90 protein-coding genes, 1 tRNA gene and 1 pseudogene (1 of these 92 cut by a window edge) are annotated in these 82,506 nt (G+C 42.4%); 20 read left to right on the top strand and 72 right to left on the bottom strand.

Features of this window, described 5'->3' with window-relative positions:
- The 3 genes from BGI33_RS11100 to BGI33_RS11090 form a co-directional block, all read right to left on the bottom strand.
- Positions 1–3,128 (bottom strand): DUF6531 domain-containing protein (locus BGI33_RS11100; RefSeq protein ID WP_100091249.1); only part of this gene is annotated, 3,128 nt, incomplete at its 3' end.
- 26 nt (positions 3,129–3,154) lie between these two features.
- Positions 3,155–3,583 (bottom strand): DcrB-related protein, encoded by a 429-nt coding sequence (locus tag BGI33_RS11095; protein ID WP_100091247.1) that lies wholly within the window; start codon positions 3,581–3,583, stop codon positions 3,155–3,157.
- Between the two features lie 35 nt (positions 3,584–3,618).
- Positions 3,619–5,940, bottom strand: a complete 2,322-nt coding sequence (locus BGI33_RS11090; RefSeq protein ID WP_100091245.1) for a type VI secretion system Vgr family protein — start codon at positions 5,938–5,940, stop codon at positions 3,619–3,621.
- 740 nt (positions 5,941–6,680) lie between these two features.
- Between BGI33_RS11090 and BGI33_RS11080 the strand changes: the two genes are divergently transcribed.
- The 5 genes from BGI33_RS11080 (at position 6,681) to BGI33_RS14270 (ending at position 7,695) form a co-directional block, all read left to right on the top strand.
- A complete protein-coding gene (locus BGI33_RS11080) occupies positions 6,681–6,809 on the top strand; it encodes a transposase (protein ID WP_100091242.1) in 129 nt (42 codons plus the stop codon).
- Between the two features lie 129 nt (positions 6,810–6,938).
- Positions 6,939–7,247, top strand: a complete 309-nt coding sequence (locus BGI33_RS12970) for a hypothetical protein (protein ID WP_144235427.1) — start codon at positions 6,939–6,941, stop codon at positions 7,245–7,247.
- Positions 7,240–7,470: a hypothetical protein gene (locus tag BGI33_RS11075; protein WP_143557222.1), complete on the top strand. Its 231-nt coding sequence runs from the start codon at positions 7,240–7,242 to the stop codon at positions 7,468–7,470. The genes BGI33_RS12970 and BGI33_RS11075 overlap by 8 nt, the downstream gene beginning before the upstream one ends.
- On the top strand, positions 7,443–7,571 hold the full coding sequence (locus BGI33_RS14275) for an integrase core domain-containing protein (protein WP_100091264.1): 129 nt from the start codon (positions 7,443–7,445) through the stop codon (positions 7,569–7,571). Before BGI33_RS11075 ends, BGI33_RS14275 begins: the two co-directional genes overlap by 28 nt.
- Positions 7,552–7,695 (top strand): integrase core domain-containing protein, encoded by a 144-nt coding sequence (locus BGI33_RS14270; protein ID WP_100091239.1) that lies wholly within the window; start codon positions 7,552–7,554, stop codon positions 7,693–7,695. The genes BGI33_RS14275 and BGI33_RS14270 overlap by 20 nt, the downstream gene beginning before the upstream one ends.
- Positions 7,696–8,172: 477 nt before the next feature.
- On the opposite strand, the gene sstT is transcribed toward BGI33_RS14270, so the two are convergent.
- Positions 8,173–9,408: a serine/threonine transporter SstT gene (gene sstT, locus BGI33_RS11060; RefSeq protein ID WP_100091238.1), complete on the bottom strand. Its 1,236-nt coding sequence runs from the start codon at positions 9,406–9,408 to the stop codon at positions 8,173–8,175.
- 341 nt (positions 9,409–9,749) lie between these two features.
- On the opposite strand from sstT, the gene BGI33_RS11055 reads away from it, so the two are divergent.
- Positions 9,750–10,496, top strand: a complete 747-nt coding sequence (locus BGI33_RS11055; protein ID WP_100091262.1) for a glycosyltransferase — start codon at positions 9,750–9,752, stop codon at positions 10,494–10,496.
- Between the two features lie 13 nt (positions 10,497–10,509).
- Positions 10,510–11,082, top strand: a complete 573-nt coding sequence (locus BGI33_RS11050; RefSeq protein WP_100091237.1) for a hypothetical protein — start codon at positions 10,510–10,512, stop codon at positions 11,080–11,082.
- Positions 11,083–11,090: 8 nt separating this feature from the next.
- On the opposite strand, the gene BGI33_RS11045 is transcribed toward BGI33_RS11050, so the two are convergent.
- From BGI33_RS11045 to BGI33_RS11010, 8 genes are all read right to left on the bottom strand, one after another.
- Positions 11,091–12,083, bottom strand: coding sequence for a glycosyltransferase family 2 protein (locus tag BGI33_RS11045; protein ID WP_100091236.1), 993 nt, complete (start codon positions 12,081–12,083; stop codon positions 11,091–11,093).
- A 12-nt stretch (positions 12,084–12,095) separates the two neighbouring features.
- Positions 12,096–12,920 carry a glycosyltransferase family 25 protein gene (locus BGI33_RS11040; RefSeq protein WP_100091235.1) on the bottom strand — a complete coding sequence of 275 codons (825 nt, stop codon included), beginning with the start codon at positions 12,918–12,920 and terminating at the stop codon, positions 12,096–12,098.
- Between the two features lie 81 nt (positions 12,921–13,001).
- The gene (locus BGI33_RS11035; protein ID WP_100091234.1) at positions 13,002–13,784 is read right to left on the bottom strand and encodes a putative nucleotide-diphospho-sugar transferase; all 783 of its coding nucleotides are present in this window, start codon (positions 13,782–13,784) and stop codon (positions 13,002–13,004) included.
- 80 nt (positions 13,785–13,864) lie between these two features.
- The gene (gene msbA / locus BGI33_RS11030; RefSeq protein ID WP_100091232.1) at positions 13,865–15,628 is read right to left on the bottom strand and encodes a lipid A export permease/ATP-binding protein MsbA; all 1,764 of its coding nucleotides are present in this window, start codon (positions 15,626–15,628) and stop codon (positions 13,865–13,867) included.
- A 21-nt stretch (positions 15,629–15,649) separates the two neighbouring features.
- Positions 15,650–17,614: a glycosyltransferase gene (locus BGI33_RS11025; protein ID WP_100091231.1), complete on the bottom strand. Its 1,965-nt coding sequence runs from the start codon at positions 17,612–17,614 to the stop codon at positions 15,650–15,652.
- Positions 17,615–17,659: 45 nt separating this feature from the next.
- Positions 17,660–18,940: a glycosyltransferase family 4 protein gene (locus tag BGI33_RS11020; RefSeq protein WP_100091230.1), complete on the bottom strand. Its 1,281-nt coding sequence runs from the start codon at positions 18,938–18,940 to the stop codon at positions 17,660–17,662.
- A 16-nt stretch (positions 18,941–18,956) separates the two neighbouring features.
- A complete protein-coding gene (locus BGI33_RS11015; protein WP_100091229.1) occupies positions 18,957–19,808 on the bottom strand; it encodes a glycosyltransferase family 32 protein in 852 nt (283 codons plus the stop codon).
- Positions 19,809–20,067: 259 nt separating this feature from the next.
- Positions 20,068–21,462 carry a mannose-1-phosphate guanylyltransferase/mannose-6-phosphate isomerase gene (locus BGI33_RS11010; protein ID WP_100091228.1) on the bottom strand — a complete coding sequence of 465 codons (1,395 nt, stop codon included), beginning with the start codon at positions 21,460–21,462 and terminating at the stop codon, positions 20,068–20,070.
- Positions 21,463–21,629: 167 nt separating this feature from the next.
- On the opposite strand from BGI33_RS11010, the gene rfbB reads away from it, so the two are divergent.
- From rfbB to BGI33_RS10985, 5 genes are all read left to right on the top strand, one after another.
- Complete coding sequence (rfbB, locus tag BGI33_RS11005; RefSeq protein ID WP_100091227.1) at positions 21,630–22,643, top strand: dTDP-glucose 4,6-dehydratase; 1,014 nt, start codon at positions 21,630–21,632, stop codon at positions 22,641–22,643.
- A gap of 166 nt (positions 22,644–22,809) precedes the next feature.
- On the top strand, positions 22,810–23,706 hold the full coding sequence (gene rfbA / locus BGI33_RS11000; RefSeq protein ID WP_100091226.1) for a glucose-1-phosphate thymidylyltransferase RfbA: 897 nt from the start codon (positions 22,810–22,812) through the stop codon (positions 23,704–23,706).
- Positions 23,703–24,269 (top strand): dTDP-4-dehydrorhamnose 3,5-epimerase, encoded by a 567-nt coding sequence (rfbC, locus tag BGI33_RS10995; RefSeq protein ID WP_100091225.1) that lies wholly within the window; start codon positions 23,703–23,705, stop codon positions 24,267–24,269. The genes rfbA and rfbC overlap by 4 nt, the downstream gene beginning before the upstream one ends.
- Before the next feature lie 236 nt (positions 24,270–24,505).
- Complete coding sequence (rmuC, locus tag BGI33_RS10990; RefSeq protein ID WP_100091224.1) at positions 24,506–26,125, top strand: DNA recombination protein RmuC; 1,620 nt, start codon at positions 24,506–24,508, stop codon at positions 26,123–26,125.
- Positions 26,126–26,352: 227 nt separating this feature from the next.
- Positions 26,353–27,627: an AmpG family muropeptide MFS transporter gene (locus tag BGI33_RS10985; RefSeq protein WP_100091261.1), complete on the top strand. Its 1,275-nt coding sequence runs from the start codon at positions 26,353–26,355 to the stop codon at positions 27,625–27,627.
- Positions 27,628–27,828: 201 nt separating this feature from the next.
- On the opposite strand, the gene BGI33_RS10980 is transcribed toward BGI33_RS10985, so the two are convergent.
- The 43 genes from BGI33_RS10980 to BGI33_RS10770 form a co-directional block, all read right to left on the bottom strand.
- The gene (locus BGI33_RS10980) at positions 27,829–28,464 is read right to left on the bottom strand and encodes an MBL fold metallo-hydrolase (RefSeq protein ID WP_100091222.1); all 636 of its coding nucleotides are present in this window, start codon (positions 28,462–28,464) and stop codon (positions 27,829–27,831) included.
- A 24-nt stretch (positions 28,465–28,488) separates the two neighbouring features.
- Entirely contained in the window at positions 28,489–29,295 is an 807-nt protein-coding gene (locus BGI33_RS10975; protein ID WP_100091221.1) for a sulfite exporter TauE/SafE family protein, read from the bottom strand.
- Between the two features lie 84 nt (positions 29,296–29,379).
- Positions 29,380–30,954, bottom strand: a complete 1,575-nt coding sequence (gene purH / locus BGI33_RS10970; protein WP_100091220.1) for a bifunctional phosphoribosylaminoimidazolecarboxamide formyltransferase/IMP cyclohydrolase — start codon at positions 30,952–30,954, stop codon at positions 29,380–29,382.
- Between the two features lie 32 nt (positions 30,955–30,986).
- Complete coding sequence (locus BGI33_RS10965) at positions 30,987–31,232, bottom strand: helix-turn-helix domain-containing protein (protein WP_100091219.1); 246 nt, start codon at positions 31,230–31,232, stop codon at positions 30,987–30,989.
- A 32-nt stretch (positions 31,233–31,264) separates the two neighbouring features.
- On the bottom strand, positions 31,265–32,269 hold the full coding sequence (gene dusB / locus BGI33_RS10960) for a tRNA dihydrouridine synthase DusB (protein WP_100091217.1): 1,005 nt from the start codon (positions 32,267–32,269) through the stop codon (positions 31,265–31,267).
- 579 nt (positions 32,270–32,848) lie between these two features.
- Positions 32,849–34,726 (bottom strand): 1-deoxy-D-xylulose-5-phosphate synthase, encoded by a 1,878-nt coding sequence (dxs, locus tag BGI33_RS10955; protein WP_100091216.1) that lies wholly within the window; start codon positions 34,724–34,726, stop codon positions 32,849–32,851.
- A 206-nt stretch (positions 34,727–34,932) separates the two neighbouring features.
- Positions 34,933–35,403 (bottom strand): 23S rRNA (pseudouridine(1915)-N(3))-methyltransferase RlmH, encoded by a 471-nt coding sequence (gene rlmH, locus BGI33_RS10950; protein WP_100091214.1) that lies wholly within the window; start codon positions 35,401–35,403, stop codon positions 34,933–34,935.
- A 32-nt stretch (positions 35,404–35,435) separates the two neighbouring features.
- On the bottom strand, positions 35,436–35,825 hold the full coding sequence (gene rsfS / locus BGI33_RS10945) for a ribosome silencing factor (protein ID WP_100091212.1): 390 nt from the start codon (positions 35,823–35,825) through the stop codon (positions 35,436–35,438).
- Between the two features lie 63 nt (positions 35,826–35,888).
- Positions 35,889–36,524: a nicotinate-nucleotide adenylyltransferase gene (gene nadD, locus BGI33_RS10940; protein WP_100091211.1), complete on the bottom strand. Its 636-nt coding sequence runs from the start codon at positions 36,522–36,524 to the stop codon at positions 35,889–35,891.
- Complete coding sequence (locus tag BGI33_RS10935; protein ID WP_100091210.1) at positions 36,521–37,084, bottom strand: beta-class carbonic anhydrase; 564 nt, start codon at positions 37,082–37,084, stop codon at positions 36,521–36,523. Before BGI33_RS10935 ends, nadD begins: the two co-directional genes overlap by 4 nt.
- A 127-nt stretch (positions 37,085–37,211) precedes the next feature.
- Complete coding sequence (locus BGI33_RS10930; protein WP_100091209.1) at positions 37,212–38,525, bottom strand: NCS2 family permease; 1,314 nt, start codon at positions 38,523–38,525, stop codon at positions 37,212–37,214.
- A gap of 212 nt (positions 38,526–38,737) precedes the next feature.
- Positions 38,738–40,066, bottom strand: coding sequence for a tRNA (N6-isopentenyl adenosine(37)-C2)-methylthiotransferase MiaB (miaB, locus tag BGI33_RS10925; protein WP_100091207.1), 1,329 nt, complete (start codon positions 40,064–40,066; stop codon positions 38,738–38,740).
- Positions 40,067–40,080: 14 nt separating this feature from the next.
- Positions 40,081–40,467, bottom strand: a complete 387-nt coding sequence (locus BGI33_RS10920) for a hypothetical protein (protein ID WP_100091206.1) — start codon at positions 40,465–40,467, stop codon at positions 40,081–40,083.
- Between the two features lie 544 nt (positions 40,468–41,011).
- Positions 41,012–41,395 carry a 50S ribosomal protein L17 gene (gene rplQ, locus BGI33_RS10915; RefSeq protein WP_037487099.1) on the bottom strand — a complete coding sequence of 128 codons (384 nt, stop codon included), beginning with the start codon at positions 41,393–41,395 and terminating at the stop codon, positions 41,012–41,014.
- Between the two features lie 18 nt (positions 41,396–41,413).
- On the bottom strand, positions 41,414–42,400 hold the full coding sequence (locus tag BGI33_RS10910) for a DNA-directed RNA polymerase subunit alpha (protein WP_093092405.1): 987 nt from the start codon (positions 42,398–42,400) through the stop codon (positions 41,414–41,416).
- Positions 42,401–42,424: 24 nt separating this feature from the next.
- Positions 42,425–43,045, bottom strand: a complete 621-nt coding sequence (gene rpsD / locus BGI33_RS10905) for a 30S ribosomal protein S4 (RefSeq protein WP_025331687.1) — start codon at positions 43,043–43,045, stop codon at positions 42,425–42,427.
- 15 nt (positions 43,046–43,060) lie between these two features.
- Positions 43,061–43,453 (bottom strand): 30S ribosomal protein S11, encoded by a 393-nt coding sequence (gene rpsK, locus BGI33_RS10900; RefSeq protein ID WP_025331688.1) that lies wholly within the window; start codon positions 43,451–43,453, stop codon positions 43,061–43,063.
- Between the two features lie 16 nt (positions 43,454–43,469).
- Positions 43,470–43,832 (bottom strand): 30S ribosomal protein S13, encoded by a 363-nt coding sequence (gene rpsM, locus BGI33_RS10895; RefSeq protein WP_025331689.1) that lies wholly within the window; start codon positions 43,830–43,832, stop codon positions 43,470–43,472.
- A gap of 58 nt (positions 43,833–43,890) precedes the next feature.
- Complete coding sequence (gene rpmJ / locus BGI33_RS10890; protein ID WP_003697674.1) at positions 43,891–44,004, bottom strand: 50S ribosomal protein L36; 114 nt, start codon at positions 44,002–44,004, stop codon at positions 43,891–43,893.
- Positions 44,005–44,022: 18 nt separating this feature from the next.
- Positions 44,023–44,241 carry a translation initiation factor IF-1 gene (gene infA / locus BGI33_RS10885; protein WP_003684714.1) on the bottom strand — a complete coding sequence of 73 codons (219 nt, stop codon included), beginning with the start codon at positions 44,239–44,241 and terminating at the stop codon, positions 44,023–44,025.
- Between the two features lie 4 nt (positions 44,242–44,245).
- Complete coding sequence (gene secY / locus BGI33_RS10880) at positions 44,246–45,562, bottom strand: preprotein translocase subunit SecY (RefSeq protein ID WP_100091205.1); 1,317 nt, start codon at positions 45,560–45,562, stop codon at positions 44,246–44,248.
- 13 nt (positions 45,563–45,575) lie between these two features.
- Positions 45,576–46,010: a 50S ribosomal protein L15 gene (gene rplO, locus BGI33_RS10875; protein WP_100091204.1), complete on the bottom strand. Its 435-nt coding sequence runs from the start codon at positions 46,008–46,010 to the stop codon at positions 45,576–45,578.
- Between the two features lies 1 nt (position 46,011).
- The gene (rpmD, locus tag BGI33_RS10870) at positions 46,012–46,197 is read right to left on the bottom strand and encodes a 50S ribosomal protein L30 (RefSeq protein ID WP_100091203.1); all 186 of its coding nucleotides are present in this window, start codon (positions 46,195–46,197) and stop codon (positions 46,012–46,014) included.
- Positions 46,190–46,708 carry a 30S ribosomal protein S5 gene (rpsE, locus tag BGI33_RS10865; protein WP_100091201.1) on the bottom strand — a complete coding sequence of 173 codons (519 nt, stop codon included), beginning with the start codon at positions 46,706–46,708 and terminating at the stop codon, positions 46,190–46,192. The genes rpmD and rpsE overlap by 8 nt, the downstream gene beginning before the upstream one ends.
- Positions 46,709–46,727: 19 nt before the next feature.
- Positions 46,728–47,081: a 50S ribosomal protein L18 gene (gene rplR / locus BGI33_RS10860; RefSeq protein ID WP_100091200.1), complete on the bottom strand. Its 354-nt coding sequence runs from the start codon at positions 47,079–47,081 to the stop codon at positions 46,728–46,730.
- A 13-nt stretch (positions 47,082–47,094) separates the two neighbouring features.
- Positions 47,095–47,628, bottom strand: coding sequence for a 50S ribosomal protein L6 (rplF, locus tag BGI33_RS10855; protein WP_100091198.1), 534 nt, complete (start codon positions 47,626–47,628; stop codon positions 47,095–47,097).
- 9 nt (positions 47,629–47,637) lie between these two features.
- Positions 47,638–48,030, bottom strand: coding sequence for a 30S ribosomal protein S8 (rpsH, locus tag BGI33_RS10850; protein ID WP_100091197.1), 393 nt, complete (start codon positions 48,028–48,030; stop codon positions 47,638–47,640).
- Between the two features lie 14 nt (positions 48,031–48,044).
- Positions 48,045–48,350 carry a 30S ribosomal protein S14 gene (rpsN, locus tag BGI33_RS10845; RefSeq protein ID WP_100091195.1) on the bottom strand — a complete coding sequence of 102 codons (306 nt, stop codon included), beginning with the start codon at positions 48,348–48,350 and terminating at the stop codon, positions 48,045–48,047.
- A 2-nt stretch (positions 48,351–48,352) separates the two neighbouring features.
- Positions 48,353–48,892: a 50S ribosomal protein L5 gene (gene rplE / locus BGI33_RS10840; protein WP_025331698.1), complete on the bottom strand. Its 540-nt coding sequence runs from the start codon at positions 48,890–48,892 to the stop codon at positions 48,353–48,355.
- Between the two features lie 10 nt (positions 48,893–48,902).
- Positions 48,903–49,226 carry a 50S ribosomal protein L24 gene (rplX, locus tag BGI33_RS10835; RefSeq protein WP_100091194.1) on the bottom strand — a complete coding sequence of 108 codons (324 nt, stop codon included), beginning with the start codon at positions 49,224–49,226 and terminating at the stop codon, positions 48,903–48,905.
- 11 nt (positions 49,227–49,237) lie between these two features.
- The gene (gene rplN, locus BGI33_RS10830) at positions 49,238–49,606 is read right to left on the bottom strand and encodes a 50S ribosomal protein L14 (protein ID WP_025331700.1); all 369 of its coding nucleotides are present in this window, start codon (positions 49,604–49,606) and stop codon (positions 49,238–49,240) included.
- Between the two features lie 232 nt (positions 49,607–49,838).
- Complete coding sequence (rpsQ, locus tag BGI33_RS10825) at positions 49,839–50,102, bottom strand: 30S ribosomal protein S17 (protein WP_025331701.1); 264 nt, start codon at positions 50,100–50,102, stop codon at positions 49,839–49,841.
- Positions 50,102–50,293 carry a 50S ribosomal protein L29 gene (gene rpmC, locus BGI33_RS10820; RefSeq protein WP_025331702.1) on the bottom strand — a complete coding sequence of 64 codons (192 nt, stop codon included), beginning with the start codon at positions 50,291–50,293 and terminating at the stop codon, positions 50,102–50,104. Before rpmC ends, rpsQ begins: the two co-directional genes overlap by 1 nt.
- Positions 50,293–50,709 (bottom strand): 50S ribosomal protein L16, encoded by a 417-nt coding sequence (gene rplP, locus BGI33_RS10815; RefSeq protein ID WP_037394618.1) that lies wholly within the window; start codon positions 50,707–50,709, stop codon positions 50,293–50,295. The genes rpmC and rplP overlap by 1 nt, the downstream gene beginning before the upstream one ends.
- Positions 50,693–51,397: a 30S ribosomal protein S3 gene (gene rpsC / locus BGI33_RS10810; RefSeq protein WP_093092414.1), complete on the bottom strand. Its 705-nt coding sequence runs from the start codon at positions 51,395–51,397 to the stop codon at positions 50,693–50,695. The genes rplP and rpsC overlap by 17 nt, the downstream gene beginning before the upstream one ends.
- 9 nt (positions 51,398–51,406) lie before the next feature.
- Positions 51,407–51,736 (bottom strand): 50S ribosomal protein L22, encoded by a 330-nt coding sequence (rplV, locus tag BGI33_RS10805; RefSeq protein ID WP_037406961.1) that lies wholly within the window; start codon positions 51,734–51,736, stop codon positions 51,407–51,409.
- Between the two features lie 10 nt (positions 51,737–51,746).
- On the bottom strand, positions 51,747–52,022 hold the full coding sequence (rpsS, locus tag BGI33_RS10800) for a 30S ribosomal protein S19 (protein ID WP_037406960.1): 276 nt from the start codon (positions 52,020–52,022) through the stop codon (positions 51,747–51,749).
- 5 nt (positions 52,023–52,027) lie between these two features.
- On the bottom strand, positions 52,028–52,864 hold the full coding sequence (gene rplB / locus BGI33_RS10795) for a 50S ribosomal protein L2 (RefSeq protein WP_100091193.1): 837 nt from the start codon (positions 52,862–52,864) through the stop codon (positions 52,028–52,030).
- 5 nt (positions 52,865–52,869) lie between these two features.
- Complete coding sequence (rplW, locus tag BGI33_RS10790) at positions 52,870–53,184, bottom strand: 50S ribosomal protein L23 (protein WP_174827874.1); 315 nt, start codon at positions 53,182–53,184, stop codon at positions 52,870–52,872.
- Entirely contained in the window at positions 53,181–53,801 is a 621-nt protein-coding gene (gene rplD, locus BGI33_RS10785) for a 50S ribosomal protein L4 (protein WP_025331819.1), read from the bottom strand. The genes rplW and rplD overlap by 4 nt, the downstream gene beginning before the upstream one ends.
- Positions 53,801–54,445, bottom strand: coding sequence for a 50S ribosomal protein L3 (gene rplC / locus BGI33_RS10780; RefSeq protein WP_100091191.1), 645 nt, complete (start codon positions 54,443–54,445; stop codon positions 53,801–53,803). Before rplC ends, rplD begins: the two co-directional genes overlap by 1 nt.
- A 260-nt stretch (positions 54,446–54,705) precedes the next feature.
- Positions 54,706–55,590, bottom strand: coding sequence for a ribosome small subunit-dependent GTPase A (gene rsgA / locus BGI33_RS10775; protein WP_100091190.1), 885 nt, complete (start codon positions 55,588–55,590; stop codon positions 54,706–54,708).
- Positions 55,591–55,592: 2 nt separating this feature from the next.
- Positions 55,593–56,879, bottom strand: a complete 1,287-nt coding sequence (locus tag BGI33_RS10770) for a M48 family metallopeptidase (protein WP_100091188.1) — start codon at positions 56,877–56,879, stop codon at positions 55,593–55,595.
- A 363-nt stretch (positions 56,880–57,242) separates the two neighbouring features.
- Here BGI33_RS10770 and orn point away from each other — a divergent pair, with 363 nt between their 5' ends.
- From orn to BGI33_RS10750, 3 genes are read left to right on the top strand one after another with little or no spacing between them, the layout of a single operon-like run.
- Positions 57,243–57,791: an oligoribonuclease gene (orn, locus tag BGI33_RS10760; RefSeq protein ID WP_100091186.1), complete on the top strand. Its 549-nt coding sequence runs from the start codon at positions 57,243–57,245 to the stop codon at positions 57,789–57,791.
- A 48-nt stretch (positions 57,792–57,839) separates the two neighbouring features.
- Positions 57,840–59,498: a glucose-6-phosphate isomerase gene (gene pgi / locus BGI33_RS10755; protein WP_100091259.1), complete on the top strand. Its 1,659-nt coding sequence runs from the start codon at positions 57,840–57,842 to the stop codon at positions 59,496–59,498.
- Positions 59,479–59,952 (top strand): CinA family protein, encoded by a 474-nt coding sequence (locus BGI33_RS10750; RefSeq protein ID WP_100091185.1) that lies wholly within the window; start codon positions 59,479–59,481, stop codon positions 59,950–59,952. The genes pgi and BGI33_RS10750 overlap by 20 nt, the downstream gene beginning before the upstream one ends.
- 104 nt (positions 59,953–60,056) lie before the next feature.
- On the opposite strand, the gene BGI33_RS10745 is transcribed toward BGI33_RS10750, so the two are convergent.
- Complete coding sequence (locus BGI33_RS10745) at positions 60,057–61,382, bottom strand: ammonium transporter (RefSeq protein ID WP_100091184.1); 1,326 nt, start codon at positions 61,380–61,382, stop codon at positions 60,057–60,059.
- A gap of 31 nt (positions 61,383–61,413) precedes the next feature.
- On the bottom strand, positions 61,414–61,752 hold the full coding sequence (locus BGI33_RS10740; RefSeq protein ID WP_100091182.1) for a P-II family nitrogen regulator: 339 nt from the start codon (positions 61,750–61,752) through the stop codon (positions 61,414–61,416).
- Between the two features lie 544 nt (positions 61,753–62,296).
- Between BGI33_RS10740 and BGI33_RS10735 the strand changes: the two genes are divergently transcribed.
- Positions 62,297–63,136, top strand: a complete 840-nt coding sequence (locus BGI33_RS10735) for a DUF3579 domain-containing protein (RefSeq protein ID WP_100091181.1) — start codon at positions 62,297–62,299, stop codon at positions 63,134–63,136.
- Between the two features lie 240 nt (positions 63,137–63,376).
- Here the strand turns inward: BGI33_RS10735 and rpoH are convergent, their stop codons facing one another.
- The 10 genes from rpoH to mltA form a co-directional block, all read right to left on the bottom strand.
- Positions 63,377–64,225 (bottom strand): RNA polymerase sigma factor RpoH, encoded by an 849-nt coding sequence (gene rpoH, locus BGI33_RS10730; protein WP_100091180.1) that lies wholly within the window; start codon positions 64,223–64,225, stop codon positions 63,377–63,379.
- A gap of 238 nt (positions 64,226–64,463) precedes the next feature.
- Complete coding sequence (gene lnt, locus BGI33_RS10725) at positions 64,464–66,026, bottom strand: apolipoprotein N-acyltransferase (RefSeq protein WP_373884212.1); 1,563 nt, start codon at positions 66,024–66,026, stop codon at positions 64,464–64,466.
- 182 nt (positions 66,027–66,208) lie between these two features.
- Positions 66,209–67,045 carry an HlyC/CorC family transporter gene (locus BGI33_RS10720; RefSeq protein WP_100091178.1) on the bottom strand — a complete coding sequence of 279 codons (837 nt, stop codon included), beginning with the start codon at positions 67,043–67,045 and terminating at the stop codon, positions 66,209–66,211.
- A gap of 2 nt (positions 67,046–67,047) precedes the next feature.
- Positions 67,048–67,563: an rRNA maturation RNase YbeY gene (gene ybeY, locus BGI33_RS10715; RefSeq protein WP_100091177.1), complete on the bottom strand. Its 516-nt coding sequence runs from the start codon at positions 67,561–67,563 to the stop codon at positions 67,048–67,050.
- A gap of 624 nt (positions 67,564–68,187) precedes the next feature.
- On the bottom strand, positions 68,188–68,553 hold the full coding sequence (locus BGI33_RS10710) for a roadblock/LC7 domain-containing protein (RefSeq protein ID WP_100091176.1): 366 nt from the start codon (positions 68,551–68,553) through the stop codon (positions 68,188–68,190).
- A gap of 22 nt (positions 68,554–68,575) precedes the next feature.
- Positions 68,576–69,235, bottom strand: a complete 660-nt coding sequence (locus BGI33_RS10705) for a peptidase M23 (protein WP_100091175.1) — start codon at positions 69,233–69,235, stop codon at positions 68,576–68,578.
- Between the two features lie 5 nt (positions 69,236–69,240).
- Positions 69,241–69,777, bottom strand: coding sequence for a GTP-binding protein (locus BGI33_RS10700; protein WP_100091174.1), 537 nt, complete (start codon positions 69,775–69,777; stop codon positions 69,241–69,243).
- A 20-nt stretch (positions 69,778–69,797) separates the two neighbouring features.
- A complete protein-coding gene (locus tag BGI33_RS10695; protein ID WP_100091173.1) occupies positions 69,798–70,949 on the bottom strand; it encodes an alpha-glucan phosphorylase in 1,152 nt (383 codons plus the stop codon).
- Positions 70,946–72,382: a hypothetical protein gene (locus tag BGI33_RS10690; protein WP_180296999.1), complete on the bottom strand. Its 1,437-nt coding sequence runs from the start codon at positions 72,380–72,382 to the stop codon at positions 70,946–70,948. Before BGI33_RS10690 ends, BGI33_RS10695 begins: the two co-directional genes overlap by 4 nt.
- Positions 72,383–72,525: 143 nt before the next feature.
- Positions 72,526–73,833, bottom strand: coding sequence for a murein transglycosylase A (gene mltA / locus BGI33_RS10685; protein WP_100091172.1), 1,308 nt, complete (start codon positions 73,831–73,833; stop codon positions 72,526–72,528).
- Between the two features lie 205 nt (positions 73,834–74,038).
- On the opposite strand from mltA, the gene mutS reads away from it, so the two are divergent.
- Both mutS and BGI33_RS10675 read left to right on the top strand, forming a co-directional pair.
- The gene (gene mutS / locus BGI33_RS10680) at positions 74,039–76,651 is read left to right on the top strand and encodes a DNA mismatch repair protein MutS (RefSeq protein WP_100091171.1); all 2,613 of its coding nucleotides are present in this window, start codon (positions 74,039–74,041) and stop codon (positions 76,649–76,651) included.
- 79 nt (positions 76,652–76,730) lie between these two features.
- Positions 76,731–76,807: transfer RNA gene (locus BGI33_RS10675), tRNA-Met, on the top strand.
- Between the two features lie 538 nt (positions 76,808–77,345).
- Here the strand turns inward: BGI33_RS10675 and BGI33_RS10670 are convergent.
- The 5 genes and pseudogenes from BGI33_RS10670 to BGI33_RS10650 all read right to left on the bottom strand — a co-directional run bounded on the left by BGI33_RS10670 (position 77,346) and on the right by BGI33_RS10650 (position 81,319).
- The gene (locus BGI33_RS10670; protein ID WP_180298981.1) at positions 77,346–77,990 is read right to left on the bottom strand and encodes a DUF421 domain-containing protein; all 645 of its coding nucleotides are present in this window, start codon (positions 77,988–77,990) and stop codon (positions 77,346–77,348) included.
- 293 nt (positions 77,991–78,283) lie between these two features.
- Positions 78,284–78,892, bottom strand: coding sequence for a peptide chain release factor H (gene prfH / locus BGI33_RS10665; RefSeq protein ID WP_100091169.1), 609 nt, complete (start codon positions 78,890–78,892; stop codon positions 78,284–78,286).
- Positions 78,892–80,028 carry an RNA ligase RtcB family protein gene (locus BGI33_RS10660; protein WP_100091168.1) on the bottom strand — a complete coding sequence of 379 codons (1,137 nt, stop codon included), beginning with the start codon at positions 80,026–80,028 and terminating at the stop codon, positions 78,892–78,894. The genes prfH and BGI33_RS10660 overlap by 1 nt, the downstream gene beginning before the upstream one ends.
- A 341-nt stretch (positions 80,029–80,369) precedes the next feature.
- Positions 80,370–80,825 (bottom strand): annotated as a pseudogene (locus tag BGI33_RS10655) (GNAT family N-acetyltransferase).
- Between the two features lie 26 nt (positions 80,826–80,851).
- Positions 80,852–81,319, bottom strand: coding sequence for a macro domain-containing protein (locus BGI33_RS10650; RefSeq protein WP_100091165.1), 468 nt, complete (start codon positions 81,317–81,319; stop codon positions 80,852–80,854).
- Between the two features lie 179 nt (positions 81,320–81,498).
- On the opposite strand from BGI33_RS10650, the gene BGI33_RS10645 reads away from it, so the two are divergent.
- Entirely contained in the window at positions 81,499–82,119 is a 621-nt protein-coding gene (locus BGI33_RS10645) for an L-threonylcarbamoyladenylate synthase (protein WP_100091163.1), read from the top strand.
- Positions 82,120–82,184: 65 nt separating this feature from the next.
- Positions 82,185–82,506 carry the 5' end (the start) of a site-2 protease family protein gene (locus tag BGI33_RS10640; protein WP_100091162.1) on the top strand. Its footprint extends 329 nt past the window's final position, so only the first 322 of its 651 coding nucleotides appear in the window; it begins with the start codon at positions 82,185–82,187; its stop codon lies off the right edge, out of view.

The raw sequence follows: 82,506 nt of genomic DNA, 5'->3' as shown, positions 1-82,506 counted from the left end.
TCGCGGTGCAGGTTGTCGCGTTCGATGTCGCTGATGATGTGGCCATCGATGTTTATCTGGTGCAGGTGGCCGGAGCCGTAATAGAGGTTGTTGATGGTGCGCCCATCCGGCAGGGTGGTGGCGATGCGGTTGCCCAGTGGGTCGTACTGGTGGCTGAGGGTACCCTGTGCAGTGGTTTCGCTTAGCAGATTACCCAGTAGATCGTAGCTGAAGGTGATGAGGTCGGGTTCAGCTTCAGCAGGCAGGCCGGCTTTTTTGTAGCCGACTTTGATAAGGTTGTCGGCTTTGTCATACTGGTAGGCGGTGTTGCCGTCGGTGGTGTATTTGCCGATGAGGCGGCCGATGGCATCGCGTTTGAAGCGGTGGATAATTTCAGCACTACTGCCGGCAGCAAAGTGCACGGCGCTGACGTTATCCAGTGCATCGTAGCTGTATCTCTGTTTACGCCCGTCCAGATCGGTCTGTTCGATCAGGCGGTCGGCTGCATCGTATTGAAACTGGTAGTGTTCGCCATTTTCGTTGATGAGGGTGTTGAGGCGGCCATAGGCGTCGTAGTTAAAGCCGAGTTTGCGTCCGGCAGCATCAATGCGGGTGTGCACCAGTCCGCGCGGGTCGCGCTGGTAGTGGGTGCTGTGGCCGGCAGGGTCGGTATAGGTCAGTAGCTGGCCGGCACTGTTGACGCGATAGTGTTCCTGTCTGCCGTCGGTTAAGGTAACGCCGGTAAGCTGGCCGGCAGCGTTGTAGTGGTATTTGCTGCTGTTGCATTGGGCGTCGGAGATGCTGCTGAGATTGCCTGATGCATCGTAATAGAGATGGGTGGCGGTACCGGAGCAGTCGACATGCTGGGTAAGCTGGCCGTTCTGGTTCCAGCGCAGGTATTTGTTGCCACCGCGGGCATCGGTGATCTGAACTATCTGGCCATGCTGGTCGTACTGGTAGTGGGTACGCTGTTTGTGGGGGTCGATAACGCTGCGCAGGTTACCGCGCTGGTCGTAGTAGTACCGCCATATGCTGCCGTCGGGGTCGACGCTGATGGTGGGTAAAGCCCAATGCGGCAGCCACTGGGTTTGGCTGGTACGGCCGAGGGGATCGGTTTCGGCGGTTTCGCGTCCCTGTTCGTCGTAGCTGTAACGCCACTTCCCACCCTGAGGGTCGACAAAGCTGACCAGTTGCTGGTTGTGGTTCCATTCAAATTCGGTAGTCTGGCCGAGGGAGTCGATGTAACGGGTGATTTGGTAGAGTTCATTCCAGTAGTGTTTGCTGCTGCGCCCAAGACTGTCGTGTACGGTGGTGAGACGTTGTTCGAAATCATACTGGAAGCGGTAGTCTTCCAGACGTTTGCCGTCGGCTTCGCTCCAGTGGCGGACGACGCGCCATGCGGTTTCTGCTGCTCCGTCGAAGTGCTGCCACTGGTAATAGCACTGCAAACCAGTAGGCAGGCGATGGTAGTTCATGCGCCGGCCGTTGTCGTAGGCAAATTCTCTGGTGGGGCGGTTTTCAGCATCGATGACTTGTTGCAAATCACCCTGCTCGGTGTAGTGGTACCGGCTCAGTAGCCGGCTGCTGCCATCGGCTAGCTGGTGTCTGATGTGGGTAACGCGCTGGGGATGGCGTTTGTCCTGATAGTGTAAAGTGATGCGGGTGGTGTTGGTTTCGTTGGCTATTTCGATGATGCGGCTGTGGGTATCGCGAGAGATCAGGTGTTTGTTGTCGTTGCGATCCTGTAGCAGGGTGAGGTAGAGACGATTAGGCTGGTTGGGATCGGGTTCAAACAGGCGGTAGGTGCCATTATCATCTTCAATTATCCAGCGATTCTGTTCGCCACGGCGGATGGTGAGGTTTTCGTCGATGGCGCGGATGCCTTCTCCGGGGAAGATAGGCTCGATTTCGAGAGGACGTCCCTGTTCTTCGATATAGACAGCAGCACAGGAACCATCCGGCTGCGGGTCAATATGCATTTCTATTTCGTAAGGGACACTCCAGCCGGCGCCAAACATGTTATGGGTGCGGGTGTCGACGCTGCTGTAGAAGCGTTGCCATTCGAATGGCAGATGGGCGGGCAGGGTGAAATCGAGTTCTTCTTGACCACTGAGTATTTTGGCACCGGTAGGCAGGTGGACGGGGTGGCCGCTGGATATTGCACTTGTCAATTTAGCAGTTAGTGTACTAATACCAGCACCAATGAGAAAATCTGTTGCTAAACAAAATATTTTGGTGCATATTTTAGTGGGACGCATTACGGACATGACCGCGGAAATCATTGAGCTAATGGGGTGTTTGCCACTTTTAATTTCGCGCACAACGATGGGTTCACCACCAATGCGCACGTTGTTGGAAACCCTGACGCCACCCTCGCAGTTGTCGGTGACTTTGGCTTCGCAGGTGCTGCGGTCGTTGCTGCGTACGGCAGGCTGGCTGTTGATATAGACTTTGCTGGAGCCTTCGGCCATATATTCGGCAGCACCTGTCATTGATCCTAATGTGGCACTAATGACGCTCATCGAGAGCTCTGTCATAGCAAGCACGGGTGTGCTTGGCATGCCGATGTCAGAGAAAGATGATGGATGCTTTTTACAAGAAATCTGATCGTCTTCTGCGGGAACTGTTGTAGCTGGGTCAGGAGAGGCGACGGTGGGTCTAACCGTTTCTTTGGCAATGTGCCATAAACCACCCAGTATATTTGCTGCCATATCGATAAAATTTTCAGGCTGCTGCGGTTGTTCGTCAGCAATTTCTTCTGCTTCTTTTATCATGCCAGCAGCTCGTGCTGCCGGCAGACTATTGATATGGGTATTAGGGGAGCCGGTTTTAATTTTGCCATCTTCGGATAGGGGAAAGATGCTACTAACTTTATCGGCTAAATCTGATATTAATTCGCTACCGCCAGAAAGACCCATAAAGACGCCTACGCCTATGCCGGCGCATGCACCTATTGCTATAGCAGCCGCACCGCCAGTAGCAATGGTTACACCGATTGTGGCGGTAATTGCAGCGGTAGCCGCAGCAGTAACTGCAGCGGTGATAGCGGCATAGCAAGCTATTTCTACGGCGGCACCTACAATGTCAGCCAGCATTGAGGTATGTAGAAGTACATCGCCCTCGCGGGCAGCCCAGTAAGCTTCTCCCATGACAAAACCCCTTTTTGCTCAGAATATCAGTTTTTGAATTCGAAATTTTGTTTGATTTGCTGCCAATGGGCTAATTCTTGTTCTCCAAGTTCGGTATTTTTCACATAGCTCATGGCAAACATAGTGCGGGTATCTGGAATAAGGCATACTAGCTGGTATTGATAAACTTTTTCTGTGCCTTTGATAAACTGATTGCGCAGTTCAAAGGCTTCTATATCCTGATTTTTCCCGAAACTAATTTTGTTTTTCTGCTCAAACTTTAATCCTTTTACGGAATTTTCCAAGCGTTTTAACTGGTCATCTAAGCTGGATTCCAAGGTTTCTTCTTCAGCAAGCTGGCTTCGACTCATAACTAGTGATGTACCCAGATCCTTAAATTTAAGGATATTCAAGGTGGAGTCTTGCAAATTAGTACTAGGTATTTCGAATTGTGTATCGTTCGTATTGTAATGCATTGCGCTTTCCTTATTTTTTAACTTTTATTGTAAAATTAAAATTTTTTAGCAACCAATTTATTAATTGCTTCCCGATTCCCGTCAGCTTCAATCTTTGCTTCTGCTTTACCTCCTTTCATATTTATATCTAGTACTCCACCTAGTGTATTTATTTGCCCAACTTCTTGCGCTGTGATATTAAATTTTTGGCAGGTAATATTGAACCGCCCGTCCGCATGGAGCTCAAGTACGGTTTGTCCGCAGGACAATCGTATTTTTTCACCAGCAGCTATAACATATTCTGTACTAACGCTGGTGGATTTCATACCTCCTATAAGTACTTCATCGTTAACTTTGACTGCTCGTGTGCAGTCATTGCTAATTAAAGTAGTACGATCATTCCCTACACTAATTATCTCATCGTGATCAATTGTTTTTGTACGATCATTCCCTACCCAATGACTTTCATCGTTGTTGACCTCAATGCGCTGATCTTTTTCGGCATGTAGCCAGAGTTCTTCCTGTCCGGGTTTATCTTCAAAGCGCAATGCATTGGCGTTGTTTGGACCTCCGCCTATACTATGGCTGAACATCCCACTCTGTGTTTTGTTGGCCGGTAATCCCCATGCTGGCATGGTATCGGCGTTGTAGACGCGACCGGTGATAATGGGCAAATCGGGATCGCCATTTTTAAAATCAACGATGACTTCCTGCCCAATCCGCGGAATTTGCATACCGCCAAAGCCTTTACCAGCCCACGGCTGGGTGACGCGAATCCAGCAGGAACTGTTTTCGTCCCACTGGCCATAGCGATCCCAGAGAAATTGTACTTTTACTCTACCGTATTTATCTGTCCAGATTTCTTCTCCTGAAGGCCCTGTAACAATGGCGCTTTGCGGACCATGTGTATGTGGTTTTTTGATGGTACGTTGCGGACGAAAAACTTCGCTGGTAGGCAATAGCTCAAAGCTGGTATTGTATGTAAAGTGCTGCCCCTGACTGCTGTGCTCACCCATGTCCTGAATCATGAAAGAAGTTTCAATAATCAGATATTCACGGTTAGCCTCTACTGTCGGGCAATTATCAAGGCTGAAAGTACAGCCTGTAACTAAGGTGCGTATGTCACCATTGCCATAAACCCGACTACCCAAGGATTTGTGAGCTTCCATACGTACTTTGGTTAGGAATTCGCCTTCGCTTTTGTCGAAGTAGTCACCCGGCCATTCATAATGTTCGTAATCAGGGTGGCCAGTTTCACGTGGTTTGGCAACGGTACTGGTCAACTTGGCTTTCGGCTTCTGGAAATCGAAATCATCCAGTACCCATTTCCCAGTACGCAGGGATTCTTTAGCTGTGATACTATGAATAAATTCTTTATCCAGCTTTAATCCTTGCTGATAAAAACTAACGGAGGCGGCACCTGGACAAGGTTTATGCGAACCGATGGCATCGACCAGTACCAGCTTGTGGCTACCGGCACTGTGTTCAAAGAAATAATAGATACCAAATTCTTGCATTAGTCGTTGCAGGAAATCGTAATCGGTTTCACCATACTGTACCTGAAAATTGCGCTTGGGATAGGTTTCGGTGAGGCGCTTTTCCATCTCAAATGGATATTCACCTAATACTTCATCGATAATTTCGACAACGCTTTTATTCTGAAATATTTTGTAGTCACTGGTACGGGTAGCCAGTTCCAGCCATGGTTCGAGGCGCAGCTCGTAGACAACACTTCGCCCCTGATGACCCACAACCCGGGCAGCCGTTACCAGCCCGCTGATATAACGTTTGTCACCGTTCTCAAGTTCAATATCAACAGAGAGGTCTTTACCAACCATTGATTTTAATGGAAGGTTGGAGCTGGGAGCATAGTAGCCAATATTGAGTTTATCGGGTGCTTTAAGCTGAATGGTATAGCTGAACAACTCGCTTAAGGCTTCCTGTCCATTTAGGCTGGCAAAGGTAAGCATACCGGCTGGTATGGCAGCGCCGCTTACGTTAACCGTACGCGTACCTCCACTACTCCGCCCAGAGATGGCATCTATAATATCCTGAGCATCAGCTGGTATATCATCAAGCAGATTCATCATGGGAGCAGCTGCGTCACCTACTGCTGCCTGTGCAGCCTTCATCAGTGGTGATGGCACACCCATATTTCCTAGTGCATCAATAGCTTGAGTAGCGGTATTTGCTACATTTTTTACCTGTTCGATTGCGGCACTGGCTTTATCAGCCAATTGCCCGGCTACCTGTTCAACACCAACCTGAACCAGCGCTTCAACATCTGGTGTCGCAGCCTGATTGCCTACAAATGTCGGCGTATGGGCAGGTGAATTTCCCGGTAGAGCCAGCTTGTCCGGTTCTGATTTAAAACTCATGGTCTTTTCCCCATCGTTATCGCGCCGCAGATACACTTGTGAGCAGTGTTGGCGCATGTTTCAGTATTAATTGTTGTTCTATCAGCGGATGGATATTCCTGTCCGGCATGATATGCAAAACCAGCAATCATATTTTTCTTTTACTCAACGAGTTAACATCTTACCTTTCTTTTACGACGTTAAATGCCACCGTTTTTGCAAGCCTGATTAATTGCGCATGGCTTTACAACATTTGTTAAAGAGGTTTTGCATGAGCCAGATATTAATTCTTAAGACAATATCCGGTTTGGAAACCATAAGACAATGATAAAAACTGTCTGTAACCAGTGTTAACTGCGAAAACCAGCAGCTAGCAACAAAATCTCTTTTTAACCTAATGAAACTATATTATATATAATTTTTACAAAAATGGATGTAGAGTTTTTTATAAGTATCGTGTTAATTGTGTCAATTCGGTTCATTCACAATAAAAATCAATCATAAGTCTTTCGTTATGAACCAGATAATGATGGAAAGCAATGACACTCCAACTGTAAAGACTTTCTCAGAATTATTTTTAAGATACTGAAAGCAAACTGCCTGCATAATAAGCAGTATCAGAACCAGAATAGCCATTCCAACTTTCACATTATTAGTACTATCTTCTTGCAAATTAATCATTGTAACTATCCCCTAAAATAGTACAGCACCAAAGTAGGAAACTCCCTCCATTAAACAGAGGATTTAAACATGAAAAAGAGATGACTGAACATCAAATCATATCCATTTTAAAAGAAGCTCAAGCCAGTATCCCTGTCAAAGAACTTTGCCGTAAATATGGCATGGGTAATTCCACTTTTTATAAATGGCAAGAAAAATACGGTGACTAAGCAGATGTTTGCCGAGCTGAGTTTAAAATCCCAACTTTAGGAGGAAATCATAAAAAAGCTCTAGTGCCTAACAAGGCACGTAAAGTTTGGGCTTTGAAGTTACAAGAAAATCATCCTGTTACTATTATAATGAGTGGCTCTATTGTTGATCTAAACTGCTGTGCTTACTGTTATCAGCCTAAGTTACAGGATGACTCGGTGATTATGTCGGTACTAGGTGCTATCACAGACAGGCAATTACGCTGCGGCTTTCCCAAATGTTTTAATCACATCAGAAAACTCAGATATAAATGGAATCATAAACGTGTTTATTGGGTGTATTGCCAATTAAAGCTTAATCTCAGAGTAAAGCGTAAACAACGCATTCCCCCACAAAGCCCAGAAAGGCAATCAGTACCCAATAAGCTAGGTGTGCTGGTCAATGGATTTTATGAGTGACAGCAGTCAAACTCAACGGCGTTTTAGAAGTTTCAATGTGATAGATGACTTTAATCGTGAGACGTTAGACGTTGATATTGCGGTCAGTTTACCGACTGGTAGGATTACCCGTTATCTGGATAAACTGGCCGAATATCATAGTTATCCACTAAAAATACGAGCGATAATAGACCGGAATTCACCGGAAAAACGTTCATTAACCGGGCAAAATCACATGGTATAACTATAGAGTACATCAACCTCGGCAGCCCATATCAGAATGGCTATATTGAACGATTTAATCGTACCTGTCGTATAAGCGGCACTGGATTTATATCTTTTTAATAATCTGGAACAAGTAAGGAAGGTAACCGAAGAATGGCTAATGATTTATAACACCAAAAGACCTCATGAAGCACTAAATAATATGACACCGATTGAGTATAAAACACTGAAACAAGCAGCATAATTTTCTATATCAGGTTTGTACTAATTATGTTTTATTTACAATATTTAACCTAAAATATAAAGCCATTGTATTACCTAGTCAATTCCCGGCAATCGCCCCTGCCCCAGATCAAGCTAGTGCAAACGAATCATGGCCCAAATGCATACTTTCAGCCACCAGCAACAGACTGTCATTAGGCAACCATATTCCTCCGCTACCTACGTAATATATGTACCAGCGTGCAGCTAATCAGTATCTGCGTAACAGAGCTGACAACCATAGGCATATTATGATGCTCAGTAATCTAGTAGCGTACAAGCCCAACTACTCAGCTACCTGTACCAGACGCAAAATATCTTTCATAGCCAACATCTCATCTTCAAATAGCCAACAAAATTAAATTAATCCTTTTACATCCAAGAATAAATATATTCGGTTCAAATACAAAAAACCGCTGCCAAACTACACAGCGGCTCCAAAAACAGCCCTAGTACAGGCTTATTCTGGCAACAACTCAATTTTACTCGGATCCCTGCCCTGCTGCTTCAGCGACACCACCGAAGTAAACAGCATATCACTGGAAGAATTCAAAACCGTCTCGGCAGAATCCTGAATTTCACTGATTACAAATCCGATTGCCACCACCTGTGCAGCTATAGTCGGATCAATACCAAACATACTGCACGCAACCGGAATCAGCAGTAACGAGCCACCCGGTACACCAGAAGCACCCAGAGCACATACCGTAGCCAAAATACTCAGCAATAAAGTCTGAATAAAACTAATATCCATACCCAAAGTATGCACAGTGGCCATCGTCATCGTAGTAATGGTAATCGCCGCACCATTCATACTCATCGTTACTCCCAGCGGGATAGACAGCGAATAAATTTCTTCCGGCAATTGCATACGCTGAGCCAAGCGGATATTTACTGGAATATTGGCTGCCGAACTACGGGTAAAGAAAGCCGTAATCCCACTATAGCGTAAGCAAGTAAATACCAGCGGATAAGGGTTTTTACGAAAATTCAGGAATACAATTAGCGGGTTAATCACGAGTGCCACAAACACCATCAACCCCAGCAATACCCCAATCAGCTCCAGATAATTTTTTAACTTGGCCAGACCATCACTGGTAAAGTGCGAAGCAACCAGACCCAACACTCCATAAGGCGCAATAGCCACCACCAGACGAACTACCCAAATAGTCGCATCCGACCAATTTTTAATAACCGACTTCGTTGCTTCACTACTCTGGCGTAAAGCAATACCCAGTGCTGTAGACCAGGCTAGAATACTTAGGAAATTACCATTTGCCAAAGCATCAACCGGATTATCCACAAACTTAAGAACAATATTCATGAGAATCTCTGCCACACCTTCCGGTGGTTTCTCTGATATCGGCGGGACATCCATCACCAGATGCAGCGGATATAAATAGCTTACAGTTGAAGCCAATATTGCTGAAATCAGAACAGTTACCGCATATAACCAAGCCACCGATTTAATACTGGAAACATTATCAAATTTATTATTAACAATAGAAGATATCACCAACACAAATACCAACATAGGTGCAGCTGCCCGCAAGGCCTGAATAAATACCCTACCCAGAAACTCCAGTTTAACTCCATATTGCGGTAAAAAGGCCGCAATAAACACGCCAATAATCATACATACCAGCATGCGTACAATCAGATTACTCTTAAACAATACCCATAAAAGCTTCTTCATTCACAATCCTTGGTTATAGCCGGAAACAAACATATTTAAAAACAGATTTTAAAAATCACTCGGCCAAACACACAAATTCACCAGTAGCAAATCATGCCCCATAAAACCCGTTTCAATTCATTTTCATAGCGCCATTAAACCTTAACAGAAACCCATTTCAGCTTATCGGCAGAATAACAAGTTTAGCATTAAACTAGCCTAAAACAACGAATAATCAATAAAACAGCTAGAAACAGTTAAAAAATATCAGTTATTTATTAACATGCATCATGCAGATCAAACAGCATATAATTCTAAAATGTTATACTGCACCATCCAGAACCGCCCAGACGAAACAAACAATGGACAAACCTTCACAAAATTACATTCTATGTATGAAATGGGGGCAAAAATACGGTGCCGAATACGTCAATCGTCTCTACAACATGGTAAAACGCCACTTGACACTCCCGTTTACCATGATTTGCTTGACCGATGACACCAAAGGCATCGATCCAGCTGTTCAGTGTCATCCACTGATACCTTTAGACTTGCCCAATGGCCTGCCAGAACGCGGCTGGAACAAACTCACCACCTTTAGTGCCAACCTGTACGGATTACAGGGTACAGCCCTGTTTCTTGACATTGACATTGTTATTATCGATAACATTGACTGTTTCTTCACCCATCCTTCCAGCCAAGACGACGAAGTATGGATTATCCGTGACTGGAAAAAACCATGGCGAAAAGTTGGCAACAGCTCGGTATATCGATTCCAGATTGGTGCATTACCAGATTTAATGGATTACTTCCGTAAGCATTTCCAACACATCCGGCAGCAATTTCGCCATGAGCAGGCATTTTTATCCTGGTATGTGCGTGAAAACCACCGACTTAGCTACTGGCCGGATAACTGGTGTTTGAGTTATAAATATAATGTATTAAAAAAAATGCCTTATGCTTTATGGAAGCCACCGGAAAAACCCAATTACGGCAAAATCATCGTTTTTCATGGCGAAGTCAACCCGCCAGATGCCATCAGAGGCGGCGGCGGAAAATGGTACCGTAAAGTCTTACCGGCTCCATGGCTAAAAAGTTATTGGCAATAAAAACACCACTACTATGAAAACAGTACAACCACACAGTAAATTCTTTATCATCGGCAATGCTAACGAACAGAACTCTATTGCACACCTGATTAATGAAGACGACATCGTAGTCCGCTTTAACAATCCTAATCCAAACTGTACACTCATGGCAGACTGGGTGTTTATAGCCAATGGCTATACTCAAATTCGTCACCTCACTATTGAGCATCAATTCTTTAAACCGAATACTCAGATTTTTTTTCGCTACAACAAAAATGATATCTGGTACAGCCGTTACCAAAAAATACCTTTACATAAAAGAATCAAATATCGCTGGCGCTTTCCCAAGTGGATAAAACGCTCACATCTGGATCAATATCAAATTAACTATTTACCCACAGCCATATATACACATTGCGCTTATTTGCTTGCACATAAACTACCCAGTACAGGCATCTTAGCAATTGACTATATATTACAATATTTTTCAAGAAATAAAATAATTATACATAATTTTACTAATGAAGGGTGGTGCGAACATCAATGGGACGGAGAAAAACGTCTGATTACACACTGGATAAACGAAAAGAAAATCGAAAGACTATAAAATTTTTATTACTTATCTCTGGTATAAAATGCTTTTGAGTTAAAACTTTTATACATTAACTTAACCGCTTTTCCATACATACGAACCTTACACAATAAAAGAATAATTTTCCATTCCGAAATAGGTTTTTCTGTATAGAATTTCGTTAACAGTTCTATATATTTTTTCCTATCTACCTGCGACATCTCCACCTTATTTATTTTGCTTATCAACCTATAATAATAAATACAGGCCTTATATAATAAATATGCTTGGCTCTTCTTATCTCCAACCACTTTATCAGCATACAACGCTTGTTGTATATACGCTTTTAAACCATAAACCTGTTGCAAGCCCAGTTTTTGCGCAATCGAATCTTTCCTGATACGATAATGTACTACCACTCGTGCCAAATAATAAAAACTCTGACATTTACTTAATAATACAGGAGTATAAGCAATATCCTCATATGCAGGAATATCATAGGAAACAATATCAATTATTAATTCACGCCGGAATATTTTATTCCAGAAATAATGTCTACCATCCAAAATTGCCGTACGATAAATTTTTTTTCCTGATGTTTGTACTAAAGTATTTTTAGGATAAAAAGACAATGTTTCATGATGTTTAAGCTGATTACTACCATCATAAAAAACATCATAATCAAATACCAATACATCCGGTTGATTTTGACTTAAACTCAAAAGAATTTCAGCTAAAACTGCACTATCAACTTTATCATCAGAATCTACAAACCATATATAGTTGGCGTTACTTGCCCGCAATAACTGTTCGCGAGCACGGGTTAAACCAATATTCTCATTCCCACGTAATATACGTATTTGAACACAAGGATAAGAGAGCAAAAACTCTTCGATGATAGCTATCGAATTATCTGGAGATGCATCATCATAAAAAATAACCTCTGTATTCAAAGGTAGTTTTGGTAGTAAATCCTGCAACAAATCCGGCAAATATGCAGCAACATTATAAACAGGAATTAAAATACTTAACTGCATTATTGTCTTTCATTATTTACAATTCAAATCTGACTTATATTCATAATCATTTTTTTGAATTGGTACCATTACACGTTCTGCACGTCTACAAACAGATAACTGTCGTAATCCCATACGCAATTGTGCAGCTACCCGGCGAACTTTAAAACGCCAGTAATCCACACAATTATTAGCTTCAATCCTTGAATAATTTAATGGCGTTATTGTAGATATAAAAGGATTTGCGAAATCTAAATCATAATTACTGCACTGATCCAACTGAATAGCTGCAGCTGGATAAACCTGCCACGAATTCAACTCATAAGAACAACACAAAAAAGCATCAGCCAATGCTGGCGCACATCGTTGTGCCTTATCCAACAGTTTTTTAGCACCTGACGGAAATAATATATAAGCCGCAGCACCACTACGATCCTGATATAAACGGCGTAATTGATACTCCCCAACCAAATGAATTGATTCTTTATCTAACCATTTTCGTCGATATCTGGTCTCCAACGTTACATAATCTATCTTATCTTCTTGATTAATAAGTTCATGTAAAATTGCAGGGACACTTCGAGACAAAAGCGCGTCATCCTCCATTATCAACCAAGGCTTATTTGAATCAGCTACATATTGCCATGCAGCTTTATGACTGAGAAAACAAGCAACTTCTGCTGAAGACATTTTCCGCTCCCAGCCATTTGCCAAGGTTTCATAATAACTATGCGCGATCTCAGTACTTCGAATAGCCTCCAGTCTTTGCATAGGAAGATTTAATTTAGCCAGCTGCTGCTGCTGAAAAGCCAAGCGATCTGGTGAATGATCAAGATTAATAACTAGAGCGGAAATCATAGCAACAGATTTTTGAGTTTGATCTAATATACATTAAATTATTATATATACTTTCTTATAGTAACCTTAAACCATATAAAGCTATTTCGGAAATAAAATAGTTTCTACTTCTGTCACACGATCAATACGGCGTTGCACACTTTTTTTTCTTAAGCTTAACCATCTAAATTTTTTTTGGCGAATCTGCTCGTCTTGAATGCTACGGCTGGCCTGTAAATGTTCAATATAGACACGATCTATATTCTGCTTCAAATTACATTCACGATCAAAAATCCAACAATATTCTACGGGTAATTCACTAACCCGATATATTGGTTCCGATAAGGTTCTATCATTAATTAAAATATCCTGTAATACTCGTTGATCCCATACGCTCGCTCTCTGCTGACACTCCTTATTCCACTCAGTCATCAATTGCATAGCTTCTGGTGTATCTTGCAAAAACAATGTACCCGACATTAAGTGCTTATCTTGAACATCATAGCAAACAGCAATATCACAATTTAAATTAACCAAGGACTCCAAAGGCGAGCGATGAAAAACTGCATCAACATCTACATATAATATAGCACCACGAATTTCTGCCCGCTCTTTTTTCAGGAACGCGGATTTAAATGATGTATTTTTTACCCAACCACCCTGATCTTCAACTACTGTAATTTTTATTGGAATATTAAGACGAGCAGCAGAAGCACATAGTCGTTTTGCTTCTTGAGTATAGAAAGTATCATTAGTATGATAAGCCACTACTGTTATGTTGGACATAGGTAATGCTTTCATTGCATCACTCACAATAGTAGGAAAAGGAATTCTTGCTTGTTTAAGATAAGAATTCCATGCACGTTTTCGATTCAATATAATCATTATAAGTTACATACTTCTTTAATTTAATCAGTGATTCTCAAATTTGACAAACCATTATTGGCGTTATAAACCTAATTAATTTAATGACGCTGATCGCCAAACTGCATTTTATGCAAAAAAGCATACCGACCATTTTTTTCAAGCAATTCCTTATGCCTGCCTTGCTCTACAATTTGACCTTGATGCATCACAACAATATTGTCCGCATTTTCAATTGTTGAAAGACGATGCGCAATAACAATAGTTGTTCGATTTTTCATTAATGTATCCAACGCGGCTTGAACCAATCTTTCCGATTCAGTGTCTAATGCACTGGTTGCTTCATCCAAAATAAGTATAGGAGCATCTTTTAATAATGCTCTGGCAATTGCAATTCGCTGACGTTGTCCGCCAGAGAGTTTCATACCCTGATCCCCAACCTGCGTTTTTAAACCTAACGGCATATTTTCAATGAATGTCCATGCATTTGCTGCTCTAGCCGCCTGAATAATATCCTCTTCTGTAGCATGTGGGGTACCATAAGCAATATTATTAGCAATTGTGTCATTAAACAAAACAACGTCCTGACTCACCAATGCCATTTGAGATCGGAGATTTTTCAGTTCAAAATCCTGAATATTTATACCACCAATACTCAATTCCCCACTTGTCACATCATAAAAACGAGGTATTAAATTTACTGTAGAAGTTTTGCCACAGCCTGATTCACCAACCAATGCAACAACTGTACCTTGCTTAACTGTTAAATTTAAATGATGAATGGCATTCTTATCAGAATTAGAATAGCATAATACAACATCATCAAAAACTATATCGCCAATAGGTGCTGACAAATATGCCTTACCCTGATTTTTCTCCTCTGATTCATCTAGAAAACGAAATACACTATCTGCAGCCATTAGGCCACCTTGTAATACAGAAGACATATTGGTAATCCGTTTAAGCGGATCAAACATCATCAGCATTGCTGACAAAAATGACATAAAATCGCCCGCAGTAAACCCTGAATGCGTTGCTCTGCGAGCAGCCACATAAAGAATTAAAGACAATGACGAAGCAATCAATAATTGAGTAACGGCACTACCAATAGATGTGTAAGATTGACGACGAACAGCCAAACTTCTTAGAGTTTTATTGGTTATATCCAAACGATTTTGCTCATATTCCTGACCACCGTATACGCGGACAACGCGAGTACCGTCTATTGATTCAGACAAGATCTGCATAACTTGACCTAAATCATTCTGACTCTTAGAGGCTAAACTTCTGATACGTTTATTAATTACACGGACACACAAAGCAATCAAAGGTATTGTTGCAAACGTAATAAGTGTCAGCTGCCAATCTAAATAAAATAGCCATGCTAAAAGCCCTAAAACAGTTACGCCATCTTTGGCCAATACCGTTATAACATCAAAACCAGCAGCAGTTATACCACGAGCATCATTGGTAATCCTAGACATCATCCGTCCCCTACTATTCTCTTGATAATAGCCGACCGGTAACATCATCATTTTTGCAAATAAATCTCTCTGAATGACTTGCACCATCCGATTTGAAATATAAGCACTAGTATATTCATTAATATAATTAGCAATTCCCCTGAATATAAATAATCCTATTATTTCCAGAGGAATCCATTTCATAAGCTCTAAATTCTTCTCTACAAACCCATTATCAATAATAGGTTTGAGCAAAGAAGCAAATAAAGGCCCTGTTACACCCACAACAACCATTGCCAACACGGAAATAAAAAAATATTTCAATAATCCGCGCATATAGGGAAACAATCGTTTATATAATTTTTGTGGTGTATATAAATCAATTAATTTTTCGTTTTTCATTCACTTAAAATCACAATCCATTTAATGTGTTATCTGCAAAACCTCAGCTAGATCATGTGCTACATCTGCCCAATTTCTTAATTTCGCATTCTGTATTTTGCTTTCCAAAAATTGACGATAATCTGAATCATATATCAATTTTTCTGCGGCATCAGCAATACTATCTACGGATAAAGGATCACAGTATTCGACTAAATCCATACCAACCTCTGGCAGAGAAGTACTATTAGCAACTACCGATGTTTTTCCATAAGCCAGAGATTCACCTACGGGTAATCCCCATCCTTCATAGGTACTAATCATTGCAGTAAATAGACAGTTTCTATAAAGTATATCTAGTTCTTCATCGCTGACTTTATTCAAGATTACCACATGACCATATAAATTTTCTGTTCCTTCTAATAAAATCCATAATTTTTCATTAAACCAACCTTTTCGACCAGCCAAAACTAAACGAGGGAGGTTTTTTTTCCCACTTTCTAGTAATTTCTTCCAAGCTAATACTAACCGCCATACATTCTTTCGAACCTCAAGCGTACCGACATGTAATACATATGCATTACTATCTGACATAGAAGACGGAATATCTGACAAATCCAGTTTTTGATACAATGTATTATATGGACTGCATTTGGTCACTAATGATGTATTATCTTGTCGGTAAGTTTTATTAAATATAATTTTTGTTAAAATACTTTGAAGAACATCAATTGATAAAAAATTACAAATTTTAACTAGATTTCGGTTTAAATTTGATAAGAATTGCGGTTTATCAGATATAAGAACGATTTTATCATTAGCAAAAGCTTTTTCTATAGATAATAAATAGCTGTTATTAATTATAGGAACTATTACAAAAAGACTTTTTTCAATCAGTACTACTAACTCGTTTTCGTTCAGATCGTCAAATAATGAAACATATCCATTTAAATTATAAGTTTTTTTTAAAAAATCTTGAATTTCAAAGTCAGAATTATTTATATCTAAACTTAAAATCAAACGCGGAATATCATATTCACCCTTATCTAACATCCTTTTCCATACCAATAACAAAGCAATTATTTCTTCATTATGTGTATTTGATGCAATACATAAAACAAAAGGTTCAGCTAACATTGATTTACAACGCATACTTGTATTAACTATGTTATCGAATTCTAAACCAGTAGGCAAAGAGTTAATTTGTTTGATTTTCCTACGTGATGGATTAAATCCTTTCAATAAACCAACTTGTACCAAAGGCATAGTTTTAATGGGGGTCGTGCAATCCTGACTTTGCAAGAATTTTCGTAAATCATTACGTGTATACTGTGAATTAGCCAGATAACAGTCAGTATACTCTATTGAATTTACTAACCAATTATAAAATATTTTTGTAGTCCCTCCATCAACATAATGAGGGCATAAAAAAGGTATAAGATCATGAACTAGAGTAAATATTTTTACTCCTTTGGATTTGATAATCTTATAGCAATCTGTATAGCTTTTTTTCCATGTAGAGTCTAAAAGTACTAATCTGTCCCCTGATTGTAAAATATCACCTAACTTCTGAACCTTACTGTCTGCTACATTAGATTGACGAAAAACTTGCCAATCTGAAATAGTCATCTCCTTGTTTTGAAATAAGCCTTGGTAACGAGCTAATGCAGCAATATCTAAACGAGTTCGATGAAAATAGTATTTTATTTTATTATTGTGATATTTCTTTAGCAAATCAATAGCTCCAATAATTTTTATTTTCTTCAGTAAATTCTTGGTTGCAATAGGCGAAGCCCAATCATTAAATTCCAAATGAGATAATTTTATGCCAAAATATTCTTGTTTATTTTCGTTAAGAAATCCCACCCACAAATCTTCATCTTTATAAATTTTGTGAAACTCGTTAATCACCATAGATACGACTCGCTGGATTCCCGAATAACAATTATTCTTATTCAAAAATATAATTGCTTCACTAATATCAAATATAATTTTACCCTTACTCATATTACTTCCCAGTCAAATACTACATATATATCACATTAATTTAAATTAGGTTATAGGCTTTTTAGCACTATTTAAAATTAACTCTGCACTTTCTTGCCAAGAAGTTTGGCAGTATTTATTTCTAATTTTTTTTTCTTTATCTAAAATATACTTTTTATTTTTAAATAAGAATTCTAATTTATCTATCCATGCCTGTACATCGGTGGGATCAAGATAATCTATGAAATCTTGACCAACCTCCATTAATGAACTTGTATTTGCAGCTAGGCAGTATTTGCCATAAGCAAGACTTTCAGCAATTGGTAAACCATATCCTTCTACAAATGATGGATATAAAGTAAATAAGCAGTGTTGATAAAAAAGTGCCAATTCATTGTCTGTAACATTATCGAAAATTAAAATTTTACCTTGAACTCGTTCATCTTTGGACAATTTTTTTAATAAATCGTCAACCATCCACCCTTTTTGTCCGACAAACAAGAGCTTCGGCAAATTTTCGATTTTTCGATTAATTAATGCTGAATATGCTTCATACAATACCCGATGATTCTTTCTAATCTCTATTGTAGAAACAAACAATAAGAACTTTTCAGGTAGAATTTTTTTTATTGATTCATTCACTTCCTGCTTACCATCAATAATCTTTATGTCACAACCCAAATGAACAACTTCTATAGGTGGAATTTTACAGTTATTTTTTTTTAAATAATTTTTTAGTTCAGACTGAGTGTAATATGAATTACAATAAAAAAAATTCGCTATCTTTGCCAACTTTTGGAAATAAGCAGTAAATTTTTCATGAGCTTCTTTTGTAACCAAACCAGAATGGGTTATTGGAATAATATCATGACAGAAAACCTTAATGTATAAAGATTTTTTTTGCTTAATATAAGCAAGTTCGTCCATATCTTTAGAATTGATATTCAAGCCAACTGATATGATTGTATCGTCTTGTGAAAATGGATAATAAAATTTATTAAAGTATCTATTCAGAACATGAATCCTTTTTTGAATACTGAGTTTGGTTTTATTCCACCGTTGCTTACAAAAATTTTTTAAACAACGTTGTTTTTTGCGTTTACTTTGCTCATGTGCATAATAATGACTGAGACCATCTCTTTGAATCGACTCAAATCTGTGTATAATATCATTAACTTCTTTGGTACCAAGTTCAATAAATCCTCGGTCTGCGCAATAAGTACAAAATTTAATTTTTTCCCCTGCATTTCGCTTTTGCAGAGCAAGTATAAATGTTTCGTATTCAGTACGTGGAATACCTGTCAATCGAGCCACATACGTAATGTTTGATAAATGAAGCCATAACATTTTAATACCTGCAAACTTATTTTTTTAGAAATCTATATAGCCAAAAACTTAAGTTATTTTTGTCTACTACTAATTGTCTACTATGTGAATAATGATTTTTATCTAATGCATGTTGCTGACTCGGATGATCAAGTGGTGAACAGTTTATCAACTCATACATTGAGTAAACAATACCAAGATTTTCCGTTACATTTACAAATCTGTGGGGGTATTTATATTTAATCGGCTCAATCGCACAAGTATAAGCATATGGACCTGTAATTCTTAGCACCGCACGTTTACCCACACCATGTAACCATGGATTATATACTTGTAAATTTCCCAATACATAATTTAAAACCTGACGTACAAATGGATGGCCTGCTGCTGATAATATAGTCCATTGAATATCTTCCTGATAATTTAAGCGAACCAGCTCTTTGGGCTGATGCACTTGATTGTACCAGTGTGATAGTATAAACACATCATCTTGTTGTAAAACCTTATCTAAAGGTTGAGTTAACGTTGTTTTGATATCTAAGTAAACTCCTCCTCTTTTATATATCAGTAAATAGCGAAATAGGTCTGCTCTAGCAGGACCTAATTCAGGCGAAATAGACAAGTATACTTCTAATATTTCTTTTCCATACTCTTGCAATATAAATTCTTCAACTGCTTTATCATCAAAAAAATGATATTTCCATTGGGGATTCAACTCACAGATATGATCAATATTTTCATACCATTCAGGCTTAAGACTCTCCCAATCCTTATAAGTCTGATAGATCACTTTTGGAATAGCTTTTCCTTGTGATACGATGGGCAGACTTAGACTGTGCAGTCCTTTATTTAAACCAATTTGATACTTTTTCAATGACATAATAAGCATGTAGTACAATGTAGCCGGGTAAAGATTATAACTTTGTTCACTTTTTAAGCTTAATAAATTTATAAAATTAAACGGTGAAAAAACTAACTTTACCTGCTATAGAATTAATCATATTTAAACGGAAGATTTGTTAATATAAATAATCTTCCGTCCAACTAAATTAATATAAAATATCTCTATATTTCACAAACTTAATTATGCAAGAGCAGCATTATGTTTGAACATAATATTTCAATATCTATATTTTACTATGTATGATTCAGCATCGTTTGAAATCATCTTCCAAACGCTCTATATCATCTTCTCCAGTATATTCACCCACTTGAGCTTCAATTAGTACAACTGGTATTTTGCCATCATTGGCCAAACGATGTACCTCCCCCATACGTATATAGGTACTCTCATTAGGACGAACAAAATATGAATCATCACCAATGGTGACAGTAGCCGTGCCAGAAACCACTATCCAGTGTTCGCTTCGATGCCAATGCCGCTGCAATGATAAACGCTTTCCGGGTTTAACTTCAATACGTTTGATTTTATATCCATCAACATCCTCTAAAACTGTATAGCTACCCCATGGCCTATACATGGTTTTATGCTCTAGTAAAAGCTTTTTATTATTTTTTTCTAACTCGTTTATTAGTTGTTTAACTTTTTGTGAAGAGCCTTTATTAGCAATCAACAATGCATCAGGTGTGTCAACAATTATACAATCGTTTATATCTATTGTGGCAATAGCACGATCATGGCCGAGAATTAGATTATTATGGCTATTTAACCCAATATAATGCTGATCGGTTGTATTTCCCTGCTCATCTTTAGGTAGTATTTGATCTAATGCATCGAAACATCCTAAGTCTGACCAACCAAATTGAGCGGGGATCATTTTTATTATTTTCGATTTTTCCAAAACCGCATAATCAATACTGTTTTCTGGAATATTCTGCATGTCTTCCAAGGAAATCTGATTAACATTATCCTTACGCTCTGCATTTTTAGATGCTAAAATACACGCATTCAATATTTCAGGAGCATATAACGACAATTCGTTCAAGAAAACACCTGCTTTAAAGCAAAATATTCCGGCATTCCAATAAAATTTTCCTGAAGAAATATACTGCAACGCCGTTTGGGCATTTGGTTTTTCGTGAAATCTGGTTACATCCAGTATTTCATCATTATTAACAGTATCACACTCAATATAACCATAACCTGTTTCAGGAGATGTAGGTGTTACGCCAATGGTTACTAAAAAACCTTTCTCTGCTGTGTCTTTAGCTTTTTGCAAAACATTCTGATAATTGTGTTGTTGGGTAATTAAATGATCCGATGGAGTAACCAGCACTATATCGTCTTCATGTAAATCCAGACAGGCCAAGGCAATAGCAGGAGCAGTATTACGACCTATTGGTTCAATTAAGAATTGGCTATTATCTATACTATTAAGATGACTTAATTGCTCTTTTGATAGAAAATATTGATCTTGATTCGTTATTAAATAGAATCGGTCACATAATTCTTTGTTATAGCAAACTGTTTTCTGAAACAGTGACTGCCCTTCAATTAAGGGAATATATTGTTTTGGCTGTGCATTTCTGCTAATTGGCCAAAGACGCGTGCCTTGCCCACCACAAAGTATAATGTTAATCATTATTAAAACCGTTATTTTGCATAAATTTTATGTAGAGATTACCATACATTATACTGAAACTGATCATATAAGGATTCCTATTCTTAGATAATTTTACAATGCTAAAATAGTAATCCCTTTGACTAGTTAATTTTATAATATCACTTTAATCTTTAAATCCGCAGAATATGAAATTTTTAATAACTGGAGGAGCCGGTTTCATTGGTTCCGCAATGATTCGTTTTCTGATCAATCAAACTAATCATTGTGTTTTGAATATTGATAAACTTACTTACGCAGGAAATTTAAATTCATTATCAGATGTGGTTCATAGTCCACGTTATCAATTTTCTGCTACAGATATTTGCAATCATACCGCATTAACGAATTTATTTAATGAGTTCAAACCAAATATTGTGATGCATTTCGCCGCTGAAACCCATGTAGATCGCTCGATTGACACACCTTCGATATTTATTGAAACAAATATAGTCGGCACTTACACTTTACTTGAAGTAATTCGCAATTACTGCCAGCAACTCAGTTATGTTGATCAACAAAATTTCCGTTTCCATCATATCTCAACAGATGAAGTTTATGGGGATTTGCTGCCCACTATGTCCCCATGCACTGAACAATCTGCATATTCTCCAAGCTCTCCTTATTCTGCCAGCAAAGCCAGTGCTGATCATTTGGTAAGAGCATGGTTTCGGACGTACGATATACCAGTTGTTATTTCCCATTGCACAAATAATTTTGGTCCTTATCAACACCCTGAAAAATTGATCCCCCTAACTATATTAAATGCATTAAATAATAAACCCATTCCAGTCTATGGCAATGGAAAACAGGTTCGTGATTGGCTATATGTTACGGATCATGTAGACGCATTATATACTGTTGCAAACAGTGGGCGGATTGGAGAGACCTATCATATTAGTGGATATAATGAGTATCAGAATATCGAAGTCATTCATACTATATGTGATATTTTATCCGAAATAAAATCAGAAAGTTATACAAATCTAATTACTTATACTACTGATCGTCAGGGACATGATTTTCGTTATGCTTTAGATGCATCTAAAATTGAGAGTGAGTTAAACTGGAAGCCCAAAGAATCGTTTCATTCTGCTTTGTATAAAACAATTACTTGGTACTTGAATAATCAACAATGGATTAACAGTTTAGCTCACAAATAAATAATATATGATCTAATTCAGGAAAATTAAATTTTTACTTAAATTCTGACATAATACATTGGAAAATATAAATATTATATATTCTAGTATTAGATTCATTTAAAATTAATAGATATATATTATATTTATTCATTATTTATAAAGTTCATATTTCATGCTATTACCAATGCCCCCTCGAAAAGGTATCGTTATTGCTGGAGGTATAGGATCAAGGCTCTATCCTGTTACTATCGCTGTATCAAAACAGCTGCTTCCTATCTATGATAAACCTATGGTTTATTATCCACTTTCTGTTTTGATGCTAGCCTATATCCGTGATATTTTAATTATTACAACTCCTTGTGATTTACCCAATTTTAAAAAATTATTTGGTGATGGCAGTCAATTTGGTATCCAGATTAGTTATCAAACACAACCCTCTCCCGATGGGTTGGCTCAAGCATTCATTCTGGCAGAGGATTTTATTGGTAATGATAATGTGACTCTGATATTAGGTGATAATATTTTCTACGGACAAAATTTTCGTCAACAGTTAAACGTAGCTTATAAACGGCAAATTGGTGCTACTATTTTTGGGTATTATGTTAATGATCCTGAAAGATTTGGCATAATTGAGTTTGATGATTACAGAAATATATTGTCGCTTGAAGAAAAACCAGTTAAACCGAAGTCTCATTATGCAGTCACTGGTTTATATTTTTACGATAATCAAGTTGTTGAAATAGCAAAAAAAATCACCCCTTCTGCACGAAAAGAACTAGAAATAACTGATATTAATAATATTTATTTGAAACAGCAACAGTTAAATGTTGAATTATTAGATCGTGGTTTTACTTGGATAGACATGGGAACTCACAACTCTTTAATTGAAGCCAGTCAGTTTGTGCAGATAACTGAAAACCAACAAGGTTTAAAAATAGCCTGCCTTGAAGAAATCGCTTTTAATAATGGATGGATTACTGCTGATCAATTATATGAACGTAGCCAATTCTTATCTAAAACTAATTATGGACAATATTTATGGCGAATCTACAATGAATATCGCAAGAAAGACCTATCGTGAATGTGATCGACACACCGATTAAAGGCTTATTAATCATTGAACCACTGGTATTCAACGATGATCGTGGCTGGTTTATGGAAAGCTTCAATCAAAACCAGTTTGAGCAGGTTTTGCAAGAGCGCGATCTGCCTTGTCCAATTTTTGTGCAGGACAATCACTCCCTATCGCACAAAGGTGTGATACGGGGCTTGCATTATCAAATCTCACCACATGAACAGGGTAAGCTGGTTCGTGTTGTTCAGGGGAGTGTTTGGGATGTAGCAGTTGATATACGTCCAGACTCCCCTACATTTGGCCAATGGTATGGAGTTGAACTTTCTGCAACCAATCTTCGACAACTCTGGATACCTGCAGGTTTTGCTCATGGTTTTATCGCCATGGAAAATAATACACAATTTTTATATAAAACAACTGATTTTTATTCCAAAGAATGTGAGCGCAGTCTGCTCTGGAATGACCCCGAACTAGCTATTTCTTGGCCTATAAGCTCAGATATGGTAGTTAGTCAGACAATTAAAGATGCTCAGGCTCCAAATTTCGCACATTTTAAAACGTATATATAGTTAGTTTCTTGGAACCACATTAAAAGTGTTATTGCTTGCACTCTTTTAGTATTAATCATAATATCAGTTAACTATTTATTTTTTATAAATATTCAAATTAAAGTCTAAAGACAAATTTGCTGAGAAAGCTGATTTATTCAGATTGTTGAATCCCTATTTTTAAATAAGTTCCTGTAAAAATACGGCCATGATATTATTGTTGCTCTCTTTGCATTAGTTTTTGGTATTATTTTATTATGACAGCTGTTACTTTAGGCATCTGGCTGATTTGGATTATTGCACTTATACTGGTTTCTGCTGTTGTCCATTTAATTTCACGCCAAAAATTATTGCAGGAACGTCAGGCTGGGCACGTGCGTCTATCGGAAGCAACAAATGAACTGGTTCGTATTCAAACAGAAGCAAATAATTTACAACAAATTAATCAGAATAATGAAACTGAACTGAGCCACTGCCGTCAGGAATTACAGCTTGTTCACAAGCGTTTGAGTGCTGCTGAGGCTGTTAATACCCAATTAATCAATGTTCAAGAAACATTACAACATGAGCGGCAGCAATATCGTTTAGCCTCGGAACAATATCAAGCTATTTCTACTAAACTGGCTGCAGCAGAACAACAGTTACAGGACTGGCTATTGCGAAGTGAGGAATGGCGCTTGCGTGAAGAAGAGTATACGCAAGTTCAGGCAGAATTAAATCATGCCCGTGTGGAAAATAGCCGTCTGGCGACGCAGCTCCAGCATGAACGTGAAGCATATGAAGAAAAACTGACACTGTTAAATGAGGCTCGTGCTAGTCTCAGTGATCAGTTTAAGTCGCTGGCTAATGATATTCTGGAAGAGAAAAGTAAACGCTTTAGTGAGCAGAATCAGGCTAGTCTTAGTCAACTGCTGAATCCTTTGCACGAACGCATGCAAGGGTTTAGTCAACTGGTGCAAAATACCTATGAAAAAGAAGCTAAAGAGCGGACTACTCTGGAAACTGAGCTGAAACACTTGCAGCAACTGAATGCACAATTACATAGTGATGCCAAAGCGCTTACTGATGCTCTGTCTGGTACCCAGAATAAGAATCAGGGTAACTGGGGTGAAATGATTCTGGAAAAGGTATTGGAAAATTCTGGTTTGCATAAGGGGCGTGAATATGTTTTACAGGCGTCTTCCACTGTTATTGATGAGTTTGGCCGCCAGCGCCGCTTGCAACCGGATGTACTGGTAAATTTACCAGAAAATAAACAGATAGTTATTGATGCTAAAACCTCGCTTACAGCTTATGTTCGCTATACTCAGGCCACTGATGCCAGTAGTGCTGATAAGGCACTGGCCGCGCATATTCAGTCGGTACGCCAGCACATTAAAGAGCTTTCGGCCAAATGCTATGATGAAATAGATGGACTAAACACGCTGGATTTTGTGTTTATGTTTATTCCGGTTGAACCTGCCTATTTACTTGCCCTGCAACAGGATAATCAGCTATTTGATGACTGCTTTCAAAAGCGGATTATGCTGGTTGGCCCTAGTACTTTGCTGGCTACGCTTCGTACGATTGCTCATATCTGGCGTAGTGAACAACAAAATCAGAATGCTTTGATTATTGCCAAAGAAGGTGGCAAGTTGTATGACAAATTTGTTGGATTTGTGAATACTCTGGAAGGTGTGGGTAAAAATCTGGATCAGGCACAGGGACAATTTCAGAAGGCCATGGGACAATTGGTAAGTGGCCGCGGGAATCTGGTGAGCAAGGCCAATAAATTGCGTCAATTGGGTGTGCAAAGCAGTAAAAATTTGCCTGAAAACTATCAATGTCTGGAAGAAGACGAAGAAGAATTGCCTGTGGCCACTACAGATTCTCTCTGAAAAAGCTCTATGGATTTATGATTTAATTATCTGTTTTATATTAATGATTTAAATAGTACCTGCTATAAGCCAGGGTACACAGAGCTTTATGCTATTTCAAACTGGCGTACAATAGTTATTTATAACTATTCTGTTTTCTTTTTTAACAATTTGTGCCAATTGCATAAAAAATTGAGATTTATGCAGATTTTTCGGGCATGTGTGATTTGCTGTTGGATTATATCTGTATGAATCAGAACAATACTCAATTAACTGAATCTTTATGGCATAAAATTTTCAGCCGTCATATGCTGATTTGTGTGTTTACCGGTTTTAGTTCTGGTTTACCGTTATATTTTCTGATTAATCTGATTCCGGCATGGCTACGTAATGAAGGTGTAGATTTAGCTACTATTGGCCTGTTTTCAATTGTTGGTTTACCTTTTACCTGGAAATTCTTATGGTCGCCACTGATGGATGTAGTTCATTTTCCATGGTTGGGAAGACGACGTGGCTGGATGTTTGTCACACAGGTTGCCCTATTGCTGACATTACTAGGCTATACGGAGCTTAATCCGCAGCAGAACAAAACTGCAATTATAATTCTGTCTCTGCTTGTGGCTTTTTTTGCTGCCAGTCAGGATATTGTATTGGATGCTTTCCGGCGTGAAATATTACAGGACAATGAGCTTGGATTGGGTAATGCGATTCATGTTAATGCCTATCGTATTGCTGTACTGGTACCCGGCTCTTTGGCGCTCATTCTGGCTGATATATATCCATGGTCAACGGTATTTGCTATTACAGCATTATTTATGCTGCCGGGTATGTTGATGACGCTCTTGCTGGCAAACGAGCCAAAGTTGCCAGCAACGACACCCAAGTCTCTTGAAGAGACAGTTATTGAGCCTTTTAAAGAATTTTTTCTACGCAAGGGAGTTAAAAATGCCTTGCTGGTACTGTTTTTTATTTTCCTGTATAAACTTGGTGACAGTATGGCTACTGCACTGGCTACGCCTTTTTATCTGGATATGGGCTTTAGTAACGAAAATATTGGTCTGATTGCTAAAAATGCTGGTTTATGGCCAACGATTATTGCTGGTATTCTGGGCGGTATCTGGATGATTAAACTGGGCATTAATCGTGCTCTTTGGATATTCGGGCTGGTACAGGTTTTTTCTATTCTGGGTTTTGCCTGGCTGGCTAGTCAGGGGCCTTTTGCTGTTATCGGCGCAAAACAACTGTTGATACTGGCTACTGTTATTGGTTTTGAAGCTATTGGTGTAGGTTTGGGTACGGCTGCTTTTGTGGCTTATATGGCGCGTGAAACCAACCCTGCCTTTACGGCAACACAACTGGCATTATTTACCAGTTTGGCTGCGATACCAAGAACTCTGATTAATGCGACCACAGGCTATTTGATTAACTGGATGGGCTATGTGAGCTTTTTCTGGTTATGTTTTTTTCTGGCCTTACCGGGTATGCTGTTATTAGTGAAAGTTGCGCCATGGGATAAAGAATAACCAATGTTTGAATATTTATTACCCGTGATTTAATGCACAAGAAGCATTACCAGACATTTGTCTGCAATTGATACGCATTAGCTAAATTTTTGATTTATATATAAATTACGTTTATCAAGACACTATTATAGACATTCTCTATACTTCTGGTTATTTTCCGATATTTAAATTTGAGTATGATAAAAATAAGTAGTGGCCTGATTACCGCAAAAATGGATTGTGTTCTTTTTCATGACCAATAGTAGTCATAAATCCATGCCCCGGCAAAACCCGAGTATCATCGGGCAAAGTAAACAATTTACTCTGAATCCCACGGATTAAATCAGTATGATTCCCACCCGGGAAGTCAGTACGGCCAATAGATTCCCGAAATAAAACATCACCAGCAATTAGCAGGCTATTGGCCTGGCTGTAAAATACGACATGGCCGGGTGTATGCCCAGGTATGTGATAGACAACGAATGTATGTTCGCCAACAGTTAATTTATCACCATCCTGTAACCAACGGGTAGGCGTTAGTGGCTGACTAACAGGAAAGCCATAATTAGCAGTAACTTCTGGCAATGCCTGCAACCAGTAATCGTCTGCCTGATGTGGCCCCAATACTGGAACAGTGTGCTGGGCAATTAGATCTGCTACGCCACTAGCATGGTCAAGATGGCCATGTGTTAACCAGATTGCCTGTAGTTTAAGCTGATGCTTGTCTACTGCGCTTAGTAAACGTTCAGCCTCGCCACCAACATCTGTTAATACTGCGTCGCGGCTAACATCATCCCATAGTAACGCCGCATTCTGTTGAAACGGTGTCACGGGTATAACCTGCATTTGTAAAGCCATTTTTTCCTTTACCTCGCTACCTATCTATAATAACAGAGCCTTGCTTAAAAAATACATGCTCATAAACAATAATAAACAGGCAAAACATTTTTTCAATATAGCTGGTGAAAGCCGATGTGCTACTTTTGCTCCCTGTCTGGCCGTGATAAAGCTCATTATACTGATGCCAATAAAAGCATAAATATGGACATAGCCAATGGTATGGGCTATATGAATTTGCTCATGCACACCAAAAAACATAAAGCCTAAAGCACCTGCAACTGCAATTGGCAAGCCACAGGCAGCAGAGGTACCGACAGCCTGTTGCATGGCCAGCCCGCTGCGATTCAGATAGGGCACGGTTAAGCTGCCGCCACCAATGCCAAATAAGGCGGAGGCTATGCCGATAACAGCGCCAGCAAACCAATGCCAGTTTGGATTAATTGATTGTCTATGCTGCACACTGATTTTTATCTGAGCACTGCGAAACATGTTGATACCAACAAACAGGGTAAAAATACCAATAACCAGTTGTAGCTTCTGACCAGATAAAGCATCAGCAATGGCTGCACCTCCGAATGAACCCAGTATGAGCCCGGGAGTTAACCGCCCTACTACCAGCCACAGTACTGCATGGTTTTTATTGTGGGCCAGCATGGAACTGATAGAAGTAACCATGATGGTAGCCAATGATGTTCCTAGAGCCAGATGCATGCTTACAGCCTCGCCATAGCCAGCATGCATAAAAACGATATACAAAATAGGTACGACAATCAATCCACCGCCAACCCCAAACAGGCCGGCGGCAAAGCCTGCTACAGCACCTATTAATAAATAAGTAAGCAGTTCCATAGGCAAGTTGATTAAACAGTAATGCTGTTATCTGCTAATGATTAAGCTGAAATTGCATTATTTCTGCAAGATAATAGCCTGATATTAATGGCGGAAGTGACGTACTCCGGTTACTACCATGGCAATACCATGTTCATTAGCAGCAGCAATTACTTCTTCATCCCGTACTGAACCACCAGGCTGGATAATGGCCTTAATACCTTGCTCAGCAATCACATCCACCCCATCTCTAAACGGGAAAAATGCATCTGAAGCAGCGCAGGCACCAGCAAGTTCAAAGCCTGCATCCTGTGCTTTACGCGCCGCAATGCGCGTTGAATCTACCCGACTCATTTGTCCGGCACCTATACCGTAGGTTTGCCCACCCTTACCAAACACAATTGCATTGGATTTCACGTATTTGGCTACTTTCCATACGAATAGTAAATCCTGTATTTCCTGTTCAGTGGGTGTACGCGTTGTTATAACCTGTAATTGATTCGCTTCTATTTGATGATTGTCTGGGGTCTGTACCAGCAAACCGCCGCCAACACGTTTTAGTTCAAACTGATTTGCTCCGGCAGATAAGGGAATTTCCAGTACACGCACATTCTTTTTAGCAGCTATGATGGCTTTTGCTTTGGCAGTGAATCCGGGAGCCATTAATACTTCAAGAAACTGGCCAGTAACGGCTTCTACTGTTGCTGCATCTACTTCGCGGTTAAAGGCAATGATGCCGCCAAAAGCACTGGTTGTATCTGTGGCAAAGGCCAGTCGGTATGCAGTTAAGGTATCGGCAGCCACTGCAACTCCACATGGATTAGCATGTTTAACGATAACACAGGCAGGCTGGATAAAAGATTTAACTGCTTCCCATGCGGCATCGGCGTCAGCAATATTGTTATATGACAGCTCTTTTCCCTGTAATTGCAGATAATTGGCCAAACTACCAGCAGCCGGCTGCGAATCACGATAAAAAGCAGCCTGCTGATGCGGATTTTCGCCATAACGTAAATCCTGTACTTTTAGCCAGCTTTGATTATATTGCTGTGGGAAAGTATGTAAATCCGGTTTTCCAGCCAAATTTTTATCGTCAACCCGAGTCAGATAATTAGCAATCATACCATCGTATTGAGCGGTGTGTGCAAAAGCTTTTCGTGCCAGGCTGAAACGGGTCTGCGCTGACAGGCAGCTCTGCTGCTGCAATTCGGTAATAATTGCTGCATAATCATTACAATCTGTAACAATGGCCACATCTTGCCAGTTTTTAGCAGCTGAACGCACCATTGTCGGGCCACCAATATCAATATTTTCGATAGCCTCTTCCAGTGTACAGCCTGGTTTCGCCACTGTTGCAGCAAACGGATACAGATTTACACATACAAGGTCTATGGCGCCAATATCATGCGCTGCCATTTGTGCTTTGTGCTCAGGGCAATCACGCCGCCCCAGAATACCACCATGAATTTTGGGATGTAATGTCTTTACCCGTCCATCTAGCATTTCTGGAAAGCCGGTATAATCTGCAACTTCAGTCACTGCAATACCCGCGTCGGCCAATAAACTGGCTGTCCCCCCTGTTGAGAGTAATTCGACGCCCAGTTGCGTTAGCTGGTGTGCAAAATCAATCACACCGGTTTTATCTGACACACTTAACAGTGCCCGTTTGATTACAGCCATGACGTCTCCCTTAAAATACAAAAATTTCTGATTCAATCCAGCAAATTATATTGCGTTAATTTTTTACGTAGTGTATTGCGGTTCAACCCGAGAATCTGCGCAGCACGAGTCTGATTATGCTCACAAACCTCCATTACACAACGCAATAGCGGTAATTCCATCTGCTGCAACACCATATCATAGACTGCACAAGGTGTTTCACCATCCAGATCCGCAAAATATTGCCGTACATTTGCTTCTATACATTGAGCGATACTAACTTTAGGCGCTTCACTCATTTACATTTTCCTCATATAACAGGACAAACTGCTTACTGTTCCCTATAGGCACACGGCCACGCAGCTAATTGTGCTACCTGCCTGTCTAAAAAGTCATTAACCAGCTGCAACTGCATTTGCGCATCATCTACTGTATTAACCTGTCTGCGAAAATGCTCCCCTTCCGGTAATGCAGTTACATACCAGCCAACATGCTTACGGGCAATACGTACACCCATAATTTTGCCATAAAAATCATGCATGGCAGCTACATGACGTACGATAATCTGTGCATGCTCTGCTATGCTCAGCGAAGGTGGCAAACAACCATACTTATGGTAATGGACAAGGTCGCGAAACAGCCATGGTTGCCCCTGAGCTGCGCGTCCAATCATCACACCATCCGCACCAGTTTCCTGCCATACCCTTAATGCTTTTTGCGGACTGGTAATATCTCCATTAACCCACAATGGTAGGTTTACCTGCTGTCGTACCTGTGTAATTAGCTCATAACAGGCCTCTCCACGATACATTTGTGTACGTGTACGGCCATGTACAGCAAGAGCAGTAATTCCTGCCTGTTCTGCCATATGCGCAATAGTCAAAATATTGCGATGCTCATCATCCCAGCCCAGACGAGTTTTCAGAGTTACCGGTACATCAACAGCATCCACAACTGCCTGCAAAATTGCCTCAACCAGCGATTCATTTTGTAATAAGGCACTACCTGCCAGCACATTACAAACTTTTTTTGCCGGACAGCCCATATTGATATCAATAACTTCTGCACCACGGGCTACATTATAGCGTGCCGCATCTGCCAGCTGCTGCGGGTCACTACCGACAATCTGTACCACCCTGATACCGTTTTCACCCTCATAATTAGCGCGCTGTAGAGTCTTGCGTGTTTGCTGTAGACTCGGATCACTAGTAATCATTTCACTCACTGCCCAGCCTGCACCAAACTCACGACATAGCTGGCGAAATGGCTTATCAGTTATGCCCGCCATTGGCGCTAGCGCAAAAGGAGCAGTAAGCTGATAACAACCAATTTGCATAATCAGTAAATCAAATATGGAAAAATAATATTCGGATATGAATTATTGTACAATTTTTAGGCAGCCCCTCCAAATACAAATACCACCATTTAACTAAAATATTGATTAAATTAATAAATAATTTCAGAAAATTGGATGCTATCAGTCATGCGATTACACTACATGAGGATAGTATTGTGGAGCATAGTGAATTCGTATCAGACCAGAACCACAAGGCTGAATAAATACCTTGAATAATTGGCAAACCATTAACAACTAGCTGTGATCTTGACTTATGGAATTTGCCAATTACATGTAGGTACACGATTTAATATATTAGAATAAATGATTTATAAGCAAAAATTTATTGGAAGATATAATAAGCAAACATATTGAGCGCAAGCTAGCAAATTTATATAGTTCTCTACATTCACAAGTAATTTAACAAATACAATAACTTCCTAAAGAACCTATCAGTTATTCTGTAAGCTTCAATTGATCTAAGCCTTACCACTCTCTGCAATTTCGTTAAGGATAAATGATATCGTTTCATCAACACATGAAACGATATCATGCTGCCTGTATTAATTCGGCTGAATGCTACGCCACCCATTGAAGAATTTGTTGCTGAATTTTGTCAGCACTTAATCCTACTTGATTGAGTAGTTGTGCTGTATCACCATGTTCAGTAAATATATCAGGTATCCCCAGCGTTAATACCGGTTTGTTCTGATTATGCTGGGCCAGTAATTCAAGAACAGCGCTTCCTGCACCGCCAATCTTACTGTTTTCTTCCAGCGTAACCAAATAATCATGTTTTGCAGCCAGCTGTAATAGCAGCTCCGTATCCAGTGGTTTAACGAAGCGCATGTCTGCTACTGTTGCATCAATTGCATCACCCACAGTAAGGGCGGGTTGCACCATACTGCCAAATGCGATTAAAGCAATTTTACTTCCCTGACGGCGTAGTATTCCTTTGCCAATCGCTACCGTAGCCAAATCAGCTCCTGCATCAATACCCGTACCTGTACCACGAGGATAACGTACGGCCGCAGGCTGATTAAGCTGATAGCAGCTTGATAGCAATAAACGGCATTCACGCTCATCACTGGGCACTGCAATGACCAGATTAGGCACACAGCGCAGATAGCTCAAATCATAAACACCAGCATGTGTTGGGCCATCTGCCCCAACAATTCCGCCGCGATCAATTGCAAACAAAACCGGCAAATTCTGTAATGCGACATCGTGAATCAGCTGATCATAAGCCCGTTGCAGGAAAGTTGAGTAAATCGCTACCACCGGTTTCATCTGTTCACAAGCCAATCCAGCAGCAAAAGTCACGGCATGCTGCTCAGCAATACCGACATCAAAATAACGCTCTGGATATCGCTGGGCAAATTCTACCAGACCACTACCCTCACGCATGGCCGGCGTAATCGCCAGCAAATTTTGATCTACTGCTGCCTGATCTATTATCCATTGGCCGAAAATTTGTGTATACGTAGGTTTAGTCGCCGTCCGAGACACATGCAAGCCTTGCTGCGGATCAAACGCACTGACAGCATGAAAACTGACTGGGTCATTTTCCGCCAGTTTATAGCCATGACCTTTTTTAGTAATGATATGCAACAATTGCGGCCCTTTACGGTTACGCATTTCCTGAAGCACATCTACTAGTTGAATGACATCATGCCCATCAATCGGCCCTGAATAAGTAAAACCGAAATTATCGAATAATGACAGCGTTTCAGAACTGGTACTCTCTTCAATCAAACCTTTGATTTTATTTTCAACCCGCTGCGCTACATCCAGCGCACCCGGTACTAAACCTAATACCTTTTCTGATTTATGCTTGATTGATTTCACCAATCCCTTAACATCATGCAAAGGATTTTTTGCCAGATACTTGGGCAAAGCGCCAACATTTGGTGAAATGGACATCTCATTGTCATTAAGAATAACCAGTAAATCAATATCCATATCACCGGCATTATTTAATGCTTCAAATGCCTGCCCCGCCGTCATCGCACCGTCACCAATAATAGCAACATTGCGGTTGGTTTTATGCTGTAATTTATCGGCTACCGCCATACCCAGCGCAGCACCAATCGAGGTGGACGAATGACCAACACCAAACACATCGTATTCCGACTCGCTGCGCTTGGGAAAACCGGCCAAACCACCATATTGCCGCATAGTAGCCATACGTCTTTTACGTCCAGTCAGGATTTTGTGCGGATAACTCTGATGCCCCACATCCCAGATCAGATGATCTTGCGGAGTCTGATATACATAGTGCAAGGCGACCGTTAGCTCAACTGCACCCAGATTACTGGCAAAATGTCCTCCCGTTTTGCTTACTGATTCCAGTAAATAAGCGCGTAACTCATTTGCCAGCTGGGGTAACTGGCTCTTTTGCAAACGGCGCACATCCTGTGGTAAATCAATGGTATCAAGCAGAGAGGTAGGATTCATAATCAGACTTTACTTGTTATTAATGCAAGATAACAGGCCATATATACCTGCCAAACTAAGTGCACGGTAATTATATACTACAATACCCCCTGCACGGGGGTATTCATTCTATGTCAAGAAATTATTTCTATCGTGATTAATTAAAATAAGCTGTATACATCAAGGCTGTTAAGACATGCATTCAAGTTATCTGGTTTTCATCAGGATTACTCACGATGATACGGATGATTATGTAAAATCGACTGGGCTCGATAAAGCTGTTCAGTCAACAGTACGCGCACCATGCCATGTGGTAAAGTCAGGCTGGAAAGGCGCACTAACAGATTTGCCCGCTGTTTTAAACTCGCAGTCATCCCATCAGCACCACCAATAACAAAACACAGATTATCCCCCTGCTGCTGCCATTTTTTTAACCAGTCCGCCAGCTCCATGGACGTTGGTGCTTTCCCACGCTCATCCAGTACAATCAGATAACTATGTGGTGGAATTGCCGCAACAATACGTTCCTCTTCAGCTGCCATTCCCTGTGCCGCATTAACACCCGCACCGCGTTTTTCCGGTTTGATTTCCCTGAGCTGAAACTGAATCTCACGGCCAAACCTCTTACTATAATCGGCCACCGCATAATCCACCCATTGCGGCATTTTCGTTCCCACCGCCAGTACTGTAATATTCATTCAATTCCAATAAATGTAGTATCCAGCGAACATCAATCTACTGCTTGCCATGGTTTAGCCGCACCTGCATGAAAAGAAGGCTTTTCTCCGCCCCATAAAGCTTCAATATCATAATAGTCACGCACCGCAGGCTGCATCACATGTACAACCAGATCACCAGCATCAACCAGAGCCCATTCACCACTATCAAGGCCTTCCGTGCTAATAATTTCGTAACCAGCCTCTTTTAAATCTACAGCAACATTATTTGCCAGCGCCTTTACCTGACGCGTACTGTCACCACTGGCAATAATCATCCGGGAAAACAGCGAAGTTTGTGCCGATGTATCCAGTACAGTAATGTCCTTACCTTTAACATCTTCAAGTGCATTAACGCTAATGGCTACCATATTGTCCCATTGAGCGATAAGATTTTCATCCATACAGTAAATATCCTATTGAGTTGAAAGCATTTCCTGCTCAGAAACACCTTATAAATATGCAAATTATGCCTGATAAAGGTGTTCGCGGTCGATATATTCCGCCACACCAGCCGGAACGTCATCATGATTGCCCATCGACCATTGCACACGAATATCAGTCGAACTTACCGGTAAAAAAGACGCCTGCAATAACACCGCGCGTCCGCCATCATTACCGTCCGGTGTAGTCAGATTTTTGGCTAATGCATCAGGCAACCATTGCTGTAATACCACCGGCAAAGCAGCTAAGCCCTGCTCGCCACGTTGAGCAATAGCCAGATTAACACTTTGCAATAAAGCCCGATAACGATGCCAATCTGGCAGTTGTAACAATGAATCCATTCCCAGTAACCACCATAACTGTGCCTGCGCAAATACCTGACGAAACAGAGATACAGTATCAATTGTATAAGTGGGTCCATTGCGTGCCACATCACAGTCAGACACACTAAAGCGTTCATCTACGACAATCGTCTGCTCCACCATAGCCAAACGTTGTGCAGCTGTAGTACGAGTAGCAACCTGTTTATGGTATGGATCACCTGCTGGAATAAAAATAACACTATCCAACTTTAATTCATCAGCAAAAGCCTGCGCGATATGAATATGGCCATTGTGTGGCGGATCAAAAGTACCACCAAATAAACCGATACGTTTCATATTTTATTTCCATTAACCACAATATTCAGCTTACCGGTAATGGGATGAATGACCAGACCATGTACTTTAATCTCACTGGGCATCAGTGGGTGTTTTCGTATCATATTAACCGAATGCATAATCGCATCTTCCACACTATCAAAATCGGTGAGCCACTTATGAAAATCTACACCTGCATTCTCCAGAATTTCAAGACGCTCATCACTGACCCCCCGGGCACGCATTCGATCAAGCATATCGGGAACATGCAACTCCTGCATACCACAATCATAATGCCCGATCACCATAATTTCATGTACATGCATCTCATATACAGCCACCAACAATGAGCGCATCACTGAACCCCACGGATGAGTAACCAAAGCACCCGCATTACGAATCACCTTGGCATCTCCATTTTTTAGCCCCAGAGCACGCGGTAACAAATCCAGAATTCGTGCATCCATACAGGAAACAATGGCCAGATTCTTTTCTGGATACTTGTCCGTAAAAAACTGCTCATACTCTTCAGCATCAACAAATTTCTGATTAAAGTCCATAATCTCATCAATTAAAGACATAATTTCTCCCTTTTCATTTATATAATAGTTGCACTCGGCTCAATATATTGGCACATCAGCCCCCAGAATATATAGCTCTAAAGTATTCAGGCAGCCGCAACGGCTGCCTGTTACAAACCGGATTATCTTACGCCCCTAGCCAGAGCAATTTAAATGCCCACAATATAGCAATAATCCACACCATGTAAGATACTTCTTTAACCTTACCACAGAACAATTTAATCAGTGCGTAACTGATGAAACCCATCGCAATACCATCTGCAATAGAATAGGCAAAAGGCATAAAAATCAGAGTAAAGAATGCTGGCGCAGCCTCAGTAACATCTTTCCAGTCAATTTCCGTCATACTGCGCATCATCAGCACCCCTACATATAGCAATGCAGGAGCAGTAGCATACTCCGGAACACTAGCCGCTAGCTTAGAAAACCATAAACTTGCCAGCATTAAAATGCCAACTACTACTGCTGTCAAACCTGTGCGGCCACCGACAGCAGCTCCAGCTGCTGATTCCACATAGGCAGTTGTAGAAGAAGTACCGAGGCCGGCACCGACCACAATTGCCGTCGAGTCAGCCAGCAACGCTTTTTTTACTCGTGGCAGCGTACCATCTACCAGCAAACCTGCACGACCCGAAACACCAATCAGAACACCGGTACTGTCAAACAAATCCACAAAGAAAAATACAAAAATAACACTAACCAGACTCATGGTAAATAAATCATGAAAGTCTAGCTGTAAAAAAGTCGGAGCTAACGAAGGAACTGGAGCGAATACACCCTGAAACTGATTGATTCCCAGCACCGAAGCAATAGCAGTAATTACCAAAATCCCAATAATAATCCCGCCACGCACCCGAAAATGTTCCAGTGCAACAATCAGACAGAAACCAACAATTGTCAAAAGCACCTTAGGAGAATGGATATCGCCCAAACTAACCAGTGTAGCTGGATTGGATACCACGACACCAGCACTTTTTAGAGCCACCAAGGCCAGAAACAAACCAATTCCGCCGCCAATAGAATATTTGAGAGAATTCGGTAGCGAATTAACAATCGCCTCGCGCACTTTAAACACGCTCAGAATAATAAAAATGATACCGGAAACACAAACCGCTCCCAATGCCACCTGCCACGGAATACCCATCCCTCTTACCACAGCATAAGTGAAATAAGCATTCAATCCCATTCCGGGTGCCAGAGCAATCGGATAGTTTGCTATCAGCCCCATCATCATGCAAGCAAAAGCAGAAGAAATACAGGTAGCCACAAAAACCGCACCGAAATCCATACCCGCTTCTTCGAGAATAGTGGGATTAACCACCAAAATATAACTCATTGCCAAAAAAGTGGTCAGGCCGGCTAACACCTCAGTGCGCACACTGCTGCCACTTTCTTTAATTTTAAAAAAACGATCCAAAAAAGAAGTACCCGCTGGGCTCATGCCAATTCCTTTTAATACCGAAAAAAGGCCAGATAAAACCAGCTACCGTAAACAATCTCTACCGGTAACCGAATAATAAAAAACTCAAATAAATCTTGCATCATAATCCGACAACATGCACAGCCTTTATACCTGTATTAATACGTACATGTACCTGTATCCACACAAATGGATTAATGCGGCGTTTTCCCTCTATTTTGCTAATTGATAACTTACTCGGCTAAAATCATTTTTCCACGCAAAGAAAACGTATGCGCTTCGGTAATTTCCAGCTCCACCATTTGATTGATTAAACGAGGATGTCCCGTAAAATTAACTACCCGATTATTTGCCGTACGTGCCTGTAGTTGATCTGGGTCTTTTTTCGATACACCCTCTACTAGACAACGTTGTACACTACCAAGCATAGACTGATTAATTCGTGCTGTTTCAGCCTCAATCACCATATTCAATGCTCCCAAGCGGCGTACTTTTTCAGCATGTGGTGTATCATCGGGTAAATTTGCTGCCGGCGTACCTGGACGCGGGCTATAAATAAATACAAAGCTCAAATCAAAAGCCAAGTCCTGTACCAGTTTCAGCGTTTGCTCAAACTCACGTTCAGTTTCCCCAGGAAAACCAACAATAAAGTCTGAGCTTAAACATAAATCCGGTCGGATAGCGCGTAATTTACGAATAATATGTTTATACTCCAATGCGGTATAGCCACGCTTCATCGCCGTTAGCACACGATCCGAACCAGACTGCACTGGCAAATGCAAATGCGATACCAGTTTTGGTAAGTCGCGATAACATTCAATAATGGCATCGGAAAATTCACGTGGATGGCTAGTGGTAAAGCGTATGCGCTCAATACCGGGTATCTCGTGAACTATGCGTAACAAAGTAGCAAAATCGCAGATTTCGCCGTCACCCATATCACCGCGATAAGCATTCACATTTTGCCCAAGAAGATTAATTTCCTTAACCCCCTGTTGCGCTAAACCAGCTATTTCAGTTAATACATCTTCCAGCGGACGTGAAAACTCTTCCCCACGGGTATAAGGTACAACACAAAAACTACAATACTTGGAGCAGCCTTCCATAATGGATACAAACGCTGCACCACCTTCAACCCGTGCAGGTGGCAGATGATCGAACTTTTCAATTTCCGGAAAAGAGATATCTACTTGTGACAGGCCACTGGTTTCCTTATCCAGAATCATCTGTGGCAAACGATGTAGAGTCTGTGGACCAAACACCACATCTACATAAGGCGCCCGCTGAATAATTGCCTCACCTTCCTGTGAAGCAACACAGCCACCAACCCCGATAATCAAATCCGGATTTTTAGCTTTTAATGGCCTGATGCGTCCCAAATCCGAAAATACTTTTTCCTGAGCTTTTTCCCGTACTGAGCAGGTATTAAAAAGAATAATATCCGCATCTTCAGCTCTGTCAGTACGTTCTAGTGGTTGTCCTTCAGCAAGTACAGACAGCATTTTGTCACTGTCATACTCATTCATCTGACAACCAAAGGTTCGTATAAATACTTTTTTCATAACACCTAACAATATTAATCAACCTGAGGATTATTCGGACGAACTAATGCTTTCTGCTCCTCATCCGTCAATACCCAAATCTCTTGAATCTGATTTGCTCTGTCAAACCGTACGGCTATCGGTGCATTCTTAAACCTATACAAATTATTATAGGTTACAAAACGATTATTAGTATCATGCACCCGTACTGCCCTGCTTAATTGAAATGTTTTATTACCATTCACCAAACCCAGACTCAAAGTACGTAACCAGGCCTTTTTTGCCGTTCCCAACACCACCTGCTGTCCTTTAGCATTCTTCAATACAGCAATATGAACATCGCTAGGTAAAACACGGCCAGCCCATGCAAATGAGGAAGTCAGGAAAATCAAACAGTATAGAGCCAAACGCAAGTACTTCATGGTTTCTCCTTTAATAACAATGGTCAAGTTACAGACAATAATTATACGCAGAAGACAAATTACAAGCAGCTTTCAAAACGAAAAATAGTCTTTTTAAAATCTAAGTAATTGGATAGTAAACACAATTGTATTAATGCAAACAAGAAAATATCTTACTAAAATTCGAGAAATACTATTAACTTAGAAATATGGTTAAACTTAAACAAGGAAATCTGCCAGTTCTCAATATCTATACAATTCCCAGCTAAAGTCAGTATTTTAAATATTTGCTACATTAGAGCACCAATAACAAAAGACCACCAGCCAACCATATAAAAACGAAGCTTTCGCTATCCAGTAAGAGTTTAATGCTCACATAACATTTAATAAAATCTGTATACATTACTTATCGGCAAATACCATGAATGAATCAGAAATATTAAACCAATGTACAAAAAACACTGATTAAGAAAAGAAATTTATTAAACTCACTAAGCACACTGGAAAACAAAACATCAAAATGAAACAAGCCAGCCTAAAGGGCTGGCTTGTCCGTGAAGCTTGATTACTCAGCTACAGCTTCTGTTTCGGGAGCTTTCTCAACTAACTCAACCAAAGCTAGTGGAGCATTATCACCTTTACGAAAACCATACTTCAAAATGCGCAGATAGCCACCATTACGATTAGCGAAGCGCGGGCCTAACTCATTAAATAATTTTACAACAACATCACGATCACGCGTACGATTAAAAGCTAAACGGTGATTAGCCAATGAAGGTTTTTTACCTAAAGTAATCAATGGTTCAGCTACGCGGCGTAACTCTTTTGCTTTAGGCAAAGTAGTTACAATTGCTTCGTGAGTCAACAAAGAATTGGCCATATTACGCAACATAGCAGCACGGTGACTACTTGTGCGGTTTAATTTGCGGTTACCATTACGATGACGCATGTCATTATCCTTTAATCATCAAACTTGTGGCTTTTCCAGACTGGCCGGCGGCCAGGCTTCCAGTTTTGAACCCAACGTCAAACCTTTGGAAGCCAGAACTTCCTTGATTTCGTTCAGAGATTTTCTACCCAAATTTGGGGTCTTCAATAATTCAGTCTCTGTGCGTTGAATCAAATCGCCAATATAGTAAATATCTTCAGCTTTCAAGCAGTTTGCTGAACGAACGGTCAACTCCAGATCATCAACTGGACGAAGTAGAATCGGATCGATCGGTGGTTCTTTTTCTTCCACCACTGCAACCGGCGTACCCTGTAAATCTGCAAAAATTGACATCTGGTCAATTAAGATACAGGCCGCACTGCGAACCGCTTCTTCTGGATCGATAGCACCATTGGTTTCAATATCCAGAACCAGACGGTCTAAGTCAGTGCGTTGTTCCACACGGGCAGGTTCTACTTCAAAGCTGACACGACTGATAGGCGAAAAGCTTGCATCTAGTTGAATAGCGCCGATACGTTTGTGGTCGTCTTTATTCCGACGGCCAGACACAGACTCATAACCCCGACCTTGTTCAACCTTAATTTCCATATTGATACTACCACCTTCAGAAAGGTGGCAGATAACATAATCAGGGTTAACAATTTCGACATCATGCGGTAACTCAATATCAGCAGCAGTGACAACACCAGCACCTGATTTTTTCAGACTTAAAGTTACCTCTGTACGACCATGCACCTTAAACACCACGCCCTTCAGATTTAGAAGAATATCAACAACATCCTCCTGCACACTGTCAAGCGTAGAGTATTCATGCAATACGCCTTCAATCGTTACTTCTGTCGACGCATAACCATTCATTGATGACAGTAAGATACGACGCAAAGCATTACCCAATGTATGGCCGAAACCACGTTCAAAAGGCTCCATAGACACTTTGGCACGGGTTGCAGACAAGGTGTCAACGTCAATTTGACGCGGCTTCAAGAATTCGGATGTGTTTTGCATTTAACTGTCCTCACTTAACCAGCTTTATTTAGAGTAAAACTCTACCACCAGCTGTTCATTAATATCGCCACTCAATTCAGTGCGATCTGGCATGTTTTTGAAAACACCTTCCAGCTTGCCTTCTTCAACAGAAACCCAGCTTGGTAAGCCAATCTGGCTGGCAAGGCTGAATGCCTCCTGAATACGCACCTGTTTTTTGGCTTTTTCGCGAACTGCAACAACATCACCGGCTTTCACCTGAAAAGAAGGGATGTTCACAACCTGGCCGTTCACGGTAATGGCTTTGTGAGATACCAACTGACGGGCTTCGGCGCGGGTAGAGCCAAAACCCATACGGTATACCACATTATCTAAACGAGATTCCAACAACTGAAGCAGCAGTTCACCAGTCGAACCTTTACGACGGGCTGCTTCAGCAAAATAACGGCGAAACTGACGTTCTAAAACACCGTAAATACGGCGGATTTTCTGTTTTTCACGCAACTGCAGACCATAGCCAGATAAGCGGGGCTTTTTCGCACCATGCTGACCAGGAGCAGAGTCCAGTTTACATTTAGAATCCAGAGAGCGACGTGCACTCTTCAGAAACAGATCAGTGCCCTCACGACGGGCTAATTTACATTTCGGGCCGGTATAACGTGCCATACTCAAATACTCCTGTTAGATACGACGTTTTTTAGGTGGCCGACAACCATTGTGTGGCAATGGAGTAACGTCTGTAATACTGGTAATCTTAAAACCAAGAGCGTTGAGCGCACGTACAGAAGATTCGCGACCAGGACCCGGCCCCTTAATGCGAACTTCCAGATTTTTTACGCCATACTCTTGGGCAACTTTACCAGCTGCTTCTGCCGCAACCTGAGCGGCAAATGGTGTGCTCTTACGTGAACCTTTAAAACCAGCACCGCCAGAGGTAGCCCAAGATAATGCATTGCCCTGACGATCAGTGATAGTAATGATGGTATTATTGAAAGATGCATGAACATGCACAATACCTTCACTTACGGATTTACGTACTTTCTTGCGCACACGAGCTGTGTTTGCTTTAGCCATTATTGTTCCTTATCAATTATTTCTTGCCTGCAATCGCCTTACGCGGACCTTTACGCGTACGTGCATTGGTACGGGTACGCTGACCACGACACGGTAAACCGCGACGATGACGCAGACCACGATAACAGCCCATGTCCATCAAGCGTTTGATGTTCATGGTCACTTCACGACGCAAATCACCTTCTACATGGTATTTGGCAATCTGTTCACGTAAAGCATCAAGTTGAGTCTCGTCCAAATCTTTTACTTTAGTGCTCGGCACAACGCCGGCAGCTTCGCAAACCAGTTTAGCGCGAGACGAACCAATACCATAAATAGCCTGAAGGCCAATTACGATATGGGCATTGTTAGGGATATTTACCCCTGCAATACGAGCCATATTTTTTCCTTAGGGCAAAAAGTCTGTCACTATAACACAAAGACTTATGGTTATCCAATTAGCCTTGGCGTTGTTTATGACGAGGGTCAGTACAAATCACACGCACAACACGGTTGCGACGAATGATTTTACAATTGCGGCAAATTTTTTTTACCGACGGCTGAACGCGCATATTATTTCCTTTCTACTCTTAGCGGGCGCGGAAAACGATGCGAGCACGAGTCAAATCGTACGGGGTCAATTCCACAGTCACTTTATCTCCAGGAGAAATGCGTATGTAGTGCATGCGCATTTTTCCAGAAATATGACCTAAAACGACGTGATCGTTTTCAAGTTTAACTTTAAAAGTTGCGTTGGGCAGGGTTTCAAGAATTTCACCCTGCATCTGTATGGTATCTTCTTTGGCCATAATACTAACGACGTGATGATAATGATTTCATCGCAGATCGCTTCATCAAATGTTCGTACTGACTACTCATGACATATGAAGCAATTTGCGTTTTAAAATCCATGGTCACCACCACCAGAATAAGTAGTGAGGTGCCACCTAGGTAGAAAGGTACATTCATCGCAGAAGTCAGTACTTCTGGAATCAGGCACACGATAGCTATATAAATTGCGCCCCAAAAAGTCAAACGCAATACAACTTTCTCCAGATAACGGCTGGTTTGTTCACCAGGGCGGATACCCGGCACGAAAGCACCACTTTTCTTCAGATTTTCTGCCATTTCTCTTGGACTAAATACAAGAGCCGTATAGAAATAACAAAAGAAGATGATAGTAGCTGCAAATAGCAAAATATAAACAGGCTGACCATGCTGTAACAAACCAGCCAGTTTCTGTAGCCATCCATCCTGATTTGCCGAACCAAACCAGCTTAACAGAGTAGACGGAAACAGAATAATGCTGGATGCAAAAATCGGCGGAATAACGCCAGCCATATTCAATTTAAATGGTAAATGGGAATTCTGCGCCTGCATAATGCGATTACCAACCTGTCGCTTGGCATACTGCACAGGTACTTTGCGCTGCGCGCTTTCGATATATACAACTGCATATATCAACGCCAAAGCACCAACTATCAGTGCAATAGCCATCAGATAACTGATGGAACCCTGACTGGTTAATGTCAATAGACGACCAATACCGGCAGGCAGACTTGCTGCAATACCGGCAGTAATAATCAGCGAAATACCATTACCAATACCACGTTCAGTAATCTGTTCACCCAGCCACATTAAAAACATGGTTCCGGTAACCAGACATACCATGGTTGAAAGATAAAACTCGAATTGGCCAGAAACTACTACATTTTGTTGATAAACAAATGCAGCAGCTCCAAAACTTTGCAAGGTAGCCAGCAAAACGGTGCCATAACGCGTATATTTAGTCAAAGTACGACGTCCGGCCTCACCTTCCTTTTTAAGCGCTTTCAAGGAAGGAATGATTTCGGAAGCCAGTTGTACAATAATTGACGCTGAAATATAAGGCATCACACCTATTGCAAAGATACTGAATCGTTGCAGTGAACCGCCGGAAAACATATTAAGCATACTTAATATGCCTCCGCCGGCACTTTCATACAGTTTGGTCAAAGCAGCACCATCCACACCGGGCACTGGGATATGTGAACCGATGCGGAATACAACCAACGCACCAAGTAAAAACAACAGACGATTTTTTAAATCACCGAACTTTGAAAGTCCTGTTGCGGATTGCGGATTAGCCACTTGATTCCTTGCCTTATTCTGCTACTTTACCACCGGCAGCTTCAATGGCCTGTTGCGCACCTTTGGTGGCTTTAATACCATTTAAAGTTACCGCCTTATCAATACTGCCTGATGCAATGATTTTAACATTTAAGGCAGTAGCAGGCACCAGTCCGGCCTGTTTCAGTACCAAAATATCAATTTCGTCAACTGCAACTTTAGCCAGATCATCCAAACGCACTTGAGCATTAAAACCGGCAGTTAAAGATTTAAAGCCACGTTTCGGCAGGCGACGCTGCAAAGGCATCTGACCACCTTCGAAACCAACTTTATGATAACCACCTTTACGGCTTTTCTGACCTTTGTGGCCACGACCACAGGTTTTGCCTAAACCGCTGCCAATGCCACGACCCACACGGCGAGCCGCATGTTTAGCACCTTCAGCAGGTTGAATGGTATTCAAAAGCATGTTACTTCTCCACTTTCAAAAGGTAGCTGATTTTATTGATCATGCCACGATTTTCGGGGGTATCAAGCACCTCAACAGTATGCTCACGGTGACGCAAACCCAGACCGCGTGCGCAGGCACGATGAGAGGCAATAGTACCAATCAGGCTTTTAACCAATGTAATGCGTACGGTTTTTTGCTCACTCATGCTCTGCTCCTAAAATTTCTTCTACGGTCAGGCCACGTTTGGCTGCAATTTCAGCTGGTGTATACAGTTTGGACAAGCCATCCAGAGTTGCGCGAACAATATTGTATGGATTGGTTGAACCGTGTACTTTAGCAGAGATATTGTGAATACCCATTGCATCAAATACCAAACGCATTGGGCCGCCAGCTTTCACGCCATTACCTTCTTTAGCAGGCTGCATGAATACGCGGGTAGCGCCATGACGACCAATTACTTCATGGTGAATAGTACGGCCGTTTAAAGGCACTTTAATCATATTACGACGGGCTTGATCCATAGCTTTCTGTACAGCTACAGGTACTTCTTTGGATTTACCTTTACCCATGCCGATACGACCATCGCCATCACCAACTACGGTTAAAGCCGAGAAAGCCATAATGCGGCCACCTTTAACCACTTTGGTCACACGGTTTACGGCAACCATTTTTTCGATCAGGCCGTCACCGCGTTCTTCAGTTTCGTGTTTTGCCATATTTCTGGTCTCCAGTTTATTAGAAGCTCAAGCCGTTTTCACGAGCTGCCTCAGCCAAGGCTTTAACGCGACCATGGTATTGAAAACCTGAACGGTCAAATGCCACTGCATCAATGCCAGCTGCTTTGGCTTTTTCAGCAATGCGTTTACCAACTACTACAGCAGCGTCAACATTGCTGCCATATTTAATGCTGGAACGCACATCAGCCTCCAGAGTAGAGGCCTGAGCCAATACTCGATCACCTTCAGCGCTAATAACCTGGGCATAAATGTGATTATTGGTGCGGAAAACGCACAATCTCACTTTGTTCAGAGCTGCAATTTTGGCACGGGTTTTACGTGCACGACGCAGTCTTGCTACATTTTTATCCATCAGTGAGCCTCAATTATTTTTTCTTGGTTTCTTTAATAACGACGCGCTCATCAGCATAACGTACACCTTTACCTTTGTAAGGTTCTGGCGGACGGAATCCACGAATTTCAGCGGCCACCTGCCCTACCACCTGCTTATCAGCACCGGCAATAATTACTTCGGTAGCTGAAGGAGTTGTGGCAGTGATACCTTCTGGTAATTCATAGTTAATCGGATGAGAGTAACCCAAAGAAAGGTTCAATACTTTACCTTGAGCCTGAGCGCGATAACCTACACCAATCAGTTGCAGTTTTTTCTCAAAACCACTGCTTACGCCTACAACCATGTTGTGTAATAACGCACGTACAGTACCAGACAATGCATTTGCTTTTGTACTGTTGTCGTTAGCGGTAATAACCAACTGGCCATCATTCAGTGCTACATTTACTTCAGCGTGTTGATGCAGGGATAATTCGCCGTTTTTACCTTTAACGATAATAGCCTCTGGAGAAAACTTAACGTCAACGCCAGCCGGAACCACTACCGGATGTTTTGCAATTCGAGACATGTTTTCCCCTTAGGCAACCACGCACAATAACTCACCGCCAATACCATTGGCACGGGCTTTACGGTCAGTCATTACGCCTTTAGAAGTGCTCACAATCACAACGCCCAAACCATTCATTACAGAAGGGATGTCGTTGGAACCTTTATACACACGCAGACCAGGACGTGATACGCGTTGAATGCGTTCAATCACAGGCTGACCAGCGTAGTATTTCAATTGTATTTCCAATGTCGCCTTGGTTTCAGCAGATACAACGAAGTCTTCTACATAACCTTCCTCTTTCAAAACTTTGGCGATAGCCACTTTTAATTTGGAAGAAGGCATGTTTACAGTAGCTTTATTCGCACGCTGAGCGTTGCGAATGCGGGTCAACATATCGGAAATAGGATCATGCATACTCATATTTTATACTCCTATTACCAGCTGGCTTTGATTACGCCCGGAATTTCACCACGCATGGCGATTTCACGGATTTTGGTACGGGCCAAGCCGAATTTACGGAAATTACCACGCGGACGACCAGTCAAAGCGCAGCGACGACGTTGACGAATCGGAGCAGCATTACGCGGAATAGCCTGTAATTTCAGGCGTGCCTGAAATTGCTCTTCATCAGTCGCATTGGCATCATTGATGATAGCGAAAATGGCTTCGCGTTTGGCAGCATATTTTTTTGCTAAAGCTTCACGCTTCAGCTCACGATTAATAAGTGCTTTCTTAGCCATAATTAACCCTTAAACGGAAATTTGAACAGAGACAACAGTGCTTTGGCTTCTGCATCAGTTTTAGCAGTTGTGGTAATGGTAATATTTAAACCACGCAAAGCATCAATTTTATCGTATTCAATTTCCGGGAAAATAATTTGTTCACGCACACCCATGTTATAGTTACCACGGCCATCAAATGATTTACCATTTACGCCACGGAAATCACGTACACGAGGCAAGGCAATGGCAATCAAGCGGTCTAGAAACTCATACATACGGTCACGACGCAAGGTTACCTTGCAACCGATCGGATAGTTATCACGGATTTTAAAGCCAGCGATAGATTTGCGTGCTACGGTTACCACCGGTTTCTGACCAGCAATTTTTTCCAGATCACCAACTGCATGTTCCATTACTTTTTTATCGGCAACCGCTTCACCTACACCCATATTCAGGGTAATTTTTTCAATACGCGGTACTTCCATGATAGATTTGTAACCGAACTGTTTGGTCAACTCAGGAACAACAGTGGTGTTATAAAAGTCTTTTAAACGAGCCATTGATTACTCCTTAAGCTCCCACGGTGGCACCGGTAGATTTGTATACACGGGTACGTACTACTTTTCCGTCTACTGTTTCTACCTTGATACCTACGCGGTCAGCTTTTTGGGTTTCCGGATTGAAAATCGCCACATTGGAAATAGCCAATGGCGCATCTTTGGTGATTACACCACCTTCAATCCCACGCATGGGGTTAGGTTTCTGGTGACGTTTAACACGGTTAACACCGTCAACAATCACTTTATCACCCAGAACACGCACTACTTTACCCTGTTTGCCCTTATCTTTACCGGCAATGATGATCACCTGATCACCAGTTTTAATCTTTTTCATTGCAACCTCACTTACAGTACTTCAGGAGCCAATGAAACGATTTTCATGAATCGCTCAGTACGTAGCTCACGGGTTACCGGGCCAAAAATACGGGTACCAATTGGTTCCAGCTTGGTATTCAACAGCACGGCTGCATTGTTATCAAATTTGATCAGTGCTCCGTCGTTACGACGCACACCTTTAGCTGTACGTACTACCACAGCGTTATATACATCGCCCTTTTTAACGCGACCACGAGGAGCTGCGTCTTTTACGGCCACTTTGATAATGTCGCCTACAGATGCGTAGCGACGCTTAGATCCACCTAATACTTTGATGCACATTACACGGCGCGCACCAGAGTTGTCAGCCACATCTAAGATGGTCTGCATTTGAATCATGTTATTACCTTTTAAAATCCAACTTAATTTACCGCTTTCAATCAGCCTGCTACTACTTTATAGCTGTTTGAAACCATTAACGGTTCTAGTAAACCAGTCTTGGGTCCCGAAGGGAGAGCTCCGGCGATCGCCGGATACTTTCAAGAAACTGAAAGTTAAGGAACGAAGTTTACAGACAATATCCGATTGTCGCAAGACTTCGTTCCCTAATTGTAGCACATTGTTGTGTTAATTACACATTGCGTGCTTTTTCAATCAGCTCTGTTACAACCCAGCTTTTGGTTTTTGACAATGGGCGACCTTCGGAAATGACAACAACGTCACCAATACCGTATTGGTTCTGCTCATCGTGTGCATGGATTTTGGTAGAACGGCGAATCACTTTGCCATACAGCGGGTGTTTTACCTTACGCTCCACCAGTACGGTTACAGTTTTATCCATTTTGTCGCTCACGACTTTGCCCTGCAAAGTACGTACGTTTTTAGCTTCAGTCATCATTCACCATCCTTCTGGTGCAAAATGGTTTTTACACGAGCAATATTACGACGCACTTTTTTCAGCTCACTGTTTTTACCCAGCTGGCCGGTGGCATGCTGCATACGCAGTCCAAACTGCGCTTTCAACAGGCCAACCAGTTCTTCGTTTAACTGCTCAACAGATTTGTCTTTCAATTCACTGGTTTTCATTATTGACCTACCTGGCGTTTAACAAATACGGTCTGAATCGGCAATTTGGCTGCTGCCAGCTCGAAAGCCTGACGTGCCAAAGTTTCATCTACACCATCCATTTCGTAGAGCATTTTGCCCGGCTGGATTTCGGCAATGTAATATTCCACATTACCTTTACCGCCACCCATACGTACCTGAATTGGTTTTTCAGTAATGGGTTTATCCGGGAATACGCGAATCCAGATACGACCGCCACGTTTAATGTGACGAGTCATTGCACGACGTGCTGCCTCAATCTGGCGTGCAGTCAAACGACCACGGCCCACAGCTTTCAGACCAAAATCACCAAAGCTAACTTTATTGCCACGAGTAGCAATACCGGTGTTGCGGCCTTTTTGCTGTTTGCGGTATTTCATTCTAGTTGGCTGCAGCATTTCGACCACCTGCCTTTCTGCTGTGTTTCTTGTCCTGTTCCGGCTTGGCCTGAATTTCACCCGGGGTTAATTCACCCTTATAAACCCAGACCTTGATACCGATAATGCCATATGTGGTTTTGGCTTCGCTAGTTGCGTAGTCAACATTGGCACGCAGGGTATGCAAAGGTACACGACCCTCACGATACCATTCGGTGCGGGCAATTTCGATACCGTTTAAACGGCCGGAAGACATGATTTTGATACCTTTAGCACCAACGCGCATGGCATTTTGCATGGCACGTTTCATGGCACGGCGAAACATTACACGTTTTTCCAGCTGTGCAGCGATATTGTCTGCAATGATTTGCGCATCGATTTCCGGTTTGCGGATTTCTTCGATGTTGACATGTACCGGCACACCCATGATTTTCTGCAAATCACGTTTTAATACTTCAATGTCTTCGCCTTTTTTACCAATTACAATCCCTGGACGGGCGCTATAAATGGTAATGCGTGCAGATTTAGCCGGACGTTCAATTACAACACGACCAACAGAAGCATTAGCCAGACGTTTACGTAAAAAATTACGTACGTCGATATCTTCTTTCAGCACTTTGGAAAAGTCGCCGCTTTTGGCAAACCACTTGGAAGACCAATCTTTATTCACTGCCAGGCGAAAGCCTGTAGGGTTAATTTTTTGTCCCATCGCTTTTCCTTAGTTGCCCACAATCACGTTGATGTGACAAGTTTGTTTCTCGATGCGATTACCACGACCTTTGGCACGCGCCTGAAAACGTTTCAGACTTGGACCTTTGTCGACATAGATGGTAACCACTTTCAATTCGTCGATATCAGCACCTTCGTTATGCTCGGCATTAGCCACAGCAGATTCCAGTACCTTTTTGATCAACTCAGCACCTTTTTTCGGGCTGAATGTCAAAATATTCAACGCTTGGGCAATATCTTTGCCACGCACCAGATCAGCAACCAGACGGGCTTTTTGCGCAGAAATGCGGGCATTTTTATGTTGTGCACTAACTCTCATGTTTTATCCCTTATTTTTTAGCCTTCTTGTCAGCCAGATGGCCTTTGAAGGTACGGGTCAATGAGAACTCACCTAATTTGTGACCAACCATATTGTCGCTGATGAATACTGGCACGTGGGTACGGCCGTTGTGTACAGCAATGGTCAGACCGATAAAATCAGGCAGAATAGTGGAACGACGTGACCAGGTTTTAATCGGGCGCTTGTCGTTAGTAGCACGAGCCGCATCGACTTTTTTCAGTAAATGCAGGTCGACATATGGGCCTTTTTTTAATGAACGAGCCATATCAGTTAACCTTTATTTGAGTAACGGCGGCGAACAATCATGTTGTTCGTGCGTTTATTACGACGAGTACGATAGCCTTTGGTTGGTGTACCCCATGGGCTAACCGGTTCACGAGCTTCACCAGTACGGCCTTCACCACCACCATGCGGGTGATCTACCGGGTTCATTACCACACCGCGTACGGTAGGACGGATACCGCGCCAGCGCTTGGCACCGGCTTTACCCAGTTTTTGCAGGCTTTGTTCTTCGTTGCCTACTTCACCAATGGTGGCACGGCAGTCAACGTGAATTTTACGTACTTCGCCAGAACGCAGACGCAACTGGGCATATACACCTTCTTTAGCCAACAGTACGGCAGATGCGCCAGCTGAGCGGGCAATCTGAGCACCTTTACCCGGTTTCATTTCGATACAGTGGAGCGTTGTACCAACCGGAATATTGCGAATTGGCAGATTATTACCAGCCTTGATTGCCGCTTCGGAACCAGAAACCAGTACGGCACCTACCTGTACATTGCGCGGAGCAATAATGTAACGGCGTTCACCATCGGCGAAACACAACAGTGCAATATGTGCAGTACGGTTTGGATCGTACTCAATGCGTTCTACTTTGGCAGCAATACCGTCTTTGTCGTTACGTTTGAAGTCTACAACACGGTAATGATGTTTATGGCCACCACCTTTATGACGGGTGGTAATCCGTCCACCGTGGTTACGACCAGCGGTTGAAGACTGTTTTTCCAATAATGGTGCATATGGTGCACCTTTGTGCAAGCCTTCTGTTACCACGCGTACCATGCCGCGACGGCCAGCAGAAGTCGGCTTCATTTTAACAATAGCCATAGTGCTTATTCCTTATCTGCAGAAGCGGCAGCAGATTCGATGTCCAGCTCTTGACCAGCCGCCAGGCTGACATAAGCTTTTTTCACGTCACTGCGCTTACCGATGGTACGGCCAAAACGTTTACTTTTGCCTTTAATGAGGGTGGTGGCTACAGAATCCACTTTTACATTAAACAATAGTTCCACAGCAGCCTTGATTTCTGGCTTGGTGGCGTTTGGCAATACTTTAAACGTCATCTGGTTGCGTTTTTCAGCCAGCATGTTGCTTTTTTCAGAAACAACAGGAGCCAAGAGCACTTGCATTAAACGTTGTTGATTCATACCCATTGCTCCTCAAGTTGTGCAACTGCTGCTTTGGTAAGCACTACTTTCTTAAAGCGTAACAGATTGTACGGATCAGTTTGCTGTGCTTCCAGAACCAGTACATTCGGCAGGTTGCGGCTAGACAAGTAAACGTTTTCATCCAGCTGTTTGGTGATGAATAATACCTGCTCCATACCCAGATTTTTTACCTGTTCGGCAAACGCTTTGGTTTTAGGTGTAGCAGCAGACAATTCATCAATAACAAACAGGCGTTCGTCACGTACCAGCTGAGACAGGATGGCAGCCATACCCGCGCGGTACATCTTGCGATTTACTTTCTGGGTAAAGTTTTCATCTGGTTTATTCGGGAACGCACGACCACCACTGCGCCACAGCGGAGAAGATGTCATACCGGAACGGGCGCGGCCAGTTCCTTTCTGACGCCATGGCTTTTTAGTAGAGTGTTTTACTTCGGCACGAGTCAACTGTGAACGGTTACCGGAGCGGGCATTGGCCAGAAAGGCAGTAACCAGCTGGTGAACCAGATCTTCATTGTATTCACGTGCAAACAATGCGTCAGAAGCAGCAACTGCACCTGCAACCTGACCTTGAGCATCAATTAATTTCAGTTCCATTACGCACCTACCTTCACGCTCGGACGCACGACAACGTCGCTGTTAACCGCACCGGGCACTGCACCTTTCACCAGCAACAGCTGACGTTCGGTATCTACGCGTACGATTTCCAGATTCTGGATGGTGGATTTAACGTTACCGTACTGACCAGCCATACGTTTACCCGGGAATACGCGACCCGGATCCTGTGCCATACCGGTTGAACCTGGCACACGATGGGAACGGGAGTTACCGTGAGAAGCACGCTGAGAACCAAAATTGTGACGTTTGATGGTGCCAGAAAAGCCTTTACCTTTGCTGGTACCAGTGACATCAATCAACTGACCTGCTGCAAAAATGCTGACATTAATTTCAGCACCCGCAGACAATTCAGCCAATTTTTCTTCAGAAACGGCAAATTCTACCAAGCCACGACCGGCTTCAACACCAGCTTTGGCAAAGTGACCTGCCTGCGCCTTGCTGACGCGATTGGCTTTTTTCTGACCGAAAGTCACCTGTACGGCAGTGTAGCCGTCGGTAGCTTCGGATTTGAGTTGAGTGACGCGGTTAGCAGACATGTCCAGTACAGTTACTGGAACTGAAGCGCCGTTCTCATCGAACACGCGCGTCATGCCTACTTTGCGCCCAACCAGACCTAAAGTCATAGTTATTTCCTTTTATAAAGGGACCAATTACGATTGATTGGCCTCGCACAAATAAAGAATCTTGCCGACGTAAAATCGGCAAGATGGCGATAGTATCATGTTTATTCTGCCTGAATCAATTTTTTATGCAAGTAAAGCACGGATTTTTAGATAAAAAAACAACGCTTATGTTTTATATATGACTGCTTATGCGGTTTTTTGGATTTTTCTGCCATCATATATACATTTAATACAATATGATTTTTTGCTTTTGGCAAATTTTATCTGGTTAACTCATCGGTGATATTTTGCAGAAACTGGAGCCGCTCCGGTTTCAGTTTTCCATCTGCCACAGCCTGCTTAAGGGCGCAGCCTGGTTCCTGACGATGGCTGCAATTATGAAAACGGCACTGTCCAATATACTGACGCATATCGGGGAAATAATGTAGCAAATCGCTCACCTGCAAATGGTGCAGACCAAATGCCTGTAAACCGGGAGAGTCGATAAGCTGACTGTGTGCATCCAGATCATACAATTGTGCATGGGTTGTGGTATGACGGCCGGAATCCAGTGCTGCTGAAATGGCACCTACCCGTGCCTGTTCATTACCCAGCAAGGCATTGGTTAATGTAGATTTACCCATACCAGACTGGCCTAACAGGATTGCACATTCTCCCTGCAAATGCTGACGCAATGCGGCTACATCACACAAAGCACTGATATTTATCACCTCATAGCCTAAACTCTGATAAAACCCCAATTTTTCCAGCCATTGCGCATTCTGGGGCAAATCTGCCTTGTTTAATATTATTAGCGGCGGTATGTTTGCTGCTTCTGCGGCCAGTAGTGCGCGCTGTAACAATAATTCACTCGGAGTGGGTACAGCGGCCAGTACGATTAGCATCAACGTCACATTGGCAGCAATGAGCTTGCTGCGCGTGGCATCCTGACGGTAAAGCAGGCTGCGCCGTGGTAAGTAATCTTCAATCACGGCCTGCTGCTGATTGATATGCCCGATATGAACTTCATCACCGCAGGCAAAATCAATTCTTTTTTTACGGGTAGTAGCTTCATAAGTTTTACCAGCAGACGTGCGCACTATAAAGCGTCGTCCAAAACTAGTGATAATCTGCGCTGTCAACAACTCATTTATTTGCTGCACCATACTTAATCTGCCTTTGTGGCTGCCTGCAATGCAGCAATGCGTTCCCGCGCACCCGGGTGTGAATCGTAAAACCGCGAATACCAGATATCACTAACCAGACTGGCTGCATTGGTACGATAAAGTTTGGTTAAGGCCTGAATCAAATCATTGGCATTAGCATACTTTGCCGCAAATCGGTCTGCTTCAAACTCATTCTTGCGCGACAATACACTTGCTAATGGTGAAAACGGGAAGGTAAAAACCGGCAACACCAGCATAAATAATAATAAAGCCATGGCATGGCTGGGTTCATGTACACCTAAACCAAGATAAAAGCCCGACTGTGGTAATAACCAGCCCAAAACTGCAAATACGATTAACGCCAGTATAAATGTGACAATCATCTGTTTAAATACATGTTTATGCGCAAAATGCCCCAGCTCATGTGCCAGAACTGCCTCAACTTCGCTTATCTGCATATCTTTCAGCAAGGTATCAAAAAATACTATGCGTTTGTGTTTTCCCAACCCCGTAAAATAAGCGTTGCCATGCCCGCTGCGTTTGGAACCATCCATAACAAAAATACCATCACTGTGAAAACCTGTGCGTTGCAACAGATTTTCGATTCGTGTGCGCATTACATCATCTTTCAATGGCTCAAACTTATTGAAAAGCGGAGCAATCCATTTGGGAAATGCCCACATCAGCAACAGAGAAAAAATTACCCATACTAACCACACAACCAGCCACCAAACGCCACCAAGCCAGTGTGCCTCAATCATGATTTGCATCAAAAAAAGAACAATATACAGTAAGGGTAAACCAACAATAATGGCTAACAGGCAACCCTTGAACTGATCAGCAAAAAATGTAGCCAATGTCATTTTATTAAAGCCAAATTTAGCTTCCAGACGAAAGCTGCGATACCAGGCCATTGGCCAGCCCAGAACCATGTTAATCAGCGCAAATAAACCAATAAGTACGATTCCTTGAGCAATATTATAATGTACCCATTTCTGACTTAAACGCGCCAGCAGATCCAGCCCGCCACCAATTGTGAACAGCAGCAATAATAACGCCTGAAACAGAGTTTCATAACGTGCCAGACGTTGCTTGGCCAAAGTATAATCTGCCGCTTTCTGATGTTCCGCCAGTGATACACTTTGTGCAAAAGCCGCAGGTACATGGTTACGATGCGCCAACACAGCCTTACTCTGGCGCACAGACAGATACAGCTGGCCACATGTACTGCATACAAAAAAGAGTAAAAACAGCATATAAACTGTTTGGGCAGAAAGATAAAACGCCATAAAAATATACTATGCTTGAAAATAATAATTGTAGCGGAGTTTATCCATTACTGGTTAATAAAGCAGAACAATAATCGGTGATCAGCCAAATATCACGATGATTACTAGTATTAATAATGATGTGTTCTGACTAGATATAATTTTGTAGCTGTACCGAATACCGGTTACATCAAAATAATAAAATAATCTGTCTGGATAATACTCATGCAAACCAATCGGTTTTATCAGTTGCAATTTATCTTCTTTTAAAACGATTACAGCAACTCCATTGATGGCACATTTGCAGGTAAAAAATGAGGTTAAACTATCAACCATAACAGAAAAAAGCTAAAATGATGTTTTATTATTAATCAAGATTAAGATATGCAAAACGATAAAAATCTTGCTTGGCTGGATATGGAAATGACCGGATTAAATCCAGATACTGACCGAATTATAGAAGTGGCCATGATCATTACCGATAGTGACCTGAATGTACTGGCACAATCTGAGGTACTGGTTATTCACCAGCCTGACAGTATTATTGATCACATGGATAAATGGAATACTACCACCCATACCCGTACTGGTCTGGTGGATAAGGTAAAAGCATCTACTCTGACCGAAGCTGAGGCCGAAGACAAATTGCTGGCCTTTATCAGTGAGTGGATACCGGAAAAAGCTTCGCCGATGTGTGGCAACTCCATTCATCAGGATCGCCGCTTTATGGTGCGCTACATGCCACGGCTGGAAGCTTACTTCCACTATCGAAATCTGGATGTATCGACATTGAAAGAATTGGCTAAACGCTGGAACCCTGCCGTTGCCAAAGGTGTCAGCAAAAAGGGCGCACATCAGGCTCTGGATGATATTAAGGAAAGCATTGAAGAAATGGCCTATTACCGCGCACATTTCTTAACTATATCGGCCTGATTTTGTATACTGCGCCATTAATTTTTGCTGAAATCAACATCAGTTATGATGAATCCATCCTGTCCTATTAATCAAACAGCCATTTGGGCACAGCTGCATCAACACCAGCGAAGTACCCGTTTTTCGCATATGCGCGATTTATTTCGGCAACAGCCAGATCGTTTTGCACAAATGCATGAGCAATTAAATGGCCTGCTACTGGATTACAGCAAAAATCGCATCACTGAAGATACTCTGACGTTATTAATTGAACTGGCAAACATTGCCGATGTACGTGGCTGGACTGATAAGATGCGCCGTGGCGATAAAATCAATATCAGTGAAAACCGTGCCGTGCTGCATACAGCACTTAGGCTGCCACCATACGCTAAAGTATATGTCGACAATCACAATATCGTACCGGATATTCATTGTGAACTCGAACGTGCCTACAGCTTTGCCGAATCAGTGCGCAATGGTGAATATGTAGGCGCTCATGGTGAGCGCATTACCGATATTATCAATATTGGTATTGGTGGTTCCCATCTTGGTCCAGAAATGGTCACACTGGCATTGCATCCATTTCAGCAGACGGGGCTAAATATCCATTATGTCGTCAATGTTGATGGTGCCAATTTAATGCAGGTACTGGACAGCGTTAATCCGGCTACTACCATTTTCATTATTGCCAGTAAATCTTTCACCACACCTGAAACTTTGCTTAATGCGCAAACCGCGCGCAACTGGTTTCTACAGCAGGGGATGCGCGAAGCCGATATCAGCCGTCATTTTACTGCCATTACTAGTGCTGTTGATAAAGCACAGGCCTTTGGCATTACTTTGGAACATATATTTACTATGTTCGACTGGGTAGGAGGCCGCTATTCCGTCTGGTCTACTATTGGTCTATCAGTAATTTGTGCTATTGGTAAAGAAAATTTCCAGAATTTTCTTGCTGGTGGACGGGCGATGGATGAACATTTTTTTCATGCGCCTTTACGACATAATATCCCGGTATTACTTGGCCTGATTGGTTTGTGGTATCACACTTTTTATACCACTACCAGCCATGCCATAATTCCTTATGATCATGGGCTACGCCGTCTGGCCGCACATTTGCAGCAGCTGGATATGGAAAGTAATGGTAAACAGGTAAGTCGTTATGGTGAGCGTCTGGATTTTGATACAGGCCCCATTATCTGGGGTGAAGAAGGCGTTAACTGCCAGCATGCTTTTTTCCAGCTACTTCATCAGGGGCCACGACTGATTTCCTCTGATTTTATTGTTCCGATTAACAGTTTTTACCATGTCAGTTCCCAGCATAAAGTTCTGGTAGCCAATGCCTTTGCGCAGACTGAAGCATTAATGCGTGGTAAAACATTGACAGAAGCATATGCAGAACTTGTTCATCTTGACAATAAATATCGTGATATCATGGCACCACAGAAAGTATTCCCCGGCAATCAGCCTTCCAATACACTGCTACTGGATGAAATCAACCCATTTAATCTGGGCATGCTACTGGCCATGTATGAACATAAAGTGTTTGTACAGGGAATAATCTGGGGGATTAATTCATTCGATCAGTGGGGTGTGGAATACGGCAAAGTTTTGGCCAAAAATATTGAGCCAGAGTTGAGCACAGACGACCCGCTATACCATGATGCTTCTACTAACGGCCTCATTAACTATTTTAGAAAACATCACCATGACACAAACCTTGCTTGATATCACCACCAAACTGGATGCACTGGGGCATACCGTAACCTGCGCCGAATCGTGTACTGGTGGCCTACTGGCAGCAGAACTGACCCGTCTACCGGGCAGCTCCAGCTGGTTTAATATGGGTTACATTACTTATAGTAATCAGGCCAAACAACAACTGCTTAATGTTAATGATACAACTTTGCGCCATTATGGTGCTGTTAGTGAAGAATGTGTGCGCGAAATGGCTTTGGGTGCATTGATTGATGCCAAGGCGGATTATGCCCTTTCTGTTTCCGGTATTGCAGGGCCTGCTGGTGGCAGTGCTGAAAAACCGGTAGGCACTGTATGGTTTGGACTGGCAACCAAACAACGCATCTGGGCCAAACATCACCAGTTTAATGGTGACCGTGATATGATTCGGGCACAGGCAGTAGAATATGCATTGCGTTTTTTACGTCAGTATTTATACCGTTAGGCTGGATTATCAAGCAAAAAAATTGAACAGACAAATGAAAAACTGGCCGGTTTTGAATAACCGGCCAGTTTTTCATTTCTATTAGTTCGCAAAGTTAACCATTTTTATTCAATACGCTCGCCATGGATACTCACGTCCATACCTTCGCGTTCTGCATCATGGTCAATACGTAAACCGCGACACGCAATTGCTACAATTTTAAGAATCAGATAAGTCATCATCACACTATACACAATGGTAATGACTGCATCCTTAATTTGTACCAGTAGCTGAGTGCCAATCGTGGCTTCTCCACCAAAAATAGCATTGCTGAACAGCAAACCAGTTAGAATTGAACCCACAATACCGCCAAAGCCATGAATACCAAAAGCGTCAAGTGAGTCATCATAACCAAATCTGCGTTTTAAAAATACCGCAGCAAAATAAGCAGCAATAGCCGTTACCACGCCAATTACCAGCGCAGCCTGTGGACCAACAAAACCAGCAGCAGGTGTAATTCCCACCAGACCGGATACGGCACCGGAAGCCATCCCTAAAGCAGATGGCTTATGCCCGGCCAGTTTTTCACACAACATCCACGTTAGTGCAGCCGCAGCGGCAGCCACTTGAGTAACTGCCATGGCCATACCAGCAGAAGCATCCGCAGCACCAGCAGAGCCGGCATTAAAGCCAAACCAGCCCACCCATAACATAGCAGCACCGGTTAAAGTTAACACCATATTATGTGGTGCCATCACATCTTTACCATAGCCAAGACGTTTACCAATCACCAATGCGGCTACCAAACCGGCTATACCGGCATTAATATGTACAACTGTTCCACCGGCAAAATCCAGAACTGGTGTATGCGTATCAGCCATAAAACCGCCGCCCCAGACCCAATGACAGACTGGCGCATAAACAAAAGTTACCCAGAGACCAGAAAACAATAATAAGGCTGAAAATTTCAAACGTTCAGCAAAAGCTCCGGTTACAATAGCAGTAGATATAATTGCAAAGGTCATTTGAAAAAACATAAATACCGACTCGGGAACAGTACCGTCTCCATTAACAATGGTAGTCATCTCTCTGGTTTGATCCAATCCCATACCACCAAGCATAAAACGGTCAAAACCACCAATAAATGCGTTACCCGGCGTAAAAGCAAATGAATAGCCTATTATCATCCACAGTACACTTACCAACGCAGCAACCACAAAACTGTGCATCATGGTGCCTAGCACATTTTTTTTGCGTACCATCCCACCATAAAATAACGCTAATCCAGGCACTGTCATCAATAATACCAGTACCGCAGAAGTCATTACCCATGCCGTGTTACCTGCGTTTATCTCCGACAGTGGCCGCCACCAGCCGGACAAATCAGCAGCCAATAGCGGTAATGGCAATAACAGTACTGCGGGTATAACACAGTTTTTAATCCGATTCATTTTCTCTCCCTTATTGATTATCTGCTACTGTCTATACAGCTGCTGAGCCTGACTCACCGGTACGGATTCGCACCACCTCATCTACAGGTGAAACAAAAATCTTGCCATCACCCACTTTACCCGTTTTGGCACTGGTAATAATGGCTTCAACAGCACGCTCTACCAGCTCATCCACCAGCACAATTTCTATTTTGATCTTGGGTAAAAAGTCCACTTCATATTCAGCACCGCGATAGATTTCGGTATGACCCTTTTGTCGGCCAAAACCTTTCACTTCGCTTACTGTCATTCCCTGCACCCCTATTTCAGCCAGAGCTTCGCGGACATCATCCAGTTTGAAAGGTTTAATCATCGCTGTGATTTTTTTCATATAACACCTCTTTATTGAAACCAACTATCTATCGTCAACCAAGCATTCCGAAGCAATAAACTACCCAGTTTCACTTAACTATGCAGTTCGGTTTACAGCAATCAACAGTAACTCATCAAACCTTACATCTTTCTTTTAAATTTGCAAAGATGTATCAAAATTACTGGTGTATTAATTTCTGCTTTTTGTTGTTTTGTTCATTATCAACTGCTGCCATAATTCCTGTACAAGCCACAGAACATAGTAAATACAATTAAGAAAATATAAAATCCAGAATATCAATTATGGATATTAATTCACACCTACGAATGATTGCCCGTACTTTGTTTCTGCGGATGCTATCATTTGGTTCTGATTACATCTGCCAAAAAAATCTGTACAGATGTTATAAAACTACATATAGCCATTAAATAGCTAATCATTCTGACTAATGATACTTACAAGTGGCATACATCAAACAGTTACTATCAGGTATAATTGCACGCTAACAGCAAAATAAATACATACACATCATTGAGACTTTTGTTTCTGTCAAGAGGCCAACATGCTAATTTGCAATCCATATGAAATTGTTATTCAAGGCATGACAAATAATAATAAACGTTTTCGCCCTAGCGACTGGGCTGAGCGTCTGTGCGGAGTTTTATCTTCTTTTGATCAGGGGCACCGTTTGTCCTATCATCAATGGGTTCGGCCAATTCTGGTAGACAATATCCGCTGTGTTGCCGTCGACCGTAAACTGGAACAGATCAGCGCTACTGCTTTTAATTTCCTGATGGATTTTGCCCGTGATAATGATTTACGTATTCTGGACTGCAAAGCCTTATTAGAAGAACAGGAACATAAACAGATTAGCTTAATCGATGCGATGGCTCAGGAAAATGCCGAGACTACAAAACAGCAGCCAACAAATCCACAAACAGAAGCAGTAGAGCATCATGCTCTGGTTAATCAATTACGTGAACTGACATCAGCAGAAACCACCTCTGCTTTTGCAACATTACACCGGTTGCACCCTAATATCCGCGATATTACCCAGTTTCAGGAACTGGTACAGATTCAACAGGCAGAAGGTTATCGCCTATTAGGGATATTTGAGGAAGGCAAACAGAACGCCATAACTATTTGTGGTTTCCGTATTGTGACCAACTTTGCGTCTGGGCGCCATTTACACATTGATGATCTGGCCAGCCATCATTCACCAATTACTGATGAGCAGGTTAGCCAAATTTTTGGGGCGCTGAAAATAATTGCAGTTAAAGAAAATTGCAACAGCATTCATGCTGACTCAAGTGTGTCCTCAGATAATAGCAATATGCATCATGTGTACCTGAAACATGGCTTTGTCTTAAGCAGCCATAAATTCAGCCTGACACTAGATTAAGCAAGCATATCAAAGGCATATTCATAAAAAACAGAATATTCACTATTCTGTTTTTTTATGAATGAAAACCAGCCATTAAGCCAGATTAATATTATCAGTTCTACAACTTCTGTCTATGCGGTATCAATAAACAAAAAAATATTATAAACGGATTACATCACTCTTTTCATTTCCAAAGAATGGCAAAACCGGATTAAAGGTATCCTTTAATCCGGCTAAATAAAATAATAGATGTTGCCTTTACTCTGCTTCTGCCAGATAGCCACGTAATTTCTGCATTGCTTTGGCTTCAATCTGACGGATACGTTCCGCAGATACACCATACTCACTGGCAAGATCATGCAGGGTTAACCCCCCATCATCTGCCAGCCAACGACTTTCAACAATATGGCGACTGCGATCATCCAGTTTGGCCAGTGCTGTCTGCAAGCCTTCAGTCTGCAACGCATAATGTGCCTGTTGTGCCAGTACTTGTGTTGGCTCAGTAGTGCTATCAGTTAACCAGTCTATCGGCGCAAAATTATCTTCATCATCATTCTCTGCCAGCAACGACATGTCCTTGCCGGTCATGCGCTGTTCCATTTCCATAACTTCAGAGAGCTTTACGCCCAAATCATCGGCAATCGACTGTGCTTCTTTATTACTCAATGCAGCCATGGATTTACGCATACTGCGTAAATTGAAAAACAGCTTACGCTGCGGCTTGGTGGTGGCTACACGCACCAAACGCCAGTTACGTAAAATAAATTCGTGAATCTCAGCTTTAATCCAGTGTACCGCAAACGAAAACAGACGTACGCCACGGCTTGGCTGAAAGCGTTTTACCGCTTTCATCAAACCAATATTGCCTTCCTGAATCAAATCCGCCTGATTCAAGCCATAACCATCATAACCACGTGCAATGGAAACCACGACACGCAGGTGAGATAAAATCAGTTTTTTAGCAGCCTCTAAATCCCCTTCGGTCTGGCGTACTGCCAAATCCTGCTCTTCCTCAAGGGAAAGCATAGGAATATTGTTTACGGTATGAATGTATTGCTCCAAACTACCATGCCCGGTCGGCACGGGTAATGCAAAAGCGGTATTCATGCCTGTCCTTTCTGTGTGTGCCCAGTTATTTTAATTACGCCAGCTGCAACACAATAACATGTTGTTTGTTACAGGAAAACTAGTAAATCTATAACTAAGCTAATAATTTATCATTGTAATTAAAATATGAATGTACTTCAATTACTATTTATGATTCGTTCATTATTGGTAAAATAATGTATATTGAAAATTTCGATTGTAGAAATTTATTATTATTATACATATCGCTATGGTTTATTCAAGGGCGATAACGTCCATACACGCCGATTATTAACAGTAAAAACAAACTGATAAAGGCTAAAGGCCAGCTACTCCCCAGCCACATATAAGGCGTATTACCCCGATAACCAGATATTTCTCCTTCCAGTACAGCAGCAGTATCAGGTTTCAGCTGTGTCACAATTTGCCCCTTGGGATTAATAATGGCGGTCATACCGGTATTGGTAGCGCGTACTATATAGCGCCCGGTTTCCAGTGCCCGTGCCTGTGACTGCTGCAAATGCTGCTGCATGGCATGTGAATGTCCGTACCAGGCCATATTGCTTACATTTGCCAGCAAACTGGCCTGTTTAGCTGCCGCGATTAATTCATCACCAAAACCGTCTTCATAGCAGATATTAAAAGCAACACGCTGGTTAGCTAACTGTAATGGCGCCTGAGCAGAACCACCTTTGGAAAAGCCTGTCAGTGGCATATCCATCCAGCGATACAACCAGTCCAGCAATAGCGGTAATGGAATATACTCACCAAATGGAACCAGATGATCTTTAGCATAATAAGGTAACCCGGTTTTAGATGGGGTGGCAGTAAAATTAACCACTGCGTTCTGATAACCGGTTCCATCTGCCGTATACTGGGGAATACCAACGGCCAATGCTGAACCATGTTTACGTGCAAGATGAGCAAATATATCCAGCTGTTCTGGTGCCATATCCTGCCGCATTACCGGAATGGCTGTCTCTGGCAGAATAACGATACTGGCACGTGTACTGGCTATCTGATCAAGATAGCGCTGTAGGGTTGGTTGTAATAAACGCTCATCCCACTTAAGTGATTGTGGAATATTACCCTGCGCCAGTGCAACTGTTGCATGGGTACCATCTGCCTGGGTAAAGTTGCATTGTAATAAAACCGCTCCTAGCAACCACACGCTTATCAGGCTTACACCACAACCAATCTTTGCCTTGCGTTTTTTTGCCAGCAACAGTTCAGCCAGCCATGCACCACTGGCAACAGTAACCAGTGTCACCAAAAAAATACCACCTACTGGCGCAAAACCGGCTAAAGCCGAATTTGCTATCTGGCTATAGCCCCAACTACCCCAGCCAAAACCGGTTAGCGCACGTTCTCGTACAAATTCAGCCAGTGTCCATAATAGTGGTAATACCACAGTATGACAGGTTGTACTGGAGAACCTGAATTTTCCCAACAACCAAAATACCAGAGCAGGATAAATAGCCAGATAGGCCGGTAACAACATGGTTAGTGGCCACGCTAAAAACTGTGGCAATCCAGCAATATCATGTAAGGCAATATCTATCCAGTACAGTAGTGCTGTATAGGCCGTTAGCGCCCAAAGATAAGCAGAACGAACACGCCATTGTGGCCGTGCAGTCTGTAAAATCAGTAACACGGCCAGCAAAACGGGTAACAGCCAGTAATGATAATAGGGAGCAAAAGCAAATGGCACCAGAGCTGCTGACAATAATAATAGCGGCCAGTACACCCATGCTCTTGCTAAAACAGTATAATATTTCATGCCAAAAGGATGTTGCGCAGACATATCCAGTTTATTAGTCACGTAAAGCTCCACAGCCTTTAGCCAGCCGAATCAAATCTGATTAATCACTATAGCCACTGTCAGCAAAAACTCGCATTTACCAGCCTAGCCTATATTTTTCTGCCAGTGCAAAAGCAGTATATTTCAGAAGCAGTGCCAAACCAATGGTATTTCCACACACAACTATATCAGGTACTTAAATATTAATGAGCATTATTTTTTACAGTCACCATTAATGTCTGTAAACGCCGTGCATCGGCTCTGGCTACAGTGAAATTCAATTTACCAATGGTAATTTTTTCACCCCGTACTGGCATGTGACCTAATTCCTGAATCACCAGACCACCAATGGTGTCTACTTCATCATCAGAATAATCGGTACCAAAAAATGTATTGATGTCTTCGATTTCTGTAACAGCATTCACGCGAAAGCGTTCAGCGGACACAGCAAAGATATTATCCGCACCATCATCTTCATCAAATTCGTCTTCGATATCGCCGATAATGGGTTCAATCACATCTTCAAATGTCACCAGTCCTGATGTACCACCATATTCGTCGACCACAATAGCCATGTGATTGCGTTGCTCACGAAATTCTTTTAGCAGCGTGTTCAGAGATTTGCCCTCAGGTACAAACACAGCCGGACGTAGTACCTGTTCTAGCTGGAAATGTTCACCTCTGCCCCAGTATTTAAGTAAATCCTTGGCATGCAGGATACCCAGAATCTCATCTTTATCCTCACCAATCACTGGAAAGCGTGAATGGGTTGTATCAATAATATAAGCAATAATTTTATCTAACGGATCTTCTATTCTAATCACATCCATCTGGCTGCGCGTTATCATCGCATCACGCACTTCCAGATCAGCAAAATCCAGTACATTTTCCAGACACTGTAAGGTATCTGCATCAAAAACCTGCCGCTCATGCGCTTCCCGCAGAGTTTGCAATACTTCTTCTTCAGTATCTGGAGCCTCTCCAGATATACGATTTACCAATCGCTCAAAAAATCCTGGTTTCGACGAACTTTCGTCCATAATCAATATTCATCCTGTGTATAGGGATTCGCATATCCTAACTGATGCAGGATACGGATTTCAAGCGCTTCCATGATTTCAGCTTCTTCATCATCAATATGATCATAACCCATAAGATGCAAAGTCCCGTGAACAGTCAGATGGGCATAATGCGCTATCAATGGTTTATGTTGTGCCATTGCTTCTTTTTCTATAACCTGAGGGCAAAAAATCAGATCGCCATTAAGTCCTTCGCTGTCAGGCAAATACATGCTTTCACCCTCGTTGAGCGCAAAGCTTAATACATTAGTGGCATAATCTTTGTGGCGGAAATCGTGATTGAACTGGCGTGCTTCTTCTTCATCACATAGCAATATAGCAATATTGGCACGTTTATAACTATTTTTACAGGTTTGCCACATCCACTGCCGCCACTGATTGAGAACTGGAATATGGTTAGCACTACTGCGGTTGTCAACATTTAAACTGAATACCTGATTCAAATGCTGTAAAACCGGCTTTTTCTTGGCAACTTTCATTTAATTTATTTGTAATCCTGATGATTATATTTTAGCAAGCACAACTGATAAATGCACTTATCCGGCCAAATCTGGCGATAATCGTCATTAAGCTGTTCTAATAAAATATAATATTTAATTTAAATTATCAGTAGTTTGTATGAAAAAACTGTTTAATATAGACTTATCTGTTTTATCACAAAGTTTATTATGATTAATGATAAACATATTGATAATTGCTTAATCTGCACTTCTTATCTGTATCCGCATAGCTCAGACAATTCATGCAACAGCTAAATTTAAATTTATTTTAAGATTAGACTAATTATTTATTATTATATGAATAATATAGTTGAATACATCAATACAACAAAATATATTCAGGAATATTATCAGCAGATACACTTAGGTTAGGCAGGGATTAAGGAATATGTTTCACCAATAACATAAAATCCATAAGCAAATTCAGTTTTAGTTTTAAAACATAAATTTTTTTATGGCAAAAGACATGTGGTAAATTAATTTTTCCCTATAGAATTATGAATTGTGCTGCTATTTTAAAACAGTTATCAATTTACTTCTGGATATTACAACCCTTTAACCCTGTCCAATTACTAGAAACAGGGTTTTCATCATAATAATCAGTTAACGTAAGATATCTACGATACTGCGGGCTGCGCGACGGGCATCCAGTAAAATTAGTCCCAGTTTGGCACCTTCATTGGCAGTCACTGCCAATACATTGGTATCTCCTGCCTGAATCAGCAGAATGTAACCATGCTTACCCTTAACCATAACCTGTTCCAGCTCATCACATTGTAATTCACGGGAAGTACGATTACCCAAAGCAAGCAGAGCTGCTGCCATTGCACCAACGCGGTCTGGATCAACACCATTCGGTAACAAGGTTGCTACCGGCAGACCATCGGAGGAAATTACAGCAGATGCAGTAATGTCAGCCGAAGAGCTATTTAAATCACTTAATACCGAAACCAGTAATTGTTCTTGCATCTTGATGTCTTTCTATTGATGTTTATTCATTTACCACATGAATGTCTTCACCAGCCAATACAAACAGGCCACGTACCATAGTGACGAAAGCTTCACTGTTAAGTAATGGCAATCCAGCTGTTACCAAAATATTTTTGGTATTCCCAATATATAATGGGAAGAATGTCAATTCACTCTGGCCAGCAGGATCACAGATCCCGATAGCATTGTTGTAGATATTGAGGTTATTTTTAATCAGCAGACTGTGTTTTTCTGTCAGTCTAGTTGCCTCACTGGCCAGATTAGCCACCTCTTCGGCAGTTTCATGATTAAAACCGACATTAGCAAAGTAAAAACCATCCTGATCAACCAGCAGTGCCTTATGGCTGTCTGACAGTTGACCCAGAATATCTTCAAATCCATCAGAAGTTACCTTAACCAGTTGTGAACTAGGTTTAGTTTCTCCATATAAGAATTCGAGGCGTTGTAAACGATACAATAAATTTAATGCAGTATGAACATCATCTGTTTCAGCCCATTGCCTCAAACGCTCTTCTGTTAATTTAGCATTAATATCTGCCTGCAGAATATTGGCCAGTAACATACGGCTGGCACTGTGACTTGGGCTAGATACTGCATAAAATGCACCCGCCGGCATCACTTTCGGATACAAATCATGATGTAGTTGTAATGTAGATTCCATACTGACTATCCTTCCAAACCTGGATCAATAGAATACAGCATAGCGGTAACCAGTTGTTTTACATCGTCCTCATTACGGGCATCAACCTCAAATACAGGTACATTGAGATTGTGTTGTGCCAGATACTGCTGATAAACATCCACACCTGGCTGTGGATTCAAATCCATTTTGGTAACCCCTACAACAACTGGAGCATCTTCCAGCAAATCGTGAAAAGAAGTAAGGAAAAATTTCAGGTCTTTCAGCGGATTCTGACGAGTGTTATCCAGTAGCAGAATCAACCCCATACTACCCCTGCTCAGAATGCTCCACATGAAATCAAAGCGCTCCTGACCCGGTGTGCCATATAAATGGACTTTAGTATGCTCATCCAGTCGAATAACACCATAGTCCATAGCGACAGTAGTATGACCTTTTCTGTCCTGTGTCATATCCGATGCACTGGCATCAGTCTGTATCGGAGGATCATCCGATAATGCGGCGATAGCAGTTGTTTTTCCCACCCCAACTGGGCCGGTAAAGATAATTTTATTTTCAACCATAATTACTCCCTGCTTAGGTATTAATTGCCACGCAAGCGACCCATCAAACGTGCCAGTAAACCTTTCGGCTTGTTTTCATCGCTTTCATTATGCTCTGTCGTTTGTACGCCAGCTGCTGGTTTGGTAACAGCCTGTGGTGCTTTCCGGGTCAGAGTCATTCCTTCTTCCTGTTGCGTAGCAGAATGAGTTAATGGCTGCTCGATAATCAGGGAACCAATTGAATATGTGGCAGCTATATAATTTAATACATCTTCAAGTGAAACGGGCAACAGCTTGTATAAAGTGTTAAGTGCTACAGGTGTACGCACCAGAAAAGCTGACAAGCGCATAGATTCAGGCAGATAAGCCATACGAGTCATATTTGGCCAAGCCTTCAGCTTGATAATTGTATCAGGTGTAATAGGATCGATCAGGCGACCACGAGCCGTCCATATCGACAACTGCCATATACAGGCTTGTAGAGTCAGTTTGGCTTTATCGTGCAGCTGTGCGGTTGGCGCAGATGCTGGAACAGCTTTTGTCTGCCATTCAACATCTGTTTGCATACACAACTGTTGTAAAGTGTCACTTTCAACTGCCAGCAATACTTTTTCAACACTTGGAAAAACAATTAGTACAGGCTTGTTTTCAAACAGGATTGCAGTGTCTTCAGTTTGCTGTGCCAGCTTTTGTACCATGCCCAGCAATGTTCCATCTGTATGGAAACGTACTACAGTTACTGCCTGCTGCGAATGATCCACAGCATTGTGCTCCTGTTGTGCAGTACTGGCCACAGATTGCTCAGTGGCGGTTTCTTTCTGTGCCGCTGCTTTATTGTCAGCCAGCCAAACACCATTACCCTGCTGCAAATTACGCAGATGCTGAAACAGGGTATCGAATCTGATTGGTTTCATCAGATATGGTGCTGTGAATGAGGGTGAATTACGACCAAAAAACACGACTACAGCATCAGGATATTTCTTTTTTACCTTTTGCCATACCGCTTCACCATCGGCTGCGTCACCATCTACCAGAATTAGTTCCGGCTGTACATTATCCTCAGGCTGAATCAGCTGGTAGTTAACACTATTGTACATTTTAAATGCCATGCGCAACATGGCTGTCTGGCGATCATCCACATTGACGAGCAAAACATAGGCAGTTTTTACTTTAGGTATTGAATTGTTCATCATTGATTTTGCACACCACCGTGGTTAATACGTTTCAATAATTGACTCATAGCAAGTACAACTTCTTCAGGTGGCGTCTGAATTTCAGCACGGATTACCTGTAACATTTTTTCCAGACGTGTCCATTCTTCTGCACGTTCATACAAGTCAAATAAAGTAATGTAGAGCTGTGACTCCTGTGGATAAAGCAGGACTGATTTTTCCAGTAAATCCGTTGCTTCATCAAACTGACCAAAAGTAAGCAATGATTCAACATCACGCAATACACGCTCTGCCGGCGTCTCGGCAACGTCATTATCTGAGGCAGCCTTGTCGACCAATGACAGGCGTTTGGCCTTGAGTGCACTGCTATTCACGGGCAAATAGCCCAGCGTTATCCCAATATCGCGCAGCACAGTTTCATTAGGCTTGGCCTCAAGCTGCTCAAACATTGGATGTTGCCCAAGACTATAGCCCCAACCCAGCATGCGTTCCTTTATAACATTACCGTACTGACCCAAAGTATAGTATAAACGCCACAGATGCTGAGCAAATACATTGATATTATTGCGTCGGTAATCCAACGCCAAGGCATCAATAATCAATCCGGCAGGTTTTCTGGATGTCTTAATAGCCTTGTTCAGGCAGCGGATAGCTGCATCATAGGGCAATTGCTCTTTCAGTAATACATAACTGTTTTCCGGTTTGGAGAAGCTTAGTAGGACATCACGCTCATCGCCACGAATTTTAAAATTACCCATATTACCTTCAACCAGTAATTCATGTGGCTGTTCAGTGATATGTTGGGCATTACTGGCAGACTCGACTTCCGGTCTGGTATCTTCTGGTTTTTTATCCTGATTGATACCAACTTCTTTTTCCGTTTCCTTAATGTCCCACTGCAGCAGATCTTCTGCCAACACACGCAGGCCCAGGTGATTCTCATCTAGGGCAAGGCCTTGACGAATCAGATTTTCCAGCTCAGGCCGTCGCAGATAATTGCGATACTGATCAATTACTTCAGCAAGCTTATCTGTATTTTTGGCTTCTACACATAACTCGGCCAGTTCATTGACCAGTGTATTGGCCATTGCCGGACTCTGCTGAGCAGCATTCTGCTCCAGATATGAAGCAAGTGAGTCAGCAGCTTTCTGGAAGTAACCAAACTGTTTATAAACCTTATATTCAGTAAGGTGATCCACAGTGGCAACAGAAACTGTAGCCTTGTCTGGCTGCATGGGTTGCCAGTCCCAGTCTTCATCTGCCAGCGGTTCTGCCGCTTCTTCGCCAGCTGGTGCAGCCTTGCTTTCTGTACCTTTATTACGTTTGGATGCAGATTGTTTTTTGCGGGTAGCACTTTTGCCTTTGGCATGACCTCCCGCTTTCTGCCGCTTTTTCAGCACAAGCAATACAACCAGCAATATGACTAAAAGGGCAATAGGCAAATATAACTCCATAATTTACATCCCTTTTATTGTAGTTAACTGCCAGATGCATGAGCGCATGGTTAAATGCATGTTTTTCATTTACGGTAACGCTTCACATACAATTGTCAATACTTTAAGTATTTTACCTTAGCTTGCACTTGTTCGCCAGATTTTTATTTAACCTGAGGCAACATTCCGTTAGGTAATAGTTGCCATATGTAACCAGGATACTTCATTTTACCAGCCAGAATGCCGGCATCATCGCCATAACCCCAGAAATAATCTACTCTTGTGGCGCCATTGATGGCACTACCGGTATCCTGTGCCATGAGTAGCCGATTTAACCCATAACCACTGGCCGGATGTGTTGTTGCCACAAATAGTGGTGCACCAAGGTTAATAAAATGACTGTCTACAGCAGCAGAATATCCTTTGGTAAGTGGTACACCTAATGCACCTGTGGGCCCACTGGCAGGTTCTGCTGATGCGCGAAAGAAGACATAGCTGGGATTTTGCCCTAATACTTCGGCCAACTGCTGCGGATGTTGTTGTAACCATGCCTTAATACCCTGCATTGATGTCTGTGCCAGAGGCAAATAACCCCTGTTAGCCATGTATTTACCAATTGATACATAAGGGTAATCATTTTTATCGGCAAAACTGAGACGCAACATCCGTCCATCTGGTGCTTTCAGCTGCCCTGACCCCTGCACATGCAGAAAAAATAACTCTACTGCATCATTGGCATAACCCAGAATAGGCGCTTTGCCATTGAGTGCTCCGGCATTGATTTGAGCCCGAGTGTAATACGGGACAAGCTGATTACCGCTTATCCGGCCCTTCAGTGCCCGTGTTTTCTCATTCAGATGAAAAGAGGCCAGATTGGCCGTGTAATTTCCACTAGGCGTAATAACTCCACTGTTTGCGCCGGTAAGGCGAATACGAACAATTCCCTGACGCTGCCCTGAACTGAGTGGTACGACGACAAAGTCACTAGGAATACCATAAATGGGAAAACGCGCCTGTGCTGTCTGTCTGGTATCGCCCAGCAGCATGGGTTCGTAATAACCGGTTACTGTACCGGCCAGTTGTCCGTTCTGACTGACTTGCCATGGCGTGAAATAAGTTTCAAAAAATGCTTTGGCTTGATGATTGTGCCGGGGTGTACGTGCTGCCTGCTGACACACGGTCTGCCAGGCTGGCTGTATTTGCAGTTTGCTACAGCTGGTTTTAAATGCTTCTAGACTATCGATAAATGACTGGTTTGACCATTGTGGCAGCTCCTGATAGGAGACTACCCGATAGCTGACACCGGCTTTACCCGGCGTATAGACATAGCTTAATGGCAAGGGTTTGTCCGGTGTCAATGCACTTTCTCCACCAGACAGGATTCTATCTGCTGGTTTATGACTGAGGGTACAGGCAGCCAGAAATAACACACTAAACCACAGCACCCAACGGCAAATTAAGCTGAATTTCATTGATGGCATAATTTTTGACATATTCTTTAATAGAAGACGATACGGACATAAGCCGTATTTTCACATCATTATGACAGTCATCCACGCCATTAAACAAGGGCAACAGGCCGCCGGATTTTTATCGGGATATCCGCTTGTGCATAAACGGAAGCTGAACACTCTGTTACAATAGCTTTTTTAGCCAAATCAAATATCTTGTTACGCCATGAGTAAACCCACCCTGACACCGATGATGACGCAATATCTGGCCATTAAGGCTGACCATCAGGATAAGCTGCTGTTTTACCGGATGGGCGACTTTTATGAGCTGTTTCTGGATGATGCTGTTGAAGCTGCACGTTTGTTGGATATTACGCTGACTACTCGTGGGCAGATTAACGGGGAGCCCATCAAAATGGCTGGTGTGCCCTATCATGCGGTGGAACAGTATCTAGCAAAGCTGGTAAAGCTGGGCAAAAGTGTGGCCATTTGTGAGCAGACTGGTGAAGTGGGCGCAAGTAAGGGGCCGGTAGAACGGCAGGTTGTACGGATTGTTACGCCAGGCACGCTGACTGATACAGCATTGCTGGAAGATAAGGAAACCAACCGGATTGTGGCGGTTTCTCTGCTGAAAAAACAACTTGGTGTAGCTTGGCTATCGCTGCAAAACGGGGAATTCCGCTGCAAAATCATTTCGCCGGAAGCTCTGCCGCATGAACTGGCTCGCTTGCAGGCTGCGGAAATTCTGCTTTCAGACCAGACACAGGACAAGCTGGATCTCGCTGGCCAAGACCGGCAACTGACCCGTTTACATGCATGGCAATTTGCAGCTGATACGGGTGCCCGTATGATTCAGCGCTATTTTGGCAGTCAAGATTTACGTGCTTTCGGCTTGCAGTCAGGCGAACATGATGCTGCTATTGGAGCGGCAGGGGCTTTGCTGAATTATGTGCAGCAGACACAAATGCAGTTACCTAAACATCTGGATAGTCTGACTCTGGAGCAGGAATCCGCTTATATCGGCATGGATGCAGCCACTCGGCGCAATCTGGAATTAACCCAGACATTAAGCGGCCAGAAAGCGCCGACACTGTTTTCGGTTTTGGATCATTGTGCAACGCATATGGGTAGCCGTCTGTTGGCACAGTGGCTGCACCAGCCGTTACGCCGACGTGAGCAAATTATCGCCCGCCAGCAGGCAGTAGCGGCGCTGGCACCACAGTGCACACAAGTTACTGCAATGTTAAAACAAGTGGCGGATATTGAGCGTATTGCCGCGCGTATTGCAATTGGCAGTGCGCGGCCGCGTGATTTATCGGCTTTGCGTGACAGTCTGGCGGTTTTGGCCGCTTTTCGTTTGGAAGAACCTGACCAAAGTAGCCTGGTACAGACTCTGCTGGAACAGTTTCCGCCGGCAATGCCTGTAGCTCAACAATTAACTATGGCCATTATGCCTGAACCAGCAATATGGTTGCGCGATGGCGGAGTGATTAATGACGGTTTTGATGCCGAGCTGGATGAGCTGCGTCGTCTACAGAATCATGGCGATGAATTTTTGCAGCAACTGGAAAATCGGGAACGGGAGCGCACAGGTTTATCCAGCCTGAAAGTCGAATTTAATCGAGTGCATGGGTTTTATATTGAGTTGAGCAAGGTGCAGTCTGAACAGGCACCGGCAGACTATCAGCGACGCCAAACGCTGAAAAATGCTGAACGTTATGTCACACCTGAATTAAAGGCTTTTGAAGAGAAAGTGCTGAGTGCGCAACAAAATGCACTAGCCCGGGAAAAGCAGTTATATGATGCTCTGTTGTTGCAGTTACAGGCTGAGCTGCCGGTATTGCAACGTTGTGCCCGCGCTGCTGCTAGTCTGGATGTATTAACTACGCTGGCTAGCTATGCTGAGACTGAACATTACTGCTTTCCAAAATTGGTGAATTATCCGTGTTTACAGATTAGTAATGGCCGCCATCCTGTAGTAGCGGCACAGGTTAGCCAGTTTACCGCTAATGATACCCAGCTTGATGATAAACGCCGCCTGATGTTGCTGACCGGCCCGAATATGGGCGGTAAATCGACGTATATGCGGCAGGTAGCTTTAATTGTGTTGCTGGCGCATATTGGTGCACCGGTGCCAGCAGACAGTTGTACTCTGGGAGAGTTTGACCAGATATTTACCCGTATTGGCGCTTCGGATGATCTGGCTGGCAACCGTTCTACCTTTATGGTGGAAATGTCGGAAACTGCCTATATTTTGCATCATGCTACTGACCGCTCGCTGGTATTAATGGATGAAGTTGGCCGTGGTACATCTACATTTGACGGTTTGGCGCTGGCACAGGCCATTGCTGAACATTTGCTGCAAAAAAACCGCAGTTATACTCTTTTTGCTACTCACTATTTTGAATTAACCAGATTGCCGGAACAGTATGCGCATGCATTCAATATGCATCTGGCCGCACTGGAGCAGGGGCAAGATATTGTTTTTCTGCATCATATTGAACCCGGACCAGCCAGTAAAAGCTATGGGATAGCGGTGGCGAAACTGGCCGGCTTGCCTGCACGGGCGCTGAATGCTGCTTACCGGTATTTGCAGGCACTGGAACAGCATGCTGCTAATGAGCAGCCACAACTGGATATGTTTCAGGCACAATCAGAAGATGTGGTAGAAGCAGAGGTGGCCAATGCCGATGCAGACACTTCTTCTACAACCATGATGCCGGCGGATTTATGTGCTCAGCTAAATGCTCTTCATCCCGATGAGTTGACGCCTAAAGCGGCTCTGACTGCGGTATATGATTTGGTACGCTGCTGGAAAAATCATCAGCAAAATCAATAGTCATAATAAAATATGTATGGTTAATCCGCTTTTTAGTTGACATTGCGCTGGTTATCCGTATAATGACTTTCTTACCAGACGCGGGGTGGAGCAGCATGGTAGCTCGTCGGGCTCATAACCCGAAGGTCGTAGGTTCGAATCCTGCCCCCGCAACCAGATTTTTAAATGCCCTGTTTCAACAGGGCATTTTATTTTGTCTGTTTAATTTAGATAATAGCCCAATCGATTGAAATCAATGTTTAATGCGGTCAGGTACCAGCTCAACTATGGTTTTGTTGTTACATGCTGTATACAGATTTTTGCGGCCGGTCATGCGGCAATAAATGCTTGCTGGTATATAACAAGCCATTAACGTTTATGTAACACCGTTAAACTTTATTCTGCTTAGGCTGTTTCGTTGTTCAGCCAATAACTATATCAACATCTTTATCATATTGCTGGTGGCAATCAGTATTACAGCCAACCTGTAAATTGCAGATTCTGGTCTGAAAAATAGATAATCAACCATTTCTGTCTGTTCTTCAATTTGAGATAGTCGTTAAATTTAAAGATTGCGTTCATTTGCTATAAATTAATCAGTCTGTATGGTCAATTTATTGTTTATTCTTCACTGTATCAATTTCATTATCTATTTTCTTCATTTAAATACATGAATTAATGCTCCCGGCTGCGAAGCAGGAATGCTGTGGTAATTTCAGCTGGCTTTTTTGACATCCGGATAAACCCAGAGTTTCTGTTCATGCACTTCGGCCAGAAAGACTTCTTCCAGCTTCTGTCCCTGACGGTTTAGTTCTTTGTCCAGCCATTCTTCGTCATGCCCCAATGCTTCCAGACTAGGGTAATTAATTACACCATTTTCGATCACCACCACGGCCATGGCTGGATCGCCTTTTTTGACGACCGTCATCTGGCCATTGTATTCAAACCAGACATCACTGAGTACTTCCAGGCTGGGATAGCCGCGCTGATGCAATAACATGATGAAATCGCGGATAGACAGTTTGGCTTTGCGAAAATTCTGTGACAGTACGATGCCATTTTCCATTAAGCGTATTGAGGTGCCATCGACAAAGTCTTTAGCGATATTGCGCTTGAATGTAGCATAACGCACAAGTAATAACAGCCCTGCCCAGAAAATAGATGCACTCATCAGTAATATTATGCTGATGGAGGGATTATATAAGGGGCCGCCGATAATCGCCCCCAAAACCACATTACCTACTTGATCGATGGCAGAAATCGGTGCCAGAGACCCTTTACCGGATAAATTGATATACACCAGCAATATGCAAAACGCTACCAACATTTTGAAGATGATATTGATATAGATGGGATTCATCATGGCTTCCTTTGTCTGCGCAACAGGTGTTTTATCTGGGCATGATTTGCATGGATTGTCTTTTACAATCGTAGCGTTTTGCCAGATATTGTGCTGATACTGTATCTGTTATGCCTGAAGCAGACTATGGTAGCCACCTGTTTTTTATGATTTATTTACATTATTTTCCTCATGCACTTTGTTTTTTTCATAAAGATACTTATTGTAATTGCGTGTTTAAGAGCAATTGTTATGGCTATGTGCAGGCTATATCTAGCAGGCAACCATGAATATATCTGGTTGCCTGTAGACGACTATAAAGGTTTGAAATCAAGTTGGGTAAATATACGCACCGGATTCCCGCGCGCTATCTGATGGTGGTGCTTGTGTTGCGCGGCTTTATGTTTTGCCTGTAACTGCTGCGCCTGTTGTGCCAGTTTATGCTGAAGCAGCAACACAGCGAGTTTTTTGTTGGCATGCTGGCTACGCTCAGTTTGTACTTTAACGCTGATACCGCTAGCTACATGGGTGGCTCTGACTGCTGATTCGGTTTTGTTAATATGCTGACCACCGGCTCCAGATGCCCGCATGGTTTCAAAGACAATTTCATCTGGCTGCTGCTGGACAATTGGGTTAAAACAGCTTGCTCCGATAAACCAGTTTTTGCGTTTGTGCTGCGGGCGATAAGGGCTGGGGCAAATCCATTGAATGGTGCCCTGCCACCTATCAGCCAATGCCTTGGCCTGTGCACCCTCCAAGGTAACCAGTACTGAATGCAACCCGTGTTTAGCTGGTTCCTGTTCCACAATTTCTACTTTAACCTGCATTTGTTTGGCTTCATATTGTAAGCGTGCCAACGCTTTTACCACCGCCAGACAACATTCTGCCGGTCCGTAAGCGGCAGATAATTGCAAGAGTTGCATTATTTTTTCTCCGTTTGAACTTTATAGGTGATTACCGGTTTGAAGCGTGCTATTGGCCGGATTAAATCGGCCTGAACCATGGCAGCAATGACACTGTCGATTGATTTATAGGCTTGTGGTGCTTCTTCATACAGGAGTTCACGGTCGCAGCAGATTACGCGGCTGCCGTGTATAGTACGGGTGAGCTGGTCAGCTGTATAGCGCCCGTCCAGTCTGCCTTTGCAGGCTGAGCGCTGCCATTTGCGCCCGGCGCCGTGTGCCAGTGAATACAGCGCGGATGCTGTGTCCAGTGGCTGCACCAGATAGCTGAAGTCACCGCGTGAGCCCGGAATAATCACCAGTCCTTTCGTGGCTGCTGCGGCACCTTTACGATGCAGCCAGCCGCATTCACCGTTAATGGTGACTGGCTCAATAAAGTTGTGGCTGATATCTACTAGCTTTTGCCCCTGTGCGCGCAGGTTGGCCAGTATGCGCCGGCCAATCAGCTCCCGGTTTTGTTGTGCATAATCCAAAGCCTGATTGTGTTGCATCAGGTAAGTGCTGCCAGCAGCGCTATCGGCAACTAAACCTTGATGGCCATACTGGCGGATGTGTTTATCCAGAATCACACCGCCCAGACCACGTGAACCGCTATGCACCATCAGTTGCAGATGTTGCCGGTTTAGCCCGATTTGCTGGGCAGTTTCCGGCGCATAAATGGTTTCCAGCATTTGCAGTTCGGCAAAGTGATTGCCGCCGCCAATGGTACCGGAAGCATATGTGTGTTCTGCAAGTGGCCGGATATCTGGCCACAGGCTGATGCATTCTGCTTCAGACAAGGGCTGGTCGATATTGCCCAGACGTTTAATCAGTTTGGCCTGATTCATGGCGCGGATTTTTACTGTGGTTTGCCATAATGACATGCCGCAGCCGATATCTCCGCCAATGAGCGCCGGATAAAGATATTGTGTAGTAAAAAAAGCTGCACCTACCGGATAACCACGGCCGGGGTGTAAATCCGGCATACCGGCTACAAATTTAATATTGGGAAGTGTTGCTGTTGTTTGTAGCTGCTGGATGGCTTCGCCCTCTAACCAGAGTTCTGGTGTTGCTATCAGGGTGATGTTGTCCGCCAGCGGCTGAATAGAATTGCCCATTCTGATCCATTCCAATTATTTTATTTGGTAATAAGCAAGCAATAGTTAGCCATGTTCATCGGGGCTGAACAGGATTAGCGTGCTGAAGAATAAATTGGCAGGCCGAAGCCAAGGATCAGGAGGTGATTAGCCCTGGATTGACCTGCAAGGGATAGGTAGTACAAGCATAATTATTCCTTTCCATTGCAATGTTGATGATTTGATAGAGTGGCGTACTGTAAATTATGTTCTACAGATAGTCAAAAATAATCAGCCGTTTTTATTCTGATAGGCTGATTATGATTAATGGTGTGTGGCTATTTCACTACTGTTTGGCTATTTCGTGCACTTTTGTTATGGGTTTATTTTAAGTTTAAAAAATAATAAACAAATTGGTTATCAATTTGATATCCCGCCTGTTCATATAGGGCTCTTGCCTTGTGATTGTCACTGGCGGTGCATAATGAAATGCCACTGTAGCCACCATCACGGGCAAATTTTTTCACGTATTACATGAGCTGGGTGGCGATGCCCTTTTGCCTGTGGCTTACAGGGACATACAAGTCGTTGAGGATTATAGTGGGCGATATTGATAATGAAGAAAAGGAAAAATATAACTGTACAAATCCGCAGGCCTGTTGCTGATGATAGGCAATGAAGATGGCTGAATCCTGCTTCTCCAGTCTTTCCTGAATAAATTTTCTGCTTTCTGTTTCATTATCAGCCAGGCCGTAGAACTGACGATAGCTGGCAAACAGTAAAGCAGCAGCATCAAGCTGCTCTGATGTTGCCCGAGCAATAGAAACTTGATCAACCATTTAATAATTCCTCGTACAGTTAATGATTAAGTGGGCATATATTTAACAATAATAACTCGTGCGTTGGTTTCAATCGGTAACAATGTTTCCTGCATAAGCTCAAGTGCCTGTTCCGGACTAAAGCCGCCTGAACCGGCGCCAATCAGTGGGAAAGCAACAGAAGCATAGTTCTGGGTATTAACAATGTCCATGGCGGAAATAACTGATGTGCGGATTGAATAAGCGCTGGCGCGCCAGAACATATTGATGCCAGCCACATGAATGATGGCTTGATAAGGTAATTTACCGGCACTAGTAACAACTGCGGAACCTAATTTAAGCGCCCCAGCTCTGCCTAATTGGCGAAAGGGTGCATAGCCGGCTTTTCGCTTGATGGCACCGGATACACCCTGTGGCAACAGTAACCACCATGGAATGATGTTCCGGTTCCATGCGTTGACGATAACATCAACAGGTTGCTCCAATAAATTTCCATAGACGATGTCAGGCTGCATGGTGAATTTTTCCGCAAAATTTCTGTTTATACTGATACCCGTCTAAATATTTGCTATATCTGTTTATTGCCTGTAATACTTCTTAATAGCTAGTCGGGCATATTATTGTCTATCAGTGTGGCATGCTTATGTTTACAATAACTGATTGCAATTATGAATACAAGCTGAGGAAGACATTTATGGCACAGTTTTTTGCTATCCATCCTACTAATCCGCAGGAACGTCTGATTGTTCAGGCAGCGGATATTGTTCGTCATGGCGGTGTGATTGTTTATCCAACTGACTCCTGTTATGCACTGGGTTGCCAACTGGGTAATAAAGAGGCAATGGAGCGTATTCTGCGTTTGCGCGGTATTGACCAGAAACACCATCTTACGCTGATGTGCCATGATCTAAGTCAGCTGGGCGTTTATGCCAGAGTAGATAATAGCCAATTTCGCTTGCTCAAAGCCACAACGCCCGGCAGTTATACTTTTATTTTACAGGCGACTAAAGAGGTACCTGCCCGTACGTTGCATCCAAAACGTAAAACCATTGGTTTACGTGTACCGGATAATCGGATTGCGCTGGCGTTATTACAGAATCTGGGTGAACCGATGTTATCGTGTACGCTGATGCTGCCACATGAAAGTGAACCTTTAACTGATCCGTATGAGATACGTGACCAGCTGGAACATACAGTTGATTTGGTGATAGATGGTGGCTGGTGTGGTACGGAGCCAACAACAGTAATTGATATGACTGAGGGTATTTCGCTGGTACGTGCAGGCAAAGGTAATACGGCCGTATTTGGTTTGTAAAAAACAAACTGGTACTATGTTGTGCTCAGTGTGGTAGTTTTTATTTATGTTTTAAGGATTTTACCTTGCAGAAATTTGATTTAGCTTATTTATTGCTGGCCATTTTACCGATTCTACTGGCTATTACTCTTTCGGAAGCGGCCTGTGGTTATATGGCACGTTATTGTGGAGACCGTACGGCTGAGACGATGGGTAGGCTAAGCCTGAACCCGGCCAAATACATTGATATTATTGGAACAATTATTGTCCCAGCCTTTACACTCATTGTTTTGCAAGGTTATTTTATGGTTGGCTGGGCCAAGCCGGTACCGATTGACCCACGCAATTTCAAAAATAGGCGCACAGGTGAGCGTCTGGTAGCCATTGCCAGCCCACTAGCTAATCTAC

The organism is Snodgrassella alvi (assembly GCF_002777425.1).
GTDB classification, from domain to species: domain Bacteria; phylum Pseudomonadota; class Gammaproteobacteria; order Burkholderiales; family Neisseriaceae; genus Snodgrassella; species Snodgrassella alvi_B.
The sequence above is the reverse complement of the archived record's forward strand: the minus strand, read 5'-3'. Positions and strand labels throughout refer to the sequence as shown.

Bases quoted from the DNA above. Each gene is read 5' to 3' on its own strand.
- BGI33_RS11025 (WP_100091231.1), bottom strand. From the start codon at position 17,614: ATGAGTAAGGGTAAAATTATATTTGATATTAGTGAAGCAATTATATTT.
- rpsK (WP_025331688.1), bottom strand. From the start codon at position 43,453: ATGGCTAAAGCAAACACAGCTCGTGTGCGCAAGAAAGTACGTAAATCC.
- mutS (WP_100091171.1), top strand. From the start codon at position 74,039: ATGAGTAAACCCACCCTGACACCGATGATGACGCAATATCTGGCCATT.
- rplP (WP_037394618.1), bottom strand. From the start codon at position 50,709: ATGCTGCAGCCAACTAGAATGAAATACCGCAAACAGCAAAAAGGCCGC.
- rfbB (WP_100091227.1), top strand. From the start codon at position 21,630: ATGAAATTTTTAATAACTGGAGGAGCCGGTTTCATTGGTTCCGCAATG.
- BGI33_RS10710 (WP_100091176.1), bottom strand. From the start codon at position 68,553: ATGCAAGAACAATTACTGGTTTCGGTATTAAGTGATTTAAATAGCTCT.
- BGI33_RS10965 (WP_100091219.1), bottom strand. From the start codon at position 31,232: ATGAGTGAAGCGCCTAAAGTTAGTATCGCTCAATGTATAGAAGCAAAT.
- orn (WP_100091186.1), top strand. From the start codon at position 57,243: ATGCAAAACGATAAAAATCTTGCTTGGCTGGATATGGAAATGACCGGA.
- rplW (WP_174827874.1), bottom strand. From the start codon at position 53,184: ATGAATCAACAACGTTTAATGCAAGTGCTCTTGGCTCCTGTTGTTTCT.
- rpsN (WP_100091195.1), bottom strand. From the start codon at position 48,350: ATGGCTAAGAAAGCACTTATTAATCGTGAGCTGAAGCGTGAAGCTTTA.
- BGI33_RS10660 (WP_100091168.1), bottom strand. From the start codon at position 80,028: ATGGGCAATTCTATTCAGCCGCTGGCGGACAACATCACCCTGATAGCA.
- BGI33_RS10650 (WP_100091165.1), bottom strand. From the start codon at position 81,319: ATGCAGCCTGACATCGTCTATGGAAATTTATTGGAGCAACCTGTTGAT.
- BGI33_RS10975 (WP_100091221.1), bottom strand. From the start codon at position 29,295: ATGGAACTGCTTACTTATTTATTAATAGGTGCTGTAGCAGGCTTTGCC.
- BGI33_RS10700 (WP_100091174.1), bottom strand. From the start codon at position 69,777: ATGGTTGAAAATAAAATTATCTTTACCGGCCCAGTTGGGGTGGGAAAA.
- rpsQ (WP_025331701.1), bottom strand. From the start codon at position 50,102: ATGACTGAAGCTAAAAACGTACGTACTTTGCAGGGCAAAGTCGTGAGC.
- sstT (WP_100091238.1), bottom strand. From the start codon at position 9,408: ATGAAGAAGCTTTTATGGGTATTGTTTAAGAGTAATCTGATTGTACGC.
- rplQ (WP_037487099.1), bottom strand. From the start codon at position 41,395: ATGCGTCATCGTAATGGTAACCGCAAATTAAACCGCACAAGTAGTCAC.
- dxs (WP_100091216.1), bottom strand. From the start codon at position 34,726: ATGAATCCTACCTCTCTGCTTGATACCATTGATTTACCACAGGATGTG.
- rplN (WP_025331700.1), bottom strand. From the start codon at position 49,606: ATGATTCAAATGCAGACCATCTTAGATGTGGCTGACAACTCTGGTGCG.
- mltA (WP_100091172.1), bottom strand. From the start codon at position 73,833: ATGAAATTCAGCTTAATTTGCCGTTGGGTGCTGTGGTTTAGTGTGTTA.
- rpsC (WP_093092414.1), bottom strand. From the start codon at position 51,397: ATGGGACAAAAAATTAACCCTACAGGCTTTCGCCTGGCAGTGAATAAA.
- BGI33_RS11010 (WP_100091228.1), bottom strand. From the start codon at position 21,462: ATGATTAACATTATACTTTGTGGTGGGCAAGGCACGCGTCTTTGGCCA.
- BGI33_RS10695 (WP_100091173.1), bottom strand. From the start codon at position 70,949: ATGATGAACAATTCAATACCTAAAGTAAAAACTGCCTATGTTTTGCTC.
- BGI33_RS10935 (WP_100091210.1), bottom strand. From the start codon at position 37,084: ATGTCTTTAATTGATGAGATTATGGACTTTAATCAGAAATTTGTTGAT.
- BGI33_RS10670 (WP_180298981.1), bottom strand. From the start codon at position 77,990: ATGAATCCCATCTATATCAATATCATCTTCAAAATGTTGGTAGCGTTT.
- BGI33_RS10910 (WP_093092405.1), bottom strand. From the start codon at position 42,400: ATGCAAAACACATCCGAATTCTTGAAGCCGCGTCAAATTGACGTTGAC.
- rpsS (WP_037406960.1), bottom strand. From the start codon at position 52,022: ATGGCTCGTTCATTAAAAAAAGGCCCATATGTCGACCTGCATTTACTG.
- ybeY (WP_100091177.1), bottom strand. From the start codon at position 67,563: ATGAAAGTTGCCAAGAAAAAGCCGGTTTTACAGCATTTGAATCAGGTA.
- rpoH (WP_100091180.1), bottom strand. From the start codon at position 64,225: ATGAATACCGCTTTTGCATTACCCGTGCCGACCGGGCATGGTAGTTTG.
- BGI33_RS11015 (WP_100091229.1), bottom strand. From the start codon at position 19,808: ATGCTTATTATGTCATTGAAAAAGTATCAAATTGGTTTAAATAAAGGA.
- BGI33_RS10920 (WP_100091206.1), bottom strand. From the start codon at position 40,467: ATGAAGTACTTGCGTTTGGCTCTATACTGTTTGATTTTCCTGACTTCC.
- rpsM (WP_025331689.1), bottom strand. From the start codon at position 43,832: ATGGCTCGTATTGCAGGGGTAAATATCCCTAACAATGCCCATATCGTA.
- rpmJ (WP_003697674.1), bottom strand. From the start codon at position 44,004: ATGCGCGTTCAGCCGTCGGTAAAAAAAATTTGCCGCAATTGTAAAATC.
- rpsE (WP_100091201.1), bottom strand. From the start codon at position 46,708: ATGGCAAAACACGAAACTGAAGAACGCGGTGACGGCCTGATCGAAAAA.
- BGI33_RS10705 (WP_100091175.1), bottom strand. From the start codon at position 69,235: ATGGAATCTACATTACAACTACATCATGATTTGTATCCGAAAGTGATG.
- BGI33_RS10985 (WP_100091261.1), top strand. From the start codon at position 26,353: ATGAATCAGAACAATACTCAATTAACTGAATCTTTATGGCATAAAATT.
- prfH (WP_100091169.1), bottom strand. From the start codon at position 78,892: ATGCAACTCTTGCAATTATCTGCCGCTTACGGACCGGCAGAATGTTGT.
- BGI33_RS10750 (WP_100091185.1), top strand. From the start codon at position 59,479: ATGACACAAACCTTGCTTGATATCACCACCAAACTGGATGCACTGGGG.
- infA (WP_003684714.1), bottom strand. From the start codon at position 44,241: ATGGCCAAAGAAGATACCATACAGATGCAGGGTGAAATTCTTGAAACC.
- rpsD (WP_025331687.1), bottom strand. From the start codon at position 43,045: ATGGCACGTTATACCGGCCCGAAATGTAAATTAGCCCGTCGTGAGGGC.
- rplO (WP_100091204.1), bottom strand. From the start codon at position 46,010: ATGCTTTTGAATACCATTCAACCTGCTGAAGGTGCTAAACATGCGGCT.
- rpsH (WP_100091197.1), bottom strand. From the start codon at position 48,030: ATGAGTATGCATGATCCTATTTCCGATATGTTGACCCGCATTCGCAAC.
- BGI33_RS10690 (WP_180296999.1), bottom strand. From the start codon at position 72,382: ATGGAGTTATATTTGCCTATTGCCCTTTTAGTCATATTGCTGGTTGTA.
- miaB (WP_100091207.1), bottom strand. From the start codon at position 40,066: ATGAAAAAAGTATTTATACGAACCTTTGGTTGTCAGATGAATGAGTAT.
- rplC (WP_100091191.1), bottom strand. From the start codon at position 54,445: ATGACTTTAGGTCTGGTTGGGCGCAAAGTAGGCATGACGCGCGTGTTC.
- BGI33_RS10735 (WP_100091181.1), top strand. From the start codon at position 62,297: ATGCTAATTTGCAATCCATATGAAATTGTTATTCAAGGCATGACAAAT.
- rlmH (WP_100091214.1), bottom strand. From the start codon at position 35,403: ATGAATATTACAGTACTGGCGGTGGGAACGAAAATGCCGCAATGGGTG.
- purH (WP_100091220.1), bottom strand. From the start codon at position 30,954: ATGGCTGTAATCAAACGGGCACTGTTAAGTGTGTCAGATAAAACCGGT.
- BGI33_RS11035 (WP_100091234.1), bottom strand. From the start codon at position 13,784: ATGATTATATTGAATCGAAAACGTGCATGGAATTCTTATCTTAAACAA.
- rfbA (WP_100091226.1), top strand. From the start codon at position 22,810: ATGCCCCCTCGAAAAGGTATCGTTATTGCTGGAGGTATAGGATCAAGG.
- rplX (WP_100091194.1), bottom strand. From the start codon at position 49,226: ATGAAAAAGATTAAAACTGGTGATCAGGTGATCATCATTGCCGGTAAA.
- rplB (WP_100091193.1), bottom strand. From the start codon at position 52,864: ATGGCTATTGTTAAAATGAAGCCGACTTCTGCTGGCCGTCGCGGCATG.
- rpmD (WP_100091203.1), bottom strand. From the start codon at position 46,197: ATGAGTGAGCAAAAAACCGTACGCATTACATTGGTTAAAAGCCTGATT.
- BGI33_RS10770 (WP_100091188.1), bottom strand. From the start codon at position 56,879: ATGGCGTTTTATCTTTCTGCCCAAACAGTTTATATGCTGTTTTTACTC.
- rplV (WP_037406961.1), bottom strand. From the start codon at position 51,736: ATGAGAGTTAGTGCACAACATAAAAATGCCCGCATTTCTGCGCAAAAA.
- BGI33_RS11020 (WP_100091230.1), bottom strand. From the start codon at position 18,940: ATGTTATGGCTTCATTTATCAAACATTACGTATGTGGCTCGATTGACA.
- rplD (WP_025331819.1), bottom strand. From the start codon at position 53,801: ATGGAACTGAAATTAATTGATGCTCAAGGTCAGGTTGCAGGTGCAGTT.
- rpmC (WP_025331702.1), bottom strand. From the start codon at position 50,293: ATGAAAACCAGTGAATTGAAAGACAAATCTGTTGAGCAGTTAAACGAA.
- rplE (WP_025331698.1), bottom strand. From the start codon at position 48,892: ATGGCTCGTTTAAAAGACTTTTATAACACCACTGTTGTTCCTGAGTTG.
- dusB (WP_100091217.1), bottom strand. From the start codon at position 32,269: ATGCAAATTGGTTGTTATCAGCTTACTGCTCCTTTTGCGCTAGCGCCA.
- msbA (WP_100091232.1), bottom strand. From the start codon at position 15,628: ATGAAAAACGAAAAATTAATTGATTTATATACACCACAAAAATTATAT.
- rplF (WP_100091198.1), bottom strand. From the start codon at position 47,628: ATGTCTCGAATTGCAAAACATCCGGTAGTGGTTCCGGCTGGCGTTGAC.
- BGI33_RS10740 (WP_100091182.1), bottom strand. From the start codon at position 61,752: ATGAAAAAAATCACAGCGATGATTAAACCTTTCAAACTGGATGATGTC.
- pgi (WP_100091259.1), top strand. From the start codon at position 57,840: ATGAATCCATCCTGTCCTATTAATCAAACAGCCATTTGGGCACAGCTG.
- rsfS (WP_100091212.1), bottom strand. From the start codon at position 35,825: ATGGATGAAAATCTTATCGCTCAATGGGACAATATGGTAGCCATTAGC.
- BGI33_RS10745 (WP_100091184.1), bottom strand. From the start codon at position 61,382: ATGAATCGGATTAAAAACTGTGTTATACCCGCAGTACTGTTATTGCCA.
- BGI33_RS10645 (WP_100091163.1), top strand. From the start codon at position 81,499: ATGGCACAGTTTTTTGCTATCCATCCTACTAATCCGCAGGAACGTCTG.
- BGI33_RS11090 (WP_100091245.1), bottom strand. From the start codon at position 5,940: ATGAGTTTTAAATCAGAACCGGACAAGCTGGCTCTACCGGGAAATTCA.
- BGI33_RS11095 (WP_100091247.1), bottom strand. From the start codon at position 3,583: ATGCATTACAATACGAACGATACACAATTCGAAATACCTAGTACTAAT.
- rsgA (WP_100091190.1), bottom strand. From the start codon at position 55,590: ATGGTGCAGCAAATAAATGAGTTGTTGACAGCGCAGATTATCACTAGT.
- BGI33_RS11050 (WP_100091237.1), top strand. From the start codon at position 10,510: ATGAAAACAGTACAACCACACAGTAAATTCTTTATCATCGGCAATGCT.
- BGI33_RS11055 (WP_100091262.1), top strand. From the start codon at position 9,750: ATGGACAAACCTTCACAAAATTACATTCTATGTATGAAATGGGGGCAA.
- BGI33_RS12970 (WP_144235427.1), top strand. From the start codon at position 6,939: ATGAGTGGCTCTATTGTTGATCTAAACTGCTGTGCTTACTGTTATCAG.
- BGI33_RS10980 (WP_100091222.1), bottom strand. From the start codon at position 28,464: ATGGCTTTACAAATGCAGGTTATACCCGTGACACCGTTTCAACAGAAT.
- nadD (WP_100091211.1), bottom strand. From the start codon at position 36,524: ATGAAACGTATCGGTTTATTTGGTGGTACTTTTGATCCGCCACACAAT.
- BGI33_RS11080 (WP_100091242.1), top strand. From the start codon at position 6,681: ATGACTGAACATCAAATCATATCCATTTTAAAAGAAGCTCAAGCCAGT.
- BGI33_RS10720 (WP_100091178.1), bottom strand. From the start codon at position 67,045: ATGGACGAAAGTTCGTCGAAACCAGGATTTTTTGAGCGATTGGTAAAT.
- BGI33_RS11045 (WP_100091236.1), bottom strand. From the start codon at position 12,083: ATGCAGTTAAGTATTTTAATTCCTGTTTATAATGTTGCTGCATATTTG.
- rmuC (WP_100091224.1), top strand. From the start codon at position 24,506: ATGACAGCTGTTACTTTAGGCATCTGGCTGATTTGGATTATTGCACTT.
- rplR (WP_100091200.1), bottom strand. From the start codon at position 47,081: ATGGATAAAAATGTAGCAAGACTGCGTCGTGCACGTAAAACCCGTGCC.
- BGI33_RS11075 (WP_143557222.1), top strand. From the start codon at position 7,240: ATGAGTGACAGCAGTCAAACTCAACGGCGTTTTAGAAGTTTCAATGTG.
- BGI33_RS11040 (WP_100091235.1), bottom strand. From the start codon at position 12,920: ATGATTTCCGCTCTAGTTATTAATCTTGATCATTCACCAGATCGCTTG.
- BGI33_RS10930 (WP_100091209.1), bottom strand. From the start codon at position 38,525: ATGAGCCCAGCGGGTACTTCTTTTTTGGATCGTTTTTTTAAAATTAAA.